This is a genomic window from Cyanobium usitatum str. Tous (genome assembly GCF_003011885.1).
Classification (GTDB): Bacteria; Cyanobacteriota; Cyanobacteriia; order PCC-6307; family Cyanobiaceae; genus Cyanobium_A; species Cyanobium_A usitatum.
Genome location: NZ_PXXO01000011.1, coordinates 1 through 94,645, shown reverse-complemented (window position 1 = coordinate 94,645; position 94,645 = coordinate 1). Strand labels below are relative to the sequence as shown.

Below are 94,645 nucleotides of genomic sequence, written 5' to 3'. Positions count from 1 at the left end.
ACCAGACGGAATCCCGTCGAGCGCAAGAACATTGCGTAACAGGACTGTAACGGAAGATTGCGGGATTAGTGAGAAGGGCGGCCGGGAGTCGCCAAAGCCCTGCTGATGAATTCCATAAGTACTGCTTATGCCGGGGTGCGGCGGCGGCAATCCGTAGCCAGCGGGCCGGCCCACTGCTAAGCAGAGGACAGCTCAGGATGCGTCTCCGGCATGGCCCTGCTCGTTCGATTTAAAGCCCTGCCTCTACGGGCCAGCCTGGCCACAGCAACCGTGGCCGCAGCCTGCCTGTTCTCTGCTGGCTGTCAGCGCCAACCCTCGGCCGAGCTGCAAAAGCTGCAGCAGCGCCAGGAGCAGTTGGAAGTAAAGATTCAGCAGCTAGAGCAAAAGCTCAACGCGGCACCCGCCGCTAACGGCGCCGACCCAGCTGGCAAGCCCCCGGCTGGAGCGATCAAATCCCTGACGTACCGCAGCGGCACTTCAGACGATCGCCTACGCGTTTATTGGGCTGATGGCAGCAAGAGCGACCTGCCCTGCACCAAGGAGCAGGCCACCTTGGTGTGTGGGTAAGTGGCCTTGACACTGACAGAGCCGCTGCGTTGAGCTGGATCTCTTAAGTAGATAAACCCATGGGTTCACCTTTTGCTTCAGCAGCGGCGTTGTTGAGTCCGCGACTGCTGGCGGGTTGCTTGTTGGTGGCCAATTGCCTGGGCGCAGGCAGCCTTTCATTTGTGAATGCGGCGCCGGCCCGGGCCCAGGCGGAGGCACCCGTCCCGTACAGCGCCGTGCGGGCCCTCAACTTGGCTCGCAACACCGCAGTGCAGACCAACGGGGGCTTGGGGCTCTACCGACCAGACAAGTGCATGTTTGAAACGGCTAGCGCCGGCAACAAATGCCTGATCAGCTCAACCAGTGATGGCTATCTCTTTCGCTTCCTAGGCGGCGCGCCTGGCTGGCAGCAACTAAATCTGGCGGCTTCGGTGGAAACCGAAATCCGCATCTCCAGTGACGGGAGCACCGTCCTTGGCATCGATTACAACGGCGCCCCGCGTTGAGCCAACTGGGAGGCAATGTCTGTTAGAGCCAGCAACCAGTCAGGCCCAACCGGCCAACACTCCCTGCGAGTGAGGCTTAGGGCAATGCCCTTTTCGCCGTAGGCGGCCTCATTCACAAAGACGGGGCAAACGGACTCCCCCACCAAATCCGGCGGTAGGGCCAGGCCAATTTCCTTGCCGCAGGGATCGATAAACACCGGATCTCCCGAACGCAAGGGACGCCAGTCGCGATGCTGTAACTCCGGATGCAGGCAAGCGGCAGGTGAACCATCTGGATGACGCGGCAAATCCAAGCTGCCCAGATGGCAATGCACCACCAGCTCAGCCGGCAGCCTCAGGCGGCCTCGCTGGGCTGCCGCCAACACGGCCAGGGCCGCCTCAACGCCGAGCTGGCTTTGACGGCAGATCTGAGCCTGGATAACCCCCTGGGGCACCGGACCCACCTCGATAACCAGGCCGCAGGGCCAGCGCTCAACCAAAAAGCCCGTTTGGGAAGCATCGGCCTCGTGCAAGTAAATCGGCAGCCCCAGCTCCCCCTGCAAACCCGCCGCCAGAGCGAGATCGGCCGGCCTCCGGCCATAGAGCACCAAGGAGTTACCCATAGCGCTGGTGGTGCTGTGCAGGTCGAGCACCACCAGCGAAGGAGCTTCGGCATCAGGGCCATGGCAAGCGAGCAGCTGGCGAGCGCGCTGCAGATCAGCTTCGTTTCTCGAGGAATCCGCCAGCAGCTCGGGAGCAAAGCAGCGATTTAAATCCCGCTCCACATAGCGCTGATTGACTTTGTGGGCAGCTGGGTTGCCAAGCACCAACGCCACATCAAGGCCGTGGCGCTGCAGGGCCTCGGGCTGGCGGCGCCAGTGCTCCAGCAGCCAGGGGGCGTTGCGTTCATTGCCGTGGGTGCCGGCCACGACCAGCACCTGGGCCGGTTTGACGATTTGGCTGATCAAAAAGAAGAAGGCCAGAAATGGATTTCGGACCCAGCCTGACGCAGATTCAGAGCTCTGCCGCCCCCGCAACCATGCCTCCCCCCGCCCCCTTGGTGCGCACGGCCCGCGCGTTCTGGCACTGGCAATGGCAACTGTTAATGGGTGGCCTGGGACCAGCTGATGCCGAGGGCAACTACCGCCGTCCCAGCGGAGCCTTCACGGCGCTGCCGCCCCTGCCAAGCGAAGCCGGCGCGGCTGATGGGCACGTGTTGATTGTGGGGCGCAGCTGCCCCTGGGCCCACCGGGCCTGGCTGGTGTGGAGCCTGCGCCAACTGGGCAGCAGCATCAACCTGGTGGTGGTGGACCCCGATCCAGCCGAGGGGCGCTGGCGCTTTGCCAATCCCTTCGAAGGCTGCGCCAGCTTGATCGAGCTCTACCAGCAATCAGGCTCTGATCCGGGGCAGCGGGCCACAGTGCCGGCGCTTTATTCCCGCAGTGAGCGGCGGATCCTGGTTACGGAGAGCGCCAGGCTGATCGAGCTGCTCAACCGCTGGCCCGCACCAGCAGGGCCCGATCTGGAGCCCCATAACCAGCAGGAAACCACAGAAATGTGGCGCACGCGGCTGCAGGGCGACGTCAATGACGGGGTGTACCGCTGTGGTTTCGCCCGCACCCAGGCTGCCTACGACCGGGCCGAGACGGCCTTGTTTGCAGCGCTCCTGGATGCCAATGGGGCCTTGGAGCAATCTCCCTGGCTAAGTGGGGCCCAACTAACCCTGGCCGACATAGGGCTTTTCCCGACCCTGATCCGGCTGGAGCTGGTTTATGCGCCCCTATTTGGTTGCAGCCGCCTACCCCTTTGGCAGCTTCCAGCCCTATGGGACTGGCGCCGGCGCTTCTACAGCCTGCCCGGAGTGGCCGAGACCTGCTTCCCGGAGGCCTGGCGCAGCGATTACTTCGGCGCCCTCTTTCCCCTCCATCCATCGGGAATCATCCCGGCCGGGCCGCCACTCGCCACACTGGTGCAAGGCCGTGCCCATCCATGACTGATCAGATCTTTGAAGGGGTGTACGGCACCTACACGATTGACGCCACCGACCGGAGGGAGGTGCTCGGCTACCGCCTTGCCCTCACGGCGGTGGCCATTGGCCAAGCAGGCCTGCTAGTGCAGTGGCGGCAGCTGGGAGCCGACCAGCTCTGGCCCTGGATGCTGCTGATGGCTGCAGGGCTGGGACTAGCCCTGCGCTGGATTCACATTTACTTAGTGCCCTTGCACCGGGCCCTGCAGCTTTTCTGGCTACTGGGCTGCCTGGGGGGCCTGGCATTGGCGATCCGCAGCGGCCCCGGCGCCATGATGCCGGCCCTGGCCAGCCAGCCCCTCTGGATCCTGGCCATTGGCCCCTTTTTCGCGGCCTTGGCGGGGGTTGGCTTCAAGGAATTTTTCTGCTTCAGGCGACCGGAGGCGATCGGCGTGACCCTGCTGCTGCCTATCGCCCTGCTGGGCCACCTCAGCGGCTTGCTGCCAGGAGCAATCACCACGGCCCTGCTGGCCCTGGAGAGCGGGCTTTTGCTGGTGCTGTGCCTGCGCAAGTTTCCCATGCCCGCCGCGGCTGATGTGGGCGACAAGAGCGTGTTTGCTTACCTCAAAGGCCAAGCTGGCCCAGCTGAGGAGGCTGCACTTTGAGCTTGATAAGCCTGGTGGAAGCCAGCAAGGACTTCGGCATCCGCACCCTGTTTGAGGGCCTCACCCTGCACATCGGCGAGCGGGAGAGGCTCGGGCTGATAGGTCCCAATGGGGCCGGCAAGAGCACCTTGTTGAAGGTGCTTGCGGGCAATGAGCCCCTCGGTAGCGGCCAACGCCGCTGCGCCCCCCGCACCCGGGTGGTGCTCGTAGACCAGGAGCCCGAGCTAGACCCCGAGCACACCGTGCTGGAGCAGGTGTTTGCCGGTAGCGGCGAGAAGATGGCTTTGCTGCGGCAGCACACGGCCCTGAGTCAGGCCGTGGCTGATGGCCCCGACAACGCCATCGCCCTGGCCCAGCTCAGCGACCTGCATGGCCGCATGGATCAGCTCAATGCCTGGGGGCTGGAGCAGCAGTGCCGCGAGGTGCTGGAGCGGCTAGGCATCGCCGACATCGAACGCAAGGTGGGCGACCTCTCCGGCGGCTATCGCAAGCGGGTCGCCCTGGCTGCAGCACTGGTGGCCGAGCCGGACGTGCTGCTACTGGATGAGCCCACCAACCACCTCGACGCCAACGGGGTGGAATGGCTGCAGAGCTATCTGGAGCGCTTCTCCGGCGCCCTGGTGCTGGTGACCCACGACCGCTACGTGCTCGATCGGGTCACCCGCCGGATCGTGGAGGTAGATCGGGGCCTGGCCCGCAGCTACGACGGCAACTACGCCACCTATCTCACCCATAAAGCTGAAGAGGAGGCATCTGAAGCGGCCTCAGCCGCCAAGTTCAAGGGCACGCTGCGGCGGGAACTGGCCTGGCTCAGGCAGGGTCCCAAAGCCCGCAGCACGAAGCAGAAGGCCCGTATCCAGCGAATTGAGGCGATGCGGGAGGCACCTCTGCGGCAGGGCCGCGGCCAGGTGAGCTTGGCCACCACCAGCCGGCGGCTCGGCAAGCGGGCCATCACCGCCGAGGACCTGGAGGTGAGTGTGGGCGAAGGACCTGAGACCAGGGCCCTGCTGCGCGCCTTCAGCTACGACTTCAGCCCGGAAGACCGGGTCGGCATCATTGGCCCAAACGGGGTGGGCAAGTCGAGCCTGCTTGAGGTGATCGCCGGCCGGCGCCAACCCAGCAGCGGCAGCCTGGAGCTGGGCTCCACCGTGAAGCTCGCCTACTTCGACCAGCACAGCGATGTGCTGCTCAAGCCCGACCAGAAGGTGCTGGAGGTGGTTCAAGCTGCCGCCAGTCGGGTGGCAGTGGACGGCGAAGAGCTGAGCGCCTCCCAGTTGCTGGAGCGCTTCCTGTTTCCACCAGCCCAACAGCACCAACCGGTGGCCAAGCTCTCCGGCGGCGAACGGCGGCGGCTCCATCTCTGCCGGCTGCTGATTGAGGCCCCCAACGTGCTGCTGCTCGACGAGCCCACCAACGACCTGGACGTACAGACCCTGAGCGTGCTCGAAGACTTCCTTGAAGACTTTCGCGGCTGCGTGGTGGTGGTCTCCCACGACCGCTACTTCCTCGATCGCACCGTGGATCGGCTGTTCTGCTTTGAGAATGGCGAGCTGCAGCGCTTTGAGGGCAACTACAGCGCCTACTTAGAAGCGAGCTCTACCCGCCAGGCCGCACCCAAGAACCCCAAGAATCCAGCCCCGGTAGCGCCCCAAGCCAGCAAGACCCAGACGCGGCGGCGGAGCTTTAAGGAGAGCCGGGAGCTGGGCGAATTGGAGGTAAACCTGCCTGCCTGGGAGAAGCAGCGCCGTGACCTGGAGCTGGCCCTGGCCAGTTCAGGCAGCGACTACGCCGCCCTTGAGGGACTCACCCAGGAGCTCGCCGCGTTAACTGAGCGCATCCATTGCGGCGAAGAGCGCTGGCTCGAACTCAGCGAGCTGGCGGGGTGAAACGGGGGCCGCAGCCATGGCTGGCAGCAGCGCGGAGAACGCTGGACGCACATTGTTGTCAATCCAACACATCACCAAAGCTCAGCTCCCGGCGCCATTGGGAGTGCTCAAAGAGTTGGCAGTGCATCTTCGGGGCGTCGATCCAGAACAGGCGCCCGTAAGGTGATCGGCGACGAGCTCCGGTACCTAGTGACCGGTATCCGAATGAAAAGCATCGACGAGCACATCCAGAAAGACCAGAGCGAGATCGAGGCCGCCAAGGCCGCTGGCGACCTAGGCAAGGTCCGCCACTTGGAGGAAGAGCTCCAGGGTCTCAAGGAGTTCAAAGAGCACCATCCCGAGGACAGCCACGACCCAACCCCACTGGAAGTGTTCTGTGACCTGAACCCTTCTGCCCCCGAGTGCCGCGTCTACGACGACTGAATTGCCTAAGGCTGAACTGCCTAAAGTTGAACAATGCCGAGCTGCTGCCACACCGCGGCCAGCAGCTGCGGCAAATTTTTGGAGGCCGCAGCTGAAACAGCCAGAACGGGCAAGCCGCCACGGGCCTGCACCTGCTGGCTCACCTTCTCTACCAGCTCTTCAAGACTGGCTGGATCGAGCAATTCGATCTTATTGAGCACTACTAGGCGGGGCCTCTGGTCGAGCCCATGGCCGTAGGCCGTGAGCTCCCCCTCGACCACGTTGAGGTCGGCGACCACATCCTCAGCGCTGGAATCGATCAGGTGGATCAGCAGCCTGGTGCGCTCGATGTGGCGTAGGAAGTCGTGCCCTAGCCCTGCCCCCTGGGCCGCTCCAGCGATCAAACCAGGAATATCGGCAAAGACGGTGCCGTCACCACTGGGACGGCGCACCACCCCCAGGTTGGGCACCAGGGTGGTGAAGGGGTAATCGGCGATCTTGGGCCGAGCTGCCGAAAGCACCGAAATCAAGGTGCTCTTGCCGGCATTGGGCAAGCCGATGATGCCAACCTCAGCCAACAGCTTGAGCTCCAGCTGCAGCAGCCACTCCTCTCCCTCCCGGCCCTCGGTGAACTTCTCCGGGGCCCGGTTGCGGTTGCTGAGGTAGTGGGCATTGCCAAGGCCGCCGCGGCCGCCAAAGGCCACCAGTAGCTCCTCACCTGCATCGGTGAGATCACCGAGCAAAATTGAGGTGCGGGCATCGCGAACCACCGTGCCGCATGGCACCTTGATCACCAGATGGTTACCGCTGGCACCGGTGCAGCGGTTGGGGCCGCCCCGGCGACCATCGACCGCCAAAAACTGGCGCTTGTACTTGAAATCCAGCAGGGTCTGGAGGTTGGCGTCAGCCACCAGCAGCACGTCGGCACCACGGCCGCCATCGCCGCCGGAAGGGCCGCCGGCTGGAACATATTTCTCGCGGCGAAACGCCACGATTCCGTCGCCGCCTCGGCCGGCTTTGACCGTTACGCGGGCTTGATCGATGAATTGCATTGGAACAAACCTAGGATCGCGCCGTCTGAAGGCCCGTCTTGGCAGAGGTTCGCTTCCAGCAGGTCAGTAAGACCTACCCACCCCGGCGCGGTGGTGATCCGGTGCAGGTGCTGCGCCAGCTGGATCTACAGATTCAGGACGGCGAATTTTTGGTGTTGGTTGGGCCCTCCGGCTGCGGCAAAAGCACCCTGCTGCGCCTACTGGCTGGCCTAGAGCAGCCCAGCCAGGGGGAGATCTACGTGGGCAATCGGCCCGTGAGCTCGCTGCGCCCAGCCCAACGAGACGTGGCGATGGTGTTCCAGAGCTATGCGCTCTATCCCCATCTCACGGTGGCCGGCAACATCGGCTTCGGCCTGCGCCGCAGCCGCAACCGCACGGCCCTTGAGCAGCTTCAAGACAGCCTGCACCTGGCCACCAGGCGGCTGCCAGGGCCCTTGCGGCTGCGCTCACGGCGGGAGGAGCGCATCGCCCAGCGCATCGCCGAGGTAGCGGAAACCCTGGAGCTCGGCCAGCTACTCGATCGGCTGCCAAAGGAGCTTTCCGGTGGCCAGAAGCAGCGGGTTGCCCTGGGCCGGGCCATCGCCAGGGCGCCGGCGGTGTTTTTGATGGACGAACCGCTCAGCAACCTCGACGCCAAGCTGCGCACCGGCACCCGCACCCAAATCGTTGAGCTGCAGCGACGCCTGGGCACCACCACCCTGTACGTGACCCACGACCAGGTGGAGGCTATGACTATGGGGCACCGGATCGCCGTGCTCAATGCCGGAAGGCTGCAGCAGCTCGGCACACCGATGGAGCTCTATCAGTGGCCCGCCAATTTGTTTGTAGCCCAGTTCATCGGCAGCCCGCCCATGAATCTGCTGCCGGTAACCGCGATAGGTGCGGGCCAGGTGCAACTAGGCAGCCGCAAGATGGCAGTTGAGGGGCCCCTGGCCGAGATGCTGGCATCACGGGCAGGGGAGGAGCTCACTGGCGGACTGCGGCCCGAGCACTTCCAGCTAGCTCCCGCCACCAACCGCAACCTGCGGGCCGAGGTGAGCCATGGAGAAGCCCTGGGCAACGAACAACTACTCACCTGCCGACTGGAGGAGGGCGGTCACCTGGTGCAGGTGCGGGTCGGCCCTGAAACAATCCTGCCGCCGGGGGCCAGCCTGAACCTCGATATAGATCCCCGCGGCTGGCGTCTGTTTGATGCGAGCGGCGAGGCCCTGCCCCTGCCCCCTGAGCCCGCAAGCCTGGAGCCGACCCTGCCCTATTTCACGTAAATCACGCTGCAGCCAGCCCCGCCGTCGCCCTGCTCGGCATCACTCACCCGCTCCACGTAGGGCACCGTTGCCAACCAGGCCCGTAGGCCGCGCTTGAGTTTGCCCGTGCCGATGCCGTGGATCGCCCACACGGGACCATTGGCGGCGCGCAGCCGCTCCTCCAAGGCCGCCTCGGCCTCATGCACCCGCAGGCCGCGCACATCAACGGTGTTGCGCTCGGAGCGCACATCCGGACCCCGGCCCCCCAGCCCCCGCTGACCCTTCACCTGCACGCGCACCTCAGGGGCTGAGGGTTTTTCGCCATGCAGCCCCTCGATGCCAGCCAGCTCCAGGGTCAGCCGCATCACCCCACAGCGCACCGTGAGTTCCCGGCCGTCATCGGCGATGGCAAGCACCTCACCGGCCTTGCCCAGCGATAACAGCCGCACCCGATCACCAACGGCGGGCATCCAGCCCCGGTGCTCGCGCCGCTCCGGGGTGGGGCGGTGCTGCTGCTCCAGCGATTTCAAACGCTGGCCGGCCTGGCGGGCGGTTTCGCCTAGGGCAGCGCTGCTGGCCTCCCCCCCATCAGGTCCCTGGCGCAGCCTCCTGATGATGCGCTTCACCTCGTTCTGTCCCTGACGAATCGAGCGCTCCAACTGCTGGCGCCGCTGTTCCTGAAGCTCGGCGCTCTGCTGGGTCTGCTGCTGCCAGCGCAGCAGCAACTCCTCGTGCAACAGCTCGGTGCGAGCCAGTAGGACGGCTGCTTCCTCGGCGGCTTCCTGCTGGCGTTGACGCTGATTTTCGAGGCCGGCGATCACCTGGTTCACCTCGCCCTCGCCAAGGGGCTCCAGCTGGGCGGCGGCGAGCTCCAGCACCGGCTCCCCCAGCCCCAGCCGGCGTGCAATCGCCAGGGCGTTGCTGCGACCCGGGATACCCCACTGCAGCCGGTAAGTAGGCGAGAGGGTGTCCACATCGAAGGCCACCGAAGCGTTCTCGAAGCGTGGATCGGCATATTTGAGCGCCTTGAGCTCACCGAAGTGGGTGGTAGCGATCGTGAGCCTGGCCCGATCGGCCAGGTGCTTGAGCAGGGCCGTGGCCAGGGCCGAACCCTCGAGGGGATCGGTGCCGGCTCCCACCTCATCGAGCAGCACCAGGGAGGCGCCGCCAGCAGCGCCAGGCCCAGGAAGAGCTTCGAGGATGCGGGCGATGCGGCGGATGTGGCCGCTGAAGGTGGAGAGGTTTTGTTGCAGCGATTGCTCATCGCCGATATCGGCAAGCACCTGGGCGCACCAGGGCAGGCGGGGCGTGCCGCTGCAGGGCAGAAACAAGCCAGCCCGGGCCATAAGAGCCGCCAAGCCAACGCTTTTGAGGGTCACGGTTTTGCCACCGGTGTTGGGACCCGTGATTGCCACCACCCGCAACTCCGCTGCCACCAGCAGGCTCACGGGCACCACCGCATGACCTCCCTGACGCCGCTGCTGCCAAAGCAGCAGGGGGTGGCGCAGCTCACGCAGCTCGAAGGGGGCGCTGGGGTCGTCTGCCAGCTCCGGGCGTACCGCTCCCAACCATTGGCCATAGCGCGCCCGAGCCACCCCCGCATCCAGGCGCACCAGCACCTGCTGGAGTGCGGCCAGAGCTTCAGCCTCCTCGCCCACCTGGGCGCTCAGGGCAGTAAGCACGGCCCGCTCCAGTTCCCGCTCGCGCCCCTCCAGGTCGCGTATGCGATTGCCCAGGGCAATCACCGCCTGGGGTTCGATGAACACCGTTTGTCCCGAAGCCGAGCTGTCGTGCACCAGCCCTGGCAACTGAGCGGCAGCGCCAGCCTTCACAGCCAGCACGGGACGGCCGTTGCGCTCCGAGATCACCGTGTCCTGGAGCATGGCGCCGCAGCGGCGCATCAGCTCCTGCAGTCGATCACGCCGATCTGAGCGGGCCCCAAGCAGCTGGCGCCGCAATCCCTCCAGGGGCGGACTGGCCCGATCCGCCACCCGGCCGCCCTCTTCAAGGCAAAAATGCAGCCGCTGCTCCAGCTCCGGCAGGGTGCGCAGCTCGGCCACCAGGGCCGTACAGACCGGCCGCAGCTGGGGATCGTCGATCTGGCGCCGCAGCCGGCGGGCCGCAGCCAGAGTGGTAGCCAAGGCCAGCAACTCCTCGCCCGGAGCCGTGCCGCCCTTGGCGCAGAGGGTCACCAGCACCGCGATATCGGCAACTCCCTGAAAACTCAGCCCCCCCTCCAGCAGCCCGTCGAGGCCCAGCAGCTCGGTGGTTTCAGCGAGCAGGCTGCGGCTGGCAGCGAGGCCAGCGGGCAGGGCCAGCGCCAGGCAGGCACAGCGGCCCGGAGCTGTGCTTGCAAAGCTGGCCAGCTGCTCAGCGAGCCGCGGCCACTCGAGCAGCTCCAGGGCCTCCTGCTGAATTGGGGCCAATGGGGCGGTGACGTCGTTCACCCGGGCAGGTTGGAGGGGATGCCGCCAGGGGGCTCGTAGAGCATCTCTAGCCAGTTGCCTTCCGGATCTTGGAGATAGAAGCTGGCAGTTCCGTCACGGTGGTCATGCACCGGGCCGCAGGAGCGGCCGGCCGCCACAAGCTGGGCGTGCACCGCATCCACCTCTGAGCGGTCGCGGAAATGGAAAGCAAAATGGGGCCCGGCAGCTTTGTAACTAGGGCTGAGCAGGGCCAAGCCCGTGTCGGCCCCAGGCCACTGCAAATAGGCCCAATCGGGTGCATCCCAGCAGAGCTGCAGGCCCAGGGAGACATAGAAGGCCTTGGCCCGCTCCATGTCCTGCACCCGCAGTGCCACATGGCCAAGGTGATGAACAGCAGCAGGAACCATGGCAACTGAACCGGGTGAGTTCATTGTGGGTTACAGAAACGGATCTTGAGGATCTGATCGAGCTTCACCACCAAAATCAGCCAGGTGGTGCCGGCCAAGGTGAGGAGGGGATAGGCGAGCGTGGGTGCAGGAATTAAGAAGGGAAGCAGGGCCAAACCGAAGGCCGGAGGACAACGAAGGCGAGCCAACCTGAGTAGCAACGCAGTAACCAAAACAGCCAAAAACGCGGCCAGCGGACTCACCCCTAGAGCCAGCACCAATACAGTTCCAGCCACAGCCGCTCCAGCAGTAACCACCAGGACGGCTAAGGAGCGGCCTTGCCAGGGACACTCATCAGCATTAGCCAACATCTCCCAGGCAATCACCAGCAAAGGGGGATACAAAACCAAGTGGGATCCCAGCAGCTGAACCATTACCAGAGCCCCCAGCAAGAAAACAGCCAAAGGCAGCAGCCAAGGAACCCTTTGCAACCAGGACTTAGGAGCAACCAAAGTTGAGATAGTTGGCACCGAGGGGGAGACTTGAGCCCGAGCCAGCGGCGGCATCAATTGAGAGCGAAGCATGACGATTAGGGCCAGCCCACCTGTGCCCACCAGAATCGCCACCGGGTACAAAAAACTCGTAATTCCCAACACTAAGGGCAATACCCCGGCCGAAATTGCCGGAATAACCGGCGAGCGTAGAAGCCGGATCACAAGCAAGCAGATCGCCAGATCCAATATCAGCGCGGTGGGGCCATAGGGCAGGGTGCGGGTGACCAGCACTCCAGGCGCAGCAGTTAATACGGGTGTCAGAGCCAGGAGTTTTGGGGAACGGGCCCAGCTACTGAGCGGATCGGCAAGCACAACAGAGGCGAGCGCCCCCAGCTCTGGAAACAACAGATAACTGATGCCACTAGCCCTGGCCAGCGCAGTCATCAAAGCGATGTAAGTAGCTGTAGCCAGACAAGGCCAAATCCAAAAATATCGGGAATTAATAAAATTACCCCTGGCGCAGCCACTGCGCAGCATCACAGGCGTGATAAGTGAGGATCAAATTAGCGCCAGCCCGCTTAAAACACAGCAGGGTTTCCAGCACCACGGCCCGCTCGTCGATCCAGCCCTTTTCAGCGGCGGCCTTCACCATGGCGTATTCACCACTTACGTTGTAAGCAGCAATTGGCAGCTCGGTTTCGCCACGCAGACGGTAGATGATGTCTAGGTAGGCAAGGCCAGGCTTAACCATCAAAATATCAGCACCCTCCTGTTCATCGAGCAGGGCTTCGGTGAGCGCTTCACGTCCATTGGACGGATCCATTTGATAGGTTGATTTATCATTCGGAATTGGCTTGCCCGCGCCAACCCGAGGGGCCGAATCAAGAGCTTCGCGGAAGGGGCCGTAATAAGCGGAAGAATATTTAGCTGTATAGCTAATAATGCCGATATGCTCGAACCCCTCCTCATCGAGGGCTTCGCGGATAGCCCCAACTCGTCCATCCATCATGTCGCTGGGGCCAATCAGATCCGCCCCTGCCCGAGCTTGGGCAACGGCTTGGCGACAGAGGATCGCCACCGTTTCATCGTTGAGCACTATCCCTTCATCGCTAACGATGCCGTCATGGCCGTCACAGGAGTAGGGATCGAGGGCCACGTCCGTCATGATCGCCATCTCGGGGTGCACCTCCTTAAGCCGGCGAATAGCTCGGGGTATCAGGCCACCTTCGTTGAAGCATTCGGCGCCGTCTTCGGTTTTAAGGCCATCGGCCACCTTGGGAAACAGCACTACGCAGCGGATGCCCAAGTCCCAAGCGCGGCCCACCTCCTGCACCAAGCCTTCGAGGCTCCAGCGCATAGCTCCTGGCATGGCACCAATTGGCTCGTTGGTGGCGCCTTCGTGCACGAAGAGCGGATAAATAAAGTCGGCAGCACTTAGGTGATGCTCCCGCACCATCGCCCGCAAAGCCGGGGTGCGGCGCAATCGGCGGGGACGGTAGGTGAGCTCCATGAAAACGGCCTGGCTGGCGCGGATCCTAGAGACGGGCCGCCTGAATCCAGCCAGAGCGGGGATCGGCGCTGCGGGCAGCACGCAACTGCTCCAGCAGCTGGCGCTCCTCGGCGCTGAGCTGCTCGGGCAACTTGAGCACCGGCGTAAGCAGCAGGTCGCCGCGGCCGTCCTTGAGGGGCCAGCCCTTGCCCTTGAGGCGCAGGCTGCGGCCCAGGGTCATACCAGGCGGCACCTGCACGGAGGCCTCACCGTCGGGGGTCGCCACCCGCACCTCACCGCCGAGGGCCAATTCATCAAGGCTGAGGGGCAGCTCGGCTCGCAGCTGGTCGCCATCGAGCTTCCACACCGAATGCTCCTGCAGCTGCAGGTTGAGGTACAGGTCGCCGCGGCGGCCGGTGCCGGGCTGCAGATTGCCCTTGCCCTTCAGCCGCAGGCGGCTGCCGTGCTTCACCCCTGGCGGGATGCGCACCTGCACCCGCTCGTCGTTGACGGCCAAGGTGCGCTCGGAACCGCGGAAAGCGTCGGCAAAGGAGAGGCTGATGCTGGCTTCGGCATCGAGATTGATCGGGGCGCTGCGGCCGCCGCCGGGCATGCCGCCAGCAAAGCCACCAGGGAAGCCTGAACTGAAACCAAAACCGCCCGGGGCACCACCGGGGGAGGGGCCGCCAAATCGACCTAGCAGGTCGTTGATGAAGTCGTCGAAGTTGCCATAGCGGCCAAAATCAACATCAACGCCGCCACTGGCCGAGCCACCGCCCGCCTGGCTCCAGTACTGGCCAAATTGTTCGTAGCGACGGCGTTTATCAGGATCGGAGAGCACTTCATAGGCCTCGCTCACCTCTTTGAACTTGGCCTCAGCCCCCGCATCGCCGGGGTTCACGTCCGGATGGTACTGACGGGCCAGCTTGCGAAAGGCGCGCTTGATGGCGTCGGCATCAGCGCCACGCTCAACCCCGAGGACACTGAAGTAATCGAGGTAGCCGTTCGCGCTCATCGACCACAAAACCACCGCACCTGTTCAGTGTCTCAGCCGCTGGGAACTTCCGCTGGGCCAAGGAAGGGCGGAAGGCCGAACGCGGCGGCGCGGCCATCGGCTGTGTTTTGCCCACACACACAGGCAAAAGCAAGCAACGGAACTAGTTTTGGTTGTTGCTTCTGGAAGCTGATGCCCTGGTTTGGCTCCCTGCGCTCCGGCCTGCTTATCGCCCTCAGCACTGTGCTGCTTGGCTTTACGGCCACTGCCAGCGCCGGTAGCGGCGCCACAGCTTCCGGCAGCTCCACCACTGCCACCTTGGGGGAGGCCCTTTCTGCTTCTACGCAGGAACAAAAAGAGCTAAGTGCCCACCTGCGCGCTAAGGGAGCTGTTTTTTATGGCGCCTGGTGGTGCCCGGCCTGCTTCCAGCAAAAAAACCTGTTTGGCAAGGAAGGGGGCAATTCCCTCCCCTATGTGGAGTGCGACAAGACTGACGATGGCCGTAGCCGCTGCATGGCCGCCCAGATACGGGCTTTCCCCACCTGGGACCTGGCGGGCAAGGAGCGCCGCGAAGGGGTACAAACAATTGAGGAGCTGAAAGTGTGGAGCGGCTTTAGCGGAGCTGCCAAGCCAAGCCAGCCTTGATTCCTAGTCGCCTCTCAATATGTCTTCGAATCTGCTGAAAGCCGCTCTCGTTGCGGCCGTCGTTTTGCCAGCCGGCAATGCAATAGCCCAAGGATTGGCGCCCATGGTTGGAGCCAGCGCTATTCAAGGCACCCTGCAGGGCACCTCCATGCCTGCTTACACAGGTGCGCTCGATAAAGCCCGCAACACCGTCAACACCGCCACCACCCAGCAAGATGCAACAGGCTCAGGCTCCAACCCAGGCCCTTCCTCCGCTCCGCTTGGCAGCTCAACTCAAAACATGGCTAGCGGTGCACCCAGCGGCGCTTCGGTAAACGGCCAGGCGATTCCGTTGTGCTCCCATGGCGGCCTATGCCAGGGCGCAGTGATGCGGGCAATCGGGCGACCCTGAAGCAGCCGCCGTGCAAAGACTGCGGTCCCTGGGGGATCTCTGAAGCGCAAGGCTCAGAACAATCCTGGGGTTCTTAGTTGCGAGTTAGGGGCGAGGCGCTCGAGCGGCGCAGTGAATCTGAGCCGCTGCTCGTCCCAGGCTGCCAACAGCGCAGCCAAGGCAACCAGCGCAACCAGGCCAATGCCTAAAGAGAGACCTGGGCGTCTCGATCGGGAGCGCCGCTGACGCCGGGGCGTCTGGGCTGCCCCCAGCGGCCTGGCGCAACCACCACACACCAGTCGTCCAGCCAGGCTGCGATCCGCCTTAACCGACCAACTGCCGCAGTGGGGACAGGCCATCGCTCGGGCGAGCTGCAATGGGAAGGCCCCTTCCAGGGCCCATGGATCATTTGGGTGATAAGGCTGACCTCACCCCATCTCCCTTACAGGGTCAGGCAGCCACAGGGGCGGTCTGACGGGAGAAAGCAACGATGTTGTTCGCTGTTACGTGTGTGCTCTTACCGAGCAGGCTTCAGTCACCCTCCTTATACCCCGTCGAAACCATTGCAGCCCCGTTTAAGTGGAGCTGAGCGGAATCGAACCGCTGTCCGAAGCACTGGTGTGAGCCACCTAGTCAGGCCGAAACCTGACTGGTTCATTGTGGCAGCAAGCAAGGGCAGGCGCAGGGGTGGGCATCACCGAACCAAACAGCACATCAATCAGCGGCATAGCGGTTGTGCCACCGGGGCTCGAAGAAGCCGCGGCGGCTGAGCTCACGGCCTTGGGCTGCCAAGCCGCAGCACGCCTACGCCGGGCCGTGCGCTTCCAAACAGACCTGGCTGGCTTCTACCGGCTGCACCTGCAAGCCCGCCTGCCCTTCCGGCTCCTGCTTGAACTGGCTCAATTTCCCTGTCGCAGCAAGGACGAGCTCTACGACGGTGTGCAGCGCGCCGTCGACTGGAGCCGCTGGCTGCCTCCTGGCGCCACCTTCCGCGTCGATGCCACCGGCAGCGCTCCTGGCCTCAACCACAGTCACTACAGCGCCCTGCAGGTCAAAAATGCCCTGGTGGATCTGCAGCGCCAGCAGTGGGGCGCCCGCTCCTCCGTTGACCTCGACGATCCCGACCTCTCCATCCATCTGCACCTCGGCGGCGGCGAAGCAGCCCTGAGCCTCGATGGCAGCGGCGGCAGCATGCACCGCCGCGGCTACCGGGCTGCCATGGGCCTGGCCCCGCTCAAGGAAAACCTCGCCGCCGGCCTGATCGCCCTCACCGGCTGGGATGGCTCGGTGCCCCTGGCCGACCCCCTTTGCGGCTCCGGCACCCTGCTGATTGAGGCGGCCTGCATGGCCCTGGGCCGGGCGCCGGGTCTGGGCCGCCGCTTCGCCCTGGAGCGCTGGCCAAAGTTCGACTCCCAGCTCTGGCAACAGGAGCGGCGAGCGGCCAGCTCCCTAGCCCGAGAGACGCTCCCCAGCGGAGAAGCTCTGGCGCCGATCGTTGGCAGGGAGCAAGATCCCGGCGTGCTTGATCAAGCCCACAGCAACGCTGAGGCTGCCGGCATCGCAAGTGCCCTGGAACTGAGCCTGGGCGACTGCCGCGACTTTGTGCCTCCGCCAGGGCCGGGCATCTTGGTGTGCAACCCGCCCTATGGGGAGCGCATCGGCGAGCGTGATGCTCTGGAGCCTCTCTACGCCGACCTGGGCCGCATGGTGAAAGAGCGTTGCGGCGGCTGGAGCCTGTGGCTGCTCAGCGGCAACCCGGAGCTCACCGGCGCCCTCAAAATGAAGGCCAGCCGCCGCATCCCAATCAGCAACGGAGGAATTGACTGCCGCTGGCTGCACTATGAGGTGCGTTAACGGCCCAGGAGCGCCTTGGTCGTTTTGCTCAGGCCAGCGGTGGTCTGGGGCAGGTAGGGCCCCTTAAGTAGCTGGCCGCCCACCCGCACGAACACCCCGGCCAGCACCAGATCCAGGGCTGCCACCACCAGGGCGGCCTGGATCCAACTGAGCCCCTGGGCGTCGTGCAGCCACAGCAGCAGGGCCAGCTCGGCGCCGATCAGCGCCAACAGCAGCAGCGCCAGGCCACCGCTGAGCAGCAGGCCACCGCTGATCAGGCGCCGCTTCTCCCGGTCCACTTCCTGCAGGGCGATGCGCACGTGCAGGTCCATCACCGAGGTCATCAAGGCACCGACCCGGCCGGCCGCCACCCGGGCAGGGCCTGGCGAGTTCGGATCCGTCATGAGGAACGCCGGCCCGAGGCGAGCAGCAGACCGAGCAGCACCCCGACGCCGGTGGCGATGCCGATCGCCATCAGCGGACGCTCCCGCACCGGCTTCTCAATGCGAGGCCGCAAGGTGGTGTTGAGCTCATCGAGCAGGTTTTCCAGCTGGGCCTCCAAGGGCGCCAGGTTGTCCGCTAGGCGGCTGGTCTGGTCCCCGGCCACCTCGAGGAGGTCGAGCAACTGGTCCTTCACCGCACTAGCGGTGCGGCCGGTCTGGCTGGAAATCACCTCAACCACTTCATCAAAACTGCCCCGGGTGGCCTCCAGGGTCTGGCGGGCAACGGCCGGCCACTCCCGCTGAATGGTGGGGATCAGGGTCTCAAAACGGTCACGGAAGCCCTCTGGGCTGGCGGCGCGGGGAGGCGTTTCAGCGGTCATGGCAGTTCTGCGGTCATGGTGAGAGAGGGCGACTGCGAAGCTCAGACCACAAGGTAAGGAGGGGGTTGAGCTTTCGAAACCCTCCGCTACATTTCTGCTGCTCGGCGCACGGGCCTGTTGGTTCACATCAATCAGGTCGAGCTCACCCACTTCAAGTCCTTTGGCGGCTCGATCACGATTCCGCTGCAAGAAGGTTTCACGGTGGTCACGGGCCCCAATGGCTCCGGCAAAAGCAACATCCTTGATGCGGTGTTGTTTTGTCTGGGCCTGGCCAGCAGCCGCGGCATGCGGGCAGATCGCCTGCCGGATCTAATCAACAGCGCCATGCTGCGCGAGGGCAAGGCCGCCGAAACCTCGGTGAGCGTGCGCTTTGACCTCAGTGAGTGGCAACCCGACCAGGCCGAAGCTGGCCTGGAGCCCCCAGAAGAAGGGCCCTGGATCAAGCCAGGCCAACAGGAGTGGACGGTGAGCCGGCGCCTGCGGGTTGCCCCCGGCGGCACCTATGCCAGCAGCTTCAGCGCCGATGGGGTGAGTTGCAATTTGCAACAGCTCCAAAGCCAGCTGCGGCGCCTACGGGTGGATCCGGAAGGCAGCAATGTGGTGATGCAGGGAGACGTCACCCGCATCGTCTCGATGAGCGCCCGGGACCGGCGCGGCATCATCGACGAGCTAGCTGGTGTCGCCCTATTCGACAGCCGCATCGAACAGAGCCGCGGCAAGCTTGATGAGGTGCAAGAGCGTCAGGAGCGCTGCTCAATCGTGCAGCAGGAGCTGCTCAGCTCCCGCCTGAAACTTGAGCGCGACTGCGCCAAAGCCCGCACCTATCAAGACCTGCGCCAGCGCCACCACAACGGCCGCATGCAGGAGCAGGTGCTGGCCTTTGAAGCAGCCCAGGCGAACCAAGCTGCCCTGCGGCAACGCAGCGCCAGCCTCGCCAGTCAGCAACAGGCTGAACGCGAGGCGATCAGCGAGGGAGAAACGGGCCTGGCTGCCGCCGCCACCGTGCTCGAGCAACTCCAAGCTGAGGTAAAAGCCCTAGGTGAAGATCAGCTGATCGCCGTGCAGGCCGAGCTGGCAGGCCTGGAGGCCACTGGCCGCGAACTAACCCGCCAGGCAGGCAAACACCAGCTCGATGCCGAGGCCCTGCAACGCCAGCGCCACGAGCTGGCCCGCACTCAGGGCGAGCTGCGCCAGCAGCAGCAGGCCCTCGAGACCAGTTCCGACCAAGCCGCTCTCAGTGATGCCGACGCCGGCTGCCGCGATGCCGAAGCCGCCGTGGAGCTATCGCGCCGCCGGCTTGGCGAGGTGGCGGGGCGCTCCGGCAGCTGGTTGGAAGAACAGCAGCAGCGCAGCCGCGCCCGCCAGCAGCTCGGCGAGCAGATCAGCCCCCTGGAGGCCGAGCGTCAGCAATTACAGGAGCGGCTGCGGCAGCACCAGGAGCGCCTGGCCGAGCTCGGCGCCGAAGAGCAGCAGGAAGGGGCCAGCCATCGCAGTGCCCAGCAGCAACTGGAGGCCACCGAAAGCAGCTGGCAGCAAGTGCTGGAAGCCACCCGCCTGGAGCAGCAGCAGGTGCAGGAGCTAGCCGAAGCCCTGGCCCTTCAGCAGCGAACCCGCAGCCGCCTCGAGCAGGAGCAAACCCAGCTCGAGCGCGAAATCGCCCGGCTAGACAGCCGCCGCGACACTCTGCAGGAAAGCCGCGGTACCGGCGCCCTGCGGGTACTGCTGGAGGCTGGCATGGACGGCATCCACGGGCCGGTGGCCCAGCTCGGCGAAGTGGAGGAGCGGGTGCGCCTGGCGCTGGAAGTGGCCGCCGGCGGCCGCCTCGGCCAGGTGGTGGTCGACGACGACCGCATCGCCGCCCGGGCGATCGAGCTGCTCAAAAGTCGCCGGGCAGGCCGGCTTACCTTCCTGCCGCTCAACAAGATTCGGGGTGGCTCCGGTAGCGGCTCCAGTGGTAGCGGCGGAGCCGCCCTGCAACGCGGGGGAGCAGCAGGTGGCCCTGCAAGCGGTGGGCTGGTGGGCAAGGCGGTGGATCTGGTGGGTTACGAGCCCGTTTACGCCGAGGTGTTCCGCTACGTCTTCGGCGACACCCTGGTGTTCGACAGCCTGGCCAATGCCAGACGCGAACTGGGCCGCTGCCGGGCCGTGACCCTCGACGGCGAACTGCTGGAGAAGAGCGGCGCCATGACCGGCGGCAGCCTGCAACAGCGGGGCAGCCAGCTCAGCTTCGGCCGCAGCCAGGACGGCGACGAAGCCGCACCCCTACGCCAGCGCTTGCTGGAACTGGGCGAGAGCCTGCTGGCCTGCCGGCGCAAGGAAGCCGAGCTGGGCCAGCAGCTCGAGGCCCTGCGCCCCCGGCTGCTCTCACACCAGCAGCGCCAGGCGGGCCTGGAGGCCGAGCGCAGCGCCGCCCAGCGGGCCCTAGCCCCCCAACTGCAACGCCAGCAGCAGCTGGGCAGTCGCCTGGGCCAACTGCAGGAGGCCTTGCAGAGCGATCTGCAGCGCCAGCAGCAACTCGAATCCCTGCTGTTGCCGCTGCAGCAACAACGCCTCGCCTTGGAAGAGGCCGAAGCTGCAGTGCAATCCTCCGGCGATGCGGCCCGCTGGCAGGGGCTGCAGAGCGAGCTGGAGGCGGCCGACTCGGCCCTGGCCGCGGCCCGCAGCCAGCGTGATGGGCTGCTGGCGGCCCGGCGCGAACGGGCCCTGAGCGCCGAGCGCCTCAGCAACCAGCTCGAGGCCCTGAGCGCCGATGAACAGCGGCTGGTGGCCGCTGTGAACACCCTGGTGGAGGAGCGAGCTCGCTGGAAAGAGCAGCACCAGGCGGATCAGTTGCGGCGCAGCACCTTGGCAGCCGAGCAGCAGCAGCTGCAAACCCGCTTTGGCGAAAGCCGCCGCGCCCGCGATGCCGCCGAAGCCCAGCTGGCCGCCCAGCGCCAGGCCCTGCAACAGCGCCAATGGGAACTGCAACGCCTCGGCGAGGAGATCGAATCGCTGGCCGAACAGCAGCGTGGCGAGCAGCTGCGCCTAGAACAACTGGAGCGGGAACTGCCTGAGCCAAGGCCGGAGATTCCCGCAGAAGTGCGGGAGGCGGGTCTGGAAGCCCTGCAGGCGGAGCTGCGCAGCCTGCGGGCCCGGATGGAAGCCCTCGAACCGGTGAACATGCTCGCCCTCGAGGAGCTTGAGCAGCTCGAAACCCGCTTGGCGGAATTAGAGGAGCGGCTCGAAGTGCTCAGCAAGGAGCGCGAAGAGCTGCTGCTGCGCATCGAAACCGTGGCCACCCTGCGCCAGGAGGCCTTCCTTGAAGCCTTCACAGCGGTGGATGGCCATTTCCGCACAATCTTTGAAGGGCTATCCGACGGAGAGGGGCACCTGCAGCTGGAAAACCCGGAAGCACCCCTTGAAGGTGGCCTCACCTTGGTGGCCCACCCCAAGGGCAAGGCGGTGCGGCGTCTCAACTCCATGAGTGGCGGCGAGAAATCGCTCACGGCGCTGAGCTTCCTGTTTGCCCTGCAGCGCTTCCGCCCTTCGCCCTTCTATGCATTAGACGAAGTCGACAGCTTTCTCGACGGCGTCAACGTGGAGCGCCTCGCCGCCCTGATTGCCGGCCAGGCAGACCAGGCCCAATTCATGGTGGTGAGCCACCGGCGCCCGATGATCGCCGCCGCAACCCGCACCATTGGTGTCACCCAAGCCCGGGGCGCCCACACCCAGGTGGTCGGGTTACCGCCCGCTGCCTGAGCCGCCCCTTCCCCAGCGGAGCAGGTGAGCCACAATGGGCCGACTGGGCCACGGGTACGACCCTTTCATTGACCTCCTCCATCCCCCCTTCCGCAGATCCCGGGGCAACGGCTGCCGCCCCAAGTGATCGCCTCTGGTTGCGCTCCGAGCTGATGGGCACCCAGGTGATCACCCGCGACACCGGCCGCCGGCTGGGCGTGGTGGGCGAGGTGGTGGTGGATATCGACCGGCGCGAAGTGGTTGCGCTGGGGCTGCGCGACAACCCTCTGACCCGCTTCCTGCCAGGCCTGCCGCGCTGGATGCCCCTCGACCGGATCCGCCAGGTGGGCGATGTGATCCTGGTGGATTCCGCCGATTCGCTGGCCGAGGGCTTCAACCCTGACCGTTACGGCAAGGTGATCAACTGCCAGGTGATCACCGAAGCGGGCGACCAGCTGGGCCGGGTGCTGGGCTTCAGCTTCGACATCGAAACCGGCGAGCTGGCCACCCTGGTGATCGGCGCCCTGGGAGTGCCCCTGCTGGGTGAAGGCGTGCTGAGCACCTGGGAACTCACCGTTGAAGAGATCGTCAGCAGCGGGCCGGATCGGATCATTGTTTACGAGGGCGCCGAAGACAAGCTCAAGCAGTTGGGCTCCGGGCTACTGGAGAAGCTTGGTATTGGTGGGCCGAGCTGGGAGCAGGAGGAGCGGGATCGATACCGCACCGGCATGGTGCCCGTGGAAAACCAACTGGCTGCAGGCCAGCCGGCAGTGCAGGAACAGCGCCGCATCCAGCCGGCCACCAGCCAGACCTTCGAACCCGATGAGGAGTTCGATTACGTCGAACTCGAAGAGCAGCGCCAACGGGAACCCCTGCGCCAGCGCCGCTACCTCGATGACGAGGAGGAGAGCCGCTACGAGCAAACCCGCTACGAGGAATCACGTTACGAAGAGCGTCCAGCTGAACCCAGTCGCCGCCCCCTGCAGGCCGAACCCCTGCCCAGGCAGGCACGCCCCCTCGAGGCTCGATCTCTTGATGCTCGACAACTTGATGCTCGACCACGAGAAACTCGCCCCCTAGAGAGGCGGCCAGCCCCCACCCCTTACCGCGAACCCCTGGATGTGGAGGCTGAAGACCTGGCCAGCAACGACCTAGAAGATCCCTGGTGAAATAGTCCAGGATCGAGGCTCAATAGCCCTCTCAGCTCGCCTTGAAAGCCAGGGACGCCGAATTGACGCAGTGGCGCTGACCGGTTGGGGCCGGGCCGTCGTTGAAGACGTGGCCAAGGTGGGCGTCGCAATTAGCGCAGCGAATTTCGGTGCGCACCATGCCGTGGGCCTTATCGGTGTGGGTGCTGATGGCAGCAGCGCTCACCCCATCCCAGAAGCTGGGCCAGCCGGTACCAGAATCAAACTTGGTGGCGCTGCTGTACAGCTCGGCATCACAGCAGATGCAGTGGTAGCTGCCATTGCCCTTCTGGTTCCAGTAGGCGCCGCTGAAGGCACGCTCGGTGCCGCCCTGGCGGGCAACCCGGAACTGCTCAGGCGTCAGCTGCTGGCGCCACTGCTCCTCGCTGGCCCCGCGGGCCAAGCCACTGTCGAGGCCGCAGGCTGAAGGGTCGGAAGAACTAGCAGCGTCGGCCATCGAACTCAGCGAAATGAGTCGCAAGCCTAGGCAGCTCAGTCGGGGATATTCAGCTCTAAGGCACTCAGCTCTGGGGGCAGCAGCTCCTGCACCAGAGCCGCCAGGCTGGCCACCGCCCCCGGCTGGCCCCGCAGGCTGCGCAGATCGGCGCGCATCTGCTCCAGTCGCTCCGGTGCCGCCAGCCAGTCGGCAGCTTCGGCGGCGATGGCCTCAGGGGTGATCGCCCCAACCCGCTCCGGCACCACCAAGCGGCCAGCGGCAATGTTGGGAGAGGCCAGAAAGCCCCGGTGGCGCAGCCGCCAGGCCGTAATCAGCACCCCAAACAGCCAGCGCAGCAGGGGCAACCGCCCCAGCATTCCGGCCAGTCCATCCCAGGCCTGCATGACGTGCAAGTGCTGGGTTGGCACCAGCACCAGCATCGGCACCCCCAAAGCAGCCAGTTCGGCGGTATTGGCGCCCACGGTGGTGAGGGCCAGGGAACACTGGCTCAAGCTGCCGTAAGCCGGATTCTCCCGAACCAGCCGAATCCTGGTGCCAGCTGGCGTCTCAAGTAGATCCGGAGCCAGCAGGCGGGGCTGACCCGAGCGGTAGGTACGGGCGATCGGATTGGCGGGGCCAGCCTGATTCAGCAGCTCCTCCACCGCAGTGGTGGGAGCCAGGGGCAACAGAAAGCGACAGCCAGGACGAAGGGCCGCCAGCCGATCGGCCGTCTCCAGCAAAAACGGCATGCCCACACGCAACTTGGCCCGCTTCGAGCCCGGCAGCAGCGCCAACCACTCCCCTGCCGGCAAGGGCGCCTCGCTGCGGGCCGACTCCGAGAGGTCTGCCATCAGGTCACCTACCACCGTGCAGCGGGATGCCCAACGCGGGGCCAACTGGTCAGCAGCCAGGGGTCCCATGGCAGCGATGCGGTCGTTCCAGCGGGGCCAGCGGGCCACCCATTCCGCATAGGTGAGATGGCGGTAACCCAGCCGTGCCGAGAGCAGCACAGTCCAAAACTGATCACCCCCTAAAAACACCACCAGTCCCTGGCGGGGCCAGGGACCAAACCGCTTGGGGCGCAGTAGCAGCGACCAAAATTGACGAGCTGGCACTATGCGCTCAAACAGGCCCCAAGCGGCGGCGGCTCGATGCTCCTTTCCCGTGCCGTTTGGACAGGGCACAAGCAACAAATTGAGACTGCAGGCTGCCCCAGGAACATCAGGTCGCAGCGCCATCTGGCGATGCAGGCGCTGGGCGAGGGGCCTAACCCAGGTAGACAGCTCTCCTGGGCCGTTGCTTACAAGCACGATCGCTGCCGAGGGCCGGATCGATTCGGGCAAGGCCTGGATGGCTCGAATTAAGAAATGCGGATGACGAGACTTGAACTCGTAAGGCCGAAGCCACACGCCCCTCAAACGTGCGTGTCTACCAATTCCACCACATCCGCATGTGGTTCGGATCGCTGGGCGCTCCGGTGCGAGCAATATACCCATCGCCGGCGCCAGAACCCTATGGGGGAGCTGTCCAGGCAGCACTGATACAGTCCGCCTCAGCCAATATCAGCTGAGACGCCGCGGATGCCCATCGGCAAGCTGCTGATCGCCAACCGTGGCGAGATAGCCCTACGCATCCTGCGCACCTGCCGGGAGCTCGGCATTCCCACCGTGGCCGTCTACAGCACGGTGGATAAAAACGCCCTGCACGTGCAGCTCGCCGACGAAGCCGTATGCGTTGGAGAGGCGCCCAGCAGCAAGAGCTACCTCCACATCCCCAATATTTTGGCGGCGGCCACCTCCCGGGGTGCTGACGCAATTCACCCCGGCTACGGCTTCCTGGCCGAAAACGACCGCTTCGCCGAGATCTGCGCCGACCACGGCATCACCTTTGTGGGTCCCTCCCCCGAGGCCATCCGCTCGATGGGAGATAAGTCGACCGCTAAGGCCACCATGGAGCGGGTGGGGGTGCCCACCATCCCCGGTAGTGCCGGCTTGCTGGCCAGCCCAGAGGCGGCTGCGCGCTTGGCCGAATCGATGGGCTACCCGGTGATGATCAAGGCCACCGCTGGTGGCGGCGGCCGCGGCATGCGCCTGGTGCCTGGGCCCGATCAACTCGAGAGCCTGTTCAAAGCGGCCCAAGGAGAAGCGGAGGCTGCCTTCGGCAACCCCGGCCTATACATGGAGAAATTCATCGACCGGCCCCGGCACGTGGAAGTGCAGGTGCTGGCCGATCGCCACGGCAACGTGATTCACCTGGGCGAACGCGACTGCTCGATCCAGCGCCGCCACCAAAAGCTGCTGGAAGAGGCCCCCAGCGTGGCCATCAACGCCGACCTGCGCCGCCAGATGGGCGATGCGGCCGTGGCCGCCGCCCGCACCATTGGCTACGAGGGCGCCGGCACCGTGGAATTCCTGGTGGACCGCAGCGGGGCGTTTTATTTCATGGAAATGAATACCCGGATCCAGGTGGAACATCCGGTCACCGAGATGGTCACAGGGGTAGATCTGATCGCCGAACAGTTGCGTATTGCCGGTGGGGAGCCGATCTCGGTCACCCAAGACCAGATCAAGCTCTGCGGGCACGCCATCGAGGCGCGCATTAACGCCGAAGACCCCCGCCAAAACTTCCGTCCCGCCCCCGGCAAAATCACCGGCTGGCTACCTCCTGGCGGCCCAGGTGTGCGGGTCGATAGCCACGTGTACACCGGCTATGAGATCCCGCCCTTCTACGACTCCTTGATCGGCAAGGTGATCGTCTGGGGCACCGATCGCCCCCACGCCCTCAGGCGGCTGCGCCGGGCCCTATCGGAATGCGCGGTGACCGGCATTCCCACCACCATCGACTTTCACCTGCAATTGCTGGATCGCCCTGAATTCCAGGCGGGCGACGTACACACCAAATTTGTCGAACAGGACATGCTTCCGCAGAAGGGCACCTAAGCCGGATCTGAGTTCAGCCGATCCCGACGCTCTGGGCCCGAAACAACACCTGACTGACAAGCCCCTGCTGCCCCACCAAAATTTCTCGCACCAGGCTGAGCAGTCCCACCCACACCACCGGCGTCACATCAACGCCACCGATCGGTTTGATCAGCCGACGGGTGAGGGCAAGCAAGGGCTCGGTAGGGGCTCCGACCAGGCGCATCGCTCCGCGGCTCAGATCAATTTGGGGATACCAGGTGAGCACGATGCGAAACAGAAAAAGCAAGGTCCAAAGCGCCAGGCCCAGGGCCAGGGCCAAGTGCAAACCGGACAACAACGGCAGCCAGGACTGGGGTAGGGAGGTGGCTGCCGTCACAAAGCTCTAAGTAGCTGGGCTCCCAGCGTAGGAAGCCGCCACCACTGCCTAGGATCGCGCCACGAATCAAGCCATAGAGCTGTTCCTGCCATGACGCCATCCCTGGCCAATTTCCTGACCAGCCTGCTTGCCGGCGCCGTGATCGTGGTGGTGCCCATCACAATCGGTCTGGTGCTGATCAGCCAAAACGATCAGCTTGATCGTCGCCTTTGAGCTCCTGCACCTGAGTAACTCCAGGTCTCTAGCTGCTCGGGCTCAACTGCCTACACTTACGAGACGGACTGTCGGGTGAAAAACCGTGGTTAATGCCAGCCTGAATTGGGCCAGCATCGTGGGCATAGTGCTTGCGGTGGGCGGTGCACTGCTTTATTTCATGCGGAGCTTCAAGCCCGCCCTCGCCCGCGATTACGACGTCTTTTTCGCTGCGATTGGCCTGCTCTGCGGCGGCATCCTGTTTTTTCAGGGTTGGCGCCTCGATCCAATCCTGCAATTTGGTCAGTTTTTGCTCGCCGGCACCACGGTCTTTTTCGCCTACGAAAGTGTGCGCCTTAGAGGGGTAACCACGGAGCAGGCTCGCCGGTCGTCCTACTTCGACGACGACGAACCAATGCCCGAACCAGGCCCCTACAGGCCCAGAATGGGTGGCCGCGCCTGGGGGGAGGCCTCTACAGATCGCTTTGATGAGCCGGAGCCGCTTAGGCGCCGCATCCCCTCCCGCGGCGAAGCCTATGCGCCAGATGAGGAAGATTTTTACCGGGCACCCCGTCCCAGCAGTAGGGCCGCCATCCCTGAAAGAGCCGCCAGCCGCCGCCCTCCCCAAGAGGATTGGGCACCCCAAAGCTCTAGCAGGCCCAGTATCGATTTCGGTGCCCGCAGGCGTGATCGAGATGGCTCAGTAGAGCCACGACGGGGCAGCCGGCCGACAGCCGCTAGTGAGGCCATGCCTCGCTCCAGCCGCAGGCCCGCGCCCCCGGCCCCTGCTTCGGCCTCAGAAGCTCCTAGGGCCTCCCAACCAGCGGGAGTACCCCAAGGCTCACCGATCAGCCCAGCAACCCCTGCCAGCGGCAGAAGCAATCGCCCAGCGGCAAGCGATATCAGTGATGCGGACTTCACCCCAGTGAAACCCTCCAGTCGCCCCGAGCCCAGCCCCCGAGGCATTAGCCCCCGGGACAACAGCTCCCGCTTCGACGACTGAAGCTTTTCGCCGTCAACAGATTTCGTCCCCTAGGGGTGTCTGCCCTGCTGCTGATAACCCTGAGCTTGCTTGTCAGCGGCTGTTCAGGTGGGGCGTGGCTGGCCCGTCGCAGTGCTGGCCCGGTTGGGGTGTTCAACGGCAACAGCCGCCAAGAACCCGCCCTCAGCGGCCAGGGGCGATTTCTTGCCTCAGTGGTTGATCGAGGTGGCCGGGCCACCCTGCTTTTGCAGGAGCAGCCCAGCGGCCGAATACTGCCCCTGCGCCATTTCCAAAACCGCCAGCCCCACAGCTCCCCCTCCCTCAGCTGGAACGGTCGCTACGTGGCGGCCCTGGTGCAACAGGGAAACCAAAGACTGGCCCTGATCGAAGACCGAGCCAACGGCAACCTGCACCGGCTTCCCCTACCGTCGAACCGCACTGCAGTGCGCCTCAGCCTGTCCCCGGAGGCACGCCAGCTGGCGGTGCAGGTGGCCCAGGCTGGCCAGTGGCGTGTGCAGCTGTTTGATCTGCGCAGCCTGCTTGAGCCAGACCTGCCCGGCGGCCTTGCCGTTCAGGGGGGCGGAGCGGAGCCCTCACCGTGAGGAGCTCACTAGCAAAAAGAGCCATCGCAGCAGTTGCAACCGGCCTGCTACTAGGTGGCTGCCTTGCCCCCATGCCGCAGCCCATAGTGCCGCTCAACTCCCGGCTGGAAGCCATAGGTGCCAACCGGGATCCAGCCCTTTCAGGGCGCTGGCTGGCCCTAATCAGCGGCAGGGGCGGCCGCGAACAAGTGCTGCTGCTTGATCTGGAGCGCCAGCAGCCCATAGACCTTCCAGGCCTCAACCGGGCCGATGCCCAACCGGTGAGCGTCAGCGTCGACGCAGCAGGAGAGCGAATTGCCCTGGTGCGGCAGCTAGAGGGACGCACCGAGTTGGTGCTGTACCGGCGCTCCGTGCAGAGCCTGCAACCCATACCGATGGTCCCCAGCGGCGTTGCCCGCCAGGTGCAGCTGCAGACCGATGGTCGCCAGCTAGCTGTTCAGGTGAGCAGGGGCGGGATCTGGCAGGTGGATCTGGTGCAAATTCCATAGGGCACCAGGCGCTCAGGGCACCAAGCCAGACCAGCACAGAAACGTCTCGCCGCTCAGGGCTTCGATCAGCAGCACGGCAAGGAAGCCCACCATGGCAAAGCGACCATTCACCCTCTCGGCGTAGCCGCTCCAACCAAAGGCCGGCACTTCGCTAGTTGTTGCACTAGTTGCGGCACTGGTTGTAGGGCTGATTTCTGGGGTCTGGTCCGGGCTTGGTTCAGGCATGGGGTCAGGTAGGGGATCAGGCGTGGCGGCCCACGTCATAGCCGGCCGCGGGTAGCAGCCGCCAGTTGCCGCTTCCATCGAGCTCCAGCACGGTGTCATGGAAGGCGGTGAGGGTGGGCCTATGACCGACGCTCACAAAGGCCATCTCCCGATCAGCTAGCAAGGAATACAGGTGACGCTCCGTTGCCACATCAAGGGCGCTGGTGGCCTCATCTAGGACAACAAAACTCGGTGAATTGAGCAGCAGGCGGGCAAAGGCCAGTCGCTGCTGTTCACCTAAAGAAAGCAGGCGAGGCCAATCCTGAATGATGTCTAGATCGGGATAGCGCCCAACAAGCTCGGGCAGCCGCACCTGCTCCAAAACATGGCGCAGCTGTTCGTCACTAAAGCGATCTGGTTGCAGCGGATAGCAAAGCTGCTCGCGCAGGCTGCCAAGCAGCATGTAGGGCTTTTGGGGAATGAACAGAAGATCTCCCTCGCTGGGCCGCTCCACCCGACCAGCAGCCGGGGGCCACAGACCACTGACCATGCGCAGAAAAGAGGTTTTGCCGCAGCCCGATGGGCCCACAACCAGCAAGCGCTGATGAAGATTCACCTCAACACTGAGGTCGCGGATCAAGGTGCGGTTGGTGCGGGGCGGCACCAAGTCGACATGGCTAACCAGGATCGAATTTCCACTACTACCAGTGCTCGTGGCAGCCAACTGGGCTTCAAGAGCTGCAGCTTCAATGCCGATTGAATCAACCTTGCCCTGAAAACCCTCAAGACGGCTGATCGAAGCAGAGAAGGCCGCAAGACGATCAATATTATTAACAATATAGCTCACCGAAAATAGGACCTGACTGAAAGCAATACTTGCCTGGCCAAAGACTCCAAAATCAACATCTTTGGCGAAGTAAATAGGAGCTATTACCAGCCAAGGCAGGAAGCGAGAAAAATAATCATAGGAACGCTGAATGACACTAATGAGCGCCTCCCAGATGATCAGGCGATCATAATTTCGAATGGCCCCTTCCAGCCTCCTGCCTGCCTCACGGCCCTCCTGTTGCTCGCCCCGATAGAAAGCAATGGATTCAGCATTATCGCGAATATGGACAAGCCCGTAGCGGAAATCAGCCTCCAGCTTGAGCTGCTGATAATTCAAGTTGACCAGCTTCCGGCTGGCAAAAACAATTAGACCTGTGCCACCAACAGAGTAGACAAGCAGCACCAAGGCCAACTTGTCGCTGATAGTCCACAATACAATTATAAAACTAACGAAAGTGAGCAGGGCAGATATTATCTCAACCGTGACACTGAGACTGGTACCAGTGAAACTGGCCGCGTCTTGTGAAATGCGCTGATCGGGGTTATCAATCTCCTCGATTGACTCATCATTCGGATTGAGAACGTAATAAGCCCGATTTGAAAGATATCGGCTCAACAGGCGGCCGCTCAGCCACTCGCGCCACAGCAGGCCAAGCTTGGGTATTAAATAACTTTGAATAGCCCTGATCGGCAGGGCTATAACCAAGCAAAAAGCATAAATAGCAACGATCTTCCAAAACTCCTCAGCCTTATAGCCGACTAGAGCATTTTCAATATTGCGAGCTACATAGCTAATCCCCACGTTGATGCCATTGATAACCAGGATCAGCAAGGTGATCACCGCCATCAACAGCCAAGGCAACCAGCGCCCGTGACGCAACTTGCCTCGGAAAGCCACAAAACAGCCCAGCCCTCCGGCCAGCAGCACCATCACCAGCGGCCCGATCGGGCTGTTCCAAATTGCTGCCACCTGCTCGGGCACCCCGGGCAGGAAACGACTGCGCAATTCGGGAATCACGGCACCGGTCAGGGCCAAAACCCCAGTGAGCAGCAACAAGGTGCTACCTACGACCACCGCAAGCAATGCCACCACCAGCAGGAGAAACTGCCAGCTCTTGGTGTCGTCTACTGGCAGGAAATAGGGCTGGGCCAGGCGTTGCAACTTCGCCAGTTGACCGCGAAGAGCCTTGAGGGGGTTCATGGGGCAGGTCGGATCAGGTCATTGTCGCGGGCCCGCGGTCAGCCCGGGGGCCAGGCCAGCGGACGCCCACCAATCACATGCACATGCAGGTGAAACACGGTCTGGCCCGCATCCGCGCCGCTGTTGATCACGGTGCGGAAGTCTTGGAGCCCCTCCTGCTTGGCCACCTTGGCGGCCACCAGTAGGAGGTGGCCCAGCAGGTTCTGGTGCTCGGCTTGGGCCTCGGAAAGCTGGGGGATGGGCTCCCGGGGAATCACCAACACATGGACTGGAGCCTGGGGGGTCACGTCGCGGAAAGCTAGGCAATGCTCATCGGCATACACCTGATCGCAGGGGATCTCGCCGCGGAGGATGCGCCCAAAGATCGTGTCTTGGCTCACAAAGGCAACGGGGGTGGGACAGGGGTGGCACTAACGATGTAGTGGCCCATGGCTTGATGTTGGCACGGTGCAAGACGGCGGCGCTGCAGGGCCTGGAGGCCAGGCCAGTGCTGGTGGAGGTGGATCTGGCTCCCGGCTTGCCGGGCCTGCAGCTGGTGGGCCTGGCCGATGCGGCTGTGCAAGAAGCCCGGGAGCGGGTGCGCTCGGCTATACGCCACAGCAGCCTGAAGGTGCCGCTGACGCGGGTGGTGGTGAATCTGGCCCCCGCCGACCTGCGCAAGGAGGGGCCGGCTTTTGACCTGCCGATCGCCCTGGGCCTGCTACTGGCCAGTGGCCAGCTGGATGCCGCCAGCAACAACGAGGTTTGGAGCGCCGGCGAGCTGGGGCTGGACGGCAGCTTGCGGCCGATCCGGGGGGTGCTGGCGATTGCAATTGCAGCCCGTAACCATGGCGCCCGGGCGCTGGTGGTGCCCCAGGCCAATGCCTGGGAGGCCGCATTGGTGGAGGGGCTGCGGGTGTGGGGCGCCGCCGATCTCGGCCAGGCCTTATGGCGACTGCAGCATCCGCGGGCCCGTCCGGCCGCCACTGCCACTGCCACTGCCCCTGCCCTTAAACAAGCCAAGGCGCCGATAACCGCCAGGCCCGCAGCTGAAGATCTTGCCGACGTCAAAGGGCAGCCCCACGGCCGCCGGGCCCTGGAGATCGCCGCAGCCGGAGGCCACCACCTGCTGCTCTGCGGCCCACCCGGCAGCGGCAAAACAATGCTGGCCCAGCGACTGGCGGGGCTGCTACCCCCGCTCGATCCAGCGGAGGCCCTTGAGCTCACCGCCGTCCACTCGGTGGCGGGACTGCTGGACAGCAGCCAGGGCTTGCTGCAAACGCGCCCGTTTCGGAGCCCCCACCACAGCTGCTCCGGGCCGGGGCTGATAGGTGGAGGTGGCCAACCCAGACCAGGAGAGCTGGCCCTGGCCCACCACGGAGTGCTGTTTCTCGATGAGCTGGCCGAATTTCGCCGGTCCGTGCTCGACCAATTGCGCCAGCCCCTAGAAGACGGCGAAGTCTGGATTCACCGCGCCCGCCAGCGAACTCGCTTCCCCTGCCGCATCACCCTGGTGGCCGCGGCCAATCCCTGCCCCTGTGGCTGGTTTGGCGACCCAGAGCGCAGCTGCAGCTGCGGGGAGGGCCAGCGGCGGCGCTACTGGGGCCGGTTGTCGGGCCCCCTGCTGGATCGCATTGATTTGCAGGTGGTGATGAGACGGCCATCCAGCGCCGCCCTAACGGCACCGTTTAGGGACCAGGGCGGCAGCCCGGCCAGCGATGAATCAAGCGCTGAGGTGCGAGCAAGAGTCCGCCGGGCCCGGGCCCATATGGCTGCCCGCAATCCCGGTGGCTGCTGCAACAGCCGCATCGCCGGAGGTCAGCTGCAGCAAGTGCTTCAACTGGAAAGCGAAGCCTTAGAAGTGTGGGAGGCTGCGATTCAGCACCGGCAGCTCAGTGCACGGGCTGGCGCCAGGCTGTTGCGGGTTGCCCAAACTATCGCCGACCTAAACGATCAAGCCAGCATTGGCGCAACTGCAATTGCCGAAGCGCTTACCTACCGGTCGTTTGATCAAGGGGTATCTCGCTAAGCGGGAGACCAGATCAAAGCGATCAACGGCGGCGGCGGCGCTGCTGGGCCTTGCGCTTGTACTTCTCGACAGGTGTCTCGTGGTGACGCAGACGCTTTAGGTCAGCGAAGATGCCCGCCTTAGACACCTGGCGCTTGAAGCGGCGCAGGGCCGATTCAATCCCTTCGTTTTCGCCGACGGTGACCTGGGTCATGAAGCGCTGCGCTGCTCACAGAGCTTGCCAATGTAGCAACTGCCTTTCCGCTCTGACCATTCCCCACTACTTCGAGGTCAGCGCTTGGTGCCAGAGAGGCCTGAAATGGGGCTGGGCGCAACTACCGGCAGCCCAGGCTGGATCGCAGCATCAGGCCAGGTATCGCGGTAGAGATACACGTGGCCCAGATTGCGACCGCCATAGGCCCGGCGCTTGAGCTGCCAGCCCGGTTCAAACACCAACTGGAGGAAGCCAGCACCCTGGCCCTTAGTGCGAGCAACTAGCATTTCCGGGCCCGCCCCGGCCTTGGTTGGCACGGCAAGCAGCACGTTGTCGCCGCTCTGACGCAGAACTGTTAGGCGGTAACTCGTGGCCAGATCTGCACCGCCGACTCGCACCGAGTAGCCGTTGGCATCGATGAAGCGGCTGCAGATGCCGCTGAAATCAAAAGTTGCAAGCAGGGGGCTCACCGGAGCTGGTGACCCTGGGGCCACGGCAAAACAAGGCCGGGTCGGCTTGACCTGCTCGTAGATGTTGAGTTGGGCGCGGACGCCATCGCCGATGGGCGCTGCCACCAGAACAAAACGCTCCTGGCTGAGATCCGCAGCTTGAAACAGGGCGCTGGCCACCGCTGGGGTGGGACCAAATACCACCCCAGCGGCGAAAGCTCCAGCTGCCAGGGGGAGGGAATTGACACCCAGATGGGGCAATCTCATCACGGCATTGGCAAGCGACATGTGCTTAATCGTATGCACGGTATCCGGCAAGGTCTAGGCCGGCTTGTTGATCCGGATGGCCACCAACAGGGCCGCAACCGTGCCGGGCAGGCTCAGGCCCAGGATCCAGAAGGTGGTCTGCTGTCCCAGGTCGGGGTCGCCGTAGGCGAGCTCAAACACCGAGCCCGTGGAGGCGATGCCAAGTATGCAGGCAAGAGCCAGGAACAAGCCGGCCAGGGGTTTCATGGGCATGGAGAAGAACGATCAGCGGATGGAACGGACATCTGCCCGTTGAAAGCCCTTTTCCAGCAGGCCTTCATTGAGGCTGAGCTCATCGGTGACCCGGTCAACGAAAAGCACACCTTCGAGATGGTCCATCTCGTGCTGGATGCAGCGGGCCAGGAGGCCATCAGCCTTGACCCGTTGGGGGCGGCCCATCTCGTCGCGATAGCTGACCTCAACCGTGGCCGGGCGCACCACATTCAGGTAAACGCCAGGGATGCTGAGGCAGCCTTCCTCATAAGTCTCGATTGCAGCACCGAAGCAGGCGATCTCGGGGTTGATCAGAACCATCGGCGCCGCGGCGGCATTCTCGGGATCAAGATCAATTACCAGTAGCTGCTTATGCACTCCCACCTGGGGTGCCGCTAAACCGATGCCCTTGGCCGCATACATGCTGCGCAGCATGTCCCGGGCCAGATCTCGCACACTCTCATCAACCTTGCTGATGCGCTTGGCAGGGGTGCGCAGCACCCCATCGCCAAGGGTGTGGATCGTGAGGGGGGACTCCTCAAGGGCATCCTTGGGCACTTGAACGCCGCGGCTGGCCTGAACGGCGGAGCGTGCCATCTGGGCAAAGCTGCCGGCTGAACTGCGGGCCAACGCGATACTTGATCGAACGACATCCACTTTAAGTCGTTATCCCTCGGTGCATGCGGTGGCTGACCCCCCTGGAGCCCTTCCCGCCGCTGTTGTGGTGGGCCAAACCCCCAGCCTGCGGGAGCCACGGCTACTTGACGGGGTGCTCTATTGGCTGGAGCAGCGACCCCATGAAGGGGGGCGCACGACCCTGCTGCGGCGCCTGGGGCCAGACCAGCCAGCAGAGGAGTTAACCCCTGGCAGCTGGAATCTGCGCAGCCGGGTGCATGAATACGGTGGCGGCAGTACGGCCCTGGGCCTCCGGAGCGATGGCCGGCCGGTAGCGGTGTTCAGCCACGACGGTGACCGCTGCCTCTGGCTGCTGGAGCTCGATAGCAGCGATTGCCAGCCGCGACGGCTCAGCCCGCCAGGTGCCTACGGCGGCGGCTTGATCGATGCCGGCCGCGACCGCTGGATCGGCGTACGGGAAAGCGGCAGTGATGAAGGTGCTGGCTGCGACCAGCTGGTGGCTGTTGGGCTGGAAGGTGGCGAGCCCCAGCCGCTGGTGGTGCCAGCCGACTTCTGCGGCTACCCGGCCCTGAGCCCCTCCGGCGCAGGGCTGGCCTGGGTGGAGTGGCAGCAGCCCTTCATGCCCTGGGAGCGCAGCCAGCTCTGGCTGGGGCACTTCGATACGGCAGGCCAGCTCAGCGGCCGCCGCCTGGTCGCAGGATCGGGGGCGGGGCCAAACCCGGACATTTCTGTGTTCCAGCCGCTCTGGTGCGGGCCCCACCTCGTGGTGGCAAACGATCGCTCCGGCTTCTGGAACCTCGAGCAGCTCGACAACGCCGAGGGATTCGACGCAGAGACCCTCGACGCAGAAACCCTGAGCGCAGAGGCGCCGCTTGCCTGGCGGCCGCTGCTGCCCATGCAGGCCGAATTCGGCCTGCCCCAGTGGGTGTTCGGCATGGGCACCCAGGCCTGGGATGGCGAGCAGCTGCTGGCCACCGCCTGCCTGCAGGGGCGCTGGCAGCTGGGCCGCGTGGAGCTGCCGAGCCAGAGCGGAGGTGCCGGCCAGTGGCAGCCCCTGGCCATCCCCTTTGATGATCTGGCTGGTATTTGCGCCGAACGGGGACGGCTGGCCTGCATCGCCGCTTCAGCAACCGAACCAGCGGGCCTGCTCGAGCTGGACCTGGCCAGCGGCAACTGGTGGCATAGCCCTGCTGCCGCCTGCCCTCTGGCGCCGCAGGCGATCAGCCTGCCGCAGGAGCTGTGGTTTGAGGGCCACGGCGGCGCCCGCAGCCACGCCTGGTTTTACCCCCCAGCCGGGGGAGCCCACCGGGAGGCACCCTTGCTGGTGAAAAGTCACAGCGGCCCCACCGCCATGGCCCGCACGGCCCTGAACCTGGCGATTCAGTTTTGGACAACTCGAGGCTGGGGGGTAGTGGATGTGAACTACGGCGGCTCGACCGGCTTCGGCCGCGCCTATAGGCAGCGGCTCGCTGGCCAGTGGGGCGTGGTGGATGTGGACGATTGCGCCGCAGCCGCCCAGGCCCTGGTGGCGGCGGGCCGGGCCGATCCCGACCGCATCGCCATCGAAGGCGGCAGTGCCGGCGGCTTCACCACCCTGGCCGCCCTGTGCTTTACGGACGTATTTCGCGCCGGCGCGAGCCGCTACGGCGTAGCCGACCCCAGCGCGTTGGCGTCTGAGAGCCATCGCTTTGAAGCCCGCTATCTCGATGGGCTGATCGGCCCCTGGCCGGAAGCGCGCGCCACCTACGAGGCCCGCTCACCGCTGGCCCACGCCGATCAAATCCGCTGCCCGGTGATCTTTTTTCAGGGCCTCGATGACAAGGTGGTGCCACCGGAGCAGACCGACCGCATGGCAGCAGCGCTCGAAGCCAACGCCATCCCGGTGGAGGTGCACCGCTTCCCGCAGGAGGGCCACGGTTTCCGCGAGGGTGCCAGCTTGATCCGCGTCCTGGAGGCCACTGAGGCTTTCTTCCGCCGGCACTTCAACCTGTGATCGCAACCTTGGCGAGCGACCTGCTGCCCAGCTTCGGCTGGTTGGCCCTGGCCCTGGCCTGCCTCAGCCTGATCCTGGCGGTGGGGCGAGCCCTTGGTGCCCGCTTGCAGCTGCGACTCTGGGGCATCCCCGAAGCCCTGCTGGCCGGCCTGCTGGGCCTGCTACTGGCCCCGGGCGGCCCCCTGCCGCTGCTGCCTCCTCAGGTGATGCAGCTATGGGCCGATCTGCCGCTGGTGCTGCTCACCCTGGTGTTTGGCTCTCTGCTGCTCGGCAAACCCCTGCCCAAACTGGAGGGGCTGTGGCGGCCGGTGTCTGGGCAGGTGTCGCTGGCGCTGGTGCTGGCCTTTGGGCAATTCGTGGTGGGGGGCCTGGCGGTGCTGCTGGTGCTGCAGCCCTGGCTGGGGGTGAGCCCGGTGATGGCCTGCCTGATCGAGGTGGCCTACGAGGGCGGCCATGGCTCCGCCGCGGCGATGGGGCCGAGCTATGCGGCCCTGGGCTTTCCCGGCGGCCAGGCCCTGGGCCTAGCCATGGCCACGGTGGGGCTGCTGAGCTCCACTTTGGTTGGGGGGCTGGTGGTGGTGGTGGCCCGCAGCCGCGGCTGGCTGCTAGCCGATGCCCCAGGCAGCGCACCCAGCGAACCCACCATCACGGCCAGCGGCGATTCGGGTGGCGTGGCGGCCAGGGCAGCGGCTTGGGCGGTGAACCTGGCCCTGGCGGGCATGGCCGTGCTCACTGGCGTGGCGCTACTGGCGGGATTGCGCTGGCTCACCTCTGGGCTGGGGGATGGCGTTGGCAGCGTTGTTGATGCGCTGCCGGTGTTTCCGCTGGCGATCGTGGGCTCGCTGCTGGTGCGTTTAGCGCTGGAGCGCAGCGGCAAAGCCCATTGGGCCTCTTCAGCGGTGCAGGGCCAGGTGGGCACCCTTTCAGCAGATTTGCTGATCACCGCCGCCACCGCCGGGCTGGATCTGGCCCTGCTCAAGGCCGACTGGCTGCCGCTCACGGTGCTTGCCCTAGGCGGCCTGGTGTGGAACCTGGCAGTGACCCTGCTCCTAGCACCGCGGCTGCTGCCCGCCGACTGGTTTGAGCGGGCGGTGATTGAGTTTGGCCAGGCCACGGGAGTGGCGGCCAGCGGCCTGCTGCTGCTGCGCATGGCCGATCCAGACGACCGCAGCGACGCCCTACCAGCCTTTTCGATCAAGCAGCTGATGTTGCAGCCCTTTCTGGCCGGAGGGGTGGTGACGGTGGTGGCCCCCCTGGCGGTGGCGGGCTGGGGGCTGCCGCTTTGGACCGGCTTCTGTTTTGCCCTGGTACTGCTGTTTGGCGGCACCGGGCTGTGGCTGGCGCGGACTCAGGCGCATGCCCCGTAGTGCAGGGAGCGGAACTGCTGGTGCACCGCAGCCATCTGGGCAGCGCTCAACAGCGGAGGCTCGCCGAGTTGCAGGGCCTGCAGATACATCTGGGCCAGTGTTTCCACTTCGATGGCGATGCGCAGGGCCTGATCGAGGCTGGTGCCTAGCGTCACCTGGCCGTGCTGGGCCAGCAGGCAGGCCAGCCGGCCATCGAGGGCCTGCACAGCAAGGGCCGAAAGCTCGGCGGTGCCAAAGGTGGCGTAGCCGGCGCAGCGGATGTCATCGCCGCCGGCCACGGCGGTCATGTAATGAAAGGGGGGGATGGGGCGGCCATGGCAGGCCAGGGCCGTGGCATGGATCGAGTGGCAATGCAGCACCGCCTGGATCTCAGGCCGGCTGGCCAGGAGATCGGCGTGCAGCCGCCACTCGGAGGAGGGCCGCCGCTGACCAGCTGCCGCCTCGAGGGGCTTGCCGCTGGCAGCAATCGCCACCAGATCCTGCGGCTCCATCTGCTCGAAGGGCAGGGAGCTGGGCGTGATCAGCAGGCCACCAGGAATACGCACCGACAGGTTGCCTGAGGTGCCCTGATTGAGCCCGCTGGCGTTTAGGCACCGGGCCACCTCCACGAGCTGCTGGCGCTGCGCCTGCTCAGTCATTGCCATAAAGCTCCTGCAACCCAGCCTCGGTGGCCGCTGCCACGCCCCGCTCGGTGATCAGGCCCGTCACCAGCCGCGCCGGCGTGACATCGAAGGCCGGGTTGAAGCCGGCGCTGCCCGTTGGCGTCAGCTGCACGGTCGTGATCGCGCCATCGGCGCCGCGCCCCTGGATGTGAGTCACCTCCTCAGCACTGCGGGCCTCGATCGGGATTTCGGCCACGCCATCGCCAATCGTCCAGTCGATCGTGGAGGCGGGCAGGGCCACATAAAAGGGCACGCCGTTGTCGTGGGCGGCCAGGGCCTTGAGATAGGTGCCGATCTTGTTGCACACATCGCCGCGGCGGGTGGTGCGATCAGTACCCACGATCACCGCATCCACCTGGCCGTGCTGCATCAGGTGGCCGCCGGCGTTATCCACGATCACGGTGTGGGGCACGCCCTCCTTAGCCAGCTCATAGGCCGTGAGCGAGGCCCCCTGATTGCGGGGGCGAGTCTCATCCACCCACACATGGATAGGAAGCCCGGCGCGGTGGGCCTTGTAAATGGGGGCGAGGGCCGTACCCCAGTCCACCGTGGCCAGCCAGCCGGCGTTGCAGTGGGTGAGCACATTGAGCCTGGCGCCGGGCCGGGCCGCCGCCAGCTGCTGGAAGATCGCCAGCCCGTGGTTGCCGATGGCATCGCACATGGCCACGTCCTCATCGGCGATCGCCGCGGCCTCCGCCTTGGCCGCCTCGGCCCGCTCGGCCGGCGCCAGAGGCTGCACCTTGGCCCGCACCCGCTCCAGGGCCCAGCGCAGGTTGATCGCCGTGGGCCGGGTGGCATTGAGTTGCTCGAAGGCGGCCGCCAGTGAGGTGTCGCCCGGATCGGCCTGCAGGGCCAGCATCAGCCCATAGGCGCCTGTCACGCCGATAAGAGGCGCCCCGCGCACCACCATCGTGCTGATCGCGTCTGCCGCCTCAGCGCAGCTGCGCAGGGTGCGCGTCGTGAACTGGTGGGGCAGCAGGGTCTGATCGATAACACCGATCGCGTAGGAGCCCAAGCCGCTGTCCGGCTCTAGCCAGATCGTGCGCCAGGCCTTGCCGTCGATGTTCATGGCTGCATGTGGAGCGAAATCAGACCCTGATCATCCCTGGGGGGGGGACTGGAGCAGATCAGCTCCAGGACCAGAAGCGGAACGATCCTGAAATGGACCGTCTCAAAATCCGTACAGTTTGTACAGAATCCCTGAGCCTGTCGCCAACACAACAGCGCCCCCTGCCGCCTGCTCAAATCAGCCGGTAGCCAAACCAATCCGGCACCTGGCTCTGGCTCAGGCCCTCCGGGTGGGGCTCCAGCTGCACATGCCAGCGCTCGCCGCCCAGCAGCTCCAGCTGCTCGATCGCCAGGCAGTCGTCTACGGCCACCAGATCATCCTTGTGCTGCTGCAGGGCACCGCGCAGCCACTGGCGCTTGGCGGCCGCCTTGGCCGCCTGGGGTGAGCGGGCCACCACCAGGCCGAAGTGGTGCAGCTCCGCTAGGGATTCGGGGCGGTAGGCGCCCAGGTTCACAAACCACAGCCGCTCGGGCCGGGGCGCGGCCGGCTCGCGCCCGAGGCTCACCGCGAAGCCATCCACCGCTCGCACCGCCAGGTAGCTGTCCAGGTGCAGGCCCTCACGCCTCCCGAACCACTGCCGCCGCAACTCTGGAAGCGCCGCTTCGATCGTGGCGCCGGCCACGAAGCGCACGTCGTGGAGCTCGATATGGCAGCCCAGCGCCCGGCCGCCCAGCACCGCCAGAAACAACTCGGCCCGGCCCGGGCTCTCAGAAATCATCGAAACCCAAACGGCTTACCAGCCAACTAGCTGTGCTCGCGCAGAAAGGTGATCGTGCCCTCAAGCTCCTCAGCGAAGCGGTCGATCTCTTCAGGGGTGGTTGTGAAGCCCAGGCTGGCTCTGGCTGAGCCGGGGAGGCCGTAGAGGCGGTGCAGGGGCTGGGTGCAGTGATGGCCGCTGCGGATGCAGATGCCAGCTGAATCCAGCAGGGCGGCGATGTCGTTGGCGTGCAGGCCATCCACCGTGAAGGCCGCCAGGGCACCGCGATCGGGTTGCTGCTCGGGGGTGGGACCCAAGATGCGCACCCCCTCAATCGCCTGGAGACGCGCAAACAGCTGGCGGGTGAGCAGCTGCTCCCAGGCGTGGATGCGCTCGAGACCAATAGCACTGAGGTAGTCGAGGGCGGCACCCATGCCGATCGCCTCGCCGATGGCCGGGGTGCCCGCCTCAAATTTGTGCGGCAATTCGGCCCAGCTGCTGTGATCGAGGTAAACGTCCTGGATCATCTCGCCTCCGCCCAGAAAGGGCGGCATCGCCTCCAGCAGAGCCTCGCGGGCCCAAAGAAAGCCCATGCCGGTGGGGCCGCAGAGCTTATGGGAGCTGCCCACCAAAAAATCGCAGCCCAGCTGGGCCACATTCACCACCAGGTGGGGCAGGCTCTGACAGGCATCCACCAGCACCAGAGCGCCGGCGGCGTGGGCCAGCGCCACCACCTGCTCAATCGGATTGAGGCAGCCGAGGGTATTGCTCACCTGCACCAGGCTTACGAGCTTGGTGCGCTCGCTGATCTGGCCGCGCAGATCCTCCAGATCCAGCTCACCGCTCTCGGTGAGGCCCGCATGGCGCAGCACGCAGCCAGTGCGCGCCGCCAGCAGCTGCCAGGGGACCAGGTTGGAGTGGTGCTCCATCACCGTGAGCAACACCTCATCACCGGGGCCCAGGTTGGCCTCGCCCCAGCTGCGAGCCACCAAGTTGATCGCCTCGCTGGCATTGCGGGTGAACACGATTTCTCTCGCATTGGCCGCACCGATGAAGGTGGCGGTTTTGCTGCGGGCTGCCTCAAAGCCTTCAGTGGCGCGAGCACTGAGCTGGTGGGCGCCGCGGTGCACGTTGGCGTTGTCGTGGTCGTAGTAGTGCTGCAGGGCCGCCAATACCTGACGGGGCTTCTGGCTGGTCGCGGCGTAATCGAGGTAGATCAGCGGCTGGCCAAGGCAAGCCGTTTGGGCCAGCAGGGGGAAATCAGGCCGGGTGAGGGCAGCAAGATCCGGCGCAACCACCTCAAGGCTGGTGGGAGATGCGGTGGTGGTTACTGCTGCGGTGGAGGTAGTGGTGGTCATGGATGCTCCCGCAGCAGCAGCGTTAGCGGATTCAGGGCCGCCGCCGCCGCGGGAAGCTCGCGCAACACCTCCTCGCAATAGCCCCGCAAAAGCAAGCGAGAGGCTTGTTCAGCGCCAATACCCCGGCTCTGCAGATAAAAAAGCTCGTTTTGCTGCAGCCGACTAATGGTGGCGCCGTGGGCGCACTTGACATCGTCCGCGACGATTTCAAGCTCGGGTTTGGTATCTACTCGAGCCCGATCGGAGAGCAACAGGCTGCGGCTGAGCTGGGCGGCGTTGGTTTGCTGGGCGCTGCGCGGTACCCGCACGGCCCCGTTGAACACGCTGCGTCCGGCCCCATCAGCTACCACCTTGTGGAGCTGGTCGAGCTGGCCATCGGGGCCTTCAAAACGCACTTGGCTGTGGGTGTCGGCCAGCTCCTGGCCATCCACCAGCTGCAGGGCCCGCAGCTGGGTGTGGGCCGCTCCCTCCAGCTGGCTGATGCAGGGCTCGAGCCGGCTGAGGGCCCAGCCCCCAACTGCGGTAGTGAGCTGGAGGGAGCTGGCGGGGGCCTGAGTGATCGACAGGTGGCTGAGCAAGCTGGCGCGGGCATCGCCAGGCGCCAGCAGCCCCAGATTTAGCTCGGCGCCGCGGCCAAGCTGGGCCACCGCTACCAAGCTGGTGGCATTGGGGCCACTGGAGCCGTGCTGAATAAGCAGCTCCAGGCTGGCGCCCTCCTCAAGCACGAGCACCAGCTGCAGTGCCCGCAGACCCGGCTCCGCGCCGGCATCAAAATGCAATTGCAACGGATCCGCTGCTCCAGCCACCCGCAAGGCCAGACAGCGGGGCGAAGCGCCTTGATTAAGTCGCACCGACCAAGCATCGCTGCCGCCTGTGGCTTTGAGCACCTGCTGCTGCAACCCCTGCGCCTGATCAGCGCCGATGCAGCTAATGCCAGCGGGCAAGCTGAGTTGGGCGAATGGATCGACACCACTCCAGAGTTCGGGCGCCAAGGCCTCTAGGGCAGCCAGGCCTGTGAATCGCCACTCCTCCTGACTTCGGCCCGGCAGGGGAGCGCCAGCAAGTTGGGTGAGCCAATCGGCAGTATTTGGCATAACCGCAGCTGGCATCACAGCACCTCCGCAGGTTCCCGGCCCAGGCTGGCCAGCTCCTGATCCACCCATTCGTAACCAGTGCGCTCAAGCTCCAATGCCAGCTCCTTGCCTCCGGTGCGCAGGATCCGGCCCGCAGCCATCACATGGACGAAATCGGGGGTGATCAGATCCAGCAGGCGCTGGTAGTGGGTGATCAACAAGGTGGCATTTTCCGGGCCCGCGAGTTGATTGACCCCATCGGCCACGATGCGTAGGGCGTCGATATCAAGGCCAGAATCGGTTTCATCGAGGATCGCCACCAAAGGCTCAAGTAGCGCCATCTGCAAGATCTCGTTGCGCTTTTTCTCGCCACCGGAGAAGCCTTCGTTGACACTGCGATCCAAAAAGGCCGGATCCATCTGCACCACCTTGAGGCGCTCGCGCACGAGGTCCTCGAAAGCAAAGGTGTCCAGCTCCTCCTCACCCCTTTGAGCGCGGCGGGCGTTAGTGGACACCCGTAGGAATTCAAGGTTGCTAACCCCCGGGATCTCCACCGGATATTGAAATCCCAGGAATAAGCCCAAGCGGGAGCGCTGTTCTGGGGCTAGCTCAAGGAGGTCTGAGCCCATATATGAAACCGACCCGGCTGTGACCGTGTAGGCGGGATGGCCGGCCAGCACTTTGGAAAGTGTGCTTTTGCCACTGCCATTACGCCCCATCACTGCGTGGATTTCACCAGCTCGGATCGTGAGGTTCACCCCCTTAAGGATTGGCTGCTCCTCAACCCGCGCGTGCAGGTCAGAAACTTCGAGCAATACCGGGGCGTCTGGGCGAATCACAGCAGGTAAGGAAGGGCGAGAAAGGGGAACTGACAGATAGAACAGATCGGTGCGGCTCAGCCCACTGATCCCTCGAGCTTGAGGGCAAGCAATTTGTCTGCCTCAGCAGCAAATTCCATTGGCAGTTGATTAAACACGTCGCGGCAAAAACCGCTGACCATCATCGAAACAGCCTCTTCAAAACCAATGCCCCGGCTTTGCAGGTAAAAGAGTTGGTCTGCGGAGATGCGGCAAGTGCTTGCCTCATGCTCCACTGCGGCATCCGGTTGCTGAGAGCGGATATAGGGGTAGGTATTAGCGCCAGCCTGATCGCCAATCAACATCGAATCGCACTGGCTGTAATTCTTAGCCCCTACCGCTTTAGGGCCGATTTGGACAAGGCCGCGGTAGCTATTAGAAGAATGTCCAGCGCTGATGCCCTTACTGACAATGGTTGAGCGGGTCCTCGGACCGACGTGAATCATCTTGGTACCAGTATCAGCCTGCTGATAGTTATTAGTGAGGGCAACCGAATAAAATTCGCCCACCGAATCAGCACCTTGCAACACACAACTGGGATATTTCCAAGTGATTGCTGATCCAGTTTCCACCTGAGTCCAACTAATTCGGCTGCGGTCGCCCCGGCACTGGCCGCGCTTGGTCACGAAGTTATAAATGCCACCTACCCCATGCTCGTCACCGGCGTACCAGTTCTGAACCGTTGAGTATTTGATAGAAGCATCATCAAGTACCACCAACTCCACGACGGCTGCATGGAGTTGATTGGTATCAAACATCGGGGCCGTGCACCCCTCCAAGTAGCTAACCGAAGCACCCTCTTCGGCAATTATCAAAGTGCGCTCAAACTGACCCGTGTCGGCGGAATTGATCCGGAAGTAGGTTGACAACTCCATCGGGCAGGCCACACCCTTGGGAATAAAAACAAAAGAACCGTCACTAAAAACCGCAGAGTTCAGGGCGGCAAAATAGTTGTCATTACTTGGAACGACCGTGCCAAGATATTTCTCCACCAAGTCTGGATATTCTTTTACAGCCTCACTGATTGAGCAGAAAACAACGCCATGCTCTGCAAGCTTTTCACGATAGGTGGTGGCGATTGAAACACTGTCAAAAACAGCATCGACTGCCACGTTGGAGAGGCGCTTCTGCTCACTTAGGGGGATGCCAAGCTTTTCAAATGTTTCCAGCAGCTTTGGATCGACCTCATCGAGACTGGCTTTTTTCTCCTGCTGCTTAGGAGCTGCGTAGTAAATAATGTTTTGATAATCAATCGGTGGGTAACCCAGTGCCGCCCAATCTGGTGACTGCATCTGCAGCCACTGGCGGTAGGCCCGCAGCCGAAAAGCCAATAAAAACTCAGGCTCACTTTTCTTAGAGGAGATCAGACGCACAACGTCTTCACTCAGACCCTTGGCGATCTTTTCAGTTTCAATATCAGTGACGAAACCGTGCTTATACGGCTGTGAAACTAGATCGCCAACGGTTGCAGTACTCATTGAGGTAAACCGACTCAGCTGGCAGTAAGGGCTTTAACTTCATCTAAGGAAATTGTCTGCTGGTCACAGCGGAAAGCATTGTCCTCGGTGAGAAACAGCATGCAGTGGCACTCTTTACGCTCCCGCATGGGCACGCAAGGGCAGTTCCAAAAGGCTTGGGAAACCTCTGCCTGCTTGTCCTCGTAATGACGGCAGGGGCATAGGGCACCACCAAGCTCATCCTTGTGCTTGGCCAAGCCAGCAAGCACCACCGCGGTCACACCGGGATCACTACAAAAGTAAGTACCGGTGCGCTGCGCGTAGGTTTCAGCAAACTTTCGGATCACCTCCAAGCTGTCGGAGTGCGCCGGCGAGCTCCCTGCGGGGCTCTCAGCGGTCGAACTGGCCGGAGTGTCGGACATGGCTCGAAAGCGAAGGTGATCAGAAGGCGATAGTCAAACAGCACCTCGGAATCCGGTGCCATCGGCAGCCAGCAATCGGATTTGCCGGCAGACCATTACGAAACCATTGTGTTTCGTTAGGGATTGAGCCTAAGACACCAAGGCCGCCAGCGGGGCCTAATCCCCAACCTCCCGCCAGTCGTGGCATCGTTGTCTCAACCGGCCTTTGCCGTGAGCGCCATTCCCGAAATCATTCACCAGCACGCCGATCCGGCATCCACCCGGGATACGGTCCTCACCTTGCTGGTCAGGCATGGAGAGGCCACCGCGAGCGCCCTAGCAACTCACCTGGCGATGTCGGTGCAGGTTGTGCGTCGCCATTTGCGGGGCCTAGAAGACGATGGCCTGGTCGAGGCAAGCCCTTCGGCGGAGGGTCCGGGCAGGCCCAGTAATTATTGGCGCCTTACCGCCAAGGGGCAGGGGCAATTTCCCGATGGCAGCGACCATTTCGCCCTCGGCCTGCTGCAATCTCTGGCTAGCAACCTGCCACCTGAAACCCTGCAGGGACTCCTAGAACAACAAGCCATTCAGCAGGCTGACGCTTACCGCCACCGCATCGGCGCAGGCTCGCTTCAAGAGCGACTGGAGCAATTGGTGGATCTACGCCGGCAAGAGGGGTACCTGGCGGAATGTTCCCAAGATGCCGGCAACCCTCAAGCCTGGATGCTCAGTGAATTTCACTGCTCAGTGATGCGCATCGCCGAGCAATTCCCCTGCATCTGCGACCAGGAGCTACAGCTAATTCGCCACACCTTTCCCGACTGTCAGGTGGATCGAGTGCAATGGCGCTTGGAGAAGGGTCACTCTTGCGGCTTTCGCCTGACGCCCTGCCGTGAAGACTGAAGCACCGCCACCCCAGGCCCAAAGTCCCCTTTCAGCAGCAGAACTGGCGGAGCTGGAGGCCACCCTCCTGCCTGCCTTGGAGCGGCACCATCTGCGCCTTCTGGCCCACAGCCTGCGCAGCCTGCAGGCGATCGCAGCCCACCAGCCCGCAGGGGCCCTGCCAGGCCACGACGCGATGCGCGCCTGGGCCAGCCAGCAGCCCGCGCTCGCCGACTCCCCCCGCTTCCAGGAAGTTCTGGTGGAGCAATTAGAGGCGGCGGGCGGGCAGCTGCAGCAACTGGCCGCCGCCCTTGGCCGGGCGCCATTGGCCCTAGAGCTGGGCGACCTAATCGCCGCGGCTTGCGATCATCCCCACAGAGACAGCCCCAGCCCCAGACCCAACACGCCAGTGAGCGAAATCCATTCCGAGTCGATCGCCGACGCCCTCAGCTTTTTCCGCCTTAGCTGCGGTCGCTGGCGCTCCCAGCGCAGCAGCCATCACCTGTTGCACCGGCGAGCTGAGGCGGGAGGCTCCTTCATTGAGGTGGTGGAGATCTCCTCGTCCGACCCCCGCCTGATCGCCATCGCCGAGCTCCACGGCGAAAATCCTGCCGGCCTCGTTGGGGGCTGCCGAGTGACCTGGAACGCCTCAATGGCGTGGGATAAGGCCGGAGAAGCCCACGAGGGAGAAAGTGTTTTCGGCTTGATCCCCACCGATGAGCTAGGCCGGTCAGGCCTGCTTTTGCGCGACCGTGGCTACGCCGAAACCGCCCCCGTGGCAGGTCATTTCGCCATGGACGAGCGCGACGGTCTACTGCTCACCACCGGCTACGAAACCATGGCCAGCCTGGAGCGATTCAGCTTTGCCGGCCCCAATGTGCGTCTGCGCACCAGCACGGTGGAGGGCCTCTCCAATACGGCGTCCTTCTGCGTCGAGACACGGCTGCTAGACAGCCCGCAGCCTGGGTCCCCAGCCCCAGGCCAAGAGACCGTTTCCGAGCAGCCCCTGTCTCCCCTGGGATGGTGACGAACGTTACGGACTGTGAGCCCTGTCACGGCCAGCCGAACCCGGCCGCGGCTGCACTTCTACGATCAGCAACGACGGATGATGAAGTTGTGTGGCCCTGCCCCTCCTGAAATACGCGCCCACTACCCAAAACTCGCGGGTTGACCCGCTTCGGGTGGGTTCGGATGAGGACCCCAAACCCATGTCCATGGACAGGGCAATGGATCCCAAAGACCTAAATCTGGTCATTGAGTCGTGTTATCGACAGATTTTCTTTTATGCCTTCAAGGTCGACCGCAACTCGACATTGGAGAGCCAGCTGCGCAACGGCCAAATGAGTGTGCGGGATTTCATTCGCTCCCTGTGTCTCTCAGACACCTTCACCCGCAGCTTCTACAACCTGAACAGCAATTACCGAGTGGTGCGCCACCTGGTGGAAAAGCTGCTGGGTCGCCCCACCCACGGCAGGTCTGAGGAGATCGCCTGGGCGGCCGTGCTGATGACCCGCGGGGTCAAGGGCATGGTTGACGACATCCTCAACGGCCAAGAATACCTGGACGCCTTCGGTTACGACACCGTTCCCTTCCACCGCAACCGCGTGGTGGGCTCCCGCGATCTGGGCGAAACCCCCTTCAACATCACCACTCCGCGATACGAGGCCTATTACCGCGGCATCTTGGGCTTCCCCCAAGTTGTGTACACCGGCACCGCCAAAACGATCCCCGCTCGCTCCCGTCAGCGCCGTGGCGGCTTCCCCGAGGACTACCTCCCCTGGGTGCGCAATCTGCCTGCCATGCGCAGCCAAGGCGGTGCATCCGGCAGCGTCAGCATGGACTATCTGTCCAAGGTTCCGTACCGCAGCATCGGCCGCTGAAGCCTGTCTCCAACTAAATCCCCGGGCGGTCAAAAGGCCGCCCTTTTTTGTGGGCCATCAGCACCCAGGCCGTCAGCATCTACTGACGGCTCTAGATCGAGCTACCCGAGCCAGGAGAAACTCGTCCACACTGATCCCAAAAGAAATCTGTTGCTGTGACGCAGGCATTCACCGCATTGGCACGCATGACCCTGCGTCAGCTTCGCCAGGTCGCTAGGGACCTTGGGGTGGGCTTGTACAGCCGTAAGTCCAAGGATGAACTCCTAGCCGCCATCAATGATCGCCAGGATGAGGAGGACACGCCCATCAGTCTCAAGGCAATCGAAGCAGAGCTACCCCCAGCTCCCCGACCCAGCTCAGCAAATACCAGCGTCGTATTTCTGCCCCGCGATCCCCAGTGGGCCTATGTGTTCTGGGATATCTCCCAAAGCGATCGGGCCTCAGCCCTGGCAACTGGTGCCTCCCAGCTTTGCCTGCGCGTCGCCGACGTGACTGGCCTGCCGGGCGGCTCAGCCCACCCCCACACCCTGCAGGAAGTGGTGGTCGACAGCCATGCCACCGAGTGGTATCTGCCAGTGCCCCTGTGCGATCGGGATTACCGGGTGGAACTCGGCTACCGCAAAGGCAGCGGCGGCTGGATCTCCCTGGCCTTCTCTTCAGTGGCACGGGTACCCGCCCAGCACCCCAGCGAGCAAATTCTCGACCAGTTCGTGCCCTTTTCGCTGGACACGGCTCCAGCCATCCTGCCGACGCCGGTGGAGCCAGCCGATGCAGGACTACACGAACGCCTATATCAAACAGCTACAGCCCGCTGGCGCAGTCTTGGCAGGGGTTCTGAGGCTTTTCATGAGCTACACGCAGCCGGCCTGGACACCAGTGAACTCAACACCTCTGGTGCCGGCATCTGGGCCAGTGGCCGCAACGCCTCTGGCATCGGCGGGGTCGCCTCCCGTCAACGCTCGTTCTGGCTTGTGGCTGATGCTGAGCTGATTGTCTATGGGGCCACCGATCCCGCTGCCCGCCTCACCATTGGCGGTGAGGAGGTGCCCCTTTCCGCCGATGGCACCTTCCGGGTGCAAGTGCCCTTCCGCGATGGTCAGCAGCTTTATCCGATCGAGGCGGTCGCCGCCGATGGCGAGCAGAAGCGCAACATCACCCTGGAATTCAGCCGCTCTACCCCTGAGGACAACAGCAACCCAGCCGAAAAGGCCGTAAGCGAATGGTTCTAAATCGAGCCTTGGCGCTGAAGCGCTCAGCCGTCGCCCTCACACCGGTGGCAGGAGCCTTGGCATTTCCGCTGATTGTGCCGGTTGTGTTGATGCGCTTCGGCCTGCCAGCCGCCATGCTCAGCGCTGTGTTGATTGGTACTGGTTGGTTCGTGGTGATGCTGCGCACCGCCGAGATGCCGGGCCACCACTAGATAAAGCCCCAGCTTGATCCAATGTGGGAACCCTGGGTACAACCGCCCAGGGCTGCCATGGCCAACCTTTCGCCGCGCCACCCCTTCGCCTGGGCAAGCCTTGTGGGCTTGGCTTTAGCTGGCTGCAGCGCTGACGCCCAGCTCCTTGGCCAGTCAGCCCGGCCCAAGCCCCTGCCCAAGGGCATCGAGCTGGCCTTCAACCACGCTGAAACCAGCCGCTACCGCAGCCCTATCACCGGTCAATGGCGTCAGGGCGATGATCTCGAGGCTTTCGTGCTGGCAAGTATTCAGTCGGCGCGGCGGGAAATCCTGGTAGCGGTGCAGGAGCTGTCGCTGCCGAAGCTGGCCGAAGCGCTGGCGGCTAAGCACCGCGAGGGGCTGACGGTGAAGGTGGTGCTGGAAAACACCTACAGCAGCCCCTGGAGCGAAGAACATCCGGCGGATCTGGCCCCACACCAGCGCACACGCCATGAGCAGCTCAAGGCCCTCGGTTGGGGAGACGCTGTGGCAATCCTGCAGCGGGCCGGCGTGCCCCTGATCGATGACACCGCAGATGGCAGCGCCGGCAGTGGCCTCATGCACCACAAATTCATGGTGGTGGACCGGGCCGTGGTGGTGACCGGCTCAGCCAATTTCACCCCCTCCTGCATCCACGGCGATCCGGGGGCAGACCGCAGCCGCGGCAACGTCAATCACCTGCTGCGTCTGCGCAGCCGTGAACTGGCCAACTCCTTTCTGGCCGAGTTTGAGCGGATGTGGGGCGACGGCCCCGGCGGCCAGCCCGACAGCCGCTTTGGGCTGGGCAAGGGCGGCGGAGCTCCCCAAAAGTTGCTGGTGGGGGCAACGCCGGTGACGGTGCTGTTCGCGCCCCATCGCCGCAGCGATCCCCACCAGGGCCTGCTGCTATTGGAGAAGTTGCTCTCCGGCAGCCGCAAGCAGCTGGATCTCGCCCTATTCGTACTCTCTGAACAACGGCTGGCCGATGCCATGGCCCGCCTGCAGGGGCAGGGGGTAACCATCCGCCTACTGGCCGATCCCGGCTTTGCAAACCGCGCCTTCAGCGAAGTGCTCGATCTGCTCGGCACCCAACTGCCCGATCACCGTTGCGGCGTGGAAGCGGCGAACCGCCCCTGGCAGCGCCCCCTGGAAAGTGTCGGCACACCACGCCTGGCCAGCGGCGACAAACTCCACCACAAGCTGGCTGTCATCGACAACCGCACCGTGATCACCGGCTCCTTCAACTGGAGCCCCTCAGCCGCCCACCAGAACGACGAAACCCTGCTGGTGTTTGAGTCCCCCCTGCTAGCCGAGCACTTCACCTCTGAGATCAATCGGCTCTGGAAAGGCGCTGAGCTCGGCATCACCGAGCGGCTGGCCCGCAAGCAAGAACGGCAACGCACCCGCTGCGGCAGCGGGGTGCAAAGGGGGGAAGCGTGATTCATTGGAAACAACACCAAGCTCGCTCGGCAGCAGCTCCTGACCAGCGCCTGGATGACCCTGCGGAGGGGTTACTCGTTCTGCAGTAGCTAAGCCGAACTCAAGGCAAGGACGACTACTGGAGTCGCAAGTGAGTCTGTCGCTGAAATCGCAGCATCAAGGGAACATATCGCGAATACTTTTTACCTGAAATGCAACCAAAATTGAAGCCAGCATCTAGGGTGCAGCAAGGCAAATATTCGCAGCAGTAATCCAGGCCTGAACGGGTACCAAACACAAAGGCAACAATATTCTTGCTTTTAACCCGACTTTTTATTTCTAGCATTTTTGATCCCTTAGGCAGGCTATAAACCATGTCACTTCAGGTCAACAGAACAAATATTCAAATTCGACCGGACCCTTCGCGGGTGTTTTTAAGGGCCTTCGAAACGAGTGGCAGGGAACGCATTCAACGAATTGTTGCTCGGGTCATGGCCCTAAGCCGCTCCGAGGCGGAGCGCGAAGCCACAATCATGCTGAAGAGCTTTGAAGGCCGCCATGAAAAGTTGCAGGCCTTTCTGCTCACTCGTTTCGGACATGTGAGCGAGCATCTGATCACCGATCGGCCCCTAAACCGCTGCGAAAGGCTGCTGATCGGTGCCTATTTCACGCTGGAATATTCCCTTGAAGCGGCGGCTCTCTTCAATCCGTCAATCGTGCGGCATCCGGATCAATCGGGAATCGATGAAGGCAGCATGCGCTTTCTCCTAAGCCTACGGGCGACGGGCGAAGGCCATATCTCCTCAATTGTTTTTCGCACTGGCGTTATCAACCGAGAGGGAGGCATCGCCCTCGATCAGCCGAGCCCCTTTGTGGCAGCTGCTGATGTGCATCCAAACCCAAGCTATGAAAAGCATCTTTTCGAGCGAAAGCTTGTTGAAATGGGCTTGCTTACGCATCTTGCTCAGCGGCTGATGGATCAGCTGCCTGATTTTTTCAGCTTTGAGGAACTCAAGGAGTTAACCAACCAGGCCCTGCGCAGTGACCGTCTCGCCAATACAGACAGCATGCATATAGCGGAGAGCGTACTATCGCTGGCACGCGCAAACTACGAGCTCAGCTTCGACCCAGGTGATGATTGCTCAGAGCGAGCTATCTTCCCCACCTCTCCCACCGAAAGTCGTGGCATTGAAGATGCTCGATTTGTTGCTTTTGAGGAAAACGGGCAGACTACCTATTATGCGACCTATAGCGCCTATGACGGTCAGCTTGTCTTCCCCCAGCTGCTGGAAACTAAAGACTTCACCCAGTTCAAGATAAGCACCTTAAACGGCCCTGAAGTGGCAAATAAGGGCATGGCCCTATTCCCAAGGAAACTGGGAGGCTCGTACGCCATGCTTTCCAGGCAGGATGGAGAGAATATCTACCTGATGTATTCAGATCAGCTGCACTTCTGGTACGAAAAGCGTATTTTGATGCGGCCCACCTACCCCTGGGAGTTCGTTCAGATTGGCAACTGTGGCTCGCCTATCGAAACCGATGCCGGCTGGCTGGTACTAACCCATGGCGTTGGACCAATGCGTAGATACACCATAGGCGCGATTCTACTCGACATTAACGATCCCAGCCAAGTGATCGGCCGCCTCAAGGAGCCCCTGCTGGAGCCAACCAAGGAGGAGAGAGAGGGATATGTTCCGAATGTTGTCTATAGTTGCGGATCACTAATCCATGCCGATAAGCTGATCATACCTTACGCCATGAGCGATCAGTCAGCCACTTTTGCCACCGTATCCGTTGATGAGTTATTGCGAAAATTGAAGGCCAACCCACTGGAGAAATATCCTTGAAGCCAAGATCTACTCGAAAAATTGCAATCATTGGCGACTATCTGCCAAGGAAATGTGGGATCGCCACCTTCTCCCACTCGGTTTATCGAGCTCTCTCCGACGACGCAGCCGACAACGAATGCTTCATCGTTGCGGTAAACGACGTTCCCGAAGGCTACGCCTATCCACCGGAAGTTCGTTTTGAGATTGCGGAGCAGGATTTGAGCAGCTATCGCCGCGCTGCCGATTTCCTGAATCTCACCGACACTGATGTCATCTGCCTCCAGCACGAGTTTGGCATCTATGGCGGCCCAGCTGGCAAGCATATCCTCACACTTTTACGCCACGTCCATATCCCTGTGGTTACCCAACTCCATACGATCCTGGAGGAGCCCAGCGCCGAACATCTGCATGTGATGAAGGAGCTCGCCGCACTTTCAGCACGGATCATTGTGATGAGTGAACGGGGGCGCCGAATTCTTGAGGAAATCTACGGGTTGCAAGCAGATCATCTAGATGTGATCCCCCATGGCGTGCCAGACATGCCGTTTGTAGATCCCAACTATTACAAAGATCAGTTTGGTGTTGAGGGCAAAAAAGTTCTTCTTACCTTTGGGCTGATCTCGCCAGCCAAGGGAATAGAAAACGTTATCCGGGCCTTACCTGAGGTGGTCAAGGTGTTCCCCGAGGTCGTCTATATCGTATTGGGTGCCACCCATCCCCATCTGCTACGAGAGCAGGGCGAAACCTATCGCTTAAGCCTTGAGAGGCTTGCCCTTGAGCTTGGGGTGAGAAAGCAGGTGATCTTCTATAACCGCTTTGTGAGCGCTGAAGAGCTTAAAGATTTTCTTGGTGTTGCGGATATTTATATCACTCCCTATCTCAACCGTGATCAGATCACCTCTGGCACCCTCTCCTATGCCTTCGGTTGCGGCAAGGCGGTGATCTCCACTCCCTACTGGCACGCAGAAGAGCTGCTTGCTGAAGACCGGGGCGTGTTAGTGCCCTTTCGCAACAGTGATGCAATTGCCGAAGCCCTGATCGGTTTGTTGATCGATGAAGTGCGTAGACATGCCATGCGCAAGCAGGCCTACCTACTGGGTAGGGGCATGATCTGGAGCCAGGTAGCTGAACTTTATGCCAACTCTTTTGAGCGAGCCAGGCTAGAGCGTGGCAACGGAGTGGTGCTGCACTCCCCAATCAAGCCTCTGGAGCAGGAACCGCGCGAGCTGCCGGCCTTAAGGCTTGAGCATCTGAAGAGAATCTCGGATTCAACAGGTGTTTATCAGCACGCCAAATTCACATTTCCCAATTTCAAGGAAGGATATTGCACGGATGACAATGTTCGCGCGCTGCAATTACTTGTAATGCTCGAAGAATCGGGCGATGCCACGCCCGATGTACAAGCACTGGCTACTTGTTATGCATCGTTTATTAACTATGCCTACATCCCAGGAACTTGCCGATTTCATAACTTCATGAGCTTCGAGCGCACCTGGCTCGATGAGGATGGCTCCGATGATTGCCTGGGCCGCACCTTGCTAGCCCTGGCTGCCTGTGTAGGCAGATCCCGCCGCGATGATTTGCGCCACTGGGCAGTGGATCTGTTTCAGCTGGCGCTGCCCTCGGTCACCAAAACAACGAGTCCACGGGCCTGGGCCCTTGGACTCAAGGCTATTCATGAGTATCTGCGCAAGCTGAGTGGTGATCGAACCGTCGATCTGATGCGCGATACCCTCACCGATCAGTTACTGGTGGCCTTCGATCAAAACTCCGGTGATGAATGGCCCTGGTTTGAGGATGTGCTGAGTTACGACAATGCTTCCCTGCCGCACGCCCTGATCCTCAGTGGCCGCTGGTCGAATCGAAGCGAAGCCCTTGATGTGGGTCTGCGCAGTCTGCGCTGGTTGATGGCAGAGCAAACCGCTGAAGCTGGCCATTTCAGGCCAATTGGTTCCAATGGCTTCTACCGCCGAGGCCAGCAGCGGGCCACCTTCGACCAGCAACCACTGGAGGCCTGCGCTTCAGTGTCGGCTTGCGTTGAGGCCTGGTCAGCTACGGGCGATAGCTTCTGGCTGCGCGAGGCCTGGCGAGCCTTTGCCTGGTTCCTAGGCGACAACGACCTGCACCTGCCGCTCTATGACGCACGCACTGGCGGCTGTTTCGATGGCCTTCAAGACGACAGCGTAAACATGAACCAAGGTGCCGAATCAACCCTGGCCTTCCTCCTGGCTCTGCAGGAGATGCGACTAATCGAACTCGCTCGCCATTCAATCCCCAAGCCATGAATAAGATCCGCATCGGCGCCATTGGAGCGGGTGGGTTTGGCCTATTTGCTCTCCAACAGTTTCTACAAGTTGAGGGGGCGGAGCTGGTGGCGATGGCTGGCACCCATCGAGAGGCGGCCCTCGCCATGGCCCGCCGTTTTGGAATTGCTGAAACCCTCGATGTGGAGAGCCTGCTCCAACTTGATCAGGTTGACCTTGTTTACATCGCCACGCCGCCCTTCCTCCATTACGGCCAGGTGCGTGCAGCCCTGGAGGCAGGCAAGCATGTGATTTGCGAAAAGCCACTGGCGCTAAGCCTGGCCCAGGCTGATGAGCTGTTGCAGCTGGCCCGCTCCAGCGATCGCCTCTGCATCGCCAACCTGATGCAGCGCTACAACCCGCTGTTTGAGGCCGTGCGCCAACTGATCGATTCCAAGGTGATCGGCGAGTGCCTGCATGGCTGGTTTGACAATGCCGCCGGCGATGAGGGGCTTTCAGCCGAGCATTGGTTCTGGGATCGCACCAAAAGTGGCGGCATCTTCATTGAACATGGCGTACATTTCTTTGATCTATTCGAAGGTTGGCTGGGGAAGGGAGAGGTTGTCTCCTCCCAGCGGACTCTGCGCCCAGGCTCCGGCATTGAGGAGCAGGTGCAGTGCGTGGTGCGCTACGGCAATGGTGCCCTAATAAACTTCTATCACGGCTTCACCCAGCCGGCACGGCTTGAGCGCCAGGAATTCAGGCTGTTATTTGAACACGGTGAATTGACCCTGGAGGAATGGGTACCTACTCGGGTGCGGCTGCGGGCCGTAGTGGATGAAGAGCAATCGCGCAGGTTGATGCAGATCTTCCCTGGCGCCAGGCTTGATGTTCTCGAAAGCTATAGCGGCTCTAGGCGCCTAGCCCGAGGACGCCACAAAGACTTTGACACCTATCAGAAGATCGATCTTCATGCTGGATTGGAGGCCGAGAAGATGCGCCGCTATTGCGAGCTGCTGCGGGCACTGTTCGTAGACCAGATCGCCTGGATTGCCGATCGTTCCCATCAACGGCTGATCACTGAGGAGAATGGCCGCAACTCCCTTGCCATGGCCTGCGCGGCAACCCGGCTAGCTGAGCCTGGCGGATGAGACCCCGTTTATTTAGCAGCTGCCTGCTGACCCCTGGGCAGCTTGCCCCTTCTCAGCAAGACATGCGGGTTGTTGGCGCCTTCAATCCAGGCGCCGTCACAACGGAGCAGGGAGTTGTGCTTCTGATCAGGGTGGCCGAGGCGCCTCGGCAGATCCGGCCGGGTTTCGTGGGTTTGCCGCACTGGGATCTGGAGGCAGGAAAAATAGTTATCGACTGGCTGGCTGAGCAGGAACTGATTGTTGAAGATGCCAGGGTGGTGAAGATCAAGGAAACGGGCCTGCTGCGACTCACTTCCACCTCCCATCTGCGCGTAGTTCGCAGCGCTAACGGGCGCCAGATCGAGCCCAGTGAGCAGCAAATCCTCCGGCCCAGCCTCGGCTGTGAGAGCTATGGCATCGAGGATCCCCGCATCACGCCAATTGATGGTCATTTTTATATCACCTATGTAGCCGTATCCCCCCACGGTGCGGCAACAGCCTTGGCCTCTACACTTGATTTCAGCTCCTTCAAGTTCCACGGGCCGATCTTCTGCCCGGAAAACAAGGATGTGGTGCTGTTCCCTGAGCGTATCGGCGGCCAGTATTTCGCGCTGCATCGGCCCACCACTGCCCATGATTTTTCCCGTCCGGAGATTTGGCTGGCCTCATCACCCGATCTACTGCATTGGGGCAAGCACCAGCCCCTGCTGGGCTCTAGTGCAGGCTGGGATTGCGGCCGCATCGGCGCGGGCACACCACCGATCCGCACAAGGGAGGGATGGTTGGTGATATATCACGGCAACGATAAGGGCGAAGGTGAAAGCGGCATCGGCAGCTATGGGGCTGGAAAGCTGCTTTTGGATCTCGATCAGCCCTCGAAGATTCTCAGCGCAGGAGAGCAGATCTTGGCACCAGAGATGGAGTATGAATGTCTGGGATTTGTGCCAAATGTGGTGTTCCCCACTGGCATCATCCAACAGGAGGATTCACTGCTGATCTACGCCGGAGCCGCTGACACCGCCACCTGCGTAGTGGAACTTGGGCTCGCTGATCTGCTGATCAGCGACACCAGCCAGAATTGGAGGTATCGGCACCTACCCATCGGCGAATGAACAATGAACCTGAATTCATTGCCCATACATTGAAGGAATGTTGCACAAGCAATTGTTCGGGGCAGCGGCATTCAGAGACGGGTTCAAGCCAAACTCACACCACCTCAGTTCTAAATATTGACTCAGGGGAGAACGGGGATCGCTGAGATGTAGCGATAACACTGTAAGCCAGGCTTCTATGCAAGCACTGCATAGAACACTTCAGAGCCATAACCCATGCCTGGCCATAAGATTTACTACGCGTTACGCCAAGGCGATGCATAATGGCGTAAAATCACAAAAAATGCAGAGCATTTAATTTTTAACAGTACGCCTCCGAGGCCCCAGCGGATGCCTATTCCCTAGCATTTACAAAAAGATCAATACATGACTGACGCCGATACTTCACCTGAGGATTCTCGGAATAACTATTTAGCAAGCACGGCCTGCCCGCCCCAAAATAGCCATAATTATCTTCCCAAATTTGCGTCAAATCTTAATTTCCCACAAGAGCTGATAGAGAGCCATCCAGATCTATTCTGGGAGGTCGACATTGAAGGGAAATGGTCATACCTTAACTCTGCGTGCAATGCCATTTACGGCATCGCCCCCCGAAGGCCTGCTAGGTAGTTTCTTTACCGAAAGAGTTGACCCTGATCAATTACTTTACGACCTCCAGATATTTCAGAGGTTACTAGCTGGTGACTCAGTGAACAACCACATCACTAAGCACTTACGTGTTGATGGTCAGCCGGTCATTTTGGCCTACACCGCCCGATCCCGTCGCAATCAGAATGGAGAGGTGATCGGCACCTATGGCACAGCCATTGATGTGACAGGCATGGTTGCCCAGCTCTCAGGCCAAGCCCAACGGGATGCCCTCAGCGAGGAAGCCGTATCTACCAACCTCAATTCGGCCAACGCCCATCCATGGGAAAGACGTCAACTCGAGCGTCAGCTTGAGCTCCTGAAACAGGCAAACAGTCGTTTGCACGCCAGCGCCAACATCGATGAGCTCACCGGATGCCTGCGAAGAAACGCATTCATTGAGCAGTTCGAGAAATTGCGACTAAAAACTCAGGCAACGGAGCCTATTAGCCTGATCATGATTGACATTGACAACTTCAAGTTGATCAATGACAACTACGGACACGCAAGAGGAGACGAGGCTCTGAAGCGGGTTGGAGCTGCATTATCAGCGCAATTAGGAGATCAGGCATTTGCCGCAAGATTTGGCGGCGACGAATTTGTTATCGCCATTCCCTCGCAGTTGCCCGATGAAACCATAAGTTGGCTCAGCGCCATTCAAGATGGTCTCCGAAGCCAAGCGAAACGAGCCTCTGATTTCCCCGAAGGGATCTTAATGAGTGCAGGCATACTTTATTGCGCTTCTGGCGTTAAAGTCATTTTTGAAGACGTGATTCAAGAGCTTGACAAGTTGCTCTATGAGGCAAAAGCGAAGGGTCGCAATTGCTTCGTCAGCAAAGAAATATCGGAATAAACGTCCTACCCCCTTGATCCGAGTCGGACGGGCAAGGTCGCTCGTCTCGCGAGAACAGAGCCCCTGCAGCAGACCGGGCCAGCAATCGCAACAGATCAACCCTTGATGGAGCTGGGTTCAGCGCAGCTGAGTCGGGAAAGCGGGGTATGGGCGCTCCACCCACCATATGTGGGCCTCTAGCAACCCCAAGCACCACATCTAGCGATCTGCACCTAAAGTTCAACTGTTCGGATGGCCAACGACGCCGATGAAAACCTTGGTGAAGACCGGCAGCTTGGCTAAGACCGGCAGCCTGATGAAGTCGTTGGCGAGCTCCCTGGTGTTGCCGGGTGAGGACACCACCCCCGCTGCGCCGGTGGTCTACACCACTGCCATCCGCTGCGACGGCAGCCTGGCCCAGTCCCTCGCCGGCATCAGCCTGCTGGCCAACCAGCTCGGCTTCACCCACGCCCCCGAAACCCTCTACGCCGTTGACGGCCAGAGCGCCGCTTTCCATGCCGACCATGGCGCCAAGGCAGTGAGCCTGGCGGTGGAATGCAACCCCTTCCAACAGACCGTCTCCCTGGCGGTGAGCGGGCTGGACCACCAAGACACCTTTGAAACATTCCATCAGGTGTCCAGCACCCTGTTTGGCGACTGCTGATCGGGAGCCGTGATCCAGGCGGCCCCCCTCCTACGCTTGGCCTTCCCCTCAATGCTGTGGCCATGGTCAGTGGAACGGAGCGTGCCTTGAATGCCCCGCCGGCCTCCCGCAACACGTCGGCCACCCTGGATGCCATCCAGCTGATGCTGCGCGACCTGCACACCCGGCACGATGAAATACGCCACCGGGCCGCATTCCGCGGCTGCACCAATGAACTGTTGGCCGTTCAGCAGGAGCTGGTGGAATATTTGCTCAGCAAGAAAAGCCAGTTGACGGGCCATGTCGATCCGGTGAGCGGCGCCACTCGCAACTACAACTCCTTCGTTTGAGTGGCCCCTTGAGCCACCGCACCAAGGTGGTGGTGGTGGGTGCCGGACCGGCGGGGGCCAGCTTGGCCCTACTGCTGGCCCGTGGCGGTATGGCCGTAACCCTGGTGGAGGCCGGCACCAACCTGGAGCGTCAATTCCGCGGCGAAGCGCTGATGCCCTCAGGGCTAGAGGCCCTAGCGGCCATGGGGCTGCTCGAGCTGATTCCAGGCCTGCCCCACCGGCCCCTGGTGGAATGGCGCTTCGTGGTGAATGGCCAGGAGCTATTCACCGCCACCGAGCCCCTCGGCGGTGATCCCAGCCGGCCCTGCACCCTGGTGAGCCAGCCCGCCCTGCTGGAGGCCCTGCTGAAACGGGGCAGCACCTACCCCTCCTTTGCGATTGAGCGGGGCCAACCGGTGGTTGACCTGCTGTGGCAGCAGGAGCGGGTGGCGGGGGTGCAACTGCGCGATGGCAGTCAGCTACCTGCCGACCTTGTCGTCGGCTGCGATGGCCGGGGCTCCCTGGTGCGCCAGAAGGCAGGGCTAGCTCTGCAGAGCAGCCCCAGCCCGATCGACTTGCTCTGGTTTCAACTGGCCAGTCCCGCGGCCTCGCCCTTAGCTGGCTCCTTCACCACCCTGGTGGGGCCCCAGGGGGTTTTCAGCGCTTTCGAAAGCGCCAGCGGCGGCGTGCAGCTGGGCTGGGTTATAGGCAAGTCTCAAGCCACACCAGAGCTCAGCAGAGAAGGCTGGATCGAGCGGATGGCAGCCTTGAGTCCGCCTCAGTTAGCGGCCTGGCTACGGCAGTGGCGCGGCGGATTGGGGGCGCCCAACCGGCTGACGGTGCAGGTGGGACTAGCGGAGCGCTGGTGCCAACCGGGCCTGCTACTGCTTGGCGATGCGGCCCACCCGATGGGACCGGTGCGAGCCCAGGGCATCAACATGGCCCTGCGTGATGCCTGGGTAGCCGCCATGCGGTTGTTGCCTCTGCTCAGCAGTGGCTGCAGCGGCGCTGCCCTTGATGGGGTGGCCGTCCAAATTGAGGCGGAGCGGCGGCCCGAAATCATCCGCATGCAAACCCTGCAGGCTGCCGAAGCCGCCCGGGGAGAGCAGTTGCGGCAGCAGGGTTGGTTGCGGGGGGCTCTGGCGATCGCCGCACCCCTTGTGGGCCCCGCGATCGCTGCCCACTGGAGCCAGCAGCAACAGCCGCTGCGTCAGGGGCTAGCCCAGCTGCCATGACCGCCATGATGGGAGCAACCCCGGTGGAACCATGGCCGCGCCTCGGATTGATCCCGCACTTGCCCTTGGCCTGATCGCCCTGCTGGCTGCCCCCCTACAGGCAGCACCCAAGGACCCGCCGTACCCATCCATGGACCTGTTGCGCGAGCTCCAGCTCCAAACCTTCGCCTGCGGAAGAGACAACACAATTGAAGCCTGCGGCAAGGCAAGCACCATGGCCGATCCGCTGATGGATCACCCCCGCCTTGGCGCCACCTGCAAGGACGCCATCTGGACAATCCTCGAACGGGCAAAGCCAGCTACCACAAACACTTTTGAAAGGCGCGAAGCTCTCAACCGAACCGGCCAAGACGTGATCCCCTTCTGCAAACAGCAGACCCGCTCGGTCGCCCCGAGCAAAACCGACACCAAACCCAAGGAGAAAAAAGGTGTGTTCAACCTAATTCCTGGATCCTGATCCTGGTCCCGATCCTGATCCCGGCTGGCTCTCGATCAGGTTCAGCACCTGCTGGGCAGTGCTGTCCATAAAAGCGAGCGACCAGCCGACCTGCACCACCGCCTGATCGGCCAGGGCACAGAGACCATCCTTCTGAGCGGCAACTTCACAGCTGGCAGAGAGGCCCAGTAAGGCATTGGTGAGCTTGCCGCGCAGGCAGGTTTCCTTGCCGCGTCGCTGGATCACGGCTTCAGCTGCCAACCGACTGCGCTGCACCGCCTCCCCCAACGGAAGGGCGCGGGCTCCCCCCATCACTGCCGCCTGGCCGGCTTCTGTGGCCGCTAGAGAGCTGGCTGTTAGCGCCAAGCCAGCTAAGCAAGCCACTCTCCAAATATGCCCGCTGGCAAACCTGTTTTCGGCCAACACCCCTGTCCCCATTCAACTGCCTTCCCTTGGAAGCTAGTCAGTTCTGGAAAGGTGACAAGCCAAGGCTAATTTGGTGCCCCAGTGCCCCTGTGGATTCGGCCGATGACCAGCAGTAATCCCTTGAGCATTCGGCAGATTTCCCTGGCCCAGCCTTTCAGCGACCAGAAGCCCGGCACCTCCGGTCTGCGCAAGAGCAGTCGCCAATTCCAGACGCCCCACTACCTAGAGAGCTTCATCGAAGCGAGCCTGCAGGTGCTGCCAGGCGTGGCCGGCGGCACCTTGGTAGTGGGAGGTGACGGTCGCTACGGCAACCTCGCAGCCATCAGCGTGATCGCCCGCATGGCCGCCGCCCATGGCGTGGCCCGGCTGATTACCACCACCGGCGGCATCCTCTCCACCCCAGCCGCCTCCCACCTGATACGTCAACACGGCGCCGTAGGCGGGGTGATCCTCTCGGCCAGCCATAACCCCGGCGGCCCCGATGGCGATTTCGGCGTCAAAATAAACGGCGCCAACGGCGGCCCCACGCCGGAATCGATCACCGACGCGATTTACGCCGCCACCTTGGAACTAGGCGGCTATCGGATCTGCGCAGGCGGCAGCGATCCCGACCTCTCAACGCCAGGGCTCAGCAGCATTGGCGACCTGCAGGTTGAGGTTATTGATGGCGTCGACGACTACGTAGCGCTGATGCAGCGCCTGTTCGACTTCGACCAGATCGGCGATCTGCTGCGGGGCGACTTTCCGATGGCCTTCGATGCCATGCACGCGGTGACCGGCCCCTACGCCAGCCGGATCTTCGAAGAATTGCTCGGCGCTCCCGCGGGCACGGTGCGCAACGGCATCCCCCTGGAAGATTTCGGCGGCGGCCACCCCGATCCCAACCTCACCTACGCCCACGACCTGGCCGAGCTGCTAATGGGCAGCGATGCCTACAAGTTCGGTGCCGCCTGCGATGGCGACGGCGACCGCAACATGGTGCTGGGGGCGCGCTGCTTCGTGAACCCGAGCGACAGCCTGGCGGTGCTCACCGCCAACGCCACCTTGGCCCCGGGCTACGCCGATGGCCTTGCCGGTGTGGCTCGCTCAATGCCCACCAGCGCCGCCACCGATGTGGTGGCAAAGGAGCTTGGTCTGGCCTGCTTCGAAACGCCAACGGGCTGGAAATTCTTCGGCAACCTGCTTGACGCGGGGCGGATCACCCTTTGCGGTGAGGAGAGTTTCGGCACGGGTTCAAACCACATCCGCGAAAAAGATGGCCTCTGGGCGGTGCTTTTCTGGCTGCAGATCCTGGCCAGGAAGCAGGCGCCGGTGAGCAGGATCATGGCCGAGCACTGGAGCCGTTTCGGCCGGCACTACTACTCTCGCCACGACTACGAAGCCATCGCCAGCGAGGCCGCCCACGGCCTCTACAACCGCATCAAGGAGATGCAGCCCGCACTGGTGGGCCAAAGCTTCGCCGGCCGCAGTATCGCTACCGCCGACGACTTCGCTTACACCGATCCGGTGGACGGATCTCTCACAAGCGGCCAAGGCCTGCGTCTGCTGCTCGAAGATGGCAGCCGAGTGGTGCTGCGCCTCTCCGGCACCGGCACCCAGGGAGCCACCCTGCGGGTGTACCTGGAGAGCTATGTGCCCCCTAGCGGCAACCTCAGCCAGGATCCCCAAATGGCCCTCGGCGAGCTGATCACGGCAATCGACGGACTGGCCGAAATCAAGACCCGCACGGGGATGGATCGCCCCACCGTGATCACCTGAGGGCCGCCCCTTCCCCCTTGGGGCTTCACCAGAGCCCGTTGCTTCTCGCTCACCCCAGATGCAGGCTCTCGATGCCCTGCCAGCCCAGATAGAACGCCAGGGCCACGCTCACCAGACCCACCAGCAGGTCGCCTTTGGCGAACAACCACTGCTTGCCCCGCTCCAACAGCGCCAGCACGCGCTCAGGGCCGGCCAACAGCAGAGCCAACAGCGGCATCAACAGCAGGCTGGCGCTCACCAGGCTGAACACACCCGTGGCGAGCAGTTCTGTGCCCGTGCCCAGGCCGGCAGCCAACAGGCTGCCGGCCGTCTTGGTGAACAGAAACAGAGCGTCGGGTCTGACCACCTCCAAGGCAGCACTGACCGCCAGCAGCAGCGGCAGCGGCATGGCGCAGAACTGGTCGAGTTTGCTGGTCCAACCCGGGGGCTCTGCGCTCCCATCCCCTTTGTTCAGCAGTTCCTTCATCCCGAGCCCCAGCAGGACGCCTGCGGCCACCAGATCCAGGCCGGTGCGGTGGCTGCTGCCCTTGTCCATGCCGAGGAACAGTCCATGGCCGGCGGTGGTGAGCAGCGATACCACCAAAACGGCGGTGATCAGCCAACCGGCTACAAACCAACCGCCCCGCTGCAGCGGCCGGGGGCCGAGCAACAGCAACAGCAACAGACCGATGTGAAGCGGCGAGAAGCCGATCGCCAGGCCGAAAGCGGCCAGCTCACCAAGCAGGGCGCCGAGGCCCTGGCTGGCAGACCCAGGATCAGCCATGTCAGAAATCAGTGTTGCGAAGAATCATCTCCTTCGCCAACCGATAAGGGAAGTCCCGGACACAGACGCTGAGGCTGGGTTGCATCAGGCCCGCAGTCTTGGTGCTCCGTCGGTCGCAATGGGGGAGCCCAGAGACCACCTCGGCGCCAGCCGAGGAAGACCTGGACGATCAAAATAACTGTTCAATAAACCCATCATTAAGCCCAGGACGCGCTAAAGAATTCAGGCTGCCCACACACAACACTCTACGAAGCGTGAATCCAGGGGATTGGCGCAGATGCTCACAACGTCGGCGGCCTGGATGCAATCAAAGATTCAAACGAACTGGAACGGACGCATGAAGCCGTTGATTCTCGCGCCGGAATCCATCAAAATGCTCGCAGTCCCCATGCCACCGCTATGCCGAGCTCCTGCCCCTGGATTCCTGGCATGTTGGCCAACATGGGAATCGCAGTGGCTCTCTAGCGATTGGCTGATGCCATTCACGACAAGTAACTTCGAGGATTGACTGGTCAGATGAGGTGGAAACACATGAAATGGGTGCTACTGGGCGGAGCATCAGCGGCCGGGATCGTCTTAAGCAACTATCCAACGACGCCCCAGCTTTTGCGCTGCCCTGAGATCGGCAGCCTCCCGGGCATCGTGCTGGGAATGTTCATTGCCACAACAATCATCCATACAGTAGTGACATCCATACAGGCAGACCTGGTTCACTCAAAAGGTCTCAGCGCCTGGCGCTCAACAAGCAGCGGACGGCGCCACTTGCTGATTGCCATTGGCGCACTCATGACGGCGGCCACATTATTCCTGGAAATTCTCCTCTGGGCATGGGTCTATCGCCACGTCGGCGCGATTCACGGCTTAGAAGAAAGTATATATTTCTCCGGCATTACATTCACAACAGTTGGCTATGGAGATGTCACGCTGGCAAAATGTTGGCAGTTATTAAGCGTGGGAGAAGCTGTGAACGGGGTCTTGATGGCCGGATGGAGCGCCGCTCAACTGATTTTCCTTGTCCAGAGGATGATGACCTTGAGCTCACAATCCGAAGGGACAAAAGCGGATTAACCCAAGACGTTTAATCAATATCAAATTCACTATTGGCCATATGCATCTGGCCACCACAGGCTTCCGCGTTATTCAATGTTCATCGCACCAACAGCATCCAGGCCAACTCCCTACGAGCAGCAATAAAGGCTCAAGCCGCTGTAGAGCCAGTCCCGCGATCGACGGAAGAGAGATAATGAAAGTGACTGGGCCTAGACCAGTACAAAGCAAGAGGAATTGCAACCAACTCGTTGATCAACATGGCACGGGTGTAGGAGGGCAATCCAATTTCGCCTTGGCCAAGCAGCCACAGTTGAACAATCAAGATCTTAAAAACCCCAATCCACAAAACCACTCGCAACCAGTCAAGAGCCTTCAGAGACTTCCCGTTTGCAACAGCAAACATGGCGAGCAGGCTGGCAAGCGAAACCACAATGCCCACAAGGCGGTGGAGCACAAGCTGCTCGACACCAGGGACTGAAGAGAGCCGCAACCCGGATACAAAAAAGGCCAAACAAATGGCCTGATGGAAATAGACAATCCTTGTCATCATTCCAAACCCCTTGGGCTTTGACTGGCGAGACTCAGCAGCCATCAATCTTGTCCAGAGGTGGTAGGAACAACCACGGTTCGGGAGTCACCTTGGCCACCCTCCCCGAACCAACGCTCCTCCAGCTGCTTGATCAGCACATAGAAGGGAGGCACCACGCCCAGGGACAGCACAGTGGCCACCAGCAGGCCTCCAAATATCACGGTGCCCAGCGACTGCTGGCTGTTGGCGCCAGCGGTGGTGGCCACCACCAGCGGCAGGAAACCGGCCAACGAGGCAATAGCCGTCATCAGGATCGGCCGCATGCGGGATTCGGCAGCTGCCATGGCCGCCTCAACGATGCCCATTCCCTCCCCCAGATGCTCCTCGGCCACCTCCACAATCAGGATGCCGTTCTTGGCCGCAAGACCGATCAGGGTGACCAGACCCACCTGGGCATAGATGTTGAGATCGATCGAGCGCAAAGCCAGGAACACCAGGGCACCCAGCATGGCCAGCGGCACCGTCATCAGGATGATCACCGGCGTGACGTAGCTCTCGTACTGAGCCGAAAGCACCAAATAAACAATCAAAATACCCAGGCCAAATACCAGCACGCTGGCGCTACCAGCTGATAGCTGCAACGAGGCCAGGCCCGTGAAGGCATAACCGATGTTATTGAAATCCAGCTTCTTGAAAATCTGCTGAATAGCCGTGAGGGCCTGTCCCGAGCTCTTGCCGATGGCCTCAGCGCCCTGCACCAGAATGGTGCGGTACAGGTTGTAGTGGCTGATCACCGGCGGCGCACTGGTGAGATCAGACGAGGCAAACTCGCTCACCTGCACCAGCTTATTGTCGCGGTTGCGAACGTAATAGCTGAGCACATCCTCTAACGTACTGCGCCCCGACGCCTCGGACTGCACATAGATGTTGCGCACCTGCCCGTTCTCATAGGTGAGTCCGGAATAGTTGCCACCGGCGAGCACAGCGATCGTCTGCATCGCCTGCTGGAAGTCGATATTCAGAGTACCCATGATCGAGCGATCAATCGTGAGGCCAAAAGCCGGCGCGCTGGGAATGAACTGGGTGTAGAGGCTGGAAAACTGATCCGAGGCAGTGCCGGCGGCCACCAACTCCTGGGCCAGACGATCGAGCTGGTTGAAGCTGTAGGAGCCGTTGCTGAGATCGTTGAACTGGAAGTAGAAGCCCCCCTGGGCCGAAAAGCCCGGAATTGCCGGGGGCTGGGCGGCCACCACCAGACCGCTACTTATTTTGGAGAGCTTGGCATTGAGCCGCGCCACGATGGCCGGGGCCTTCTGATCGGCCCCACTGCGCTCCTCCAGGGGCTTCAGGCCAAAGAAAAACACCCCCTGATCCGGGCTGGAGCCGTTGAAGCCGTAGCCACTGATTACCGAAGCCGCGGTGATATCGGGCTCCTGCTTGAGCACCTTGGCGATCTCCTGGCCTGTCTGCTGGGTGAGGGTGAGGGAGGCACCGTTCTGCAGCTGGAAGATCCCCACCCCGTAGCCCTGATCTTCCTCTGGAATGAACGCCGAAGGCAGAGCAGAAAACGCCAGAGCGGTGAGCACGATGCCGCCGATCAACCCGGAGAACACCAGTTTGCGCTTGCGGATCAGCACCCCCAGCAGCTCGGCATAGCGCTGCTGCAGCCAGGCAAAGAAGCTGTTGAAGCGATCAAAGATCAGGGCCAGCCGGCTGCCGGCGATGCCGAACAGCACCACCCCGAACACATAGGCACCAGGGCCGAAGGAGGCCGCACTGAAGCGACCGAAGGCCAGACCCACCACCACGCCCCCGATCGTCCAACCCCAACCCTTCGGCTTCGGGGGCTTCTCCTGCTTGAGGATCAGGGCCGACATCATCGGCGAGAAGGTGAGGGCGTTGAAGGTGGAGATGGCGATCGAGAAGGCGATCGTGAGCGCAAACTGCTTGTAAATAATCCCGATGCCGCCCGGATAGAAGGCCACCGGCACGAACACCGCCATCAACACCAAGGAGGTGGCAATCAACGCGCCGATCAGGCTGCCCATGCACTCCATCGCCGCCTTGCGCGGGCTCATGCCACTTTCGAGGTTTTTGGAGACGGCCTCAATCACCACGATGGCGTCATCCACCACCAGGCCGGTGGCGAGCACCAAGCCCAGCAGGGTCAGCTGGTTGATCGAAAAGCCAAACGCCTTGATGAAGGCAAAGGTGCCGATCAGGGAGATTGGAATCGCCAGGCTGGGAACCACCGTGGCGCGCCAGTTCTGCAGAAACAGGAACAGGATCACCAGCACCAGCACGATCGCCAGGCCTAGGGCATCGGTCACACCACTCACGGCCGACTCGATGAACTGGCCGATGTTGTAGATCTGCGTAACGGTGATCCCCGCAGGCACGGTCTGGGAGAACTGGTCCATCACCGCTACGACCGCTTCCGACACATCCAGCGCGTTGCTCTCGGGGGTCTGGAACACCGCCACGGTGATCGCTGGGTTGCCCTCAACGCTGACGGCCTGCTGGGCAAATGTATTGAAGCCGTAGGTGGCCTGACCCACATCCCGGAGCCGCAGCAGGTTGCCCTGGGGTGACTTGCCCACGATCAAATCGTTGAGCTGCTCCACCGACATCAGGTTGCCGTTGTCGGCCACCAGGATCGGGTAGGCGAAGAGCTGGTCTCCTCCGGCTGGCGGGCCACCGATCAGACCGCCAATCGCAACACTGTTTTGACTCTTGACAGCATTAACGATCTGATCGGCGGTCAATTGGTTTGCCGTGAGTTTGTTGGGGTCAACAAACAGCCAGAAAGCTGGATTGCTACCGCCCAACATGCTCACCTGGGCGACGCCGGGAACCCGTTCCAGTTGGTAATAGAGCTGCTCATAGATGAGGCCATTGATATAAGGCGAATCAAACTGTCCCTCGGTTGAGGTCACCTGATAGGCCAGCAGGATCGAGGGCGTGCTCTGCATCACCGACACCCCCGTGGCCGACACCTGCTGCGGCAACTGGGGCATAGCCAGGGACACGCGGTTCTGCACGTTCACCTGGTCGATGTTGATATCCGTGTCTTCGTTGAAATAAACCTGAATGATGCTCTGCCCCGTATTCGAGCTAGTGGAGGAGATATAGGCGGCACCAGGCACACCGTTGATCTGCTGCTCGAGCGGATTGGTCACCGCCTGTTCGGTCACCACGGAGTTGGCCCCGCCGTAGTTGGCCGTCACCTGAATCAGGGGCGGCGCGATGTTGGGGAGGTTCTCAATTGGCAGGGTTGGGATCGCGATGATGCCCATCAGCACGATCAAAATGCTGCAAACGGTCGTCAGAACCGGCCGTTTGATGAAATTATCGGAGAGCGACATGGGTGATCCTCAGTTCACACCCGGCTGGGCAGCACCGGCCAGCTTCACCGGCATGCCGGTGCGCAACAGGGCCGTGTTGCTCACCACCACCTGGTCTCCGGCAATCAGGCCAGAGAGCACGGGATAGCGGTTGTCCTGCAAGGTGCCGAGTTTCACCGGCATCTGCACCACGATCGGCGTTTCCGCCGGCAGGGCCTCCAACTTCTGCTTCTGGGCGTCGGGAATCTGGGTGGAGGCCCGAATCTTGGCGAGCACCTGCTTGAGCCGAAAAATGCGGTAAACGAAGGGCTGCTGCGCTTGCATCATCACGGCCTGCACCGGCACCGAGAGCTGGCGGGTGCTGCCTGTGATGATCCGATTGCGCACGTACTGGCCAGTTTTGAGCTTGCCGGTGAGGTTGGGGAAGGAGGCCTTCACCAGCACCGTGTTCGGCGACGACTGGTTGCCGCTGATGCCGAAATAGGGCGAGATGAATACCACCTTGCCTGTGCTAATCACCGGCGGAATTCCCTGGGACTTGAGCTCCACTGGCTGGCCCAACTGCACCCGGGAGGCCTGGGTGGCCGGCACATCCATCAGGGTCCAGAGATCGCTGTTGTCGACGATGCCGGTGATCGCCTGCCCTTGGCGGATGTAATCGCCGAGCTTGACGGTGTCGAGGTCGCCGATCTCCCCACTGATGGGAGCGGTGACGTATTTGTAGCCCAGGTCCGCCGCTTTTGCGCGCGCCTGGTCGCGGGACTGAATTGCCTGGGTGACGTAGAAATCGCGGTCCTTGGTGGACACGGCGCCCTGCTCATTGAGGAAGATGTAGCGCTCCGCATTAACCAGATCCTTACGGGACTCGGCCTTGCTGGCATCGAGGCTTGCCGATTGCTGCACGTTGTCGAGCACCAAGATCGGCTGGCCCGCCTTCACCCGCTGCCCCTGGGTGGCCAGGATTTTGACGACCCGGCCATCCACCTCGGGACGCAGGGCCACGTCGGTGGTGGACTCCAGCTGGCTCATCACGTCGATCGACGGACTGAAACTGGCCTCACCGATGGTCTCGGCCTGCACGACCAGAGGCTGCCGGGCCACCGGCTTGGCGGCGCAGCCCACCAGCAACACACCCACCAAGGACAACGCCGGAACCGCGCGAACCACAAAAACTAGGCATGTGGATAAATTATAGAGTTCATGGGAATTCGCCCAATTCAGCGTCGACCCTGCTGGGCCAGCTGCACTGGTGCCCCGTGGCGAAGGTTGAGCAGGCCAGCGGTAATCAGCCGATCGCCTTCCTGAGCGCCGCGCTCAAGTGGATAGAGGGTTCCCTGCAGATCTCCTATCTGCACTGGAGTTTGCAAGGCAAACAGGGTGCCTCTCGGCAACCGGCGCAGCTCGGCGATGGGGGCCTTGCCCGGCCGCCGCTCCAGCTCAGCCAAGCTACCCACCAAATAAATAAATGGCTGTCCTACCAACCGGGTCACCGCGGTGAAGGGAACGGCCAACTCCTGGCGCCGATCCAGCACCAAGCGCGTGCGACTGCGCTGGCCGTTGCGCAGGCTGCCCCGCGGGTTAGCAAACGACGCCTTCACCAGCAGCGTCTGAGTTGGGGCGCTCACCCCCGGATCCACCGAGATCACCGGGCCCTCCGCCAGGGGCTGGGAGCTGGAGGCGGCCAGCAGCAGCACCCGCTGGCCAGGCCGAACACGATCGGCATAGGTGGCGGGTACGTCGATGCGGGCCAGGAGATTGGCGTTGCGGATCAAGCGGGTAATCGGCACGCCCGCGGCAATCACATCGCCCTGCTTGACGCGCAAATCGGCCAGCGTGCCGCTGATCGGCGCCCGCAGATCCTTGAAGGCGAGATCGGCTTCCCTGGCCACCAAGGCTTCGCGGGCAGCTATGAAGGCCTGGCGAAATTCATCCCGCTGCAGGGCACTGGCAGCACCTTGTCGGGCTAGATCCTGATAGCGCTGGTAATTGAGGCGGTTGGTCTGCATCTGAGCGCGCAGGCTGGCCACCTCAGCCCTGAGCTGGGCCTGGTCGAGCACCAGCAGCAGCTGGCCCTGGCGCACCCGATCTCCTTGACGCACCAACAATCGCTGAATGCGGCCCCCCGCCTGGGCCGCCAGATCCACCTCCTCCTCTGCCTCCAGGGTGCTCACGGTGTCAAAACTGGCTTGAAATTCAGCAGTTTCCAGGCGCTGGCTCTGCACCACAGGCAGCCGCGGGGCTGGCTCGCGCCCCTGCTGACACCCCACAACCAGGGCAGAGGCCATCGCCGTGAGAATCAAAAAGGGGGAAACAACAGGGCGGAGCATGGTGTGATGGTGGAACGGGCGCGCCGCGTGGCCGGAGCGTATCGCCGGCGGCCCGATGATGGACTCAGAACGGCGCTGCGGCGACCTCGTGAGCGACCTGTTCAGCCATCAACGCGACATAACCCTGGCCCGGGTCGCACCCCTGGCCGACCGGCTGCGGCCCCGCAACCTTGATGACTTCGTCGGTCAGGAGTCGATCCTCGGCGTAGGGCGCCTGCTACGCCGCGCCATCGCTGCAGATCGAGTCGGCAACCTGATCCTGCACGGCCCGCCGGGGGTGGGCAAAACCACCCTGGCCCGGATCATTGCTGGCAGCACCAGGGCCCACTTCAGCAGCCTCAATGCCGTACTTGCCGGCGTCAAGGATCTGAGGGCCGAGGTGGACGCAGCCCAGCAGCGCCTGGCGCACCATGGCCTGCGCACCACCCTGTTCATCGACGAGGTGCACCGTTTCAACAGTGCACAACAAGACGCCCTGCTGCCCTGGGTGGAAAACGGCACGGTGAATCTGATCGGAGCCACCACCGAAAACCCCTTTTTCGAGGTGAACAAAGCCCTGGTAAGCCGTTCGCGGTTGTTTCGCCTGCAACCGCTTGAGCCAGCACACCTGCGCCAACTGCTGGAACGGGCCCTGCGGGATCCGGCAGTGGGCTATGGCGAACGCTCGATTGACTTAGCCGCAGCAGCGGCCGACCACCTGGTTGATGTGGCCGGCGGCGATGCCCGCAGCTTGCTGAATGCCCTGGAGCTGGCGGTGGAGACCACTCCTCCCGGTGCTGATGGCTCCATCAGGATCGATCTGACCATCGCCGAGGAGTCGATTCAGCAGCGCGCGGTGCTCTACGACAAGCAGGGGGATGCCCACTTCGACACAATCAGTGCCTTCATCAAATCGTTGCGCGGTTCCGATCCAGATGCGGCCCTTTTCTGGTTGGCCCGCATGGTGGAGGCGGGCGAGAACCCGCGCTTTATCTTCCGGCGCATGTTGATCGCTGCCGGGGAAGACATCGGCTTAGCCGATCCCCAGGCCGTGGTGGTGGTGGAAGCCTGCGCGGCCAGCTTTGAGCGAGTGGGATTGCCAGAGGGGCTTTACCCGCTGGCCCAGGCAGCTCTCTATTTGGCGGGAGCGGAGAAGAGCAACAGCTTGCTCGGTTTCTTCGATGCCCTAAAAAGCGTGCGCAGCGCCAACCGCCAACAGGTGCCCGCCCACCTGCGCGATGCCAACCGTGATGGCCAGGCTTTTGGCGATGGAGTGGGCTACCGCTACCCCCATGCCTACGCCGAGCACTGGGTAGCCCAGCAGTATTTGCCTGGCGCACTTCAAGGTGAGATTTTCTGGCAACCGGGCAGCCTGGGCTGGGAGGGCCAGAGGCGCGAGCGCCTGCAACAGCGACGGGCCGCCCAGCTGGCGGCTGCCGCTGAGATGGCGGCGGATCAGGGCGACGTGCTTAGCAGCAGTCCGGAAGATCCCCAGCTGGAGCGCTGGCTGCAGCGGCAAGCCGCCGCCGAGGGAGAACGACTCGACACCCTGAGACATCGCTTCTGGGCAGGCGTGATCTGGCAACGCCAAGCGCGGGTGCTGGTGCTGGAAGCGAGGTCGTTGCTATGGGCCCTTGATCCCCTGGCCGCTACGCCCGAGGGCGGGGTAGTGATCACCGTGGCCCAGGCCTCCGACCGGGAGCGGCTGCAAGCCCAGCTGAAGGTGCTCGACAGCCTGCGCCAACCCCAGCTGCTGCTGGTGCCTCCCAAAACCCCTGCCGCTCTTAACTCCCAGCTCGAACCGCAACTCGCCCTTGACTCCGGGGCCCGCTTCGACTGGGTGATAGCGCGTCAACCCTGGCAGGGCCTCAGCGCCGAACAAATCGCGGACTGGATCAGCCAGGCTGGCGCGCTGCTGGGCCAAAACGGCCAATGGCGCCTGCTGTTCAGCACTCCCCAACTCGGTCCAGCAGCAGGCCTGCGGGCCCTGCTCGGCAAGGCAGAAACCTCCCTGCAAACCTTGCTGGAGGAGCTAACTCACCTGGAGGGGCAGCGACTGATCCAGGCCCAGAGCACCGGCCTAATCAGCCAACGCAGCTTGATCGCCGCGGGATGGCAAGTGCAACAGGAGCAGTGGCAGGAATCACTCCAACTCGAGCTGACTGCCGAGCTGATCGAACGCTGGCTGGCCCCGGCCAGCTCCTATCTCGAAGCGATGGCCGTACTCCGGGGCAAGCCCCTAGCCAGTGATGCCGTGCAAAGCCTGCGAGAAGCATTCAGCCGTCTGCTGGGCCAGCCCATGCCCCAGGCACTTGAGCACACCTTGGTAAGGGCAAGGCGTGCAGACGCACTGCAAACACCCCTAAACCCATAAAAAAGCCCCGGCGCAAGCCGGGGCAGCTGAGGTGGCGCGAATCGCCTAAGGCGAGTCGAACACCAAGGCCATGCTCACCAAAGGCCAGGCTCACCAGAGGCCGCGAATGGCTTCAGATTCAACTTGCTGAACCGGGGCCGGGGCCGGGGCCATTGTGCGAACTTGAGCCACGGGATCCGCCATCTGGTTGGCCTGGATGCAGGCCGGCAGGAACACGTACCAGGAGAGCAGGGAGGTGCACTGGGCGTCACCTTGGCAACGACCTTCAGCACAGACGTTCTGGGCACCGGTGTAGGTGTTGCAGAAGTCGGCCAGGCGCATGTCGGTAGGCAGGGCATTCATGATGCCGGCCGAGGAGATCTGGCCGTCACGGGCATCGGCCACGATCGCCGATCGCAGAGCCTGCACCGCGAAGGTGTTCATGCTCCAGTAGGGGAAGTAGCTGGTGGTTTGGTTCTTGAGGAACTTCACACCTGCATCCGAGTAGAGGAAGCGGGAGACGCCAACCAAGTCCACGTTGTAGGACTTGTTCATGCCCTCACGCACCTCGGCAGCGGTCCAGCCGGAGCGGTTCAGGCCCCCTTCCAGGCCCCGATCGGTGACTTCACCAGACTGCAGAAATGTATTGAAGGCATCCTGGTTGGTAGACCACACGGCGCCGCCGGTGTTCCAACGAACGGGAAGATTGTTGTCAACTGCGGCGGACGCTGGCATAGCCACCGCCGAGAGGGCCGTACCCACAAAAAGGCCGGCCAGCAAACGCTTGATCAAGAGAGGCGTGGAATCAGTTCATTCCGAACGTAGCCACGCAATGCCGCATGTCACTAAAGATGCAAGTCAGCGGGGCGCATCGACACAAAACTGAAAGATTTCCGCTGGATTTCAGTAGTAAATCTGCGTATTTAGAAAAATCATGCGCCCTGCTGCCCCATCAATTCTTCAGGCTGTCCTGGCGACTGCAACATCAAACCTGCACAACCCTCGCCAACCGCCGCCCAACGCCAATCCTGCTGCAGAGCGCTGCTGTGATCCGGCTTGGCTCCATCACTGAGATTTAGCAAGCTACCGCTGGTGTGGTCGTAACACCACTGAGCCAGTTCTGCTGCAAGGGTGCGATGGCGCCACTTGATGGCCGCTTCCTTCAACACCCAGCTATTGAGCACCGCTCGCCGTAGCTCCTCCCCAGTCAAATCCCGCAACTGCGCCTGTTCAGGCTCTGGATAAAACCGACGCAGCAATACAGCCGGCTCAATAGGTCGAGCAGTGGATTCGAGGTCTACTCCGATGGCAGAGCCGGAGTAGCCAATCAGCAAGCCAGCGCCGCTATGGCTGAGACTGACCCATCCCAGACCATTACCTAACAGTGGTGGTTGGCCGGGCGGACTATGGAGAGGCACCGCGGCACCAGCGCAGCCCAACACATCAGCCAGCTGCTGCCGGAGCAGAGCCCGGCTCTGGAAGTAGCGACTTCGCTGCAGCTCAGGCAGGCCCAAGCCCCAACTCCATTCATCAGTAGATAAACAACCGAGGTCGCCCCCCTCTAGGTAGCGCAGCCATAGCTGGGGGGCTGGGCGCTGCGGCAGATCCAAGCTGCTGCCTAGGCTCACCTGTGAGTTCGGTTGGACGTTCAATGACCTTGCAGATCGGTGAGCCCGCCCCTGATTTCACCTTGCCAGACCAAGACGGAACGGCGGTGAAGCTTTCCCAGTTCAAGGGCCAACGTGTGGTGATCTACTTCTATCCCAAGGACGACACCCCCGGCTGTACCAAAGAAGCCTGCAATTTCCGCGACCAGTGGGGCGCATTCGAAAAGCAAGCCATCACCGTGCTCGGCATCAGCAAAGACGGCGCCAGCAGCCACGCCAAATTCATCGCCAAATATGACCTTCCCTTCACCTTGCTAAGCGACGCCGAGCCCTGCGCAGTGGCCGCGGCCTATGGGAGCTATGGGCTGAAGAAATTCATGGGCAAGGAATACATGGGCATGATGCGCCACACCTTTGTGGTGGATGCAGAAGGAAAGATCGAAAAGATCTACACAAAGGTGAAGTCCGAAACCATGGCTGACGACATCCTCAGCGATCTGGGCCTGGCCTGAGTGCAGCCAAGGCCTCAAGGGCCAGGTCTGGAGCCAGCTGCAGCGGCATGGCACTGACTAGCAGCTGCTGCAGCAATGGTTTCAGCAGGGGGCCATCTCCTCCCGTGAGCCAAAAACTGCAGCCCGGGCAGCTTGTTTGGGCTTCACGCCCAGCGGCGGCCAGGGCGGCCGCCAGACCCCGCAAAACCCCAGCGGCCATAGCATCTGGTGTGGAGTGAGGCCAAAGTTCTGGGGGCAGATCTAAGGGCGGGTCCAAGGCAGGCAGTCCTGCAGTTTCAGCAGCCAGGGCCCGCAACTGCAAGGCAGCTCCGGCAAGCAACCGTCCTCCCCCAAATCGGCCCTCGCTGGTGACCAGGGTGAGGCTCAGGGCGGTGCCGCCGTCCGCCACCAATACGGGACCAGAGGCAAGGCACCAGGCCCGCCAACCCACTAGGGCACGGTCCACCCCCAGCCAGCCAGGCTGCTCCAACAAGGGCACATCCTTCAAATGCAGACGCCGCTCCAGCGGCAATGGAGCAGAGGCGGACACCTGGCCCACCGCAGCCCAAGCAACCAGCCCCTCAAGCTGTCCCACACCAGCTGGAGCACTCCACGTACGCAGGCAGCCCAGCTCACCCTCTGCCCAGTGCCATCGACTGTTGCCGATCAGCAGCCAACGGCCCTCGCTCAGATGCCCTCGCCCATCAATCCCGGCAGATGGATGCCACATTCCTGTTGGAGACCACCGAAACGGGTCGCCCGGCCGCTGACATCTCCTAGGTCAGGAGCACTGGAGTGCCAGTCGCCCACCGTGGAATAACCCTGCTCAAACAGCGGGTGCTGGGGCAATTTGTGCTCTTCCATGTAGTAGTAAATATCTCGTTTACTCCAGGAGAGAAGGGGCCGCAGCGACCAGCGCTGACGCACCGCATCCAGCGGTTCCATGGCCTTGCGGTGATCGGTCTGGCTGCCGCGCACACCACTGGCCCAACAGGTCACAGCCAGATCAGTGAGGGCCCGGTCAAGGGGTTCCACCTTGCGGATGCGGTGATAGAGCTCCAGATCTCCCAGCTGGTCGGTTTCCCAAAGGCGGCCGTGCAGAGCTTCCATCCGGGCCGGGCTCATGGCTGACTGGGCCACCACTAATTGGAGCTGGAGCTGCTGTACCAAGCGCTCGGCGTATTGATAGGTCTCCGGCGGCAGATAGCCCGTATCAACCCAGATCACGGTTACGGGCCGACCGATATTGGCGGTCAGCTCACTGGCCATGTGCAGCAAAACTGCCGACTGAATGCCAAAACTGGTTGTTAAGGCAAATCCTGCCCCGAAAGTGCTCTGAGCCCAGCTCAGACGCTCTTGGGCCGACAAAGGTGCAAGCAGTGCCCTGGCAGCGTCAAGATCGATCGGCCGGCCGGTGCCATCGGGTGAAAGAGCTGGGACTTGGGCCATCTGCATCAAACCATCATCGCCCTTTGAGTGAGTCGCTGGTTAGGGTTCAAAAGCAGGTGCCGGCGAAAGACCATCAGAGCCATGCTGAATCCTGAGGCGGCGCGATCGCAAGCTGCGGTGACCCCGCCAACCGCACCGGTGGTGATCGTGGGCGGGGGCTTTGGTGGGCTTTACACCGCCCTCGCCCTGGCAGAGCGCCGCCACCATCCACCAATCTTGCTGATCGAACCCAACGATCGCTTTCTATTTCTCCCACTGCTTTACGAACTGCTGAGCGGCGAACTGCGCAGCTGGGAAATAGCACCCCGCTACGACAGTTTGCTGGCCGGCAAAGGGGTGGCCTGGCTGCAGGACCGGGTTGTGCGCATCGACGCCCAGTCTTCACAGGTTCATACCGCCAGCGGCCGGTGCCTGGCCTTCAGCCGCCTGGTGCTGGCCACGGGTGCCCAGGCCAATGACTTCGGCATCCCCGGCGTAGCTGAATACAGCCTCGGTTTTCGCACCTTGGCAGACGTGGAACGGCTGCAGCGCCTAATCCAGACCTTGAAGGAGAGGTCCCGGCCCCTGCAGCGTTTGGCCGTGGTGGGAGCTGGTGCCAGCGGGGTGGAATTGGCCTGCAAGCTGGCCGACCAATTGCAGGGGAGCACGATTGTGGACCTGATTGAGCAGGGCCCCGGACTGCTGCCCCAGGCCAAGGCCTTCAACCGAGAACAGGCTGAGCAGGCCCTGCAACGCCGGGATGTGAGGCTGCGAACCCACACCCGCGTCGAGGCGGTGCAACCAGGTGGACTGACGCTGCTGGGGCCAGCGGGCTCGGAACAGCTGAAGGTTGATGGGGTTATCTGGACTGCGGGCCTGCGCTTTCAATCGCTTGAATGCCAGCCGCCAATTCCCGTCGACCGACTTGGACGACTGAGCTGCGAGCCCACCCTGCAGCTGGTCGATCAGCCCCACCTATTTGCCCTGGGCGACATCGCCCAGCAGGAGTTACCCCTGCCAGCCACGGCACAAGTGGCCTTCCAACAAGCTGAGTGCCTGGCCGCCAACCTGATGCATTCCCTTGCTGGCGAACCCCTCGATCCCTTCAACTACAACGACCTCGGCGAAATGATGAGCCTGGGCCGAGGTGAAGCAAGCCTCGTTGGCGGCGGATTCACCCTGGCGGGAGCGGCGGCATTTCAGATCCGCAAACTGGCCTACCTGGCCCGCTTACCTGGTAAGTCGCATCAGTTCAAAGTGGTCGCCGGCTGGCTAGCGGACTGGCCCCGGTGACCCTGCCGGGAGCCCAAGCTTGTGGTGGGCAAGGCCCGCCCATGATCAAATCCGTAATCGCTGGCTATCTGTGGTGAAACAAGGCCTGTGGTGAAACAAGGCGGCCTGGCGGGGCGCACGGCCGGCTTGCGACCCGCCCAAAAAAGACGCCTGGAACGCCTCTGTCACCGCCGCCATCCGGACGACCAGATAGCTGAATTGCTCTGCTTGCAGCGGCTTGCCAGCGAAAGCCGTGAGCTGGAGCTGCCGCTCACCTTGGTAGTGGATAGCCGGGGCCTGTGCCGGCTGCTCTGGGTGGGGCCGCTGGAGCAATCGGGCCGGCTACTGGAGCGCCTGCCCGGCTCGGAGCGCCGCCAGGGTTCCGAGCTGCGGCTGATCACCTGCTGCGGCCGAACCAAACAACTCGAAGCCGGCCGCCAGGAGGGAATCGTGGGGCTGGATATAGCGCCCATCGTTTGGCTGCGCTTCGGCGACAGGGCGGGGGCGGGGGGCCAATGGGCCGCCCAACTGTTGGTGGCCCACCCCGACGCCCCCGAACCCTGGGCAAGCGAAGCGACTGAAGATCTAGCCGAGCTGTGCGGCCGAGATCCCCTCAGCCTCACCCCGCCAAATGCAGCCAGCGCTGGCGACTTTGGCGCCAGCCAAGACGGCCCTGAACGGGTGCTGCTGCTAGCCCTCACCCCCGGCGACCGCGGCCAGGCCCAGCGCCTGATCGCCGAACTGGAGGGACTCGTAGTCAGCGCCGGTGCCGTGTCGGTGGGAGTGGTGGAGCAGCGCCGCAGCCAGGTTGCCCCCCAGACTCTCTGGGGTGAGGGGAAAGTGGGTGAAGCGGCCCTGGAGGCCCGGCGGCTCGGCGCCACCCTGGTAGTGACAGACCGGGAGCTCACACCGGTGCAAGCCCGCAATCTGGAGCGGCTCCTCGATCTGCCGGTGAGCGACCGCAGTGAACTGATTCTCGACATCTTTGCCCAACGGGCCGCCAGCGCCGCCGGGCGCCTCCAGGTGGAGCTGGCCCAACTGCGCTACAGGCTGCCCCGACTCACCGGCCGCGGCCGCAGCCTGTCGCGGCAGGGGGGAGGCATCGGCACCCGGGGACCGGGCGAAACCCAGCTGGAAAAAGATCGTCGCGCCATCGCCCGCCGGATTGAGCGATTGCAGCGGGAGGTGAGCCAGCTGGGCGAGCACCGGGCCCGGTTGCGCCGCAGCCGCCAGGGACTGCGGCGACTGGCCCTAGTGGGTTACACCAACGCCGGCAAAAGCTCCCTGCTCAACGCCTTAACCAAGGCCAGCGAAGCCCGCGCCGTTCTGGCTGAAAACAAGCTGTTCGCCACCCTTGATCCCACCACCCGACGACTTGAATTGCCGGAACCGGTGCTGCTCACTGACACGGTGGGCTTCATCCGCGATTTGCCCCCGCCCCTGCTGGAAGCCTTCCGCTCAACCCTGGAGGAAACCCTTGAAGCTGAGGGCCTGTTGATCGTGGTTGATCTGGCCGACCCGGCCTGGCCCGAGCAGTGGCGCACCGTAAACACCATCCTCGATTCCCTTGGAGCAACCGCCCCCAGGCGCCTGATCGCTAATCAAATCGACCGCTGCCCAGCCGGGGAGGTGGAGCGAGCCCGGGCGCTAGCCCCAACGGCCCTGTTCATTTCCGCCACCGCCTGCCTGGGCCTGCAGCACCTGCGCCAGGAGTTGCGCAGCTGGCCCGAGTCAGCGCCTGAGGACGAAAACACCACATCTGCGCGCTGACTTGTGGCACGATCAGAACTTGCTTTCTTCCTCCCTTTCAGCCTCTATGGCCCTCCAACTCGGCGATACCGTTCCCGATTTCACCCAGGATTCCCAGCTCGGGCCGATCAATCTCTACGACTTCGGCGCTGACAGCTGGGTTGTGCTGTTCTCCCACCCAGCCGACTACACCCCTGTTTGCACCACAGAATTGGGAGAGGTATCCCGGCTGCGCCCTGAATGGGAAAAGCGCAACGTCAAAACCATCGCCCTGAGCGTGGATTCCGCCGAAAGCCACAACGGCTGGATCTGCGATATCAACGAAACCCAGAACACAACAGTTGATTATCCGATCCTGGCGGATGCCGACAAAAAGGTGAGCGACCTTTACGGGATGATTCACCCCAACGCACTCAACAATTTGACCGTGCGTTCGGTGTTCATCATCGATCCCAACAAGAAACTGCGCCTGCAGATCACCTACCCCGCCAGCACTGGCCGCAACTTCCACGAAATCCTACGGGTGATTGATTCCCTGCAGCTCACCGACAACCACTCCGTGGCCACTCCGGTGAATTGGAAAGACGGCGACGATTGCGTAGTGGTGCCATCGATCTCCACCGAAGATGCCCGCGCCAAGTTTGCCAAGGGCGTCACTGAGATCAAGCCCTACCTGCGCATGACCCCCCAGCCCAACAAGTGAGCTTGGGCTGATGCGGGTGTTGGGGTTGATGAGCGGCACAAGCGCCGATGGCGTGGATGCAGTCCTGGCCAGCTTCAGCGGGCCGCCCCAACGTCCGCGCTGGAAGCTGGAAAAGCACCACTTCAACCCTTACCCCGCCGAGCTCCAACGCCAGCTAATTGGCGTTGGCCAAGGCCAATCGTTCGATAGTTCAACGCTGCTCGAATTGGCGGAAGCCGTGACCGAGCAGCAAGCTCTCGCCGCCAGAGCATGCGACCCCCAGGGCGGGGCCCAATTAGTTGGCTGCCACGGCCAGACCCTCTGGCATCGCCCGCCCCAGGCTGGTCAGCGGGGTGCCAGCTGGCAACTACTTCAAGGGCCGCTGCTGGCGGAACTGCTGGCTACACCGGTGGTATTCGATTTCCGCAGTGCCGATCTGGCCCTTGGCGGTCAGGGAGCGCCACTTGTCCCACCTGCAGACCAGGCCCTACTGGGTCGTTGCGGCGGCTGGCGGGCGGTACTGAATCTGGGGGGCATCGCCAACCTCACCCTGATCCCTCCAGCCCAGGGGCCCGAAAGTTGCTTGCCAGTGCGGGGCTGGGACTGTGGTCCTGCCAATACCCTGCTGGACCTGGCAACCATGCACTTCAGTGGCGGCCAGCAGAGCTATGACGCTGATGGGGCCTGGGCCCGCCAGGGACAGATCGATGAAGCCCTGATTCAACGCTGGTTAGCTGAGCCCTATTTCCAGAGCCCACCGCCGAAGTCCACCGGTCGAGAGCTATTCGGCCAGGCAGACCTGGAGCGACGGCTGGCAGAAGTCAAGGGGAGAGACGCGGCGGATGCCCTAGCCACCCTGACCGGCTTCAGTGCCGCGGTTGTAGCCCAGGAGTTGGGCCATGGGCCCCAAGCGATCGAGCTGCTGGTGGCTGGCGGTGGCTGCCGCAACAGCCTGCTAGTAGAACAACTGCAACACCGCTGCCGCGGCCTGATCGTGCGGCCGCTGGCGGAATTTGGCATCGGCGAGGCAGAGAGAGAGGCCTTGGCCTTCGCCCTGCTGGCCTGGTGGCACGCCCTGGGGCATCAGGGGAATCTGCCCTCAGTCACCGGCGCCAGCGGCGGCGCCGTGCTGGGGCTGTGCGCCCGTCCTCAGTCCGGTCGGTGCAAGCGAACCCTGCGGGGAGCTCCGCGCAGGCGCTGGGGTTTCTGGGCCTGACTGGCCTCCAGTCCCTGACGAAAAAGCTCAGCCTGGAAACCCGCCTGAACCGGGGAAGCCTGGCTGGCTTGGGCCTGCTGCAGCCGCTCCACACCTTGCTGGATCAGCACCTTGGCCATGTTGCTCACCGTGCGGGACTCGGCATCCGCGAATTCAGCCAACTTTTGGCAGAGCTCCTCGGGCAACACCACCTGAATGCGAGGTGATTTGGACTTGCCACTCGAGGAGGTCTGCCGGGTGGCCACGGAGTTGCGAAGCAGTGGTGCTGGCCACTGGTGAGCGAGGGGCAGAGCTGGGGCTTGCAATCCCCAGTTCATACCCCTCAGATACCAATCAGTGTACAGAGATGCACAAGGGTAGTATCCAAGACTATGCTGAAGGCAACCATCCCATCGGAGGTGCACACCGTGCCCCGTTCCTCCACCCCACGCACCTCAACCCCTGCCTCGGCTGCCCAGGGCCGCAAGCGCCGGACAGCCGAACGCAGCGATGTGCTCGTCTCCGCAGTAATCAGCACCTACCTGCTCACCCACCTGCATCACGTTCTGCAGCGGGCCGAATACAGCGCCCAGCAGGAGGGAAGAGGCGCACTTGCAGCCAACTACGCCGAGCTGCGCAAAGTGCTTTGCCTAGATGCCCGCAGCATGGAAGACGCCTCAGCCTGTGGCACACCTGAGCAAGGCGAAAACCAGGTGGCAGCCTGAACCGATTCAATTAAAATTCAGTCAATTTGCTGCCAGCAATGACCGCCAGCAACGACTACGTCCTACGAGTCGACGCCCTACAAGACGAAGCCGAACGACCTCTGCATGCCAGCAATCCTGCTGAGCTCTACGCCCAAATCAGTGCCGACCACGACCTAACCCAAGCGCTGTTCCGCCAGGCCCTACAGGATCCTTCCGGGGCCATTAACCGAATCATTGAGCTGGGCCAGCAGTTCGGCTTGCCGGTCACCTCCCAAGAGATCCGCACCTACATCTCCAGCCTGGATGACAGCGTCAGCAAGCAGTGGCTGGTGAAGGCTCGGGGGGGGCTCTGAGTTGGTGCGGCGCTGTTGTCGCTGATCACGCTCCCCACCTGCCCAGCTGAAAAAGAGCCAGTAACTCACTAGCGCCAGACCAGCTGCGACAACCAGAGCCGCCACCTGCTCAAGGCGCTTGATCATGGCAATCACACAGGCAGGTGAGACGAGTCTGCACCAGATGATTGCCTAGCCGCCCCCCGGCAGACGGGTCGCCAGGGATGATGGAATTGGTCCCTAGACCCTTATCCGTGCTCCGCCTCGAACGCCTCGGCAAGATTTATCCCACTGGCGAGGTGCTGCGGGATGTCACCTGGGAGGTGAGGCCTGGAGACCGCATTGGCTTGGTGGGCGTCAACGGAGCTGGCAAGTCAACCCAGATGAAGATCATTGCCGGGCTGGAAGAGCCCAGCAGTGGCTTGGTGGTGAAGCAAGGCGAACCCAGCATTGCCTACCTGCAACAGGAATTCGACGTCGATCCAGCCCGCACGGTGCGAGAGGAGCTGTTCCAAGCATTCGGCGAAGCAGCTGAAGTGCTGATCCGCCAGCACCAGCTGGAGCACGAGATGGCCAGCGAGCAGGCCGCCAACGACCCCGACCATCTCGACGAGCTAATCCACGAGCTAGGCCGGCTGCACAGCCGTTTCGAGGCGTTGCACGGCTACGAGCTCGATGCCCGCATCGACAAACTGCTGCCCACCATTGGCTTCAGCCCCGAGGGGGCCGAACAGCTGGTGGGGGATTATTCCGGCGGCTGGCAGATGCGCATCGCCCTCGGCAAAATCCTCCTCCAGGAACCGGATCTGCTTCTGCTCGACGAGCCCACCAACCATCTGGACGTTGAAACGATCCAGTGGCTCGAGGGCTATCTGGTCGAACAGACCGCGGCCCTAGTTGTGATCAGCCACGACCGCACCTTTCTGGATCGGGTATGCAACCAGATAGTGGAGACCGAACGGGGGGTATCGCGCACCTACCTGGGCAACTACAGCCAGCACCTAGAGCAGAAAGTCCTGGAGCGCGAAGCAACCCAGGCCGCATTTGATCGCCAACAAAAGGAGCTGGGAGCCCAGCAGGCCTACATCGACCGCTTTCGGGCCAGTGCCACCCGCTCCACCCAGGCCAAAAGCCGGGAGAAACTGCTGGAGAAGGTTGAGCGGGTCGAAGCTCCGCTCGAAGGTGTCGGCGGGCCGCGATTCCGCTTTCCCGAAGCACCACGCTCTGGGCGCGTGGTGGCAGACATCAAAAACCTGACCCACAGCTACGGCGAGCAGATTCTGTTTTTAGGGGCTGAGCTCGAGGTGGAACGGGGTGACCGCATCGCCTTTGTCGGGCCTAACGGCGCCGGTAAATCAACCCTGCTGCGGCTGATCATGGGCAGCGAACAGCCCGAGGACGGCTGCGCCAGCCTCGGGGAGCACAACGTGATAGCGAACTACTTCGAGCAGAACCAGGCCGAAGCCCTAGACCTCTCCAAAACCGTGATCAACACGATCTTCGAGGTAGTGCCCGACTGGACTCAGACCCAAGTGCGCTCACTGCTAGGCAGCTTCTGCTTCAGCAACGAAAGCGTATTCAAGGAGGCCGGCAAACTCTCTGGAGGAGAGAAAGCCAGGCTGGCGCTGGCGTTAATGCTGCTCAGCCCCTGCAACCTCCTAGTTCTGGATGAGCCCACCAATCACCTTGATATTCCAGCCAAGCAGATGCTGGAAGACGCGCTGATCGAATATGAGGGTGCGGCCTTGCTGGTGAGCCACGACCGCTATTTCATCTCCAGGGTGGCCAACCGGATCGTGGAGATCCGGGATGGCCAACTGGTGCTCTACCGCGGCGATTATTCCTATTACCTCACCAAGAAAGAAGAGGAAGCTGGCCTGGCCCGGCAGGCCGAAGAAGCAGAACGCAAAACGGCAAAACAGGCCGCCAACAAGGCCAAGCAGGCTTCTCGAAAATCCCAGTCAAAATCCAGCTGAGCAGCCCAGCCCGCAGTCCCCGCCTCAGCGGGTACACAGAACTTCACAGCTGCTTAGGCAGGAAGACTCATTTCACTAGCCCCCTTGGTTTGGTGTGCATAGGCTGACAAGGAGTCGCCACCGCAGGAGATCATGGGTAATCAGCACATGGGCCCCAACGCCCAGGGCACCAGCTATCACGTCGCCGGCCATCAAGACAATGGCCGCCAAGGCGACGCCTTGGAGGTGTATTTCGAATGCATCACCACCTGCTCCCTGGATGACGGCGCCTGCGTGACGCGCTGCGTTGAAGAGCTACGCGAACAGCCCTGAGCTCAGACGCCGGCCAGCCCATCACCGCGCAACAGCAAATCAGCACAGGCAGCGCGCCCTGTCGCAACCGCTACGCAAGCGAATGAAACAGTTTGTAGCGTTAGGGGGTCAAATGGTTACCTGTGGTGCGTGCCATGTCTGAACCACTCGCCCTCAGCCTCGGTCAGCAGTTTGAGCTGGAGCGCATGAACCGGGCTATTGAAGCCACCGCCGATCCCCAGACCCTGCAAGGCATTGCCAAGCAGCTACTCCAGGCCTGGCATAGCCAAAAGGCGGCAACCCAGTGGGTTATGCGTCAGCAACTAGGTGCACCTACCCAAGTTTCGCCAAGCCTGGGTAGTCCGTGGGGGCAAGAGGCCTAGGGGGCTGGGGTTAATTGGGCTGGAATAACCGTCAAGCGCATCAATGTTCCGGCCCTATTCAGCCGAAGCTCCAAGCTTCCCCCCACCCCCGCCCTCTCCACCGCTGTTACCAGCTGGGAGGGGCTAGCGATGGGCTGATCACCCACGGCAACTATTACATCGCCCTTTTGCAGGCCTGCCCGCGCCGCTGGCCCGGAAGCTTGCACCGCCATCACCCGCACCCCTTGATTCAGCCCAGTGCCATCACCGGCACGAACCCCGTCGAGACTTACGCCGATAAATGGGTGGCTGACACGGCCAGAGGTAAGCAATTGGCGGGCAATATCCTGGGCCCGGTTAATCGGAATAGCAAATCCCAAGCCCGCACCAGGCCCGGTACGCACCAAGGTGTTAATTCCGATCACCTCGCCATCAGCGTTTAGCAGCGGACCGCCTGAATTGCCCGGGTTGATTGCTGCATCGGTCTGAATCAGATCCAAGCGCTTGTCTGTGATGCCCAGCTTGCTGGCATTGCGGTTGAGGTTGCTGATGATCCCCATTGTCACGGTGTTGTCCAACCCGTAAGGGTTGCCTACGGCAATTGCCCACTCGCCAACTTGCAGGCTGTCGGAGTTGCCCAAGGGCGCTACTGGCCAAGGGCCGCTGCCCGCCAACCTCACAACCGCCAAATCCGTGAGGCGATCGAGACCGACAACCGTGCCTTCAACCCGACGACCGCCCTGCAGCCCCACGGTCACCCGGTCTAATTTCTCCACCACGTGGGCATTGGTCAGAATCAGGCCCTCAGCCTGAAAAATAAAGCCGCTTCCCTGCCCCCGCTCCGTGCGCTGAGAGGGCTGCTGTTGCTGCTGGGGCATGCCAAAAAATTGGCTAAACAGGGGGTCGTTGAGCAGCCCTCTTGGCAAGCCTCCCGAAGCACCACCTGAGGCAGCCACGGTCCGTTCCGTGTCAATGGTCACCACCGCGGGTCCAGCGCGGCGAACAGCAGCCGCCACAAATGACTGGCGGTTCAGGCTGACTGAAGTTGCACCCTGGGCGAGGGCGGCAGCGCCTGGCCAGGGAGCCGGGGGAGACAGTAGAGCCATCAGCACCAGCCCTGAACCCAGCCAGGGCAAGGCCCGCGAATCAGCCATCACTACAGGACTCAACTAGTCAAAACGTAAGCAACCAGCCAGCGACTGCCTAGAGCGGGATTTCCCTCCCAGGCAAGCCGCCACGGGCGATCAGGATCGGCCCTAATATAGGTAAACAAATCTTTCAATCTATGGACACCGGGCGACTGCTAATTGCTTTTCTCGCCTTCGGTGCCGCTTGCAGCACCCTGTGGGCCTGGATGGTTGCCAATACTAGAGAGGTTGCAGTCGTTGATCCCCAAACGGCTCGCTCCAGGCAATGATGGAATTGCGACACGCAACCATCTATCTGAGGCCAGCTTTAAGGCCATGAACACTGTGCTCTCCCAGCTTTTACCCCTGCTCTACGGGGCCTGCTTTGTGGCTCTGCTATGGCAAGCCTTCAGGGTGATGGGCCAAGGATTCCGCGCCATTCCCCGTCCCGGTGATCGAGATGCCATGGGTACGCCAGCAGCACAAGCACCCGAAATCAGGTCCAATCACGACCGCACCGGCAGACTCACCATCCATCCGGAGCTGCTTGATTCAGATGGTCAGATCACCCAGGAAGACCTCTTAACCGTCCGCTTCAGCGGCGACAACGAGCAAGCTGCTTACCCAGGTGACCTCAGCTGAATAGGCTCTCCGTTGAGCAAGCGTTTTTCAGCGGAGACAGAAGGTGGATCAACGGACCCGAATAGTGGCTGCAGTGCTGACCAGTCTCAAACTGCCACCTCGTTTTCGCCTCAAGCTGATCAAGGAAGATCCGATTCGGCTGGAGTTGAGCATCACGCCTGCCTACGGCAGGGATCCAATTTTGGTAGGCCTGGTTGAATCTCAGGATCTCGTGGCCCGTCGCGACCGAGAGGGGCGCATCCCCAGGGACCTGCAAGGCACCTGGGACTGGACTGTTCGCCACGGCAAGGTGAGCACCGGGGGCTGGAATCCTTACCTCAAGGAGGCCTTGCAAACCATGTTTGAAACCGGCCTACCGGCGATCGTCTACGAGGAGCTCACAGGCGAGGCCTACCACCCGGTAGATGGCATTCGCCACGTGCGCTGATTCCCCAAGGACAGCCCCCTGCCAACGCCCCCGCTACCGATTGACGGCCTGCTGGCGCCGCTGCTCGAAGCCTGCAGGCCCGGTGCCACCGTGCTGCTCCAGGCACCTCCTGGAGCAGGTAAAACGACTCGTGTGCCCCTAGCTCTGCTAGCAGGACTCAACCTGGAGTCGGGTAAGCCGGGTGCCGCATCTGGCCGCATCTGGATGCTGGAACCCCGTCGCCTGGCAGCCAAAGCGGCAGCCCAAAGGCTGGCGGCCGAGCTCGGTGAGCCCCTCGGCCAGCAAGTTGGCTACAGCGTGCGGCTCGAATCCTGCATCTCAGCCGCCACCCGACTGGAGGTGCTCACAGACGGCCTGTTTCTGCGGCGCTTGCAGGCAAATCCTGGTCTTGATCGGGTGGACTGCCTGATTTTTGACGAATTCCACGAGCGCGGCGCCGACACCGACCTATCCCTTGCCCTGGTGCGTCAGGCCAGGGAGCTGCTGAGGCCAGAGCTGCAGCTGGTGCTGATGTCTGCCACCCTCAACCTGGCTCCGCTGGCGGAGCAGCTGCCTGGGGCCACCGTGCTGACCAGCAAAGGGCGTTGCTATCCGGTGGCAATCAGCCACCAGCCACCGCGACCAGGCGAAAGGCTGGCGCAACAGGTGGTGCGCGCCCTTGAGCAGCACTGGCTAGAGCCGCGCGGCGACGGCGAAAGCGTGCTGGTTTTCCTCCCCGGGCAGAGGGAGATCCAGGACTGCAGCAGGGCGATCGCCGCCACCGACTGGGGAAAGCCCAGCCATCAGGGCGTGGAGTGCGTTCCCCTGCACGGCAACCTGCCGTTGGAGGCCCAGGGCCGCGCTATCGGCCCGGCCAGCAGCGCCGCGGGCAAGGTGGTGCTCGCCACTTCCATCGCTGAGAGTTCCCTTACCTTGGCCGGGGTAACGCTGGTGCTCGACAGTGGTCTGAGCCGCCGCAACCGCTTCGATCCCGGAAGTGGACTTGATGGCCTCGTCACCGTACCCGCAAGCCAAGCCAGCGCTGATCAACGGGCCGGCCGGGCCGGGCGCCTGGGTCCAGGTCGCTGCCTGCGCCTCTGGTCGCCCGCTGAACAGCAGCGTCGTCCCGCTTTCGATCCACCGGAGTTGCTCGAGGTAGATCCATTGCCCCTGGCCCTGCAACTGGCCCAGTGGGGCGATCCCCTTGGCAGGGACCTGCATTGGATAGACCCACCAGCGCCTGCACCCCTAAAGGAGGCCCGTCTGCAGCTCGACCAGCTTGGTGCTCTGGCAGCCACAGGGCGGCTGAACAGCCACGGGCAGCGCCTGGCCCGGCTGGGGGTGCATCCGCGCCTCGCCCAGCTGCTACTGCTGGGCGAGCAATTAGGCCAATTGGAGCTGGCCTGCGGCCTGGCGGTGCTGCTGAGCGAGCGCGATCCCCTCAACCGTCAGGAGGCCGGCAGTGACCTGCTGCGGCGGCTTGATTGGCTAGGTGAAAACCGCCCTGGAGATAGCTCCCAGCGCCGGCTGCGTCAGCTGCAAAGCCAGCTGCAGCGCCAGGTCAGGCAGCTAGGTGGTGTTAGTTCCAGTCCTCCAGCTGCAATGCCGGTTGGCCGATCCGTAACCCTGTCGGAAGCGGCGGCCTCGCTAGTTGCCGCCGCCTATCCCGAGCGGCTAGCCCTAGCCAGAGCAGGAAAGCCTGGCCGCTACCTACTCAGTGGCGGCCGCGGCGCCGTGCTCCATGCAGACGATCCCCTGGTGGCCTGCACTGCTCTGGCAGTGGCCCAGCTTGATGGCCAGGGCCAGGACGCTCGCATCCAGCTAGCGATCCCCATTGATATCGGGCAACTGCGGCAACTGGCGGAGCATCCCGGCGGGCAAGGAAATATCGCGGTGGAGGCGCGCTGGGATGGAGAAGGTCAACGGGTGCGCTGCGAACGCTCCCTGCGACTAGGGGCGCTGGTGCTTGAGCGCCGCAGCTGGAGCGAAGCAGAACCGGCCTTGATTCGCATCGCCCTACTAGAGGGTCTGCGGCAGCTGGGACTGGAAGCTCTGCCATGGGATCCCGTTAGCCGCCAACTCCAGCAACGCCTCAGCCTGGCCCACCAGCTCCTAGGAGACCCATGGCCCGACTGCAGCCCCCAACAGCTACTTGACCAGCTAGGTGAATGGCTCGGCCCCCACCTCAACGGCCTCCGCAGCCGCGAAGACCTGCAGGTAATACCCCTTGGCGAAGCCCTCTGGGGTGACGCCCCCTGGAGCCTGCGTCCCCAACTAGATCAGCTGCTGCCAGTGGCCCTGACCGTGCCCTCTGGCCGCCAAGTAAAGCTCGATTACAGCAGCGGCCAGCCCGTGCTGGCGGTAAAGCTGCAGGAGCTATTCGGCGCTCGCACAAACCCAATGGTGCTATCAGGTCAGCTAGCAGTAACCGTGCACCTGCTCACCCCGGCCGGCCGGCCGGCGGCGATCACCCAGGATCTGGCGGGCTTCTGGGAGCGCAGCTATCCGGAGGTGCGCAAGGAGTTGCGCGGGCGCTACCCCCGTCACCCCTGGCCAGAAGACCCGTGCCAAGCCCAGGCGACGGCCCTTACCAAAGCAGGGCTGCAACAGGGGAGTCATCGAGCCTGAGGGGCATGGGGCAATAAGGCACCTGCCTGCTCCAAACTGGAACTTTCCGGCAAGGCTGCCTTGGCTCGCTTTTACGTCAACAACCGTCGTGATGGCTCGCGCCTGCTTAGCAGCGCCCTAGTGATCTGCGTCGCAGGGCTGATGCGCGTTGACCATCCGATTGGGAGATCGGTAGCGCTGATAGCAGGCCTGGTGAGCCTCTACTGGTGGATCTGCTACCGGCAGCTCCAGCCGTGACTGCGGCCGGTGAATTTTCAGGCATACCGCGCTACGGCGTGACAGAACTGAATGGCGCGGTCGCATCGCTGCTAGAGCGCGGTTTTGCACCTCGATTTCTGCTTGACGCAACCGTGAGCAGGCCCCAGCTCAAAAAGGGACATCTCTGGATGACCCTGGTCGACGAGCAGGCATCAATTTCGGCAGTGGTTTGGGCTTCCCAGCTGGCGAAGCTCAGCTTCGTTCCCGAAGACGGAGATGGGGTCGTGGTGGTGGGCAAGCTCAACTTTTGGAGCAACCGGGCAAGCCTCTGCGTTCAGGCTCTGGACATCAGGCCAAGCCTGAGTTCAGTCCTGCGTCAGTTCGAACAGGTGCGGGAGCGGCTAGCCCTTGACGGGCTGCTGGATCAAGCCCGCAAGCGCCCCCTACCCTCGTTCCCAAGGCGCATTGCCCTACTCACGAGCTGTCCGAGCTCCGCCTTGGCGGACATGCTGCGCACCAGCGCCGAACGCTGGCCGGCGACAGCAGTGGTCGTGGTGCCTATACCAGTACAAGGCCCCGTACACGAAACCATCTGCCGAACCCTGGAAAAACTGAACTCCCAGGTGGAGCGGTTGGGCATCGATGCGATCGTGATCGGCCGAGGTGGCGGCAGCCGCGAAGACCTAGCCGTGTTTGATAACGAAGTGGTGGCGAGGTGTTTAGCCGCCTGCCCAGTGCCCGTGGTCAGCGGCATTGGCCACGAAGATGACACCACCGTTGCAGACCTGGTGGCCGACTACAGGGCCGCCACCCCCACCGCTGCCTTGGTGGCCCTATTGCCAGATCACCGCATAGCGGTGCAGACATTGCAGCAGCAGGGGAGACACCTGCAGCAACTCATCCAACTGAGACTGCAGGGAGAGCGTCAGCGACTCACTCGGGATCGGGAACGACTAGCGGGGGTAAATCCCCTCGCCCTTTTGACCAGTCGTCGCCAGGCCCTGGGGCATGCCCAGCAGCTGCTGCAAGCACTTTCGCCCGCACACCAGCTCAAGAGAGGATTCTGCTTGCTGAGCGATGGCAAAGGGGTTGTGGTGCGCTCCGTGCAGCAACTTGAAAAAGGCGGCGAAGTCATCGCCCAACTCACAGATGGGCAGGCGAGCGCCGTGGTGCGCGAGATTCTGCATCAAGCTCCGGAGGCCAAGCCCTGAACGATGCCTAAAGCAAAAGCCACAAGCAAAACACAAGAAAATGAAAGCGTCGAAAACGTTGGCGCCGATCTCTCATACAACGAAGCCCACACCGCCCTACAAGTGGCCTTATCAGCCCTGCAAGCCACGGACCTGGATGTAGAAGCAATGACAGGCCTATACCGGCAAGCCCGCGCCTACCTGAATCGCTGTGAAGCGGTACTCGCCCACGTGGAGCAGGAAGTGATGTTGTGGCAGGAAGAAGATAACGGTGTAGTCCCCTTTAAAGATCTCACCTAGAACCACCTCAAATCATGGCCGCCAATTCCGAAAACAGCTCTAGCAACACCACCACCGCCATTCAGGGCAATTCACCCTTGAAATGGCTGTATCTGGCCTTAGCGATCAGCGGTGCAGTACTGCCCTGGCTGGCAAACGTTGACTACATCAGGGAATACGGATCAAGCTTCGACTTGGGCATGTTTGTCCGTCTTGCAAATGCAAATCCAGCCGCCAGTTCCCTATCAAGAGACCTAGCAATAGGAGCAACGGCAGTGGTGATTTGGATTGTGCAGGAGAGCAAGCGGTTGCAGATGCGAGGGCTGCCTTGGGTACTGCTCAGCTGCATAACATTGGCCTTCGCATGTGGAGCCCCACTGTTCTTGTATTTACGAGAGCGCCGCCTGGAGGAGATTGCGCGCGACCAAGAGCCTAAGCCTAGCGGCCAGGAAATAGCGGCAAGTAATTAGCGGTAGGTAATTAGCGAAAAGCTCAAGAAGACGGGTCGTCTTCACTGACGACCTGTACATCAATGGTGACATTACTAACATCAAACTGTTCATTGGGCTCTGCACCCTCCGCAGGAGCGGCAAAAGCACTGCCACAACCTGGGCAAATTTCCTGCTCCATGGAGGTGAAACCACAAGTATCACAGGTACGCAATCTTCTTTGAATCACCTGCCAAGCCACAAAGCCAGCCGCTCCCAGCAATAGGGGCAACAGCACCAGGAGCAAGGTTATGCCTCCGAGCAGATCGAGCACGAAGCGCCCTGCCGGACCGGGAGCAAGGAGCAGCAACAGCGCTAACAGCAACCAGAGCCAGGTACGTGATCGCTCCATCAGCTGATCTCAATTGGGGGAGATGCATCCATCCTGACGCGCTGGCGCCGTTCCAGGACGACACACAAACACTGACCGTAGTAAAGGATGACACCAACCAACCAAACCCAAAGACTCAACAACAACACACCACCCACCAATCCATAGGCCTGGAAGCGCACTCCTACTGCCAACAGAATGCGCCCAAGCACCAAATTAAGGATGGTGAGGGTTGAACCTATTAAAAGCGCTCCAGGGAACAGAGGCTGCCAAGCGACACGACGCGATGGCAATACCCACAACAACAACATGGCTAAAGCAATAGCAATCAGCAACGAAATAAACAAATCGAGAATTGATGACACGGGACGCTGCAAATCGCGAGCCATGGGCAAAATCTCCAGGGCACGGGCCCACAGGCTTGCCGAACCCAGCAGTCGCATGCTGGTGAAAGCCTGATCCACAACAATAAAAAGAGCGAATAATGAAACAAGACCAAAAGCCTTGATACGCAAACGCAGATAACGGACTACCAAACGCTTCCATGGCAAATCCTCAAGCCCAGCCGGGCGATTCCACCAAAGACGATCAGCGCCACGCTGCAAAGTGAGATAGGCGTTGCTTGCCGTTAAAATCAACACAACGGCACCAAGGATTCCAGCCCCAAATCCTTGCCTTAAAAAAGCTGACAATGTGGAAGAGAAAATCGGCATCGCCGAGCTGGGCAAGATTTCCGAAACGACTACCAACAATCTTTCAACCAAACCCTCATCCCCGCCTAGCAACCTTGCCGCAATGGAAAGTGCTATCAGAAGTACGGGGAACAAAGACTGAAGACTGTGATATGCGAAAGCAGCACTGAGGTCAACACAGTCGAGCTTCAGCCACAACTTATAAGCCAGCCAAAAGGGCAGTAAACCTTGCCTCTGAGCACCATCCCATCTACGCAGGTCCCGGAGAGCTCGTGAACGCACTACCTAGCTACCGTCTGGAACTAGATGGACACTAGACGCAGACGCTGTAGTTACCAAGCCCCACCAAGAAGCTTAACCAACAAAAAAGCCACCCTTCGGGTGGCTTTTGAGTTAACTGCCCCATCCTCTTTCAAGAAGATGGGGCAATTTAATAGGATGAATGTTTTA

96 protein-coding genes and 1 tRNA gene are annotated in these 94,645 nt (G+C 62.5%); 55 read left to right on the top strand and 42 right to left on the bottom strand.

Going from position 1 to position 94,645, the window contains the following annotated elements; all coding sequences use genetic code 11:
* Positions 1 to 210 precede the first annotated feature (210 nt).
* Both C7K55_RS10255 and C7K55_RS10250 read left to right on the top strand, forming a co-directional pair.
* The gene (locus C7K55_RS10255) at positions 211 to 567 is read left to right on the top strand and encodes a hypothetical protein (RefSeq protein WP_106632617.1); all 357 of its coding nucleotides are present in this window, start codon (positions 211 to 213) and stop codon (positions 565 to 567) included.
* Between the two features lie 59 nt (positions 568 to 626).
* On the top strand, positions 627 to 1,052 hold the full coding sequence (locus tag C7K55_RS10250) for a hypothetical protein (protein WP_241518306.1): 426 nt from the start codon (positions 627 to 629) through the stop codon (positions 1,050 to 1,052).
* Here the strand turns inward: C7K55_RS10250 and C7K55_RS10245 are convergent.
* Positions 1,031 to 1,999 carry an aspartoacylase gene (locus C7K55_RS10245; RefSeq protein WP_241518305.1) on the bottom strand — a complete coding sequence of 323 codons (969 nt, stop codon included), beginning with the start codon at positions 1,997 to 1,999 and terminating at the stop codon, positions 1,031 to 1,033. The genes C7K55_RS10250 and C7K55_RS10245 overlap by 22 nt on opposite strands.
* A 71-nt stretch (positions 2,000 to 2,070) precedes the next feature.
* On the opposite strand from C7K55_RS10245, the gene C7K55_RS10240 reads away from it, so the two are divergent.
* The 4 genes from C7K55_RS10240 (at position 2,071) to C7K55_RS10225 (ending at position 5,971) form a co-directional block, all read left to right on the top strand.
* Positions 2,071 to 3,024 (top strand): glutathione S-transferase C-terminal domain-containing protein, encoded by a 954-nt coding sequence (locus C7K55_RS10240; RefSeq protein WP_106632636.1) that lies wholly within the window; start codon positions 2,071 to 2,073, stop codon positions 3,022 to 3,024.
* The gene (locus C7K55_RS10235; RefSeq protein WP_106632616.1) at positions 3,021 to 3,662 is read left to right on the top strand and encodes a DUF2301 domain-containing membrane protein; all 642 of its coding nucleotides are present in this window, start codon (positions 3,021 to 3,023) and stop codon (positions 3,660 to 3,662) included. The genes C7K55_RS10240 and C7K55_RS10235 overlap by 4 nt, the downstream gene beginning before the upstream one ends.
* Positions 3,659 to 5,548 (top strand): ABC-F family ATP-binding cassette domain-containing protein, encoded by a 1,890-nt coding sequence (locus tag C7K55_RS10230; RefSeq protein ID WP_106632615.1) that lies wholly within the window; start codon positions 3,659 to 3,661, stop codon positions 5,546 to 5,548. Before C7K55_RS10235 ends, C7K55_RS10230 begins: the two co-directional genes overlap by 4 nt.
* A gap of 204 nt (positions 5,549 to 5,752) precedes the next feature.
* On the top strand, positions 5,753 to 5,971 hold the full coding sequence (locus C7K55_RS10225) for a CP12 domain-containing protein (RefSeq protein ID WP_106632635.1): 219 nt from the start codon (positions 5,753 to 5,755) through the stop codon (positions 5,969 to 5,971).
* A 20-nt stretch (positions 5,972 to 5,991) separates the two neighbouring features.
* Here C7K55_RS10225 and obgE read toward each other — a convergent pair whose 3' ends face one another.
* Entirely contained in the window at positions 5,992 to 7,002 is a 1,011-nt protein-coding gene (gene obgE / locus C7K55_RS10220; protein WP_106632614.1) for a GTPase ObgE, read from the bottom strand.
* Positions 7,003 to 7,040: 38 nt separating this feature from the next.
* On the opposite strand from obgE, the gene C7K55_RS10215 reads away from it, so the two are divergent.
* Positions 7,041 to 8,267 carry an ABC transporter ATP-binding protein gene (locus C7K55_RS10215; RefSeq protein WP_106632613.1) on the top strand — a complete coding sequence of 409 codons (1,227 nt, stop codon included), beginning with the start codon at positions 7,041 to 7,043 and terminating at the stop codon, positions 8,265 to 8,267.
* Here the strand turns inward: C7K55_RS10215 and C7K55_RS10210 are convergent.
* From C7K55_RS10210 to C7K55_RS10190, 5 genes are all read right to left on the bottom strand, one after another.
* Complete coding sequence (locus C7K55_RS10210; RefSeq protein WP_241518304.1) at positions 8,255 to 10,693, bottom strand: endonuclease MutS2; 2,439 nt, start codon at positions 10,691 to 10,693, stop codon at positions 8,255 to 8,257. The genes C7K55_RS10215 and C7K55_RS10210 overlap by 13 nt on opposite strands.
* Positions 10,690 to 11,079, bottom strand: a complete 390-nt coding sequence (locus C7K55_RS10205) for a VOC family protein (RefSeq protein WP_106632612.1) — start codon at positions 11,077 to 11,079, stop codon at positions 10,690 to 10,692. The genes C7K55_RS10210 and C7K55_RS10205 overlap by 4 nt, the downstream gene beginning before the upstream one ends.
* A gap of 20 nt (positions 11,080 to 11,099) precedes the next feature.
* The gene (locus C7K55_RS10200; protein WP_106632611.1) at positions 11,100 to 11,996 is read right to left on the bottom strand and encodes a hypothetical protein; all 897 of its coding nucleotides are present in this window, start codon (positions 11,994 to 11,996) and stop codon (positions 11,100 to 11,102) included.
* A gap of 64 nt (positions 11,997 to 12,060) precedes the next feature.
* On the bottom strand, positions 12,061 to 13,062 hold the full coding sequence (gene hemB / locus C7K55_RS10195; RefSeq protein WP_106632610.1) for a porphobilinogen synthase: 1,002 nt from the start codon (positions 13,060 to 13,062) through the stop codon (positions 12,061 to 12,063).
* 25 nt (positions 13,063 to 13,087) lie between these two features.
* On the bottom strand, positions 13,088 to 14,056 hold the full coding sequence (locus C7K55_RS10190) for a DnaJ C-terminal domain-containing protein (protein WP_106632609.1): 969 nt from the start codon (positions 14,054 to 14,056) through the stop codon (positions 13,088 to 13,090).
* A 171-nt stretch (positions 14,057 to 14,227) separates the two neighbouring features.
* Between C7K55_RS10190 and C7K55_RS10185 the strand changes: the two genes are divergently transcribed.
* From C7K55_RS10185 to C7K55_RS10170, 3 genes are all read left to right on the top strand, one after another.
* Complete coding sequence (locus C7K55_RS10185) at positions 14,228 to 14,680, top strand: hypothetical protein (RefSeq protein WP_106632608.1); 453 nt, start codon at positions 14,228 to 14,230, stop codon at positions 14,678 to 14,680.
* Positions 14,681 to 14,699: 19 nt separating this feature from the next.
* Positions 14,700 to 15,071 carry a hypothetical protein gene (locus C7K55_RS10180; RefSeq protein ID WP_106632607.1) on the top strand — a complete coding sequence of 124 codons (372 nt, stop codon included), beginning with the start codon at positions 14,700 to 14,702 and terminating at the stop codon, positions 15,069 to 15,071.
* A gap of 666 nt (positions 15,072 to 15,737) precedes the next feature.
* Positions 15,738 to 16,904, top strand: coding sequence for a THUMP domain-containing class I SAM-dependent RNA methyltransferase (locus C7K55_RS10170; protein WP_106632606.1), 1,167 nt, complete (start codon positions 15,738 to 15,740; stop codon positions 16,902 to 16,904).
* Here C7K55_RS10170 and C7K55_RS10165 read toward each other — a convergent pair.
* Together C7K55_RS10165 and C7K55_RS10160 are read right to left on the bottom strand one after the other, a co-directional pair.
* Complete coding sequence (locus tag C7K55_RS10165) at positions 16,901 to 17,287, bottom strand: phage holin family protein (RefSeq protein WP_106632605.1); 387 nt, start codon at positions 17,285 to 17,287, stop codon at positions 16,901 to 16,903. The two genes, C7K55_RS10170 and C7K55_RS10165, sit on opposite strands and share 4 nt — an antisense overlap.
* On the bottom strand, positions 17,284 to 17,706 hold the full coding sequence (locus tag C7K55_RS10160) for a glycine zipper domain-containing protein (protein ID WP_106632604.1): 423 nt from the start codon (positions 17,704 to 17,706) through the stop codon (positions 17,284 to 17,286). The genes C7K55_RS10165 and C7K55_RS10160 overlap by 4 nt, the downstream gene beginning before the upstream one ends.
* Positions 17,707 to 17,823: 117 nt before the next feature.
* Between C7K55_RS10160 and smc the strand changes: the two genes are divergently transcribed.
* A complete protein-coding gene (smc, locus tag C7K55_RS10155) occupies positions 17,824 to 21,444 on the top strand; it encodes a chromosome segregation protein SMC (RefSeq protein WP_106632603.1) in 3,621 nt (1,206 codons plus the stop codon).
* Between the two features lie 68 nt (positions 21,445 to 21,512).
* Entirely contained in the window at positions 21,513 to 22,592 is a 1,080-nt protein-coding gene (locus C7K55_RS10150) for a PRC-barrel domain-containing protein (RefSeq protein ID WP_193486271.1), read from the top strand.
* A gap of 31 nt (positions 22,593 to 22,623) precedes the next feature.
* Here the strand turns inward: C7K55_RS10150 and msrB are convergent, their stop codons facing one another.
* From msrB to C7K55_RS10135, 3 genes are all read right to left on the bottom strand, one after another.
* A complete protein-coding gene (msrB, locus tag C7K55_RS10145; RefSeq protein ID WP_106632602.1) occupies positions 22,624 to 23,067 on the bottom strand; it encodes a peptide-methionine (R)-S-oxide reductase MsrB in 444 nt (147 codons plus the stop codon).
* Between the two features lie 35 nt (positions 23,068 to 23,102).
* Positions 23,103 to 24,398, bottom strand: coding sequence for a glycosyltransferase family protein (locus C7K55_RS10140; RefSeq protein WP_106632601.1), 1,296 nt, complete (start codon positions 24,396 to 24,398; stop codon positions 23,103 to 23,105).
* A 16-nt stretch (positions 24,399 to 24,414) separates the two neighbouring features.
* Positions 24,415 to 24,496 (bottom strand) — tRNA-Leu (locus tag C7K55_RS10135).
* Between the two features lie 130 nt (positions 24,497 to 24,626).
* Here C7K55_RS10135 and accC point away from each other — a divergent pair.
* Positions 24,627 to 25,985 (top strand): acetyl-CoA carboxylase biotin carboxylase subunit, encoded by a 1,359-nt coding sequence (accC, locus tag C7K55_RS10130; RefSeq protein ID WP_106632600.1) that lies wholly within the window; start codon positions 24,627 to 24,629, stop codon positions 25,983 to 25,985.
* A 13-nt stretch (positions 25,986 to 25,998) separates the two neighbouring features.
* On the opposite strand, the gene C7K55_RS10125 is transcribed toward accC, so the two are convergent.
* Entirely contained in the window at positions 25,999 to 26,343 is a 345-nt protein-coding gene (locus C7K55_RS10125) for a YggT family protein (RefSeq protein WP_106632599.1), read from the bottom strand.
* A 90-nt stretch (positions 26,344 to 26,433) separates the two neighbouring features.
* Between C7K55_RS10125 and psbX the strand changes: the two genes are divergently transcribed.
* The 4 genes from psbX (at position 26,434) to C7K55_RS10105 (ending at position 28,607) form a co-directional block, all read left to right on the top strand.
* Positions 26,434 to 26,556 (top strand): photosystem II reaction center X protein, encoded by a 123-nt coding sequence (gene psbX, locus C7K55_RS10120; protein WP_106632598.1) that lies wholly within the window; start codon positions 26,434 to 26,436, stop codon positions 26,554 to 26,556.
* A gap of 85 nt (positions 26,557 to 26,641) precedes the next feature.
* Complete coding sequence (locus C7K55_RS10115; protein ID WP_106632597.1) at positions 26,642 to 27,538, top strand: Ycf66 family protein; 897 nt, start codon at positions 26,642 to 26,644, stop codon at positions 27,536 to 27,538.
* 35 nt (positions 27,539 to 27,573) lie between these two features.
* Positions 27,574 to 28,119, top strand: coding sequence for a Tol biopolymer transporter periplasmic protein (locus C7K55_RS10110; protein ID WP_106632596.1), 546 nt, complete (start codon positions 27,574 to 27,576; stop codon positions 28,117 to 28,119).
* Between the two features lie 71 nt (positions 28,120 to 28,190).
* Positions 28,191 to 28,607 (top strand): TolB family protein, encoded by a 417-nt coding sequence (locus C7K55_RS10105; RefSeq protein ID WP_106632595.1) that lies wholly within the window; start codon positions 28,191 to 28,193, stop codon positions 28,605 to 28,607.
* 12 nt (positions 28,608 to 28,619) lie between these two features.
* Here C7K55_RS10105 and C7K55_RS10100 read toward each other — a convergent pair whose 3' ends face one another.
* The 3 genes from C7K55_RS10100 to C7K55_RS10090 are packed head-to-tail and all read right to left on the bottom strand — an operon-like array spanning position 28,620 to position 31,220.
* Positions 28,620 to 28,832 carry a chlorophyll a/b-binding protein gene (locus C7K55_RS10100; RefSeq protein ID WP_106632632.1) on the bottom strand — a complete coding sequence of 71 codons (213 nt, stop codon included), beginning with the start codon at positions 28,830 to 28,832 and terminating at the stop codon, positions 28,620 to 28,622.
* 16 nt (positions 28,833 to 28,848) lie between these two features.
* Complete coding sequence (locus tag C7K55_RS10095; RefSeq protein ID WP_106632594.1) at positions 28,849 to 30,840, bottom strand: ABC transporter ATP-binding protein/permease; 1,992 nt, start codon at positions 30,838 to 30,840, stop codon at positions 28,849 to 28,851.
* A gap of 38 nt (positions 30,841 to 30,878) precedes the next feature.
* The gene (locus C7K55_RS10090; RefSeq protein ID WP_106632593.1) at positions 30,879 to 31,220 is read right to left on the bottom strand and encodes a histidine triad nucleotide-binding protein; all 342 of its coding nucleotides are present in this window, start codon (positions 31,218 to 31,220) and stop codon (positions 30,879 to 30,881) included.
* Positions 31,221 to 31,276: 56 nt separating this feature from the next.
* On the opposite strand from C7K55_RS10090, the gene C7K55_RS10085 reads away from it, so the two are divergent.
* A complete protein-coding gene (locus C7K55_RS10085; protein WP_106632592.1) occupies positions 31,277 to 32,848 on the top strand; it encodes a YifB family Mg chelatase-like AAA ATPase in 1,572 nt (523 codons plus the stop codon).
* A 22-nt stretch (positions 32,849 to 32,870) separates the two neighbouring features.
* On the opposite strand, the gene rpsU is transcribed toward C7K55_RS10085, so the two are convergent.
* From rpsU to def, 4 genes are all read right to left on the bottom strand, one after another.
* Positions 32,871 to 33,041: a 30S ribosomal protein S21 gene (rpsU, locus tag C7K55_RS10080; protein ID WP_010304532.1), complete on the bottom strand. Its 171-nt coding sequence runs from the start codon at positions 33,039 to 33,041 to the stop codon at positions 32,871 to 32,873.
* Between the two features lie 77 nt (positions 33,042 to 33,118).
* Entirely contained in the window at positions 33,119 to 33,757 is a 639-nt protein-coding gene (locus C7K55_RS10075) for a DUF3747 domain-containing protein (RefSeq protein WP_106632631.1), read from the bottom strand.
* Between the two features lie 54 nt (positions 33,758 to 33,811).
* Positions 33,812 to 34,009 carry a hypothetical protein gene (locus tag C7K55_RS10070; RefSeq protein ID WP_106632591.1) on the bottom strand — a complete coding sequence of 66 codons (198 nt, stop codon included), beginning with the start codon at positions 34,007 to 34,009 and terminating at the stop codon, positions 33,812 to 33,814.
* Positions 34,010 to 34,021: 12 nt separating this feature from the next.
* The gene (gene def, locus C7K55_RS10065) at positions 34,022 to 34,606 is read right to left on the bottom strand and encodes a peptide deformylase (RefSeq protein WP_106632630.1); all 585 of its coding nucleotides are present in this window, start codon (positions 34,604 to 34,606) and stop codon (positions 34,022 to 34,024) included.
* 88 nt (positions 34,607 to 34,694) lie between these two features.
* On the opposite strand from def, the gene C7K55_RS10060 reads away from it, so the two are divergent.
* The gene (locus tag C7K55_RS10060) at positions 34,695 to 36,638 is read left to right on the top strand and encodes a S9 family peptidase (RefSeq protein ID WP_241518303.1); all 1,944 of its coding nucleotides are present in this window, start codon (positions 34,695 to 34,697) and stop codon (positions 36,636 to 36,638) included.
* Positions 36,635 to 38,005 carry a sodium/glutamate symporter family protein gene (locus C7K55_RS10055; protein ID WP_106632590.1) on the top strand — a complete coding sequence of 457 codons (1,371 nt, stop codon included), beginning with the start codon at positions 36,635 to 36,637 and terminating at the stop codon, positions 38,003 to 38,005. Before C7K55_RS10060 ends, C7K55_RS10055 begins: the two co-directional genes overlap by 4 nt.
* Here C7K55_RS10055 and C7K55_RS10050 read toward each other — a convergent pair.
* From C7K55_RS10050 to C7K55_RS10015, 8 genes are all read right to left on the bottom strand, one after another.
* Complete coding sequence (locus tag C7K55_RS10050; RefSeq protein WP_106632589.1) at positions 37,987 to 38,643, bottom strand: class II aldolase/adducin family protein; 657 nt, start codon at positions 38,641 to 38,643, stop codon at positions 37,987 to 37,989. The genes C7K55_RS10055 and C7K55_RS10050 overlap by 19 nt on opposite strands.
* Complete coding sequence (gene mtnA / locus C7K55_RS10045) at positions 38,636 to 39,736, bottom strand: S-methyl-5-thioribose-1-phosphate isomerase (RefSeq protein WP_106632588.1); 1,101 nt, start codon at positions 39,734 to 39,736, stop codon at positions 38,636 to 38,638. The genes C7K55_RS10050 and mtnA overlap by 8 nt, the downstream gene beginning before the upstream one ends.
* A 172-nt stretch (positions 39,737 to 39,908) precedes the next feature.
* The gene (locus C7K55_RS10040) at positions 39,909 to 40,454 is read right to left on the bottom strand and encodes a DUF1543 domain-containing protein (protein WP_106632587.1); all 546 of its coding nucleotides are present in this window, start codon (positions 40,452 to 40,454) and stop codon (positions 39,909 to 39,911) included.
* A 26-nt stretch (positions 40,455 to 40,480) separates the two neighbouring features.
* Positions 40,481 to 41,791, bottom strand: coding sequence for a SufS family cysteine desulfurase (locus tag C7K55_RS10035; protein ID WP_106632586.1), 1,311 nt, complete (start codon positions 41,789 to 41,791; stop codon positions 40,481 to 40,483).
* Positions 41,788 to 42,900, bottom strand: coding sequence for a SufB/SufD family protein (locus tag C7K55_RS10030; protein ID WP_241518302.1), 1,113 nt, complete (start codon positions 42,898 to 42,900; stop codon positions 41,788 to 41,790). Before C7K55_RS10030 ends, C7K55_RS10035 begins: the two co-directional genes overlap by 4 nt.
* Entirely contained in the window at positions 42,900 to 43,703 is an 804-nt protein-coding gene (gene sufC / locus C7K55_RS10025; protein ID WP_106632584.1) for a Fe-S cluster assembly ATPase SufC, read from the bottom strand. The genes C7K55_RS10030 and sufC overlap by 1 nt, the downstream gene beginning before the upstream one ends.
* A gap of 56 nt (positions 43,704 to 43,759) precedes the next feature.
* The gene (sufB, locus tag C7K55_RS10020) at positions 43,760 to 45,199 is read right to left on the bottom strand and encodes a Fe-S cluster assembly protein SufB (protein ID WP_106632583.1); all 1,440 of its coding nucleotides are present in this window, start codon (positions 45,197 to 45,199) and stop codon (positions 43,760 to 43,762) included.
* Positions 45,200 to 45,213: 14 nt separating this feature from the next.
* A complete protein-coding gene (locus C7K55_RS10015; RefSeq protein WP_106632582.1) occupies positions 45,214 to 45,600 on the bottom strand; it encodes a ferredoxin-thioredoxin reductase catalytic domain-containing protein in 387 nt (128 codons plus the stop codon).
* A gap of 231 nt (positions 45,601 to 45,831) precedes the next feature.
* Here C7K55_RS10015 and sufR point away from each other — a divergent pair, with 231 nt between their 5' ends.
* From sufR to C7K55_RS09940, 15 genes are all read left to right on the top strand, one after another.
* A complete protein-coding gene (gene sufR / locus C7K55_RS10010; protein WP_106632628.1) occupies positions 45,832 to 46,482 on the top strand; it encodes an iron-sulfur cluster biosynthesis transcriptional regulator SufR in 651 nt (216 codons plus the stop codon).
* A gap of 397 nt (positions 46,483 to 46,879) precedes the next feature.
* Positions 46,880 to 47,488, top strand: coding sequence for a phycobiliprotein lyase (locus C7K55_RS10005; protein WP_106632627.1), 609 nt, complete (start codon positions 46,880 to 46,882; stop codon positions 47,486 to 47,488).
* Between the two features lie 91 nt (positions 47,489 to 47,579).
* The gene (locus C7K55_RS10000) at positions 47,580 to 48,341 is read left to right on the top strand and encodes a phycobilisome rod-core linker polypeptide (RefSeq protein ID WP_106632581.1); all 762 of its coding nucleotides are present in this window, start codon (positions 47,580 to 47,582) and stop codon (positions 48,339 to 48,341) included.
* A gap of 185 nt (positions 48,342 to 48,526) precedes the next feature.
* Complete coding sequence (locus C7K55_RS09995) at positions 48,527 to 49,570, top strand: DUF4912 domain-containing protein (RefSeq protein WP_193486265.1); 1,044 nt, start codon at positions 48,527 to 48,529, stop codon at positions 49,568 to 49,570.
* Entirely contained in the window at positions 49,561 to 49,761 is a 201-nt protein-coding gene (locus tag C7K55_RS13805; protein ID WP_106632579.1) for a hypothetical protein, read from the top strand. The genes C7K55_RS09995 and C7K55_RS13805 overlap by 10 nt, the downstream gene beginning before the upstream one ends.
* 57 nt (positions 49,762 to 49,818) lie before the next feature.
* Positions 49,819 to 51,198 (top strand): phospholipase D-like domain-containing protein, encoded by a 1,380-nt coding sequence (locus C7K55_RS09985; protein WP_106632578.1) that lies wholly within the window; start codon positions 49,819 to 49,821, stop codon positions 51,196 to 51,198.
* A gap of 353 nt (positions 51,199 to 51,551) precedes the next feature.
* Complete coding sequence (locus C7K55_RS09980; RefSeq protein ID WP_106632577.1) at positions 51,552 to 53,024, top strand: glycoside hydrolase family 130 protein; 1,473 nt, start codon at positions 51,552 to 51,554, stop codon at positions 53,022 to 53,024.
* Positions 53,021 to 55,291, top strand: coding sequence for a glycosyltransferase family 4 protein (locus C7K55_RS09975; protein ID WP_106632576.1), 2,271 nt, complete (start codon positions 53,021 to 53,023; stop codon positions 55,289 to 55,291). The genes C7K55_RS09980 and C7K55_RS09975 overlap by 4 nt, the downstream gene beginning before the upstream one ends.
* Complete coding sequence (locus C7K55_RS09970) at positions 55,288 to 56,400, top strand: Gfo/Idh/MocA family protein (RefSeq protein ID WP_106632575.1); 1,113 nt, start codon at positions 55,288 to 55,290, stop codon at positions 56,398 to 56,400. Before C7K55_RS09975 ends, C7K55_RS09970 begins: the two co-directional genes overlap by 4 nt.
* Positions 56,397 to 57,491 (top strand): glycoside hydrolase family 130 protein, encoded by a 1,095-nt coding sequence (locus tag C7K55_RS09965; protein WP_106632574.1) that lies wholly within the window; start codon positions 56,397 to 56,399, stop codon positions 57,489 to 57,491. Before C7K55_RS09970 ends, C7K55_RS09965 begins: the two co-directional genes overlap by 4 nt.
* Before the next feature lie 568 nt (positions 57,492 to 58,059).
* On the top strand, positions 58,060 to 58,971 hold the full coding sequence (locus C7K55_RS09960; RefSeq protein WP_106632573.1) for a GGDEF domain-containing protein: 912 nt from the start codon (positions 58,060 to 58,062) through the stop codon (positions 58,969 to 58,971).
* Positions 58,972 to 59,218: 247 nt separating this feature from the next.
* A complete protein-coding gene (locus C7K55_RS09955) occupies positions 59,219 to 59,614 on the top strand; it encodes a hypothetical protein (RefSeq protein ID WP_106632572.1) in 396 nt (131 codons plus the stop codon).
* A gap of 86 nt (positions 59,615 to 59,700) precedes the next feature.
* The gene (locus tag C7K55_RS09950; protein ID WP_315856801.1) at positions 59,701 to 59,943 is read left to right on the top strand and encodes a hypothetical protein; all 243 of its coding nucleotides are present in this window, start codon (positions 59,701 to 59,703) and stop codon (positions 59,941 to 59,943) included.
* A gap of 8 nt (positions 59,944 to 59,951) precedes the next feature.
* A complete protein-coding gene (locus tag C7K55_RS09945) occupies positions 59,952 to 61,157 on the top strand; it encodes an FAD-dependent monooxygenase (RefSeq protein WP_106632570.1) in 1,206 nt (401 codons plus the stop codon).
* A gap of 31 nt (positions 61,158 to 61,188) precedes the next feature.
* Positions 61,189 to 61,614: a hypothetical protein gene (locus C7K55_RS09940; RefSeq protein ID WP_106632569.1), complete on the top strand. Its 426-nt coding sequence runs from the start codon at positions 61,189 to 61,191 to the stop codon at positions 61,612 to 61,614.
* On the opposite strand, the gene C7K55_RS09935 is transcribed toward C7K55_RS09940, so the two are convergent.
* On the bottom strand, positions 61,597 to 61,977 hold the full coding sequence (locus C7K55_RS09935; RefSeq protein WP_241518301.1) for a hypothetical protein: 381 nt from the start codon (positions 61,975 to 61,977) through the stop codon (positions 61,597 to 61,599). The genes C7K55_RS09940 and C7K55_RS09935 overlap by 18 nt on opposite strands.
* Before the next feature lie 144 nt (positions 61,978 to 62,121).
* Between C7K55_RS09935 and C7K55_RS09930 the strand changes: the two genes are divergently transcribed.
* A complete protein-coding gene (locus tag C7K55_RS09930) occupies positions 62,122 to 63,777 on the top strand; it encodes an alpha-D-glucose phosphate-specific phosphoglucomutase (protein WP_106632568.1) in 1,656 nt (551 codons plus the stop codon).
* 49 nt (positions 63,778 to 63,826) lie between these two features.
* Here C7K55_RS09930 and C7K55_RS09925 read toward each other — a convergent pair whose 3' ends face one another.
* The gene (locus C7K55_RS09925) at positions 63,827 to 64,540 is read right to left on the bottom strand and encodes a GAP family protein (protein ID WP_106632567.1); all 714 of its coding nucleotides are present in this window, start codon (positions 64,538 to 64,540) and stop codon (positions 63,827 to 63,829) included.
* A gap of 531 nt (positions 64,541 to 65,071) precedes the next feature.
* Here C7K55_RS09925 and C7K55_RS09920 point away from each other — a divergent pair.
* The gene (locus C7K55_RS09920) at positions 65,072 to 65,608 is read left to right on the top strand and encodes a potassium channel family protein (RefSeq protein ID WP_161956158.1); all 537 of its coding nucleotides are present in this window, start codon (positions 65,072 to 65,074) and stop codon (positions 65,606 to 65,608) included.
* 130 nt (positions 65,609 to 65,738) lie between these two features.
* On the opposite strand, the gene C7K55_RS09915 is transcribed toward C7K55_RS09920, so the two are convergent.
* Genes C7K55_RS09915 through C7K55_RS09900 form a run of 4 tightly spaced genes read right to left on the bottom strand, consistent with a single transcriptional unit; the run spans position 65,739 to position 71,790 of the window.
* Positions 65,739 to 66,182, bottom strand: a complete 444-nt coding sequence (locus C7K55_RS09915) for a hypothetical protein (protein WP_106632565.1) — start codon at positions 66,180 to 66,182, stop codon at positions 65,739 to 65,741.
* Positions 66,182 to 69,484, bottom strand: a complete 3,303-nt coding sequence (locus C7K55_RS09910; protein WP_106632564.1) for an efflux RND transporter permease subunit — start codon at positions 69,482 to 69,484, stop codon at positions 66,182 to 66,184. Before C7K55_RS09910 ends, C7K55_RS09915 begins: the two co-directional genes overlap by 1 nt.
* A gap of 9 nt (positions 69,485 to 69,493) precedes the next feature.
* A complete protein-coding gene (locus tag C7K55_RS09905) occupies positions 69,494 to 70,630 on the bottom strand; it encodes an efflux RND transporter periplasmic adaptor subunit (protein WP_106632563.1) in 1,137 nt (378 codons plus the stop codon).
* Between the two features lie 50 nt (positions 70,631 to 70,680).
* Positions 70,681 to 71,790, bottom strand: coding sequence for an efflux RND transporter periplasmic adaptor subunit (locus C7K55_RS09900; RefSeq protein WP_106632562.1), 1,110 nt, complete (start codon positions 71,788 to 71,790; stop codon positions 70,681 to 70,683).
* A 58-nt stretch (positions 71,791 to 71,848) separates the two neighbouring features.
* Between C7K55_RS09900 and C7K55_RS09895 the strand changes: the two genes are divergently transcribed.
* Entirely contained in the window at positions 71,849 to 74,143 is a 2,295-nt protein-coding gene (locus tag C7K55_RS09895; RefSeq protein ID WP_106632625.1) for an AAA family ATPase, read from the top strand.
* 90 nt (positions 74,144 to 74,233) lie between these two features.
* On the opposite strand, the gene C7K55_RS09890 is transcribed toward C7K55_RS09895, so the two are convergent.
* Complete coding sequence (locus C7K55_RS09890) at positions 74,234 to 74,914, bottom strand: alpha/beta hydrolase (protein WP_241518300.1); 681 nt, start codon at positions 74,912 to 74,914, stop codon at positions 74,234 to 74,236.
* 140 nt (positions 74,915 to 75,054) lie between these two features.
* Positions 75,055 to 75,732, bottom strand: a complete 678-nt coding sequence (locus C7K55_RS09885; RefSeq protein WP_161956157.1) for a 4'-phosphopantetheinyl transferase family protein — start codon at positions 75,730 to 75,732, stop codon at positions 75,055 to 75,057.
* Between the two features lie 41 nt (positions 75,733 to 75,773).
* Between C7K55_RS09885 and bcp the strand changes: the two genes are divergently transcribed.
* Positions 75,774 to 76,241: a thioredoxin-dependent thiol peroxidase gene (gene bcp / locus C7K55_RS09880; protein WP_106632560.1), complete on the top strand. Its 468-nt coding sequence runs from the start codon at positions 75,774 to 75,776 to the stop codon at positions 76,239 to 76,241.
* Here the strand turns inward: bcp and C7K55_RS09875 are convergent.
* Positions 76,219 to 76,815 (bottom strand): type III pantothenate kinase, encoded by a 597-nt coding sequence (locus C7K55_RS09875; protein WP_206603502.1) that lies wholly within the window; start codon positions 76,813 to 76,815, stop codon positions 76,219 to 76,221. The genes bcp and C7K55_RS09875 overlap by 23 nt on opposite strands.
* A gap of 92 nt (positions 76,816 to 76,907) precedes the next feature.
* Entirely contained in the window at positions 76,908 to 77,675 is a 768-nt protein-coding gene (locus C7K55_RS09870; RefSeq protein WP_106632558.1) for a phosphoadenylyl-sulfate reductase, read from the bottom strand.
* Between the two features lie 111 nt (positions 77,676 to 77,786).
* Here C7K55_RS09870 and C7K55_RS09865 point away from each other — a divergent pair, with 111 nt between their 5' ends.
* From C7K55_RS09865 to C7K55_RS09850, 4 genes are all read left to right on the top strand, one after another.
* On the top strand, positions 77,787 to 78,941 hold the full coding sequence (locus C7K55_RS09865; RefSeq protein ID WP_315856800.1) for an NAD(P)/FAD-dependent oxidoreductase: 1,155 nt from the start codon (positions 77,787 to 77,789) through the stop codon (positions 78,939 to 78,941).
* A gap of 90 nt (positions 78,942 to 79,031) precedes the next feature.
* Positions 79,032 to 80,690, top strand: a complete 1,659-nt coding sequence (gene hflX, locus C7K55_RS09860) for a GTPase HflX (protein ID WP_106632623.1) — start codon at positions 79,032 to 79,034, stop codon at positions 80,688 to 80,690.
* A 46-nt stretch (positions 80,691 to 80,736) separates the two neighbouring features.
* Positions 80,737 to 81,372, top strand: coding sequence for a peroxiredoxin (locus C7K55_RS09855; protein WP_106632556.1), 636 nt, complete (start codon positions 80,737 to 80,739; stop codon positions 81,370 to 81,372).
* Between the two features lie 10 nt (positions 81,373 to 81,382).
* On the top strand, positions 81,383 to 82,567 hold the full coding sequence (locus tag C7K55_RS09850; protein ID WP_106632555.1) for an anhydro-N-acetylmuramic acid kinase: 1,185 nt from the start codon (positions 81,383 to 81,385) through the stop codon (positions 82,565 to 82,567).
* On the opposite strand, the gene C7K55_RS09845 is transcribed toward C7K55_RS09850, so the two are convergent.
* The gene (locus C7K55_RS09845; protein WP_106632622.1) at positions 82,501 to 82,812 is read right to left on the bottom strand and encodes a ribbon-helix-helix domain-containing protein; all 312 of its coding nucleotides are present in this window, start codon (positions 82,810 to 82,812) and stop codon (positions 82,501 to 82,503) included. The genes C7K55_RS09850 and C7K55_RS09845 overlap by 67 nt on opposite strands.
* A 162-nt stretch (positions 82,813 to 82,974) precedes the next feature.
* On the opposite strand from C7K55_RS09845, the gene C7K55_RS09840 reads away from it, so the two are divergent.
* The 5 genes from C7K55_RS09840 (at position 82,975) to C7K55_RS09820 (ending at position 86,235) form a co-directional block, all read left to right on the top strand.
* Entirely contained in the window at positions 82,975 to 83,271 is a 297-nt protein-coding gene (locus tag C7K55_RS09840) for a hypothetical protein (protein ID WP_106632621.1), read from the top strand.
* A gap of 38 nt (positions 83,272 to 83,309) precedes the next feature.
* Positions 83,310 to 83,606 carry a hypothetical protein gene (locus tag C7K55_RS09835; protein WP_241518299.1) on the top strand — a complete coding sequence of 99 codons (297 nt, stop codon included), beginning with the start codon at positions 83,310 to 83,312 and terminating at the stop codon, positions 83,604 to 83,606.
* A 233-nt stretch (positions 83,607 to 83,839) separates the two neighbouring features.
* The gene (locus tag C7K55_RS09830) at positions 83,840 to 85,561 is read left to right on the top strand and encodes an ABC transporter ATP-binding protein (RefSeq protein WP_106632554.1); all 1,722 of its coding nucleotides are present in this window, start codon (positions 83,840 to 83,842) and stop codon (positions 85,559 to 85,561) included.
* A gap of 132 nt (positions 85,562 to 85,693) precedes the next feature.
* Positions 85,694 to 85,873: a hypothetical protein gene (locus C7K55_RS13800; RefSeq protein ID WP_106632553.1), complete on the top strand. Its 180-nt coding sequence runs from the start codon at positions 85,694 to 85,696 to the stop codon at positions 85,871 to 85,873.
* 134 nt (positions 85,874 to 86,007) lie between these two features.
* Positions 86,008 to 86,235 (top strand): hypothetical protein, encoded by a 228-nt coding sequence (locus C7K55_RS09820; protein ID WP_106632552.1) that lies wholly within the window; start codon positions 86,008 to 86,010, stop codon positions 86,233 to 86,235.
* Here the strand turns inward: C7K55_RS09820 and C7K55_RS09815 are convergent.
* Positions 86,232 to 87,368, bottom strand: coding sequence for a trypsin-like peptidase domain-containing protein (locus tag C7K55_RS09815; protein WP_106632551.1), 1,137 nt, complete (start codon positions 87,366 to 87,368; stop codon positions 86,232 to 86,234). The genes C7K55_RS09820 and C7K55_RS09815 overlap by 4 nt on opposite strands.
* Positions 87,369 to 87,677: 309 nt before the next feature.
* Between C7K55_RS09815 and C7K55_RS09810 the strand changes: the two genes are divergently transcribed.
* The 7 genes from C7K55_RS09810 to C7K55_RS09785 are packed head-to-tail and all read left to right on the top strand — an operon-like array spanning position 87,678 to position 93,154.
* On the top strand, positions 87,678 to 87,983 hold the full coding sequence (locus C7K55_RS09810) for a DUF2973 domain-containing protein (protein WP_193486262.1): 306 nt from the start codon (positions 87,678 to 87,680) through the stop codon (positions 87,981 to 87,983).
* 43 nt (positions 87,984 to 88,026) lie between these two features.
* On the top strand, positions 88,027 to 88,410 hold the full coding sequence (locus C7K55_RS09805; RefSeq protein WP_106632550.1) for a hypothetical protein: 384 nt from the start codon (positions 88,027 to 88,029) through the stop codon (positions 88,408 to 88,410).
* Positions 88,411 to 88,428: 18 nt separating this feature from the next.
* Positions 88,429 to 91,017 carry an ATP-dependent helicase HrpB gene (gene hrpB, locus C7K55_RS09800; protein ID WP_106632549.1) on the top strand — a complete coding sequence of 863 codons (2,589 nt, stop codon included), beginning with the start codon at positions 88,429 to 88,431 and terminating at the stop codon, positions 91,015 to 91,017.
* Positions 91,018 to 91,077: 60 nt separating this feature from the next.
* The gene (locus C7K55_RS13795; RefSeq protein ID WP_193486259.1) at positions 91,078 to 91,254 is read left to right on the top strand and encodes a hypothetical protein; all 177 of its coding nucleotides are present in this window, start codon (positions 91,078 to 91,080) and stop codon (positions 91,252 to 91,254) included.
* Entirely contained in the window at positions 91,224 to 92,426 is a 1,203-nt protein-coding gene (gene xseA, locus C7K55_RS09795) for an exodeoxyribonuclease VII large subunit (protein ID WP_241518298.1), read from the top strand. Before C7K55_RS13795 ends, xseA begins: the two co-directional genes overlap by 31 nt.
* 3 nt (positions 92,427 to 92,429) lie before the next feature.
* A complete protein-coding gene (locus C7K55_RS09790) occupies positions 92,430 to 92,705 on the top strand; it encodes an exodeoxyribonuclease VII small subunit (RefSeq protein ID WP_106632547.1) in 276 nt (91 codons plus the stop codon).
* Between the two features lie 14 nt (positions 92,706 to 92,719).
* Positions 92,720 to 93,154: a DUF2834 domain-containing protein gene (locus tag C7K55_RS09785; protein ID WP_106632546.1), complete on the top strand. Its 435-nt coding sequence runs from the start codon at positions 92,720 to 92,722 to the stop codon at positions 93,152 to 93,154.
* A gap of 22 nt (positions 93,155 to 93,176) precedes the next feature.
* Here the strand turns inward: C7K55_RS09785 and C7K55_RS09780 are convergent, their stop codons facing one another.
* Positions 93,177 to 93,524 (bottom strand): hypothetical protein, encoded by a 348-nt coding sequence (locus C7K55_RS09780; RefSeq protein ID WP_106632545.1) that lies wholly within the window; start codon positions 93,522 to 93,524, stop codon positions 93,177 to 93,179.
* Positions 93,524 to 94,393 carry a YihY/virulence factor BrkB family protein gene (locus C7K55_RS09775; protein WP_241518297.1) on the bottom strand — a complete coding sequence of 290 codons (870 nt, stop codon included), beginning with the start codon at positions 94,391 to 94,393 and terminating at the stop codon, positions 93,524 to 93,526. The genes C7K55_RS09780 and C7K55_RS09775 overlap by 1 nt, the downstream gene beginning before the upstream one ends.
* Between the last annotated feature and the right edge of the window lie 252 nt (positions 94,394 to 94,645).

Bases quoted from the DNA above. Each gene is read 5' to 3' on its own strand.
- C7K55_RS09910 (WP_106632564.1), bottom strand. From the start codon at position 69,484: ATGTCGCTCTCCGATAATTTCATCAAACGGCCGGTTCTGACGACCGTT.
- C7K55_RS09930 (WP_106632568.1), top strand. From the start codon at position 62,122: ATGACCAGCAGTAATCCCTTGAGCATTCGGCAGATTTCCCTGGCCCAG.
- C7K55_RS10165 (WP_106632605.1), bottom strand. From the start codon at position 17,287: ATGACGGATCCGAACTCGCCAGGCCCTGCCCGGGTGGCGGCCGGCCGG.
- C7K55_RS10095 (WP_106632594.1), bottom strand. From the start codon at position 30,840: ATGAACCCCCTCAAGGCTCTTCGCGGTCAACTGGCGAAGTTGCAACGC.
- C7K55_RS09870 (WP_106632558.1), bottom strand. From the start codon at position 77,675: ATGCAGATGGCCCAAGTCCCAGCTCTTTCACCCGATGGCACCGGCCGG.
- C7K55_RS10075 (WP_106632631.1), bottom strand. From the start codon at position 33,757: ATGAGATTGCCCCATCTGGGTGTCAATTCCCTCCCCCTGGCAGCTGGA.
- C7K55_RS10200 (WP_106632611.1), bottom strand. From the start codon at position 11,996: ATGACTGCGCTGGCCAGGGCTAGTGGCATCAGTTATCTGTTGTTTCCA.
- C7K55_RS09895 (WP_106632625.1), top strand. From the start codon at position 71,849: ATGGACTCAGAACGGCGCTGCGGCGACCTCGTGAGCGACCTGTTCAGC.
- hemB (WP_106632610.1), bottom strand. From the start codon at position 13,062: ATGGAGCTCACCTACCGTCCCCGCCGATTGCGCCGCACCCCGGCTTTG.
- C7K55_RS09780 (WP_106632545.1), bottom strand. From the start codon at position 93,524: ATGGAGCGATCACGTACCTGGCTCTGGTTGCTGTTAGCGCTGTTGCTG.
- C7K55_RS10015 (WP_106632582.1), bottom strand. From the start codon at position 45,600: ATGTCCGACACTCCGGCCAGTTCGACCGCTGAGAGCCCCGCAGGGAGC.
- C7K55_RS13800 (WP_106632553.1), top strand. From the start codon at position 85,694: ATGGGTAATCAGCACATGGGCCCCAACGCCCAGGGCACCAGCTATCAC.
- C7K55_RS09970 (WP_106632575.1), top strand. From the start codon at position 55,288: ATGAATAAGATCCGCATCGGCGCCATTGGAGCGGGTGGGTTTGGCCTA.
- C7K55_RS10205 (WP_106632612.1), bottom strand. From the start codon at position 11,079: ATGGTTCCTGCTGCTGTTCATCACCTTGGCCATGTGGCACTGCGGGTG.
- C7K55_RS10100 (WP_106632632.1), bottom strand. From the start codon at position 28,832: ATGCCTGAACCAAGCCCGGACCAGACCCCAGAAATCAGCCCTACAACC.
- C7K55_RS09785 (WP_106632546.1), top strand. From the start codon at position 92,720: ATGGCCGCCAATTCCGAAAACAGCTCTAGCAACACCACCACCGCCATT.
- C7K55_RS10040 (WP_106632587.1), bottom strand. From the start codon at position 40,454: ATGATTTCTGAGAGCCCGGGCCGGGCCGAGTTGTTTCTGGCGGTGCTG.
- C7K55_RS09965 (WP_106632574.1), top strand. From the start codon at position 56,397: ATGAGACCCCGTTTATTTAGCAGCTGCCTGCTGACCCCTGGGCAGCTT.
- C7K55_RS09810 (WP_193486262.1), top strand. From the start codon at position 87,678: ATGAACACTGTGCTCTCCCAGCTTTTACCCCTGCTCTACGGGGCCTGC.
- C7K55_RS09915 (WP_106632565.1), bottom strand. From the start codon at position 66,182: ATGGCTGCTGAGTCTCGCCAGTCAAAGCCCAAGGGGTTTGGAATGATG.
- C7K55_RS13805 (WP_106632579.1), top strand. From the start codon at position 49,561: ATGGTTCTAAATCGAGCCTTGGCGCTGAAGCGCTCAGCCGTCGCCCTC.
- C7K55_RS10250 (WP_241518306.1), top strand. From the start codon at position 627: ATGGGTTCACCTTTTGCTTCAGCAGCGGCGTTGTTGAGTCCGCGACTG.
- C7K55_RS09955 (WP_106632572.1), top strand. From the start codon at position 59,219: ATGAAAACCTTGGTGAAGACCGGCAGCTTGGCTAAGACCGGCAGCCTG.
- msrB (WP_106632602.1), bottom strand. From the start codon at position 23,067: ATGGCCGACGCTGCTAGTTCTTCCGACCCTTCAGCCTGCGGCCTCGAC.
- C7K55_RS09960 (WP_106632573.1), top strand. From the start codon at position 58,060: ATGCCATTTACGGCATCGCCCCCCGAAGGCCTGCTAGGTAGTTTCTTT.
- C7K55_RS09940 (WP_106632569.1), top strand. From the start codon at position 61,189: ATGGCCGCGCCTCGGATTGATCCCGCACTTGCCCTTGGCCTGATCGCC.
- C7K55_RS09985 (WP_106632578.1), top strand. From the start codon at position 49,819: ATGGCCAACCTTTCGCCGCGCCACCCCTTCGCCTGGGCAAGCCTTGTG.
- psbX (WP_106632598.1), top strand. From the start codon at position 26,434: ATGACGCCATCCCTGGCCAATTTCCTGACCAGCCTGCTTGCCGGCGCC.
- C7K55_RS10235 (WP_106632616.1), top strand. From the start codon at position 3,021: ATGACTGATCAGATCTTTGAAGGGGTGTACGGCACCTACACGATTGAC.
- C7K55_RS09855 (WP_106632556.1), top strand. From the start codon at position 80,737: ATGGCCCTCCAACTCGGCGATACCGTTCCCGATTTCACCCAGGATTCC.
- C7K55_RS09925 (WP_106632567.1), bottom strand. From the start codon at position 64,540: ATGGCTGATCCTGGGTCTGCCAGCCAGGGCCTCGGCGCCCTGCTTGGT.
- C7K55_RS10255 (WP_106632617.1), top strand. From the start codon at position 211: ATGGCCCTGCTCGTTCGATTTAAAGCCCTGCCTCTACGGGCCAGCCTG.
- C7K55_RS09820 (WP_106632552.1), top strand. From the start codon at position 86,008: ATGTCTGAACCACTCGCCCTCAGCCTCGGTCAGCAGTTTGAGCTGGAG.
- C7K55_RS10030 (WP_241518302.1), bottom strand. From the start codon at position 42,900: ATGCCAGCTGCGGTTATGCCAAATACTGCCGATTGGCTCACCCAACTT.
- C7K55_RS09835 (WP_241518299.1), top strand. From the start codon at position 83,310: ATGACCGCCAGCAACGACTACGTCCTACGAGTCGACGCCCTACAAGAC.
- C7K55_RS10180 (WP_106632607.1), top strand. From the start codon at position 14,700: ATGTCTTCGAATCTGCTGAAAGCCGCTCTCGTTGCGGCCGTCGTTTTG.
- C7K55_RS10105 (WP_106632595.1), top strand. From the start codon at position 28,191: ATGCCGCAGCCCATAGTGCCGCTCAACTCCCGGCTGGAAGCCATAGGT.
- C7K55_RS10085 (WP_106632592.1), top strand. From the start codon at position 31,277: ATGTTGGCACGGTGCAAGACGGCGGCGCTGCAGGGCCTGGAGGCCAGG.
- obgE (WP_106632614.1), bottom strand. From the start codon at position 7,002: ATGCAATTCATCGATCAAGCCCGCGTAACGGTCAAAGCCGGCCGAGGC.
- C7K55_RS09920 (WP_161956158.1), top strand. From the start codon at position 65,072: ATGAAATGGGTGCTACTGGGCGGAGCATCAGCGGCCGGGATCGTCTTA.
- C7K55_RS10035 (WP_106632586.1), bottom strand. From the start codon at position 41,791: ATGACCACCACTACCTCCACCGCAGCAGTAACCACCACCGCATCTCCC.
- C7K55_RS10240 (WP_106632636.1), top strand. From the start codon at position 2,071: ATGCCTCCCCCCGCCCCCTTGGTGCGCACGGCCCGCGCGTTCTGGCAC.
- mtnA (WP_106632588.1), bottom strand. From the start codon at position 39,736: ATGAACATCGACGGCAAGGCCTGGCGCACGATCTGGCTAGAGCCGGAC.
- C7K55_RS09980 (WP_106632577.1), top strand. From the start codon at position 51,552: ATGTCACTTCAGGTCAACAGAACAAATATTCAAATTCGACCGGACCCT.
- C7K55_RS09900 (WP_106632562.1), bottom strand. From the start codon at position 71,790: ATGCTCCGCCCTGTTGTTTCCCCCTTTTTGATTCTCACGGCGATGGCC.
- accC (WP_106632600.1), top strand. From the start codon at position 24,627: ATGCCCATCGGCAAGCTGCTGATCGCCAACCGTGGCGAGATAGCCCTA.
- C7K55_RS09850 (WP_106632555.1), top strand. From the start codon at position 81,383: ATGCGGGTGTTGGGGTTGATGAGCGGCACAAGCGCCGATGGCGTGGAT.
- C7K55_RS09995 (WP_193486265.1), top strand. From the start codon at position 48,527: ATGACCCTGCGTCAGCTTCGCCAGGTCGCTAGGGACCTTGGGGTGGGC.
- C7K55_RS10050 (WP_106632589.1), bottom strand. From the start codon at position 38,643: ATGACTGAGCAGGCGCAGCGCCAGCAGCTCGTGGAGGTGGCCCGGTGC.
- def (WP_106632630.1), bottom strand. From the start codon at position 34,606: ATGGCACGCTCCGCCGTTCAGGCCAGCCGCGGCGTTCAAGTGCCCAAG.
- C7K55_RS10160 (WP_106632604.1), bottom strand. From the start codon at position 17,706: ATGACCGCTGAAACGCCTCCCCGCGCCGCCAGCCCAGAGGGCTTCCGT.
- C7K55_RS10225 (WP_106632635.1), top strand. From the start codon at position 5,753: ATGAAAAGCATCGACGAGCACATCCAGAAAGACCAGAGCGAGATCGAG.
- C7K55_RS10190 (WP_106632609.1), bottom strand. From the start codon at position 14,056: ATGAGCGCGAACGGCTACCTCGATTACTTCAGTGTCCTCGGGGTTGAG.
- bcp (WP_106632560.1), top strand. From the start codon at position 75,774: ATGACCTTGCAGATCGGTGAGCCCGCCCCTGATTTCACCTTGCCAGAC.
- C7K55_RS09790 (WP_106632547.1), top strand. From the start codon at position 92,430: ATGCCTAAAGCAAAAGCCACAAGCAAAACACAAGAAAATGAAAGCGTC.
- sufB (WP_106632583.1), bottom strand. From the start codon at position 45,199: ATGAGTACTGCAACCGTTGGCGATCTAGTTTCACAGCCGTATAAGCAC.
- C7K55_RS10185 (WP_106632608.1), top strand. From the start codon at position 14,228: ATGCCCTGGTTTGGCTCCCTGCGCTCCGGCCTGCTTATCGCCCTCAGC.
- rpsU (WP_010304532.1), bottom strand. From the start codon at position 33,041: ATGACCCAGGTCACCGTCGGCGAAAACGAAGGGATTGAATCGGCCCTG.
- C7K55_RS10070 (WP_106632591.1), bottom strand. From the start codon at position 34,009: ATGCCCATGAAACCCCTGGCCGGCTTGTTCCTGGCTCTTGCCTGCATA.
- C7K55_RS09815 (WP_106632551.1), bottom strand. From the start codon at position 87,368: ATGGCTGATTCGCGGGCCTTGCCCTGGCTGGGTTCAGGGCTGGTGCTG.